The sequence below is a fragment of the Bradyrhizobium sp. UFLA05-125 genome, assembly GCF_059803515.1.
On the sequence record NZ_JBANBJ010000013.1, the window covers coordinates 1 to 112,264 of the forward strand.

Annotated in this window: 109 protein-coding genes, 1 tRNA gene and 1 pseudogene (1 of these 111 cut by a window edge); 36 read left to right on the top strand and 75 right to left on the bottom strand. The window is 63.7% G+C overall.

The genetic code is table 11. The annotated features are described in order from the left end of the window. Positions 1-438, top strand: a 438-nt coding sequence (locus tag SO156_RS14710) for a PepSY domain-containing protein (protein WP_498535304.1), incomplete at its 5' end; no start/stop codon positions are given. A gap of 10 nt (positions 439-448) precedes the next feature. Here SO156_RS14710 and SO156_RS14715 read toward each other — a convergent pair. Beyond that, the gene (locus tag SO156_RS14715) at positions 449-706 is read right to left on the bottom strand and encodes a hypothetical protein (RefSeq protein WP_458145370.1); all 258 of its coding nucleotides are present in this window, start codon (positions 704-706) and stop codon (positions 449-451) included. 11 nt (positions 707-717) lie between these two features. On the opposite strand from SO156_RS14715, the gene SO156_RS14720 reads away from it, so the two are divergent. Next, positions 718-1,755, top strand: coding sequence for an aspartate-semialdehyde dehydrogenase (locus SO156_RS14720; protein WP_458145371.1), 1,038 nt, complete (start codon positions 718-720; stop codon positions 1,753-1,755). Between the two features lie 155 nt (positions 1,756-1,910). Here SO156_RS14720 and SO156_RS14725 read toward each other — a convergent pair. The 6 genes from SO156_RS14725 to coaD form a co-directional block, all read right to left on the bottom strand. Continuing rightward, positions 1,911-1,985: transfer RNA gene (locus tag SO156_RS14725), tRNA-Cys, on the bottom strand. A gap of 72 nt (positions 1,986-2,057) precedes the next feature. After that, a complete protein-coding gene (gene queA, locus SO156_RS14730; protein ID WP_498535305.1) occupies positions 2,058-3,131 on the bottom strand; it encodes a tRNA preQ1(34) S-adenosylmethionine ribosyltransferase-isomerase QueA in 1,074 nt (357 codons plus the stop codon). 120 nt (positions 3,132-3,251) lie between these two features. Continuing rightward, positions 3,252-3,716, bottom strand: a complete 465-nt coding sequence (locus tag SO156_RS14735) for a peptidylprolyl isomerase (protein WP_449382537.1) — start codon at positions 3,714-3,716, stop codon at positions 3,252-3,254. Beyond that, the gene (locus tag SO156_RS14740) at positions 3,713-4,123 is read right to left on the bottom strand and encodes a UCP034077 family protein (RefSeq protein WP_458145373.1); all 411 of its coding nucleotides are present in this window, start codon (positions 4,121-4,123) and stop codon (positions 3,713-3,715) included. Before SO156_RS14740 ends, SO156_RS14735 begins: the two co-directional genes overlap by 4 nt. 8 nt (positions 4,124-4,131) lie before the next feature. After that, on the bottom strand, positions 4,132-4,707 hold the full coding sequence (locus tag SO156_RS14745; protein WP_458145374.1) for a peptidylprolyl isomerase: 576 nt from the start codon (positions 4,705-4,707) through the stop codon (positions 4,132-4,134). A 36-nt stretch (positions 4,708-4,743) separates the two neighbouring features. Further along, the gene (gene coaD / locus SO156_RS14750) at positions 4,744-5,241 is read right to left on the bottom strand and encodes a pantetheine-phosphate adenylyltransferase (protein ID WP_458145375.1); all 498 of its coding nucleotides are present in this window, start codon (positions 5,239-5,241) and stop codon (positions 4,744-4,746) included. A 248-nt stretch (positions 5,242-5,489) separates the two neighbouring features. Here coaD and SO156_RS14755 point away from each other — a divergent pair, with 248 nt between their 5' ends. Then, a complete protein-coding gene (locus SO156_RS14755; protein ID WP_458145446.1) occupies positions 5,490-5,747 on the top strand; it encodes a hypothetical protein in 258 nt (85 codons plus the stop codon). A 182-nt stretch (positions 5,748-5,929) separates the two neighbouring features. Next, the gene (locus SO156_RS14760) at positions 5,930-7,783 is read left to right on the top strand and encodes a potassium transporter Kup (protein ID WP_458145447.1); all 1,854 of its coding nucleotides are present in this window, start codon (positions 5,930-5,932) and stop codon (positions 7,781-7,783) included. Positions 7,784-7,885: 102 nt separating this feature from the next. On the opposite strand, the gene gyrA is transcribed toward SO156_RS14760, so the two are convergent. The 3 genes from gyrA to SO156_RS14775 form a co-directional block, all read right to left on the bottom strand. Then, entirely contained in the window at positions 7,886-10,624 is a 2,739-nt protein-coding gene (gene gyrA, locus SO156_RS14765) for a DNA gyrase subunit A (RefSeq protein WP_498535306.1), read from the bottom strand. Between the two features lie 168 nt (positions 10,625-10,792). Further along, complete coding sequence (locus SO156_RS14770; protein WP_458145377.1) at positions 10,793-11,191, bottom strand: DUF2306 domain-containing protein; 399 nt, start codon at positions 11,189-11,191, stop codon at positions 10,793-10,795. A gap of 251 nt (positions 11,192-11,442) precedes the next feature. Further along, complete coding sequence (locus SO156_RS14775) at positions 11,443-11,934, bottom strand: single-stranded DNA-binding protein (protein ID WP_458145378.1); 492 nt, start codon at positions 11,932-11,934, stop codon at positions 11,443-11,445. A 446-nt stretch (positions 11,935-12,380) separates the two neighbouring features. Here SO156_RS14775 and SO156_RS14780 point away from each other — a divergent pair, with 446 nt between their 5' ends. The 6 genes from SO156_RS14780 to SO156_RS14805 all read left to right on the top strand — a co-directional run bounded on the left by SO156_RS14780 (position 12,381) and on the right by SO156_RS14805 (position 19,720). Continuing rightward, the gene (locus SO156_RS14780) at positions 12,381-13,151 is read left to right on the top strand and encodes an outer membrane protein (RefSeq protein WP_498535307.1); all 771 of its coding nucleotides are present in this window, start codon (positions 12,381-12,383) and stop codon (positions 13,149-13,151) included. 243 nt (positions 13,152-13,394) lie between these two features. Next, positions 13,395-14,057, top strand: coding sequence for an outer membrane protein (locus SO156_RS14785; RefSeq protein ID WP_458145380.1), 663 nt, complete (start codon positions 13,395-13,397; stop codon positions 14,055-14,057). Between the two features lie 253 nt (positions 14,058-14,310). Then, complete coding sequence (uvrA, locus tag SO156_RS14790) at positions 14,311-17,289, top strand: excinuclease ABC subunit UvrA (protein ID WP_498535308.1); 2,979 nt, start codon at positions 14,311-14,313, stop codon at positions 17,287-17,289. 77 nt (positions 17,290-17,366) lie between these two features. Continuing rightward, positions 17,367-17,993: a 2-hydroxychromene-2-carboxylate isomerase gene (locus tag SO156_RS14795; RefSeq protein ID WP_458145382.1), complete on the top strand. Its 627-nt coding sequence runs from the start codon at positions 17,367-17,369 to the stop codon at positions 17,991-17,993. A gap of 62 nt (positions 17,994-18,055) precedes the next feature. Then, positions 18,056-18,700, top strand: coding sequence for an HAD family hydrolase (locus tag SO156_RS14800; protein WP_458145383.1), 645 nt, complete (start codon positions 18,056-18,058; stop codon positions 18,698-18,700). Positions 18,701-18,793: 93 nt separating this feature from the next. Continuing rightward, entirely contained in the window at positions 18,794-19,720 is a 927-nt protein-coding gene (locus SO156_RS14805) for a nucleoside hydrolase (RefSeq protein WP_498535309.1), read from the top strand. 115 nt (positions 19,721-19,835) lie between these two features. On the opposite strand, the gene SO156_RS14810 is transcribed toward SO156_RS14805, so the two are convergent. From SO156_RS14810 to SO156_RS14830, 5 genes are all read right to left on the bottom strand, one after another. Then, the gene (locus SO156_RS14810; protein WP_498535310.1) at positions 19,836-20,786 is read right to left on the bottom strand and encodes a YVTN family beta-propeller repeat protein; all 951 of its coding nucleotides are present in this window, start codon (positions 20,784-20,786) and stop codon (positions 19,836-19,838) included. Positions 20,787-20,788: 2 nt separating this feature from the next. Continuing rightward, positions 20,789-21,340, bottom strand: a complete 552-nt coding sequence (locus SO156_RS14815) for an SRPBCC family protein (RefSeq protein WP_498535311.1) — start codon at positions 21,338-21,340, stop codon at positions 20,789-20,791. A gap of 139 nt (positions 21,341-21,479) precedes the next feature. After that, positions 21,480-22,256 (bottom strand): AAA family ATPase, encoded by a 777-nt coding sequence (locus SO156_RS14820; RefSeq protein WP_498535312.1) that lies wholly within the window; start codon positions 22,254-22,256, stop codon positions 21,480-21,482. A gap of 97 nt (positions 22,257-22,353) precedes the next feature. Continuing rightward, the gene (locus SO156_RS14825; protein ID WP_498535313.1) at positions 22,354-23,214 is read right to left on the bottom strand and encodes a PCC domain-containing protein; all 861 of its coding nucleotides are present in this window, start codon (positions 23,212-23,214) and stop codon (positions 22,354-22,356) included. A gap of 9 nt (positions 23,215-23,223) precedes the next feature. After that, positions 23,224-24,828 carry an acyl-CoA synthetase gene (locus SO156_RS14830; protein ID WP_498535314.1) on the bottom strand — a complete coding sequence of 535 codons (1,605 nt, stop codon included), beginning with the start codon at positions 24,826-24,828 and terminating at the stop codon, positions 23,224-23,226. A gap of 334 nt (positions 24,829-25,162) precedes the next feature. On the opposite strand from SO156_RS14830, the gene SO156_RS14835 reads away from it, so the two are divergent. The 3 genes from SO156_RS14835 to SO156_RS14845 all read left to right on the top strand — a co-directional run bounded on the left by SO156_RS14835 (position 25,163) and on the right by SO156_RS14845 (position 26,406). Beyond that, entirely contained in the window at positions 25,163-25,516 is a 354-nt protein-coding gene (locus SO156_RS14835) for a hypothetical protein (protein WP_498535315.1), read from the top strand. A 90-nt stretch (positions 25,517-25,606) separates the two neighbouring features. Further along, positions 25,607-26,122 carry a DUF3828 domain-containing protein gene (locus SO156_RS14840; protein ID WP_458145391.1) on the top strand — a complete coding sequence of 172 codons (516 nt, stop codon included), beginning with the start codon at positions 25,607-25,609 and terminating at the stop codon, positions 26,120-26,122. Positions 26,123-26,133: 11 nt separating this feature from the next. Next, positions 26,134-26,406, top strand: a complete 273-nt coding sequence (locus SO156_RS14845) for a GNAT family N-acetyltransferase (RefSeq protein ID WP_498535316.1) — start codon at positions 26,134-26,136, stop codon at positions 26,404-26,406. 52 nt (positions 26,407-26,458) lie between these two features. Here SO156_RS14845 and SO156_RS14850 read toward each other — a convergent pair whose 3' ends face one another. From SO156_RS14850 to SO156_RS14870, 5 genes are all read right to left on the bottom strand, one after another. Beyond that, positions 26,459-26,857 carry an SPW repeat protein gene (locus tag SO156_RS14850; protein ID WP_498535317.1) on the bottom strand — a complete coding sequence of 133 codons (399 nt, stop codon included), beginning with the start codon at positions 26,855-26,857 and terminating at the stop codon, positions 26,459-26,461. Positions 26,858-27,471: 614 nt separating this feature from the next. Further along, on the bottom strand, positions 27,472-29,253 hold the full coding sequence (locus tag SO156_RS14855) for a tetratricopeptide repeat protein (protein ID WP_498535318.1): 1,782 nt from the start codon (positions 29,251-29,253) through the stop codon (positions 27,472-27,474). 160 nt (positions 29,254-29,413) lie between these two features. Then, positions 29,414-30,763, bottom strand: a complete 1,350-nt coding sequence (locus SO156_RS14860) for a sensor histidine kinase (RefSeq protein ID WP_498535319.1) — start codon at positions 30,761-30,763, stop codon at positions 29,414-29,416. A 458-nt stretch (positions 30,764-31,221) separates the two neighbouring features. Continuing rightward, positions 31,222-32,220 carry an ABC transporter substrate-binding protein gene (locus SO156_RS14865; RefSeq protein ID WP_498535320.1) on the bottom strand — a complete coding sequence of 333 codons (999 nt, stop codon included), beginning with the start codon at positions 32,218-32,220 and terminating at the stop codon, positions 31,222-31,224. Positions 32,221-32,458: 238 nt separating this feature from the next. Continuing rightward, on the bottom strand, positions 32,459-32,992 hold the full coding sequence (locus SO156_RS14870; RefSeq protein ID WP_498535321.1) for a GrpB family protein: 534 nt from the start codon (positions 32,990-32,992) through the stop codon (positions 32,459-32,461). Positions 32,993-33,160: 168 nt separating this feature from the next. Here SO156_RS14870 and SO156_RS14875 point away from each other — a divergent pair, with 168 nt between their 5' ends. Next, positions 33,161-34,543 carry a serine hydrolase gene (locus SO156_RS14875; protein WP_498535380.1) on the top strand — a complete coding sequence of 461 codons (1,383 nt, stop codon included), beginning with the start codon at positions 33,161-33,163 and terminating at the stop codon, positions 34,541-34,543. Between the two features lie 113 nt (positions 34,544-34,656). Here the strand turns inward: SO156_RS14875 and SO156_RS14880 are convergent, their stop codons facing one another. Next, positions 34,657-35,604 carry a tetratricopeptide repeat protein gene (locus tag SO156_RS14880; RefSeq protein ID WP_498535322.1) on the bottom strand — a complete coding sequence of 316 codons (948 nt, stop codon included), beginning with the start codon at positions 35,602-35,604 and terminating at the stop codon, positions 34,657-34,659. A gap of 104 nt (positions 35,605-35,708) precedes the next feature. Here SO156_RS14880 and SO156_RS14885 point away from each other — a divergent pair, with 104 nt between their 5' ends. After that, positions 35,709-35,984 carry a GNAT family N-acetyltransferase gene (locus SO156_RS14885; protein WP_458145398.1) on the top strand — a complete coding sequence of 92 codons (276 nt, stop codon included), beginning with the start codon at positions 35,709-35,711 and terminating at the stop codon, positions 35,982-35,984. A 62-nt stretch (positions 35,985-36,046) separates the two neighbouring features. Here SO156_RS14885 and SO156_RS14890 read toward each other — a convergent pair whose 3' ends face one another. Beyond that, on the bottom strand, positions 36,047-36,472 hold the full coding sequence (locus tag SO156_RS14890; protein WP_498535323.1) for a DUF3597 domain-containing protein: 426 nt from the start codon (positions 36,470-36,472) through the stop codon (positions 36,047-36,049). Between the two features lie 337 nt (positions 36,473-36,809). Here SO156_RS14890 and SO156_RS14895 point away from each other — a divergent pair, with 337 nt between their 5' ends. Together SO156_RS14895 and SO156_RS14900 are read left to right on the top strand one after the other, a co-directional pair. Then, entirely contained in the window at positions 36,810-37,712 is a 903-nt protein-coding gene (locus tag SO156_RS14895; protein ID WP_498535324.1) for a DUF2189 domain-containing protein, read from the top strand. 180 nt (positions 37,713-37,892) lie between these two features. Beyond that, entirely contained in the window at positions 37,893-38,717 is an 825-nt protein-coding gene (locus tag SO156_RS14900; RefSeq protein ID WP_498535325.1) for a lytic murein transglycosylase, read from the top strand. Positions 38,718-38,780: 63 nt separating this feature from the next. On the opposite strand, the gene SO156_RS14905 is transcribed toward SO156_RS14900, so the two are convergent. Further along, complete coding sequence (locus SO156_RS14905; RefSeq protein WP_458145402.1) at positions 38,781-39,041, bottom strand: hypothetical protein; 261 nt, start codon at positions 39,039-39,041, stop codon at positions 38,781-38,783. A 735-nt stretch (positions 39,042-39,776) separates the two neighbouring features. On the opposite strand from SO156_RS14905, the gene SO156_RS14910 reads away from it, so the two are divergent. From SO156_RS14910 to SO156_RS14920, 3 genes are all read left to right on the top strand, one after another. Beyond that, a complete protein-coding gene (locus tag SO156_RS14910) occupies positions 39,777-39,929 on the top strand; it encodes a DUF1127 domain-containing protein (protein WP_084801802.1) in 153 nt (50 codons plus the stop codon). 122 nt (positions 39,930-40,051) lie between these two features. Then, positions 40,052-41,491: a methylenetetrahydrofolate--tRNA-(uracil(54)-C(5))-methyltransferase (FADH(2)-oxidizing) TrmFO gene (trmFO, locus tag SO156_RS14915; RefSeq protein WP_498535326.1), complete on the top strand. Its 1,440-nt coding sequence runs from the start codon at positions 40,052-40,054 to the stop codon at positions 41,489-41,491. A gap of 7 nt (positions 41,492-41,498) precedes the next feature. Next, positions 41,499-42,593 carry a serine/threonine protein kinase gene (locus tag SO156_RS14920; RefSeq protein WP_498535327.1) on the top strand — a complete coding sequence of 365 codons (1,095 nt, stop codon included), beginning with the start codon at positions 41,499-41,501 and terminating at the stop codon, positions 42,591-42,593. 7 nt (positions 42,594-42,600) lie between these two features. Here the strand turns inward: SO156_RS14920 and SO156_RS14925 are convergent, their stop codons facing one another. The 6 genes from SO156_RS14925 to yajC are packed head-to-tail and all read right to left on the bottom strand — an operon-like array spanning position 42,601 to position 48,240. Next, positions 42,601-43,866, bottom strand: a complete 1,266-nt coding sequence (locus SO156_RS14925) for a threonine ammonia-lyase (RefSeq protein ID WP_498535328.1) — start codon at positions 43,864-43,866, stop codon at positions 42,601-42,603. A 45-nt stretch (positions 43,867-43,911) separates the two neighbouring features. Next, positions 43,912-44,772, bottom strand: a complete 861-nt coding sequence (locus SO156_RS14930; RefSeq protein ID WP_498535329.1) for a phytoene/squalene synthase family protein — start codon at positions 44,770-44,772, stop codon at positions 43,912-43,914. Then, positions 44,769-45,152 carry an Mth938-like domain-containing protein gene (locus tag SO156_RS14935; RefSeq protein ID WP_498535330.1) on the bottom strand — a complete coding sequence of 128 codons (384 nt, stop codon included), beginning with the start codon at positions 45,150-45,152 and terminating at the stop codon, positions 44,769-44,771. Before SO156_RS14935 ends, SO156_RS14930 begins: the two co-directional genes overlap by 4 nt. Positions 45,153-45,211: 59 nt before the next feature. After that, positions 45,212-46,231 carry a protein translocase subunit SecF gene (gene secF, locus SO156_RS14940; protein ID WP_458145408.1) on the bottom strand — a complete coding sequence of 340 codons (1,020 nt, stop codon included), beginning with the start codon at positions 46,229-46,231 and terminating at the stop codon, positions 45,212-45,214. A 10-nt stretch (positions 46,232-46,241) separates the two neighbouring features. Beyond that, positions 46,242-47,840, bottom strand: a complete 1,599-nt coding sequence (secD, locus tag SO156_RS14945) for a protein translocase subunit SecD (protein WP_458145409.1) — start codon at positions 47,838-47,840, stop codon at positions 46,242-46,244. 46 nt (positions 47,841-47,886) lie between these two features. Next, a complete protein-coding gene (gene yajC, locus SO156_RS14950) occupies positions 47,887-48,240 on the bottom strand; it encodes a preprotein translocase subunit YajC (protein ID WP_458145410.1) in 354 nt (117 codons plus the stop codon). A gap of 182 nt (positions 48,241-48,422) precedes the next feature. On the opposite strand from yajC, the gene SO156_RS14955 reads away from it, so the two are divergent. Next, positions 48,423-49,406, top strand: a complete 984-nt coding sequence (locus tag SO156_RS14955; protein WP_498535331.1) for an ATP-binding protein — start codon at positions 48,423-48,425, stop codon at positions 49,404-49,406. Between the two features lie 191 nt (positions 49,407-49,597). On the opposite strand, the gene SO156_RS14960 is transcribed toward SO156_RS14955, so the two are convergent. After that, the gene (locus tag SO156_RS14960; RefSeq protein ID WP_498535332.1) at positions 49,598-50,998 is read right to left on the bottom strand and encodes a peptidoglycan DD-metalloendopeptidase family protein; all 1,401 of its coding nucleotides are present in this window, start codon (positions 50,996-50,998) and stop codon (positions 49,598-49,600) included. Between the two features lie 109 nt (positions 50,999-51,107). Next, positions 51,108-51,758 carry a protein-L-isoaspartate(D-aspartate) O-methyltransferase gene (locus tag SO156_RS14965; protein WP_458145413.1) on the bottom strand — a complete coding sequence of 217 codons (651 nt, stop codon included), beginning with the start codon at positions 51,756-51,758 and terminating at the stop codon, positions 51,108-51,110. A gap of 254 nt (positions 51,759-52,012) precedes the next feature. Between SO156_RS14965 and SO156_RS14970 the strand changes: the two genes are divergently transcribed. Then, the gene (locus SO156_RS14970) at positions 52,013-52,384 is read left to right on the top strand and encodes a response regulator (RefSeq protein WP_458145414.1); all 372 of its coding nucleotides are present in this window, start codon (positions 52,013-52,015) and stop codon (positions 52,382-52,384) included. Between the two features lie 203 nt (positions 52,385-52,587). Here SO156_RS14970 and surE read toward each other — a convergent pair whose 3' ends face one another. The 12 genes from surE to SO156_RS15030 form a co-directional block, all read right to left on the bottom strand. Further along, on the bottom strand, positions 52,588-53,355 hold the full coding sequence (gene surE, locus SO156_RS14975; protein ID WP_458145415.1) for a 5'/3'-nucleotidase SurE: 768 nt from the start codon (positions 53,353-53,355) through the stop codon (positions 52,588-52,590). A 129-nt stretch (positions 53,356-53,484) separates the two neighbouring features. Continuing rightward, the gene (locus SO156_RS14980) at positions 53,485-53,850 is read right to left on the bottom strand and encodes a hypothetical protein (protein WP_458145416.1); all 366 of its coding nucleotides are present in this window, start codon (positions 53,848-53,850) and stop codon (positions 53,485-53,487) included. A 94-nt stretch (positions 53,851-53,944) separates the two neighbouring features. Then, positions 53,945-55,276, bottom strand: a complete 1,332-nt coding sequence (gene serS, locus SO156_RS14985) for a serine--tRNA ligase (protein WP_498535333.1) — start codon at positions 55,274-55,276, stop codon at positions 53,945-53,947. Positions 55,277-55,473: 197 nt separating this feature from the next. Continuing rightward, positions 55,474-56,280: a twin-arginine translocase subunit TatC gene (gene tatC / locus SO156_RS14990; RefSeq protein ID WP_498535334.1), complete on the bottom strand. Its 807-nt coding sequence runs from the start codon at positions 56,278-56,280 to the stop codon at positions 55,474-55,476. Continuing rightward, on the bottom strand, positions 56,277-56,852 hold the full coding sequence (gene tatB / locus SO156_RS14995; protein ID WP_498535335.1) for a Sec-independent protein translocase protein TatB: 576 nt from the start codon (positions 56,850-56,852) through the stop codon (positions 56,277-56,279). Before tatB ends, tatC begins: the two co-directional genes overlap by 4 nt. Positions 56,853-56,935: 83 nt before the next feature. Further along, positions 56,936-57,169, bottom strand: a complete 234-nt coding sequence (locus SO156_RS15000) for a twin-arginine translocase TatA/TatE family subunit (RefSeq protein WP_449383300.1) — start codon at positions 57,167-57,169, stop codon at positions 56,936-56,938. 166 nt (positions 57,170-57,335) lie between these two features. Next, positions 57,336-58,076: an SMC-Scp complex subunit ScpB gene (gene scpB, locus SO156_RS15005; protein WP_498535336.1), complete on the bottom strand. Its 741-nt coding sequence runs from the start codon at positions 58,074-58,076 to the stop codon at positions 57,336-57,338. Between the two features lie 18 nt (positions 58,077-58,094). After that, entirely contained in the window at positions 58,095-58,934 is an 840-nt protein-coding gene (locus tag SO156_RS15010; RefSeq protein WP_458145421.1) for a segregation and condensation protein A, read from the bottom strand. After that, entirely contained in the window at positions 58,931-59,959 is a 1,029-nt protein-coding gene (nagZ, locus tag SO156_RS15015) for a beta-N-acetylhexosaminidase (protein WP_458145422.1), read from the bottom strand. The genes SO156_RS15010 and nagZ overlap by 4 nt, the downstream gene beginning before the upstream one ends. 52 nt (positions 59,960-60,011) lie before the next feature. Then, positions 60,012-61,499, bottom strand: a complete 1,488-nt coding sequence (locus tag SO156_RS15020; protein ID WP_498535337.1) for an SPOR domain-containing protein — start codon at positions 61,497-61,499, stop codon at positions 60,012-60,014. A gap of 150 nt (positions 61,500-61,649) precedes the next feature. Continuing rightward, positions 61,650-63,440 (bottom strand): arginine--tRNA ligase, encoded by a 1,791-nt coding sequence (argS, locus tag SO156_RS15025; protein ID WP_498535338.1) that lies wholly within the window; start codon positions 63,438-63,440, stop codon positions 61,650-61,652. A gap of 9 nt (positions 63,441-63,449) precedes the next feature. Next, positions 63,450-64,658: a deoxyguanosinetriphosphate triphosphohydrolase gene (locus SO156_RS15030; RefSeq protein ID WP_498535339.1), complete on the bottom strand. Its 1,209-nt coding sequence runs from the start codon at positions 64,656-64,658 to the stop codon at positions 63,450-63,452. Between the two features lie 109 nt (positions 64,659-64,767). Here SO156_RS15030 and erpA point away from each other — a divergent pair, with 109 nt between their 5' ends. Then, the gene (erpA, locus tag SO156_RS15035; RefSeq protein WP_027527378.1) at positions 64,768-65,097 is read left to right on the top strand and encodes an iron-sulfur cluster insertion protein ErpA; all 330 of its coding nucleotides are present in this window, start codon (positions 64,768-64,770) and stop codon (positions 65,095-65,097) included. A gap of 304 nt (positions 65,098-65,401) precedes the next feature. Here the strand turns inward: erpA and SO156_RS15040 are convergent, their stop codons facing one another. Both SO156_RS15040 and SO156_RS15045 read right to left on the bottom strand, forming a co-directional pair. Next, positions 65,402-65,890, bottom strand: coding sequence for a hypothetical protein (locus SO156_RS15040; RefSeq protein ID WP_498535340.1), 489 nt, complete (start codon positions 65,888-65,890; stop codon positions 65,402-65,404). 440 nt (positions 65,891-66,330) lie between these two features. Further along, the gene (locus SO156_RS15045; RefSeq protein ID WP_498535381.1) at positions 66,331-67,626 is read right to left on the bottom strand and encodes an MFS transporter; all 1,296 of its coding nucleotides are present in this window, start codon (positions 67,624-67,626) and stop codon (positions 66,331-66,333) included. A gap of 155 nt (positions 67,627-67,781) precedes the next feature. On the opposite strand from SO156_RS15045, the gene SO156_RS15050 reads away from it, so the two are divergent. After that, positions 67,782-68,372 (top strand): LysR family transcriptional regulator, encoded by a 591-nt coding sequence (locus SO156_RS15050; protein ID WP_458145427.1) that lies wholly within the window; start codon positions 67,782-67,784, stop codon positions 68,370-68,372. 152 nt (positions 68,373-68,524) lie between these two features. Here the strand turns inward: SO156_RS15050 and SO156_RS15055 are convergent, their stop codons facing one another. Continuing rightward, positions 68,525-69,412: an ABC transporter substrate-binding protein gene (locus SO156_RS15055; RefSeq protein WP_498535382.1), complete on the bottom strand. Its 888-nt coding sequence runs from the start codon at positions 69,410-69,412 to the stop codon at positions 68,525-68,527. 21 nt (positions 69,413-69,433) lie between these two features. After that, positions 69,434-69,586, bottom strand: a pseudogene (locus SO156_RS15060) (twin-arginine translocation signal domain-containing protein); the annotation flags it as partial. A gap of 470 nt (positions 69,587-70,056) precedes the next feature. On the opposite strand from SO156_RS15060, the gene SO156_RS15065 reads away from it, so the two are divergent. The 3 genes from SO156_RS15065 to SO156_RS15075 all read left to right on the top strand — a co-directional run bounded on the left by SO156_RS15065 (position 70,057) and on the right by SO156_RS15075 (position 71,904). Continuing rightward, on the top strand, positions 70,057-70,260 hold the full coding sequence (locus tag SO156_RS15065) for a hypothetical protein (RefSeq protein ID WP_498535341.1): 204 nt from the start codon (positions 70,057-70,059) through the stop codon (positions 70,258-70,260). After that, positions 70,257-70,910, top strand: coding sequence for a hypothetical protein (locus SO156_RS15070; RefSeq protein ID WP_498535342.1), 654 nt, complete (start codon positions 70,257-70,259; stop codon positions 70,908-70,910). The genes SO156_RS15065 and SO156_RS15070 overlap by 4 nt, the downstream gene beginning before the upstream one ends. A gap of 91 nt (positions 70,911-71,001) precedes the next feature. Beyond that, positions 71,002-71,904, top strand: coding sequence for a hypothetical protein (locus SO156_RS15075; protein ID WP_498535343.1), 903 nt, complete (start codon positions 71,002-71,004; stop codon positions 71,902-71,904). A gap of 105 nt (positions 71,905-72,009) precedes the next feature. Here the strand turns inward: SO156_RS15075 and SO156_RS15080 are convergent, their stop codons facing one another. Further along, positions 72,010-72,495: an MFS transporter gene (locus tag SO156_RS15080; RefSeq protein WP_498535344.1), complete on the bottom strand. Its 486-nt coding sequence runs from the start codon at positions 72,493-72,495 to the stop codon at positions 72,010-72,012. A 341-nt stretch (positions 72,496-72,836) separates the two neighbouring features. Beyond that, the gene (locus tag SO156_RS15085) at positions 72,837-73,454 is read right to left on the bottom strand and encodes an MFS transporter (RefSeq protein WP_498535345.1); all 618 of its coding nucleotides are present in this window, start codon (positions 73,452-73,454) and stop codon (positions 72,837-72,839) included. Between the two features lie 93 nt (positions 73,455-73,547). Here SO156_RS15085 and SO156_RS15090 point away from each other — a divergent pair, with 93 nt between their 5' ends. Further along, on the top strand, positions 73,548-74,480 hold the full coding sequence (locus tag SO156_RS15090; protein ID WP_498535346.1) for a LysR substrate-binding domain-containing protein: 933 nt from the start codon (positions 73,548-73,550) through the stop codon (positions 74,478-74,480). On the opposite strand, the gene SO156_RS15095 is transcribed toward SO156_RS15090, so the two are convergent. Continuing rightward, a complete protein-coding gene (locus tag SO156_RS15095; RefSeq protein ID WP_498535347.1) occupies positions 74,477-76,783 on the bottom strand; it encodes an ATP-binding protein in 2,307 nt (768 codons plus the stop codon). The two genes, SO156_RS15090 and SO156_RS15095, sit on opposite strands and share 4 nt — an antisense overlap. Positions 76,784-76,929: 146 nt before the next feature. Between SO156_RS15095 and xth the strand changes: the two genes are divergently transcribed. Beyond that, positions 76,930-77,727, top strand: a complete 798-nt coding sequence (xth, locus tag SO156_RS15100) for an exodeoxyribonuclease III (RefSeq protein ID WP_458145434.1) — start codon at positions 76,930-76,932, stop codon at positions 77,725-77,727. Between the two features lie 63 nt (positions 77,728-77,790). Here the strand turns inward: xth and SO156_RS15105 are convergent, their stop codons facing one another. Further along, entirely contained in the window at positions 77,791-78,618 is an 828-nt protein-coding gene (locus SO156_RS15105) for a tetratricopeptide repeat protein (protein ID WP_458145435.1), read from the bottom strand. Next, complete coding sequence (gene ilvD / locus SO156_RS15110) at positions 78,605-80,329, bottom strand: dihydroxy-acid dehydratase (protein WP_498535348.1); 1,725 nt, start codon at positions 80,327-80,329, stop codon at positions 78,605-78,607. The genes SO156_RS15105 and ilvD overlap by 14 nt, the downstream gene beginning before the upstream one ends. Before the next feature lie 443 nt (positions 80,330-80,772). On the opposite strand from ilvD, the gene SO156_RS15115 reads away from it, so the two are divergent. Continuing rightward, positions 80,773-81,969: a DUF418 domain-containing protein gene (locus tag SO156_RS15115; protein ID WP_498535349.1), complete on the top strand. Its 1,197-nt coding sequence runs from the start codon at positions 80,773-80,775 to the stop codon at positions 81,967-81,969. A gap of 37 nt (positions 81,970-82,006) precedes the next feature. Here the strand turns inward: SO156_RS15115 and SO156_RS15120 are convergent, their stop codons facing one another. From SO156_RS15120 to SO156_RS15135, 4 genes are all read right to left on the bottom strand, one after another. Beyond that, positions 82,007-82,219, bottom strand: a complete 213-nt coding sequence (locus SO156_RS15120; protein WP_458145438.1) for a hypothetical protein — start codon at positions 82,217-82,219, stop codon at positions 82,007-82,009. 148 nt (positions 82,220-82,367) lie between these two features. After that, on the bottom strand, positions 82,368-82,544 hold the full coding sequence (locus tag SO156_RS15125; protein ID WP_458145439.1) for a hypothetical protein: 177 nt from the start codon (positions 82,542-82,544) through the stop codon (positions 82,368-82,370). 195 nt (positions 82,545-82,739) lie between these two features. Continuing rightward, positions 82,740-82,931, bottom strand: a complete 192-nt coding sequence (locus SO156_RS15130) for a hypothetical protein (protein ID WP_498535350.1) — start codon at positions 82,929-82,931, stop codon at positions 82,740-82,742. Between the two features lie 91 nt (positions 82,932-83,022). Next, on the bottom strand, positions 83,023-84,759 hold the full coding sequence (locus SO156_RS15135) for an adenylate/guanylate cyclase domain-containing protein (RefSeq protein ID WP_458145441.1): 1,737 nt from the start codon (positions 84,757-84,759) through the stop codon (positions 83,023-83,025). A 350-nt stretch (positions 84,760-85,109) separates the two neighbouring features. Between SO156_RS15135 and SO156_RS15140 the strand changes: the two genes are divergently transcribed. After that, the gene (locus tag SO156_RS15140; RefSeq protein ID WP_458145442.1) at positions 85,110-87,308 is read left to right on the top strand and encodes a lytic transglycosylase domain-containing protein; all 2,199 of its coding nucleotides are present in this window, start codon (positions 85,110-85,112) and stop codon (positions 87,306-87,308) included. A 185-nt stretch (positions 87,309-87,493) separates the two neighbouring features. Here the strand turns inward: SO156_RS15140 and SO156_RS15145 are convergent, their stop codons facing one another. Genes SO156_RS15145 through SO156_RS15155 form a run of 3 tightly spaced genes read right to left on the bottom strand, consistent with a single transcriptional unit; the run spans position 87,494 to position 88,400 of the window. Further along, complete coding sequence (locus tag SO156_RS15145; protein ID WP_498535351.1) at positions 87,494-87,868, bottom strand: hypothetical protein; 375 nt, start codon at positions 87,866-87,868, stop codon at positions 87,494-87,496. After that, positions 87,865-88,065: a hypothetical protein gene (locus SO156_RS15150; protein WP_458150283.1), complete on the bottom strand. Its 201-nt coding sequence runs from the start codon at positions 88,063-88,065 to the stop codon at positions 87,865-87,867. The genes SO156_RS15145 and SO156_RS15150 overlap by 4 nt, the downstream gene beginning before the upstream one ends. Then, on the bottom strand, positions 88,062-88,400 hold the full coding sequence (locus SO156_RS15155; RefSeq protein ID WP_498535352.1) for a hypothetical protein: 339 nt from the start codon (positions 88,398-88,400) through the stop codon (positions 88,062-88,064). The genes SO156_RS15150 and SO156_RS15155 overlap by 4 nt, the downstream gene beginning before the upstream one ends. 956 nt (positions 88,401-89,356) lie before the next feature. Between SO156_RS15155 and SO156_RS15160 the strand changes: the two genes are divergently transcribed. The 3 genes from SO156_RS15160 to SO156_RS15170 all read left to right on the top strand — a co-directional run bounded on the left by SO156_RS15160 (position 89,357) and on the right by SO156_RS15170 (position 92,758). Next, positions 89,357-91,621 carry a sensor histidine kinase gene (locus tag SO156_RS15160; RefSeq protein WP_458150285.1) on the top strand — a complete coding sequence of 755 codons (2,265 nt, stop codon included), beginning with the start codon at positions 89,357-89,359 and terminating at the stop codon, positions 91,619-91,621. Further along, positions 91,618-92,289, top strand: a complete 672-nt coding sequence (locus SO156_RS15165; protein WP_458150286.1) for a response regulator transcription factor — start codon at positions 91,618-91,620, stop codon at positions 92,287-92,289. Before SO156_RS15160 ends, SO156_RS15165 begins: the two co-directional genes overlap by 4 nt. An 82-nt stretch (positions 92,290-92,371) precedes the next feature. Then, the gene (locus tag SO156_RS15170; RefSeq protein ID WP_458150287.1) at positions 92,372-92,758 is read left to right on the top strand and encodes a response regulator transcription factor; all 387 of its coding nucleotides are present in this window, start codon (positions 92,372-92,374) and stop codon (positions 92,756-92,758) included. Between the two features lie 82 nt (positions 92,759-92,840). Here the strand turns inward: SO156_RS15170 and SO156_RS15175 are convergent, their stop codons facing one another. Beyond that, complete coding sequence (locus SO156_RS15175; protein WP_458150326.1) at positions 92,841-93,812, bottom strand: tripartite tricarboxylate transporter substrate binding protein BugD; 972 nt, start codon at positions 93,810-93,812, stop codon at positions 92,841-92,843. Positions 93,813-94,017: 205 nt separating this feature from the next. Between SO156_RS15175 and SO156_RS15180 the strand changes: the two genes are divergently transcribed. Then, a complete protein-coding gene (locus SO156_RS15180; protein WP_498535353.1) occupies positions 94,018-94,596 on the top strand; it encodes a cytochrome b in 579 nt (192 codons plus the stop codon). Between the two features lie 17 nt (positions 94,597-94,613). Here SO156_RS15180 and SO156_RS15185 read toward each other — a convergent pair whose 3' ends face one another. The 10 genes from SO156_RS15185 to SO156_RS15230 all read right to left on the bottom strand — a co-directional run bounded on the left by SO156_RS15185 (position 94,614) and on the right by SO156_RS15230 (position 106,416). Continuing rightward, the gene (locus SO156_RS15185) at positions 94,614-95,855 is read right to left on the bottom strand and encodes a threonine synthase (RefSeq protein ID WP_498535354.1); all 1,242 of its coding nucleotides are present in this window, start codon (positions 95,853-95,855) and stop codon (positions 94,614-94,616) included. A gap of 144 nt (positions 95,856-95,999) precedes the next feature. Then, positions 96,000-97,421 carry a dihydrolipoyl dehydrogenase gene (gene lpdA, locus SO156_RS15190; RefSeq protein WP_458150292.1) on the bottom strand — a complete coding sequence of 474 codons (1,422 nt, stop codon included), beginning with the start codon at positions 97,419-97,421 and terminating at the stop codon, positions 96,000-96,002. 144 nt (positions 97,422-97,565) lie between these two features. Beyond that, on the bottom strand, positions 97,566-98,921 hold the full coding sequence (locus SO156_RS15195) for a pyruvate dehydrogenase complex dihydrolipoamide acetyltransferase (RefSeq protein ID WP_498535355.1): 1,356 nt from the start codon (positions 98,919-98,921) through the stop codon (positions 97,566-97,568). A 66-nt stretch (positions 98,922-98,987) separates the two neighbouring features. Further along, positions 98,988-99,188, bottom strand: coding sequence for a hypothetical protein (locus tag SO156_RS15200; protein WP_458150295.1), 201 nt, complete (start codon positions 99,186-99,188; stop codon positions 98,988-98,990). A gap of 2 nt (positions 99,189-99,190) precedes the next feature. Continuing rightward, positions 99,191-99,496, bottom strand: a complete 306-nt coding sequence (locus SO156_RS15205; RefSeq protein WP_458150296.1) for a DUF5076 domain-containing protein — start codon at positions 99,494-99,496, stop codon at positions 99,191-99,193. A gap of 3 nt (positions 99,497-99,499) precedes the next feature. Further along, complete coding sequence (locus tag SO156_RS15210) at positions 99,500-100,885, bottom strand: pyruvate dehydrogenase complex E1 component subunit beta (protein WP_498535356.1); 1,386 nt, start codon at positions 100,883-100,885, stop codon at positions 99,500-99,502. Between the two features lie 28 nt (positions 100,886-100,913). Next, on the bottom strand, positions 100,914-101,936 hold the full coding sequence (pdhA, locus tag SO156_RS15215; protein ID WP_458150298.1) for a pyruvate dehydrogenase (acetyl-transferring) E1 component subunit alpha: 1,023 nt from the start codon (positions 101,934-101,936) through the stop codon (positions 100,914-100,916). A 172-nt stretch (positions 101,937-102,108) separates the two neighbouring features. After that, on the bottom strand, positions 102,109-103,494 hold the full coding sequence (locus tag SO156_RS15220) for a glycerophosphodiester phosphodiesterase family protein (RefSeq protein ID WP_498535357.1): 1,386 nt from the start codon (positions 103,492-103,494) through the stop codon (positions 102,109-102,111). 213 nt (positions 103,495-103,707) lie between these two features. Then, positions 103,708-105,225 carry an aldehyde dehydrogenase gene (gene adh, locus SO156_RS15225; protein ID WP_498535358.1) on the bottom strand — a complete coding sequence of 506 codons (1,518 nt, stop codon included), beginning with the start codon at positions 105,223-105,225 and terminating at the stop codon, positions 103,708-103,710. Positions 105,226-105,456: 231 nt separating this feature from the next. Next, entirely contained in the window at positions 105,457-106,416 is a 960-nt protein-coding gene (locus tag SO156_RS15230) for a helix-turn-helix domain-containing protein (protein WP_498535359.1), read from the bottom strand. Between the two features lie 289 nt (positions 106,417-106,705). Between SO156_RS15230 and SO156_RS15235 the strand changes: the two genes are divergently transcribed. Then, positions 106,706-107,719, top strand: coding sequence for an ABC transporter substrate-binding protein (locus tag SO156_RS15235; RefSeq protein ID WP_498535360.1), 1,014 nt, complete (start codon positions 106,706-106,708; stop codon positions 107,717-107,719). A gap of 154 nt (positions 107,720-107,873) precedes the next feature. Here the strand turns inward: SO156_RS15235 and SO156_RS15240 are convergent, their stop codons facing one another. The 5 genes from SO156_RS15240 to eno all read right to left on the bottom strand — a co-directional run. Next, complete coding sequence (locus SO156_RS15240) at positions 107,874-108,191, bottom strand: FtsB family cell division protein (RefSeq protein ID WP_458150303.1); 318 nt, start codon at positions 108,189-108,191, stop codon at positions 107,874-107,876. A 205-nt stretch (positions 108,192-108,396) separates the two neighbouring features. Beyond that, positions 108,397-108,948 carry an NADPH-dependent FMN reductase gene (locus SO156_RS15245; protein WP_458150305.1) on the bottom strand — a complete coding sequence of 184 codons (552 nt, stop codon included), beginning with the start codon at positions 108,946-108,948 and terminating at the stop codon, positions 108,397-108,399. 182 nt (positions 108,949-109,130) lie between these two features. After that, positions 109,131-110,129: an MBL fold metallo-hydrolase gene (locus tag SO156_RS15250; protein ID WP_458150306.1), complete on the bottom strand. Its 999-nt coding sequence runs from the start codon at positions 110,127-110,129 to the stop codon at positions 109,131-109,133. A gap of 111 nt (positions 110,130-110,240) precedes the next feature. Continuing rightward, positions 110,241-111,380, bottom strand: coding sequence for a zinc-binding dehydrogenase (locus SO156_RS15255; RefSeq protein WP_498535361.1), 1,140 nt, complete (start codon positions 111,378-111,380; stop codon positions 110,241-110,243). 27 nt (positions 111,381-111,407) lie between these two features. Continuing rightward, on the bottom strand, positions 111,408-112,264 hold the 3' portion of the coding sequence (gene eno / locus SO156_RS15260) for a phosphopyruvate hydratase (protein ID WP_498535362.1). It continues 427 nt past the right edge of the window; the window shows 857 of its 1,284 coding nt (coding positions 428-1,284); the start codon falls outside the window, past its right edge — the gene reads right to left on this strand; its stop codon occupies positions 111,408-111,410.

Consider the following 112,264-nt stretch of genomic DNA (forward strand, 5'->3'; position numbering starts at 1 on the left):
GCGATGTTCCGCGGCTCCGCGATCTCGCTGAGGCAGGCGATGGCGATCGCCGAGGCGCAACACGCGGGCTCGACGACGGCCGACGTCAGTTTCGACGGCGCCGCAGCTTCGCCGGTCTACCGGGTGAAGACGCTGCACAATGACCGAGTCTGGCAGCACGCGATCGACGCCACCACCGGCAAGATCGTTGGCGGCGCCGCCGCCTCACCCCTCGACGAGTTCGATGCCGATGACCGCAGCAACCTCGCCACCCTCAAGACCATCCAGCATCGTCTGGCCGACGCCGTGCGCGTGGCTGAGCACGCGGCCTCGGGCAAGGCGATCAGCGGCGGCATGGTCCGCGAGGGCGGCCGGCTGAATTTCGCAATCGTCGTCATGAGCGGCAACGACCTCAAGGAGGTCATCCTCGAGCCGCCGGGCGCCGCGAGCCGGCGGTAAGGCGAGGCGCCTATCCCGTTACAGCCCGGATCGGGCTGAAAAGCCGTTGACGGCGACAAAACTCTCCCGCATAAGTCGCCGCCATGATGACCGCGACGAAACGCACGACGAAAACCACGACGGCCTTCGGGGCCCGGGGAGGCGTGCGCGCGTAGTCGTCGACTTTACGCATCAGCTCAACCGAAGCCCCGCCCTCGTGGTCCGGGGCTTTTTTATTGTCTGCACGCATGATCCGGGAAAGTGGACTCCGGTTTTCCGACAAGATCATGCGCAAATCGAATGGAGGAGAATGTGAGTAACGATCCCGTCGTCGCGATTGTCGGCGTCACCGGTGCGGTGGGCGCCGAATTCATCGCCACCATGGACAAGCGTGGCTTCCGCGTCGGCAAGCTGAAGGCGCTGGCCAGCGCCCGCTCCGCCGGCAAGACGGTGTCGTTCCGCGGCCAGCCGGTCGTGATCGAGGAGCTGGGCGAGCGCTCCTTCGACGGCGTCGACATCGCGCTGTTCTCCGCCGGTGGCAGCATCTCGAAGAAGTACGCACCGCTCGCGGTGAAGTCCGGTGCTGTCGTGGTCGACAACTCCTCCGCCTTCCGCATGGACCCGAACGTGCCGCTGGTGATCCCCGAGATCAACGCGAGCCGCATTCGTGAGCACAAGGGCATCATCGCCAACCCGAACTGCGCGGCCATCACTGCGCTGGTGCCGCTCTGGCCCATCCACCAGAAGAACCGCATCAAGCGCGTGATCATCTCGACTTACCAGGCCGCCAGCGGCGCTGGTGCTGCCGCGATGGAGGAACTTGTCGAATCGACCCGCGCCAACCTCAACGGGCAGGTCTATACGCCCAAGGTGATGCCGCACCCCTACGCCTTCAATCTCTTCAACCACAACACCGCCGTTGATCCCGAGACCGGCTACAACGACGAGGAGACCAAGGTCATCAAGGAGACCCGCAAGATCTTCGAAGACGAGAAGATCGCCATCGGCGTCACCTGCGTCCGCGTGCCGGTGCTGCGCGCCCATTGCGAGGCCATCACCTTCGAATGCGAAAAGCCGATCACCGAGGACCAGGTCCGCGCGATCATGGCCCAGGCGCCCGGCGTGAAGGTCGTCGACGATCGGGCCAAGAACTATTTTCCGATGCCCATCGATGCCTCCGGCCAGGACGACGTCCTCGTCGGCCGCATCCGCAAGGATCTCAGCGATCCGAGCGGCCACTCGATCTCGATGTTCGTGGCAGCAGATCAGCTCCTGAAGGGCGCGGCGCTCAACGCCGTGCAGATCGCCGAGCTGCTGCCGCAGCGCGTGATGGCGTAGCGAGGAAGATGCGTAGGGTGGGCAAAGGCGCGCCAGCGCCGTGCCCATCTCTTCTCTCGCAATTGCTGAAAGATGGTGGGCACGCTTCCGCCTTCGCTCTTCGAGCTACGGCGGACAAGTCGCTTTGCCCACCCTTCGTGCTGACTAATGCGCTTTGGAGGGCGCGGCCGGAGTCGAACCGGCTCGTGGCGGTTTTGCAGACCGCAGCGTTCCCATTTCGCCACGCGCCCCTTAGGTCTCGGTATCGCAAACATCCACCGATCTGTCCACTACCTCAGGGCGTGTGGCGCAGAAGGATCGCTTCACTCCCGCCCACGAACTAGCAGGCACGCGTCGCCATACGAATAGAACCGATATCCCTCCGCGATGGCATGCGCGTAGGCTTGCTTCATCGCCTCGAGCCCAGAGAATGCCGACACCAGCATGAACAGGGTCGAGCGGGGCAAGTGGAAGTTCGTGAGCAGGATATCGACAGCACGGAAGCGATAGCCGGGGGTGATGAATATCGCGGTGTCGGCCGAGAACGGCCGGATCGTGCCATCCTCATCCGCTGCGCTTTCCAGGAGCCGCAGCGACGTGGTGCCGACCGCGACGATGCGGCCACCATTCTTGCGCGCGCTGTTCAGCACGTCCGCCGTCTCGGCCGAGATCGTCCCCCATTCGGCATGCATCTTGTGCCCTTCGGTGTCGTCCACCTTCACCGGCAGAAACGTTCCGGCGCCGACATGCAGCGTGACACGGTTGATGCCAACGCCGCGCGCGCGTAACGCCTGCTCCAGGGCCGGCGTGAAATGCAGGCCGGCGGTTGGCGCTGCGACGGCCCCCTCATTCACGGCGAACATGGTCTGGTAGTCGGCCGCGTCTTGCTCGTCCGGCGTGCGTTTCGAAGCGATGTAGGGCGGCAGCGGCGGGCTGCCGAGATCGGCGATGGCCTGATCCAGCGTCGGCCCGTGGAACGAGAACGACAGCGTCACCTCGCCTTCGCCGCCCTTGGCTTCGACCTCGGCATCGAGATGGCCGAGCAGGCAGACCTTGCCCTCGTTGCCGAAGCGGATGCGGTCGCCGGCAACGAGCTTTTTCGCCGGCCTCACCAGCGCCTGCCAGCGCGAGCCGTCGAGCCGCTTGATCAGCGTCGCCTCGATCTTCGGCTCGGTCTCGCGGCCGATGCGGCGGCCCTTGAGTTGGGCCGCGATCACCTTGGTGTCGTTGACGACGAGCTGGTCGCCCTGCTTCAGCCATTGCGGCAGATCCGAGATGAGCTGATCGCGTAGCGCGCCGCCCTCTACGACCAGCAGCTTCGCAGAGTCGCGCGGATGCGCCGGGCGCAGTGCGATGCGCTCGGCGGGCAGGTCGAAATCGAAGAGATCGGTGCGCATACTCAGAACTTGTCATCGCCCGCGCAGGCGGGCGATCCAGTACTCACGATCATAGTCTAACCACCGCCGGTGATTACTGGATGCCCCGCCTGCGCGGGGCATGACACCAGCAAAGCCCGCCTACTCCTTGTCAGCCGCCATGCGCGCCTTGACGATCTTGTCGGGATTCATCACGGGTTCGCCGCGCTTGATCTTGTCGACGTTCTCCATGCCCGCGGTGACCTTGCCCCACACGGTGTACTGGTTGTCGAGGAAACGGGCGTCGTCGAAGCAGATAAAGAACTGGCTGTCGCCGGAATCGGGGTTGGCGGCGCGGGCCATCGAGGCGGTGCCGCGCACATGCGGCTCCTTGTTGAACTCGGCCTTCAGCTTCTTGCCGGAGCCGCCCGTGCCGGTGCCGTGCGGGCAGCCGGTCTGTGCCATGAAGCCGTCGATCACGCGATGGAACACGATACCGTCGTAGAAGCCCTCGCGGACCAGCTCCTTGATGCGCGCAACATGGCCAGGCGCGAGGTCGGGCCGCATCTCGATGGTGACGGGGCCCTGCGTGGTTTCGAGGATCAGGGTGTTTTCGGTGACGCTCATGCTTTTCTCTCTGGGGTTGGGGGTGAAGTCTTCCGGCCGTGGAACTGGACCGCGAATGGACGCCCCGCAGCGGCGCCGGCCATCGTTTCGGTAAATGGCATCGGCGTGCAGCGTTGCAATGCCTCCATCACGGCGATCCGGTATTGCAGCCGGTCATCGTCCGAGGCGTCCTTGGATTCATAGGTAATCCGCGGATGGCCCAAAATCTCTCCGGCGCGGTTAAAGCTCACGACGACGGTGATGTCGATGGGGCGAGCCTTTGCAGGCGGCGGCGGCTTCCAGCAGAGGCCCAGCCGCACAAAGACATCGCGGATGGTATTGACCTTGTCGTCCTCCGCAGACGCGCTCGTGATGCCGAGCAGTAGCACCGCGGCAGCTGCGAGGAGCTTTTGGCCGCGGCGCGCCATCGTCTCTCCTATTTGATGTCGGAGGCGACCTGCACCTTCACCATCTTGTCGGGATCGGTGACGGTGCCACTCGCGGATCCGGCTGAAGCCTTCTTCAGCTTGTCGACGACGTCCATGCCCTGCACGACCTCGCCGACCACGGTGTACTGACCATCGAGACTCGGCGCGTCCGTGAACATGATGAAGAACTGCGAATTGGCGCTGTCGACGCTGTCGCCGCGGCGGGCCATGCCGACGATGCCGCGGGCGAAGTGCACCTTGGAGAATTCCTGCTTCAGGTTCGGATATTTCGAGCCGCCGGTGCCGTTGCCGTTCTGGCCGTCGCCGGTCTGCGCCATGAAGCCGTCCATCACGCGGTGAAATGGCACGTTGTTGTAGAAGCCCTCGCGCGCGAGCTGCTTCAGCCGCTCGGCATGCTGGGGCGCAAGATCCGTGCGCAGCTTGATGACGATGCGGCCCTTGGTGGTGTCGATGACGAGCGCGTTGGCCTTGTCGAGGCCGGCCGGCAGCGTCTGAGCGACCGCAGGCGCAATGCCGATCAGCGCGGCAAAAATCGTGGCAAGAATTGCGAGACGACGGATCATGAAAACTCCGGATCAGATGAGATGAAACGCGCGCCGTTAGCCGGCGAATTTTGCCTTGAGCTGGCTTGCGACGAGCGGCGGCACGAATGCCGAGATATCCCCGCCCATGCCGGCGATCTGGCGCACCAGTGTGGCGGTGATCGGGCGGACCATGGGTGAGGCCGGCAGGAAGACGGTATGCACCTCTGGCGCCATGGCCTCGTTCATGCCGGCGAGCTGCATCTCGTAGTCGAGGTCGGTGCCGTCGCGAAGACCCCTGATCATGATGGTTGCTCCGTGCTTGCGCGCCGCGGTGACGGTCAGGTCGTCGAAGGTCGTGGCTTCGAAGGCGCAGCCGGCCTGGGCAGCGATCGGCCCGCAGACGTCGTGGAGCATCTTGAGCCGCTCTTCGACCGAGAACAGCGGCTTCTTGCCGGGGTGCACGCCGAGCGCGACGACCAGCCGGTCGCACAGGGGAACGGCATGCCGGACCACGTCCAGATGGCCGTTGGTGATGGGGTCGAAGGAACCCGGATAAAAGGCGATACGCGGCATGGCCTCCTCCTACCGCGCCCCGCCCTGCCCGGCAAGCCAGCCGGGTTCCCTGCCCGTTTTTCCGGCGAGAAATGTCGGACTCCCCTGGACTGTTTCGTCCCTAGGGCATCGACGAAACAAAACGGATGGCGAACGAAACCATTTCCCGCATCCGCGAAGACGTCCGGAAACTGGCCATGGTTACTAATCCGCGCAACGAAATGACGGGCCGCAAGCAGGCGCAGCGGCCGCATCACAGGGGACCGTCGATGATAAAGGCTCTTTCAGCGATCACTGTTGCTGCGTGCGTTGCTGCGGCTCTGACCGTGCTGCCAGGTTTCGCTCCGACCGTCGAAGCCAGCGTGCCGCAGCCCCTCGCCAAGGGTGACCGGCTGGACATCCGCGTCATCGGCAAGGATTGCTCGCAGCAGGCCTGGCCGAACTTCGAAGCCTCCTGCCTGCGCCGCGCCGGCACCAAGGCGGATGTCCGAGAGGCGCGCCTGGTGACCGCCGACCGGACGCCGTAGGCCACGCTGCCTAATCTGGCGTCACACAAACCCCATGGAAATTTGCGACGTCTCGTCGCAGACTGAGCTGACGACCGCGCCCTCCCGGATATCCCGGCGGGCGCGTCGCCATCAGGGGGTTGCCATTGTCCAGTACGCCAGCTGTCGCTACCGGCCACCATCCCAATCCGCTGCCGCTTGCCATGACCATGGGCGCCCTCGGCGTCGTCTATGGCGATATCGGCACCAGCCCGCTCTATGCCCTGAAGGAAGCCGCCAAGGCGGCTGCCCATGGCGGGGCCCTCACCCAGGACGCCGTGCTCGGTGTTGCGTCCCTGATCCTGTGGGCGCTGCTCCTGATCATCTCGCTGAAATATGCGCTTCTGATTCTGCGCGCCGATAACCGCGGCGAAGGCGGCATCGTGGCACTGCTGGCACTGCTGCATGCTCGTCAGGCGCAACCAGGCACCTGGCGCGCGCATCTCCTGGTGGTCGGCCTCGTCGGTGCCGCCCTGCTCTATGGCGACGGCGCGATCACGCCAGCGATCTCGGTGCTGAGCGCCATCGAAGGCCTGAAAGTGGATGCACCGTCGCTCGCGCCGGTCGTAGTGCCCGTCACGATCGCCATCCTGATTGGCCTGTTCATGATGCAGAAGCAGGGCACCGGCTTCATCGGCCGGATCTTCGGTCCCGTCATGCTGGCCTGGTTCGGCGTGCTCGCCGCGCTCGGCATCCACGGCATCGTCAAGGCACCGGCAGTGCTTGCCGCGCTGAGCCCGCTCTATGCCTTCGAATTCCTGATCCACCAGGATTTCCACGTCTCCTTCGCGATCCTCGGCGCGGCCTTCCTGGCGGTGACCGGCGGCGAGGCGATGTATGCCGACATGGGGCATTTCGGGCGCCTGCCGATCCGGCTGGCCTGGTTCGCCATCTGCCTGCCGGCCCTGGTGCTCAACTATTTCGGCCAGGCCGCCCTCCTGATCACCGACCCCACGATGATCGAGAATCCGTTCTTCCAGCTTTGCCCGGATGCACTGCACTACCCGCTGGTCGCCTTCTCGGCGGTTGCGACCGTGATCGCCTCGCAGGCGATCATCTCGGGCGTGTTCTCGCTGACCCAGCAGTCGATCCAGCTCGGCTTCCTGCCGCGGATGCAGATCCGTCACACCACCAGCGATGCGATCGGCCAGATCTATGTGCCGCTGGTGAACTGGCTGCTCGCCGCCGCAACGCTCGGCGCGGTGCTCGCCTTCGGCACGTCGGACGCGCTCGCCGGCGCCTACGGCATCGCGGTGTCGCTGTTGATGGCGATCACGACGCTGCTCGCCGCGCTGGTTGCGATCCAGTGGGGCTATTCGCCCTGGCTCGTGGTCGCGGTCAACGGCTTCTTTTTCGCGATCGATGTGATCTTCTTCGCGGCCAATTCGATCAAGCTGTTCGAGGGCGGCTGGTTTCCCCTGCTGCTCGCCGGCCTCGTCGCCTTCCTGATGCTGACCTGGCGCAGTGGCGTAAAACTCGTCGAGCACGCTCGTGCGAAGCTCCGCCAGCCCGAGGAGGATTTGATCGAGACCGCGGTCAACAAATGCCGCGCCCGCCTGCCCGGCACCGCCGTCTATCTCGCTTCGGCGCCGAGAGGCGTGCCGCTCGCCCTGACCCAGTTCGTCAAGCACAACCGCGTCCTGCACGAACGGGTACTGCTCGTGACAGTCCTGATCGAGGAAATCCCGCACGTGCCCGACGAGGAGCGCACCGAGGTGATCGAGATCATTCCGGCGATCACGCGCGTGGTCCTGCATTATGGCTTCATGCAGAACCCGACCATCTATGAGGGGCTGAAGCTCGCCTGCCGGCAGGGCAAGCTGCCCGGCATCGATCTCTCCGACATCACCTATTACGTCGGCCGAGAGACCATCATCCCGAGCGAGGACATTCCGGGCATGTGGGTCTGGCGAGAATCGCTGTTTGCCTTCCTGCAACGCAACGCCGAACGTTCCGCGGCATTCTTCGGCGTGCCGACCGGGCAGGTGGTGGAGTTCGGCACGGAGCTGGAGATCTAGCGAGGCCTTAGCCCGGATGGAGCGAAGCGACATCCGGGTCCTTGCTTACCATCACGAAGATCCCGGGTTTCGCTCTCGCTCGACCCGGGCTACGCGACCGGCCTACTCGCCGTTCCCGCTCTCGCCGTTGCCGTTCTCGGCCTCTTCGGTGATGTGCTCGACCGAGACCACGTGCTCGTCGTCGGCGGTGTCGAACACGATCACGCCCTGCGTCGAACGCCCGGCGATGCGGATGCCTTCGACCGGGCAGCGGATCAGCTGGCCCTTGTCGGTCACCAGCATGATCTGGTCGGCCTCTTCCACCGGGAAAGACGCCACCAGATTGCCGTTGCGGTTGTTGACGCTCATCGCGACGATGCCTTTGCCGCCGCGGCCGGTGGTACGGTACTCGTAGGACGAGGTTCGCTTGCCATAGCCGTTGACGGAGACGGTCAGCACCACCTGCTCGGCCGCCGACATTTCGACATAACGCTCCTGCGAGAGCTCGCTCGCGCCCGACGTCTCCTCGGTTTCGGCCTCTGCGGCCTCATCAGTCGCGCCTTCGCCTGCGACCGCGCGGCGCATCTTCAGGTAGGCCGAACGCTCGTCCGAGGTCGTCTCGACATGGCGCAGGATCGCCAGCGAGATCACCTTGTCGGCCTTCGCGAGCGCGATGCCGCGCACGCCCATCGAGGTACGCCCGGTGAACACGCGCACGTCGGTGACGGGGAAGCGGATGCATTGGCCGCCGGCGCCGGTCAGCAGAACGTCGTCACGCTCGGTGCAGATCTGCACGTCGACAATTGATTCATTGTCGTCGAGCTTCATCGCGATGATGCCGGAGCGGCGGACGTCGACGAAGTCGGACAGCTTGTTGCGCCGGACATTGCCGCCGGTGGTCGCGAACATCACGTCGAGCTGGCCCCAGGTCGACTCATCCTCCGGCAGCGGCATGATGGTGGTGATGCGCTCGCCCTGCTCCAGCGGCAGGATGTTGATCAGCGCCTTGCCGCGCGCATTCGGCGCCGCCATCGGCAGGCGCCAGACCTTCTCCTTGTAGACCTGGCCGCGGGACGAGAAGAACAGCACCGGCGTGTGTGTGGAGGCCACGAACAGGCGCGACACAAAATCCTCGTCGCGGGTCTGCATGCCGGCGCGGCCCTTGCCGCCGCGGCGCTGCGCGCGGTAGGCCGACAGCGGCACGCGCTTGACGTAGCCGGCATGGGAGACCGTGACGACCATGTCCTCGCGCTGGATAAGGTCTTCGTCCTCGACCTCGCCTTCCTGCTCCATGATCACGGTGCGGCGCGGCGTCGCGAATTCCGCCTTCACCTCGGCGAGCTCGGTCTTGACGATGTCGAGGATACGGGCGCGCGAACGCAGGATGTCGAGATAGTCGCCAATCTCGCCGGCGAGTTTGGACAGCTCGTCGCCGATCTCGTCGCGGCCGAGCGCCGTGAGGCGCGCGAGGCGCAATTCCAGGATGGCCCTGGCCTGCTCCAGCGACAGACGGATGGTGCCGTCCGCGTTGATGCGGTGGCGGGGATCATCGATCAGCGTGATGATGTCCTCGACGTCACGCGCCGGCCAGTCGCGCGTCATCAGGGTATCGCGCGCGACGGCCGGCGTGGGCGAAGTCCGGATCACGCGAATGATCTCGTCGATATTGGCGACGGCGATCGCAAGACCAACCTGCTCATGGGCTCGTTCGCGCGCCTTGCGCAGCTTGTACTTGGTGCGGCGGGTGACGACCTGCTCGCGGAAGCCGACGAAGATCGTCAGCATGTCCTTCAGGTTCATCGTCTGCGGACGGCCCGAGTCGAGCGCGACGCTGTTGACCCCGAAGCTCGTCTGCAAGGGCGTGAACTTGTAGAGCTGGTTCAGAACCACGTCGGGCATGGCGTCGCGCTTGAGCTCGACGACGACGCGATAGCCATCGCGGTCGGACTCGTCGCGCAGGTCGGAAATGCCCTCGATCTTCTTTTCCTTGTAGAGCTCGGCGATGCGCTCGACCATCGTCGCCTTGTTCACCTGATACGGGATCTCGGTGATGACGATCGCCTCGCGTTCCTTGCGAATGGTCTCGAATTCGACCTTGCCGCGCATCACGATCGAGCCGCGGCCGAGATGGTAGGCGCTGCGGATGCCCTGGCGCCCCAGGATGATGCCGCCGGTCGGGAAATCCGGACCTGGGATAATGTGGTTCAGTTCGTCGATGGTGAGCGAAGGATTGTCGATCAACGCCAGGCAAGCGTCGATCACCTCGCCCAGATTGTGCGGCGGGATGTTGGTGGCCATGCCGACGGCGATGCCGCCGGCGCCGTTGACCAGCAGGTTCGGGAACCGCGCCGGCAGGACCACCGGCTCCTTGGTCGAGCCGTCATAATTGTCCTGGAAGTCGACCGTCTCGCTCTCGATGTCCTCGAGCAGTTTGAGCGCGATCTTGGTCAGGCGCGACTCGGTGTAGCGCATCGCCGCCGGCGGATCGCCGTCGACCGAGCCGAAATTGCCCTGCCCGTCCACGAGCAGTTCGCGCATCGAGAAGGGCTGCGCCATGCGCACCAGCGCGTCATAGATCGCCTGGTCGCCATGCGGGTGGTATTGGCCCATGACGTCGCCGACGATGCCGGCGGACTTCTTGTGCTTCTTGTCGGGTGTATAGCCCTCCTCGTTCATCGAGAAGAGGATGCGCCGGTGCACCGGCTTCAAGCCATCGCGCGCATCGGGGAGCGCGCGCGCCACGATCACGCTCATGGCGTAATCGAGGTACGACTTCTTCATCTCGTCGAGGATCGAGATCGGGCGAATATCCGAAGGATGCTCCGGCTTGTCGCCGGGCGTGTCGTTGTCGTCGTCAGCCAAGGGGGAATCCGGTGAATTTCTGTCCGGGAATCATATAGCGCATCGAGGGTCTGATAACCACCCTCGCGCACTCCCGGGAGGCGCTTTTTCCGCTTATTTTTCCAACGACTTACGGCTTCCGCGAAGTATCGCCGGGAGCACCCGGAAAGGGCCCTATGGAACCCTGTTTTACGAGCCGAAAATCACGTGATGCATGATGCGTCCCGGCAGCAGCGTGAACAGCCCCGCGACCACCAGCGCGCCGATGAACATGAAGATCATGATGCGCCGGTGATCGGCGACACGATGGGTATGCGCCCGCCATACCGCGAGCGGCAGCATCACGAGCGTGAAGATCGACAGCAGATGAATCGGACTGAACGGCCCTACCAGCCGGATCTGGTGGATCCAGAACGATGACGCTGCCACGATAGCCATCAGCGCCACCCAGATCCAGCCGACGGTCCGGTGCGGCAGCGTGCCCTTGGGAGCCGCGAACTGGACGACGCCGAGCACGAAGGCGGTCATCGCCGCAAAGGCGTGGAGCGGAATGGCTGGAGCGGCGTCAAGCAGCGGGGCGAGGGTCATGACTGAGGCGTCCTGGCGATGGCGCCTGGGAGGCCGGCGCAAGCAATGTAAATAGCATTAACATCAAGTGAATACCATTCACATCGCGCGAACACCAGATCCTCAGGCACAACATCAATCCGGCCAGTAAACACCAGCCTGATCAGCCAATTGGTAAGAGATGATGACCCTTTGTGCGAAGGCGCCGAACCAGTCCCTTAGAACGGCAAGTCCCCTTAGAACGGTAAGTCCCCTTAAAACGGCAAGTCCGCTCAGAACGGGATGTCGTCGTCCATGTCGCTGTTGCGGCCACCGCCGGCGGCGACCGCGCGGCGCGGCGCGCTGCTCACGGGGCCAGAGGAGCCGAAGTCGCCGCCCGGCTCCTCGCCGAAGCTGCCGCCTCCCCCGCCACCACGGCCGTCGAGCATCGTGAGGTTGGAGTTGAAGCCCTGGAGCACAACCTCGGTCGAGTATTTTTCGGCGCCGCTCTGGTCGGTCCATTTGCGGGTCTGCAGCGCGCCTTCGACGTAAACTTTGGCGCCCTTCTTCAGGTACTGCTCCGCGACCTTCGCGAGCCCCTCGTTGAAGATCACGACGCGGTGCCACTCGGTCTTTTCCTTGCGCTCGCCGGTTGCCTTGTCGCGCCAGGTCTCCGACGTCGCGACGCTCAGATTGGCGATCGCCCGCCCGTCCTGGGTGCGGCGGATTTCCGGATCCTTGCCGAGGTTGCCGACCAGAATGACCTTGTTGATGCTTCCCGCCATCGCCGCTCTCCACTCCAAACTGCGAAATTGTTCGAAAAAGCCGGAGCCGTGCCAAAACCGCTCGCTGCCGCTTGCTGAGGGACCCTATACGCTCGCGCGCATCGTCGAGCCCGCGATCCCGCAGGTTATCCCCACATATAGCACCGGCTTCGCCAATGTTCCAGCTTTGTTCTTGCGCAAGCGGTGACGGAATACGGCGGCAACATCAGGTTGCACGCCTTGCAAATTATCGGAACCGCATGGAACTTTTTTGGGTTCCCGCGCACAGGAATACGACTTAACATTCATTAACTTAGGAACCGCTCACTTCACGCGCGACTGTTGCTTTTTGGAGACGGACTCTACCCCCAAATCAGACTAGGCTCGCCGCAACATCAATTCATTGGGCGTCGCGCCTGATTGACCGCTTCGGGAACGAAGGAAGCGGCACAGCCGGAGAGACAGAAATGAAGAAGATTGTGGTGGGGGTTGTTGGTGCGGTTGCGCTGAGCCTGTCGGCTCCGGCGAGCGCAGCGGATCTCGCGGCACGCCCATACGTGAAGGCTCCGCCCCCGGCGATCGCCGCAATTTACGACTGGAGCGGCTTCTACATCGGCATCAACGGCGGCGGCGGTTCGTCCCACAAATGCTGGGACTTCGTCGACAGCACCGGCTTCGTGACTGGCGTTCCCGGCAGTCTCGTGGGTGAAGGCTGCCACAATGCAACCGGCGGCACGGTCGGTGGTCAGATCGGCTACCGCTGGCAGACCGGCCAGTGGGTGTTCGGCTTCGAAGGCCAGGGCAACTGGGCCGACTTCCGGGGCGATAACACCAGCTCCGTCTTCCCGACCGACCGCAACCGTTCGCGCATCGACGCATTCGGCCTGATCACCGGCCAAATCGGCTACGCCTGGAACAACGTGCTGTTCTACGTGAAGGGCGGCGGTGCAGTTGTCGGCGACAAGTATGACGTCTTCGACATACCGAGCGGCGCGCAGCTGGCCTCGGCCAACGAGACCCGTTGGGGTGGCACGGTGGGCGCCGGCCTGGAATTTGGCTTTGCGCCGAACTGGTCGGTTGGTGTCGAATACGACCACATCTTCCTGGGCCACCGCACCATTGGCTTCACGGCGCCCGGCGGCGTGTCATTCGGCAGCGACCGAATCGACCAGGACGTCGATATGGGCCTCGTCCGCCTGAACTACCGTTGGGGTGGCCCGCTGATCGCGAAGTACTGATCTTCGCCAAACCTCTTCCTGTCGAAAAGGCCGGCCTTGCGCCGGCCTTTTTTGCTGCGCGGGGTACAACTGTCGCGCGAATAGGTCAGTTATACTAACCTGTTTTGGGCCTAGTGTGGCATCCCGGACACACAATTCGCAGCTTCACTGGTGTAAGCACGACATCAGCTGGACCTGAGCGTCCGCTGCCCTTCCGCGCACGGAAGGCAAAAACAGAAACTGGGACTGGGGATTAAGTTGAAAATGAAGAAGGTTTTGTTGGCTTCGGCCAGCTTGTTCGCACTCAGCGCGTTCGCTCCGGCCGTGGCAGCCGATCTGGCGGCCCGCCCCTACACCAAGGCCCCGGTAGCCGCAGCGTCGGTCTATAACTGGACCGGCTTTTACCTCGGTGGCTTCGGCGGCTACGCTTCGGAAAACACCTCCACCGACCCGAAGATGAAGGGCGGATTCGCCGGCGGCACGGTCGGCTACAACTGGCAGGCCGGCAACATCGTGTACGGTCTCGAAGCCGATGGCGGCTGGGCTGACGTCAACGCGTCGATCACTGCGGCCGGCGTTACCGCCACCAGCCGCATCAACGCGCTCGGCACCGTGCGCGGCCGCGTCGGCTTCGCCGTCGACCAGGTGCTGTTCTACGGCACCGGCGGCTATGCCTGGATCGACAACAAGCTCAGCATGACCGCGCTCGGAGTCACGGCGTCGGAAAGCCACTTCCACTCCGGCTGGACCGTTGGTGCGGGTATCGAGGCGTTCTTTGCCCCGAACTGGTCGGTCAAGGGCGAATATCTGTTCCGCAGCCTTGGCAGCGAGGACTACTTCGGCCTGCCCTCGGGCACGATCGAACTGCACAGCGTGCAGGTCGGCGTGAACTATCACTTCGGCGGCCCGATCGTCGCGAAGTACTGATCTTCGAGATTGCTTCTCGACGGAAAGGCCGGCCTCGCGCCGGCCTTTTTGCTGCCCGTATCGGCGGCGCTACTGCCAGGTGCCGCCACCGCGCCAACAATCCGTTGACGATTCGCAACTCGCACTGGAAATCCGTTCTCGTTCTTCCTACGTTCGCAGCCTACCCAACGGCGTCCATCCCCGGTTCCGGGCGAGGCGCGCCTGAACGCCGGCGCGACCGCGCGGCGTGGGAATTTCCTTGGGGACCACTGGGATGGACGAAGTGATCAAGGCGAAGCGCCAACAACAGAACGCGGGCTCGAGCCTGCGCGCAATTACGATCCGTGGCGCGCGCGAGCACAACCTCAAGAACATCGACGTCGAGATTCCCCGCGACAAGCTCGTGGTGTTCACCGGGTTGTCCGGCTCCGGAAAGTCCTCGCTCGCCTTCGACACCATCTACGCCGAAGGCCAGCGCCGCTACGTCGAGTCGCTCTCGGCCTATGCCCGCCAGTTCCTCGAGATGATGCAGAAGCCGGACGTCGACCAGATCGACGGCCTGTCGCCCGCCATCTCGATCGAGCAGAAGACCACCTCGAAGAACCCGCGCTCCACCGTTGGCACCGTCACCGAGATCTACGACTACATGCGCCTGTTGTGGGCGCGCGTCGGCGTGCCCTATTCGCCCGCAACCGGCCTGCCGATCGAGAGCCAGACCGTCTCGCAGATGGTCGACCGGGTGCTGGCGCTGCCCGAAGGCACCCGCCTCTATCTGCTCGCGCCGGTCGTGCGCGGCCGCAAGGGCGAGTACAGGAAGGAGCTTGCCGAATGGCTCAAGAAGGGCTTTCAGCGCGTCAAGATCGACGGCACCTTCTACGAGCTTGCGGAGGCCCCTAACCTCGACAAGAAATTTCCGCACGACATCGACGTCGTCGTCGACCGCATCGTGGTGCGCGCCGATATCGGTCAGCGCCTCGCTGAGAGCTTTGAGACAGCGCTGAAGCTCGCCGAGGGCCTTGCCGTCGTCGAGTTCGCAGATGGCCCGGCCGCAGCCGCTCCGGCCGAAGAGAAAAAGAAGACCGCCAAGATCCACGACAAGAGCGGCCCCGAGCGCATTCTATTCTCGGAAAAATTCGCCTGCCCGGTCTCCGGCTTCACCATCCCCGAGATCGAGCCGCGGCTGTTCTCGTTCAACAACCCCTATGGCGCGTGTCCCGCCTGCGGCGGTCTCGGCGTCGAGCAGCATGTCGACGAGGATCTCGTCATCCCCGATAAGGAGATGACCCTGCGCAAGGGCGCGATCGCGCCGTGGGCCAAATCGTCGTCACCCTATTACGTGCAGACGCTGACCGCGCTCGGCAAGCACTACAAATTCACGCTCGACACCAAGTGGAAGGATCTGGCGAAGAAGACGAAAGACGCGATTCTCTACGGCTCCGGCGAGGACGAGATCAAGTTCTCCTACGAGGACGGCGTCCGCTCCTACGACACCAAGAAGCCGTTCGAGGGCGTCATCACCAACATCAACCGCCGCTATCGCGAGACCGAGAGCGAGTGGGCGCGCGAGGAGCTGGCGAAGTACTTTCACGACGTCCCCTGCGAGGCCTGCAAGGGCTTTCGGCTGAAGCCGGAGGCGCTGAGCGTGAAGGTCGGCGGCAAGCATATCGGCGAGATCTCCGAGCTCTCGGTGAGGCGCGCCGGCGAGTGGTTCGAGGGCGTGCCGGAAGCGCTGAACAAGCAGCAGAACGAGATCGCGGGACGGATTCTCAAGGAGATCCGCGAGCGCCTCACCTTCCTGCTCGACGTCGGCCTCAATTATCTCACGCTGTCGCGCTCATCAGGCACGCTGTCCGGCGGCGAGAGCCAGCGCATCCGCCTGGCCTCGCAGATCGGTTCAGGCCTGACGGGCGTGCTCTACGTGCTGGACGAGCCCTCGATCGGCCTGCACCAGCGCGACAATGCGCGCCTGCTCGATACGCTGAAGCGCCTGCGCGACCTCGGCAATACCGTGGTCGTGGTCGAGCATGACGAGGACGCCATTCGCCTCGCCGACTACGTGCTCGACATCGGCCCCGGCGCCGGCATGCATGGCGGCAACATCGTCGCCGAAGGCACGCCCGCCGAGATCATGCGCAACCCGAAATCGCTCACCGGCAAATACCTCACCGGGGAGCTCGAGGTCGAGGTACCGGAGCGGCGTCCGCCGAACCATCGCCGCACCATCAAGGTGGTGAACGCGCGCGGCAACAATTTGAAGAACGTCACGGCGGAGATTCCGCTCGGCCTGTTCACCTGCGTCACCGGCGTCTCCGGCGGCGGCAAGTCGACCCTCTTGATCGATACGCTCTACCGCGCCATCGCCCGCAAGCTGAACGGCGCCAGCGAAGGCGCAGCTCCCCACGACCGCATCGAAGGCCTCGAGCACATCGACAAGATCATCGACATCGACCAGTCGCCGATTGGCCGCACCCCGCGCTCGAATCCCGCGACCTACACCGGCGCCTTCACGCCGATCCGCGAATGGTTTGCGGGCTTGCCCGAGGCGAAGGCACGCGGCTACGAGCCCGGCCGCTTCTCCTTCAACGTCAAGGGCGGCCGCTGCGAGGCCTGCCAGGGCGACGGCGTCATCAAGATCGAGATGCACTTCCTGCCCGACGTCTACGTCACCTGCGACGTCTGCAAGGGAAAACGTTACAACCGCGAGACGCTGGAGGTGTTGTTCAAGGGCAAGAGCATCGCCGACGTGCTCGACATGACCGTCGAGGAAGCCGCCGATTTCTTCAAGGCCGTGCCGCGCGTCCGTGAGACTTTCAACACCCTGCACCGCGTGGGCCTCGACTACATCCATGTCGGCCAGCAGGCGACCACGCTGTCCGGCGGTGAAGCCCAGCGCGTCAAGCTGGCAAAAGAGTTGTCAAAGCGCGCGACGGGACGCACGCTCTACATTCTGGACGAGCCCACGACGGGCCTGCACTTCCATGACGTGAAGAAGCTTCTGGAGGTGCTGCACGAGCTGGTCGCACAGGGCAATACGGTCGTCGTCATCGAGCACAATCTCGAAGTCATCAAAACCGCAGACTGGGTCATCGACCTCGGCCCCGAAGGCGGCGACGGCGGCGGCGAAATCGTCGCCTGGGGCCCGCCGGAGGACATCGTCAAGGCACCAAGGAGTTACACCGGCAAGTTTCTGGAGCCGGTGCTAAAGAAGGCAGGCAAGCCGAAGCGGAGGAGCACGAGCGAGGCGGCGGAGTAGACGCCAACCGTGAGCATTCGGCAACAGACGCTACAGCACCGGCGTATTCCTCCGATACCTTTGCCAGAGTCATTTTGATGTCCGCAATCATAACCGCCTACTACGATTTCAGGTCGCCATACGCTTACTTCGCTAACTATCGAATCTGTGCGGGATCGTTTGCGCTCCCGCCTGGCTTCACATGGCGCTGGCGGCCCGTCTCGATTGATGTGTTGCTGAATTTGCAAGCCGGTCGAGAAGCCTGGGCACAGTACGTCGATCCATTGTCGGGACCGAAACGTGCGCATCTCATTGCCGATGTCCGCCGCAATGCGGCGTTTTACGGCGCGCCACTCCGTCCGCCAAAGCCGCAACGTCCAAACTCGATAGCCGCTCTCTGCGCGGCCGCACAGCTCGATCCAGAGGGCCATGAAGCCTTCCGGAAGGCGGTATTCGCCGCGCTATGGCAAGAGCAGCGCGACATCGCCGATCCACAAATCCTCGCAGAATGTCTCTCGCGCGCGGGCAGAGATCCAGATCTGGCTTACCGGTCCATTTCGTTCGATTCCCGTGCGACTTTGACTGCCGAAACAGAGACCGCCTATGCGAACGGAATCTTCGGCGTCCCAACTTTTGTCTATGAGACCGAAGTGTTTTTCGGCAATGATCGGCTGGAAATGTTGAATTGGCGACTACGTCGCGAGAATCCGGTCGTTCGCGTGTGATCACCATGAGGCGCGGGTAGCTTTGAATGTGGTCGACCGGCCGCGTCTCATTTCAGGTGTGAATGCCCTACTCCCTCGCCATCTTCGATCTCGACGGCACGCTCGCCGACAGCTTTCCGTGGTTTCTGCGCAACATCAACGACGTTGCCGATCGCTTCGGCTTTCGCCGCGTGGCGGATGAGGATGTCGAGGGGCTGCGGCATGCCGGGACCCGTGAAATTCTGAATCATCTCGAGGTGCCCTTATGGAAGCTGCCGGCAATCGCGCGGCATGCGCGGCGACTGAAGGCGGAGGCGATGGCGGAGATTTCCCTGTTCGCCGGCGTCGAGGCCATGCTGCAGACGCTTGCCGCAGGCGGCGTGCAACTCGCACTGGTGACCTCGGACAGCGAAGCCAATGCGCGCGAGAAGTTAGGTGCGGCAGCTCATCTGTTCGCGCATTTCGACTGTGCCGCCTCGCTGTTCGGTAAGCCCGCCAAATTCCGCCGGGTCATCCGCCGCGCTGGCGTACAGCCGGCACAGGTCATCGCGATCGGTGACGAGGTTCGCGACATCGAGGCGGCCCGCAGCGTTGGCATTGCCTGCGGCGCTGTTTGCTGGGGCTATGCCGCGCCGGCAGCGTTACGGGGGCAAGGGCCGGATCACACATTCGAGCGGATCGACGAGATTGCGGATGTGCTATGTCGGTCCCCGCTGAAGCAAGCGTAGGGTGGGTTAGCTTTGGTCTCTCAGGAGGTTGTCCATCTGCGCTTCGCGCAGCCGCAGGGCTAACCCACCCTACGCACTCACGAGGAGATGCTGATGCCCATCACGGAAGCCGCCCGTTTAAGACTTCTGGCGCCGCCTTCCGGCAGGGTGCGCGTCGTGCTCGACACCGATACCTACAACGAAATCGACGATCAGTTCGCGCTCGTCCAGATGCTGCTCTCGAAGGAGCGCTTCGACGTCGAGGCGATCTACGCCGCGCCGTTCTTCAACAAGCGCGCGGACAGTCCAGGCCATGGCATGGAGCTGAGCTACCAGGAAATCCTGCGCTTGCTTGAGCGTCTGAACGTTTCGCCTGACGGTCTGGTTCATCGCGGGGTCACCGACTATGTCGGCGCCCAGAAGCAAGCCCGCGAGGCGCCGGCGGTCGATGACATGATCGCGCGAGCGCGGGCCGGATCGCCTGACAGGCCGCTCTACATCGTTGCCATCGGTGCCATCAGCAACGTTGCCTCGGTGCTTCTCAAAGCGCCCGATATCAGGGATCGCGTCGTGGTGGTGTGGCTTGGGGGCCATGCGCTGGAATGGCCGCACACCATCGAGTTCAATCTCAAGCAGGATGTCGGCGGCGCCCAGGTGCTGTTCGACAGCGGCGTGCCCCTGGTGCTCGTACCGTGCAAGGGGGTTACCTCCCATCTGCACAGCACGGTGCCGGAGATCGAGCGCTACGTCGAACCGCGCGGTAACATTGGCGCGTTCCTGGCGATGCGCTTCAAGGAGTATTCGTCCGATCATCTCGGCTGGTCGAAGGAAATCTGGGACATGGCGCCGGTAGGCTGGCTTCTCAATCCCGATTGGGCGCCGAGCGTGATCATTCCCGCACCGGTCGTGACGGAGCAGATGACGTGGAGCATCGATCGCAGACGGCATGCGATCCGGTACGTGACCTACGTCGATCGCAATCCGATTTTGCGGGACTTCTTTTTGAAGCTGAAGGCATTTGCCGCGGCAAAGACGTCGTAGGGTGGGTTAGCCCTGCGGCTGCGCGAAGCGCGGTCCGCTGGCGCAACCCACCGCTTCTCTCGACGCGCGGTGAGTAAAGAGGTGGGTTACGCTTCGCTAACCCACCCTACGAATTTTACTCCGTTCGCCTGAGAAACGCCCCGAACGCACGCGGGCCGTCGCCGACCTTGACCTCGCCGATCAGCTTCAGCTCGACGGCATCAATGATGCTGAGCGTATTGCTCTCCCAATTCGCGACGATGATGCGTTTGCCATCGGCGGTCGCGGCGATGCCTTCCGGATAGTCGCCGACATTGATCCGCTTGACGGCTTTTAGGGTTGCGAGATCGAATACGCTGACCGTGCCGCCATACTGGTCGGTGACGAAGCCGCGGCCTAAGGCCAGCGCCACCGCATAGGGCCGCATGCCCACCGGCACGCGGCCGGTCTCGCGCGCCTCGGCGATATCGATCACGGAGACGTCGTTCGAGCCGACATTGGCCGCGAACGCGCGCTTGCCCTCGGCATCGATGGTGACGCCGAACGGCCGCGTGCCGACCTTCACGACCGCGCGCCGTTCGCGCGTCGCGGTGTCGACGATGGAGATGCTGTCGTCGTCACGGTCCGCCGACAGCAGCAGGCGGCCATCAGGCGTCACCGCGAGCCCGGAAGGCGAGGCGCCGACCGCAATGCTCGCCACGACGCCCCTCGCCTGCGGGTCGATCACGCGCACCGCCGCCGCGTACCAGTCGGCGACGTAGACGGCCTTGCCATCGGGCGCCACAGCGATACCGAGCGGGCCGCCGCCGACGTCGACACGGCCAATCACGCTGCGCGCCGCGGCGTCGACCACGGTCAACGCTTTGCCGTCAGGGCTCGTCACATAGGCAAAACGACCGTCGGCGGAGACGGCGACGCCCGCCGGCTTGCCGCCGATCGGAACCGTGGCGACGGCGCGCGAGGTCGCGAGATCCACCACCGTGAGATCATCGCTGAGCTGGTTGGTGACGAACGCCTCCTCGGCCGCGGCACGGCCGAGGTTTGCTGCAAAGCTGGCGGCCAGCGCCGCCAGCACCAGAACGCGCACGCTCAGCTTCCGCTCTCGATCTTCTTCTTCAGCGCCTCGAGGCCGCCCTTGTAGAGCCCGCTCACCGCCTGCTTGGCGGCCTCGTCGCTCAACTCCGGCGGCGGGTCATTGTTGGGAAAACCGCGATAGAACGCGCCGGCCCATTCCAGCTTGGTCTTGCCTTCGGGCGCGGGCGACACCGTCAGCGTCGAGGAATAATTGGTGACCGGGAGCACCTTCACGTCGACGGCCGTGATCCGGTACGAATAGCTCATCATATCGGGCTCGTATTTGTAGAGCTCCTCGTCGATGGTCGCGCCGGTCCCCAGCGTCAGGCGCCGCGTTGCCCCGATCTCGTTGCCCTTCTCGCCCTCGGTCTTGCTGACGCCCGCGAGCCAGCTCATGTCCTGGAAATTGGAGATCACCGCCCAGACCTTGGCCTGCGGCGCGTTGATCTCGACGGATTCCCGCACCTTCTGCCGGGTCGGTCCATGCGCCCAGGCTGCTGTAAGAGCCGTCGTCCCCACCGCCAGCGCCGCCATCACGGCCAGCGCCGTCCTCGTCGTCACCCTCATGTCGTATCCTCGTTCGCGTCTCGTTGACCTTGCGCGACTGACGCGCGCTGCGGGCATCGTAGCGCAGTTTTGGACGGGATCGAGGCCCTTCGTGGTACCCGGTGGTCTGGGGGGCGTGTTCACCCCCTTGTCCCGTGCCCTACTCGTCCTGGAGCGCTGCATCGATGAATCCGGCCGGATCATCGCAGAACTCGCGCATCACCTTGAAATGGTCGGTCTCCCACAAGGTCACCGGCTCCAGTCCGCCTTTGGTCAGTCGCAGCAGGGTCGCATTGGGATAGGCCATCAGCATCGGCGCGTGCGTGGCCATGATGACCTGGCAGATGCGGGAGTCTTCCATCCGCCGCAGCAACTTCAGGAATTCGATCTGGCGCGACGGTGAGAGCGCAGATTCCGGCTCGTCGAAGATGAAAATGCCCTGGCGCTGGCAGCGCTCCTCGAAAAAGCGCAGGAAGCCTTCACCATGGGAGTGGGAGAGGAAATCCGGTGGCGGGCCTCCGAACGGGTCGTCGAGCGCCGCTTGATCGAGGTAACGCGCCACCGAGAAGAAACTTTCGGCGCGGAAGAACCAGCCGTTGGTGATCTTGGGCAGCCAGCTCGCGCGCAGCGCCTTCGAGAGCTGGCCGCCCATCTTCTCCAGCGCACTGGAATGATCGACCGGCCTGTAGCCCTTTCCACCGCCTGCTTCGTCGTAGCCGGCAAGAGCAGCAATGCCTTCCAGAATGGTGGACTTGCCGGCGCCATTCTCGCCGACAATGATGGTGATGGCCGAGTCAAAGCAAAGTTCGAAGTCGCCCGCGAAGATGGGAAGGCAGAACGGATAGGGTTCGCGATCGCCAATTTTGGGCGCATCGAGCCAGACCCGCTTTAGATACGGCGCCGGCAGGTTGATCGTGCGATTGCCTCTCCGGCCCATTCTCGGCTCCTCAGCCCGCTCTCATCTTGAGAACATAATAAGAACATCATCGCGAAGGAAGTGGCATCTGCCAAGCAGCACAAGCCCCGGCAGCACCCTAGTCCAGCACTTCCAGCACCAGCTCCATCGTCATCAGCACGGGATTGTCTCCACGAACCAGGCGGCCCTCGGCGAGGCCGCCGGTGTAGTCGACCAGGGCGACATCGAGCTCCGCCTCCAGCGCACCGGAGGCGCCGGGCGCGATCGCGCCGGCGGTCACCGCCAGCTCGGTCGCAAACGGCTCGGTCACGCCGCCATGGGTGAAGCGCGCGCCGATGGTCGAGCCGACGCCGCCATGGATTTTCGCGCGCGCGATGCCGTGCTCACGGCAGAAGCCTTCGAGCGCGCCGGCAAAGTCCTGGTTTGGCCGGAGCCGCAGCGCGAAGGCGCGGCTGGTGGTGCGGGCACCGCTCGGCGGACAAGCCACCGGCCCGAACAGCTTGAAGTTGGTTTCGCCGTCAGGCTCCGCCGTGAACATCGCGCCGTCGATACCGAACGCCGCGGCCTCGAACGGCTCGGCAACGACAGTCTCCTCCGGCAGCATGTGGCCGCCGCTGGCGCGACCGTCCGCCTCGGTCCAGAGCCCGTGGCAGTGAAAGAACGGCGCGCCGTCGCGCCTGCCCAGCGTCAGGCTGCCGAGCTTCAAGCGCGTCATGCCCTGGGGGCGAAAGGTATCGCTGTAGAATGCGGCGTTCTCGCCAGTCTTGGACAGCGCCGGCATCACGTAAGCGAACGAGCCCAGTGCACCTTGACCGAAGCTGAGAACGCCACCGGCAAAGCCCTCCGCCGCAAAGCCGCGGCGCGCAGCTTCGAGCAGCGGCATGCCGGCCTCGAGCCTGAACGCGAAGGCCCGCCCCCTCACCTCCACCCACTGGATACGCTCCGCGACCGGCGTGCCCGGCTGCTTGATGCTCCGCATGATCAGCGCTCAGCCCGCCTGCTTGTTGTCGAGATCGAGCAGGCCGCGCGCCTCGAGTTCGTCACGCACCATCCGCTTGGGGACCTTGCCATAGCCCGACTTCGGCAGCGCCTCCCAGAAAAAGAAGCGCTTCGGCATCTTGTAACGCGGCACCTTGGGACCGAGGAAAGCGGCCATCTCCGCCTCGCCCACGGGTTTTGCACCTTCGCGCGCAACGCAGACGGCAACGCCGACTTCACCCCAGGTCGGATCGGGTACGCCGAGGACGGCGACCTCGCCGACCGCGGGATGGGTCAAGATCTTTTCCTCGATCTCGCGCGGATAGATGTTGGAGCCGCCGGAAATGTACATGTCGGAGGCACGTCCCGTGATGTAGACGAACCCCTCCTCGTCCATGTGGCCGAGATCGCCTGTGCGGAACCAACCGTTGCGAAACGCCTTCGCATTGGCCTCGGGGTTGTCGTAGTAGCCGGCGAACACGGCCGGCCCGATCACGCAGATCTCGCCGCTCTGGTTGGCGCCGAGCTCGCGGCCCTCGTCATCCTGGATCGAGACCTGCATGCCCGTGCGCTCGAAACCGCAGGTGCCGATCTTGGCATGCGGACCGTCCTCGACATCGTGCAGCGCGGCCGGAAGGACGGTGATGTTGCCGGTGACTTCGCCAAGGCCAAAATACTGCACGATGACCTTGCCGAGCTTGTTCAGCGCGGTCTTCTGGTCCTCGCGATACATCGGCGCGCCCGCATAGATCACCTGGCGCAGCGAGGAATGGTCGAACTTGTCGACCGCGGGATGCTCGACCATCATCTTCAGGATCGTCGGCACTGTGAAGAGATTGCTGACGCGATGCGTCTCGATCAGGCGGAACGCCTCGCTGATGTCGAATTTTTCGGTCGGCAGCAGCACGGTGCGCGCGGCGCGCGCCGTCTGCATCAACTGATGCACGCCGGCGCCATGCGACAGTGGCGCAACCACGAGCGAGGCATCCGCTTCGGTGGTGCCCGGCGTCAGATCCGCAAGGTGATTGGTGACTACGAAACCCATCTGGCCATGCGTGAGCACCGCCGCCTTGGAACGGCCGGTGGTGCCGGAAGTGAAGAAGAACCAGCAGGGATCGTCATGCTCGACGGCGACGTTCTCGACCGTGACGCCGGCATGCCTGTCGATCGCCTCCGCAACGGTGGTCTCACCAAACGCGCCGTCACCGATGCGCCAGATGAACTCCAGCGCGCTGCCGGTCACGGCCGCGGCATGCTCGGGAAAATCGCCGTGGCACAGGAACCCTCTCGCGCCGGAGGCCTGCGCGAGATAGGCAACCTCGTCCGGCATCAGGCGGAAGTTCGTGGGCACCCAGACCGCGCCGAGCCGGAAGGCGGCGAACATCGAGAAGAACATCTCGTCGCCATTCTTGGAATGGACGAGGATGCGGTCGCCCTTGCTGATGCCGCGCGCGGCGAGCGCCGCGGCAAGCGCGGACACCTGCGCGTCGATCTCGCGCCAGCTCCAGGATCGGTCGCCCCACACGAAACCCGGCCGCGCCCCGTGTCGCCGCGCATTCTGGGTCAGCATGTGAGCGAGGTTCATGACGCGGCGCGACATCCGCAATGGCTGCATGGGGCTTCCTCTTCGCTGGCGGACGGCTCGCAAGCGGGCCGCTCTTCGCGGCTCATTTATCGCCATCATCAGCGGCGCGGCAAGGCCGCCCGCCGCAGAGCCCCATTACGGCATCTTGAACGCGAAGGGCGTTGCAGTAATCGCCTTCTCTCCTTGAAGCAGGATGGCGAACCGTGCCCGCCGCACATAGCCATCGAATAAGCGACGCACATTGCCGTTGGCAGCGTCACCAGAACGTCCATCACGCAGCCGTCGCGATCGCCTCGACCGTTCAGGGAATCTTAAACACGATCGGCGCAATCTTGATCAGTCTCCGCGTACAGAGTTCCGCACCATGTCCAAAGCGCCCGCCTTTCTCCTGTTGTCGCTGGCGCTCGCCGGGTGTGCCGCGGCCCCGCAAGCACGGCTTGCCTCCGATCCCGCTTACGCGCCGGCCCGTTACGCCTGGGACGGTGCGGGCGAGGACCCCAATCAGCCAAAGCCAGCGCATACGCCACGGACCGCCGCGCGAACCGGCCCGGACAAATCGGCCGCGGCACTCCAATCTTACGCGAAGGAGTCGTCGCAGGGCCAGGACGGTAACCAGGCCGACCAGGACGCACAGGTCAAGCGATCGCTCGTCATCTGCAAGGGTTGCCTGCACCCGCAGCCTGCCGAGGATCCGCGTCTCGCCAGGGTCGCCGATTGAACCAAATCGCCGCTGCAAACCTCTACTGAGATACACCGCCGCCCGACATTCCCGTCTATAAGAGCGGTGCAACCTATCTCAGGACACCCCATGCTCACCCGCCGCACGTTCGTCGCAGCCTCGCTTCTCGCCTCCGTCAACGCAGCCGCCGCACAAGCCCCCTCAGCCGACGATCCCGTCGCGATCCTGACCGCGATCTACACCCGCGCCGCCAAGGGCAAAGGCGACGGCGGCGGCGCCTTCATCATCGAGACCAAGGCGGCCAAGGCAAAATATCTCTCCAGATCGCTGATCGCGCTGTGGGCGAAGGCCGACGCGCACACGCCGAAGGGCGATGTCGGGCCGATCGATTTCGATCCCGTCACCAACTCGCAGGACCCTGACGTCAAATCGTTCAAGGTCGACACGGAGAAGCTCGAGGCCGACAAGGCCACGATCGCGGTGACCATCATCGGGCGTCGCAACGACCGCAAACCCGCCGACCAGGTCGTGCGTTATGACTTCGTGCGCGAGGCCAATAGCTGGAAGATCGACGACATCAAGGGCGAGTCCGATGGGCAAGCCTGGTCGATCCGCAAGATGCTGACGGAGTCGCTGAAGATCTGACGGGAGACGACATGAGCGACGTCATCGACAACAAGGCTCATCACCGCTTCGAGCTCGAGGTGGAAGGTCATCTCGCCACCGAACATTACAAGCTCGACGGCAACGTCATCACCTTCGAGCATACGGAGGTGCCGAGGGAGCTCGGCGGCAAGGGCGTCGGCTCAAGGCTCGTGCAAGGCGCGCTCGACCAGGTCCGCGCCGCAGGCCTGAGGCTGATCCCGCAATGTCCCTTCGTGAAGACCTGGATCGACAAGCATCCGGACTACGCTGATCTCGTGACGTGAAAAGTGGGCGCAGGCCCGCCGATCCCGCGGCGGGCCATGCGCGCACCCATGCCTATTGCCCGTGCTTGAGCATGTCCTGGTCGCTCAGCTCCCAATCCTGCCAGAGCTGGAGAATGCCGAGCAGCACCACCAGCGCGCCGAGGCTGGTATGGTAGACACGCAGAAAGCCTTCGCCGGAATAGCCGAGGACATAGGGCGAGACGATGAGCCAGAGCCCGACCAGGATCGTCGCTATCTCCTGCCAGCGCTGCAACGCAACATATTCGAGCTGGCTGAGGCCAAACACGACCAGGCCGGCTGCGACCGCGTTCAGGATCACCGCTTGGTGTCCGACGATCACCGCATGATCCTGGATGGGAATCCACGGCGACGCAACGATCAGCGCGCCGAGCAGCATCCCGCACCAGTCTTCCCATGTCCGATGAGTATTCAGAAAACCAAAGTCCGACATCGTAACCTCCTACACAAGAGGCATACGTCGGCGGCTGGCGATCACGACACTCCGAATGTTCAGCGACCCTGCCGGCCGCATTCGGGCGTATGTCCTGCAACAAGACGTGGGAACCGGTAGCACGGCTGCAAGAGCGGACCCGTGGTTTTTTGCCAGCGAAGCGGCGTCACGCAAACGACAACCTGCGGGGTTGATCCAACCAAGGCGCGTGCTCACAGACCCACGCCGCAGCCGCAGCACGTACGAGGTCCGCTGTGCCCCCTGATAGTGGCGCATAGTGAGCAGGGTCACTGTATCGGCGAGCAAGCCGTGAGACTGTCGCGAAGATCAAATGTTTGCTGCGATGCGGCTTCTTGGAGACACACCGATGAACGTCATCATTCAGAAGCTCAATGGGCTATGGCACCTGATCGTGGGGTCGTGCCAGATCCGAACGCCGTTCCTGGAGAATCAGGATCGGGAGTTGGTGGTTACGTACGCCCGGCGTGCATACCCAGGGGCCAAGATTTTCGAACGCTGTTGAGTTCAACAGTTGCGCCTCCAACGGTTCGCTGATGGGCCATAACCGGAAGTAACCGCTTCGCCGGTTCTACATTTGACGACCTCTGCGTCACTCATTCGGGAAGTCCTGCTTTACGCAGACCGTCGATAAATACCTGGAGCTTTGACGAACTGGTGCGGGCCACCCATTCAGCAATGCGAAAATTGGGTTCGAGCTCCAGCATTTGGGTAACCGCCGCTTTCATTTCTGCTTCGCGTCCGAGATGTGCCAAGGCCACCGCGAGGCAGCGATACACCATCGAAGAAACGTGGTTCTTGCGAAGGGCTTTTCTTGCAAACTCGACCGCCTCGTCGAAGCGCCGAAGGTCGATGCAGGCAATGCCCATTCCCGTGAACATCAGGAAAATCCAGGGGTCGACGGGGCTCAGGCGGATGGCGCGCTCGATACTCCGGAGTGCTTCGTCAGGCTGCCCCACATGCCGATAAGTCAAGCCTCTCCTGTGCCAGGCATTCGCTGAGTTTGGATTGAGAGCGACGGCGCGGTCCACCAGCTCGATAGCAGCGTCGATATCGCCAGAGAAAGCCGTTACCCGACCAGCGATGGCAAGCGCCTCCGGGTCGTTCTCGTCAACACTTAGTGCCAATCGCGAAAGCCGCGCCGCTTCTTCAATCACTGACTTCGGATCGACAGCCCATCCATGACTGATATTGTGAAGGTGGCAACTTGCTGCAAACGACGCCGCAGTACCATACCGAGGGTCAATCTCCAAAGCACGATACAACAGCTGGAGAGCCTCTGCTGAGCCCTCGCGGGTAGAAGAATAAAGCCGTGGTGCGGCTCGGAGGTAAAGATCATATGCGCTGAGGTCGTCTGGCCGCCGCCGCGTCGCCAGTTCGATTTCAGCCTGCAACAATCTTGGCGCGATTGCGGAGACAACCCTCTCCGTCATCTGGTCTTGAAGAGCAAAAATATCGCTCAAGTCGCCCTCAAAGCGATCCGCCCAAAGATGGGACCCGATCGCCGCATCGATCAATTGGCCGGTAATGCGGACTTTTCCGGCGGCTTTACGGACGCTACCTTCAAGGACGTAGCGGACGCCAAGCTCGCGCCCGACCTGTTTGATATCGACGGCTCTGCCCTTGTACGCAAAACTCGAATTACGCGCGATGACGAACAACGCCTTGAACCGCGAGAGCGCTGTAGTGATCTCTTCCACCATTCCGTCAGCAAAATACTCCTGCTCTGGATCACCGCTCATGTTCTGGAACGGCAGAACCGCGATAGAGGGCTTGTCGGGAAGAACGAGCGGTTGACTGGTCTCGGCCGATGATTTCGTCGGCGGTGCCGACGAAGAGCCGGCATCAATCCGACAACGCCAGGCCCGCATAGGTTCAGCAATATTCTTCAGCGTTTGCGGTCCCATATCCTCGAGGGCGATATCGACCTTGCCGCGGATCTGCCGGTGGGCATCATCGGAAATGCAGATGCCACCGGGCTCTGCCAATCCTTCCAGACGCGCCGCGATATTCACGCTGTCGCCAAATATGTCGTTTTCATCGACGATAATGTCGCCGACGTGAACACCGATCCGAAATTCAATCCTTTCTTGCTGCGCTACGTCGATATTCTGAGCAGCCATACCGCGCTGCACTTCGGCGGCGCACCGGGCTGCGTCTACTGCGCTGCCGAACTCGACCAGCATGCCGTCGCCCGTCGTCTTGACGATGCGACCTCGATGCGCGGCGATGGAGGGATCGAGCAGCGTCTTTCGGAACGATTTCAGATTGGCGAGCGTGCGTTCCTCATCGAGGCCCATCAAGCGGCTATAACCGGCCACGTCTGCCGCCAGCACCGCCGCCAGTCGCCTTTCCACGCGCTCGCCGCTCAATATCACCCCCATGCTTCGGGGAAACGAATGCCTACATAGCAGAAATCGTGGGCCGATGTCTGGCTAGACCCGTTGTCCGATCTGGCTAGGCAGATGTCATCCGCTTCGGCACTCTGGGTATGATCGCTGGTCCTCACCCAGCTAGGGTAAGCGCACGAAGCTAACTTCATTCTCTCGCGAGGCGCTTTGCAGCCGCGTCGCCATGGTCGGCATCCAATGGCCGAGCAGGGATCGCAAACTGAAAGAGAGCCCCGCGCGGCTCGCAAGCGCTGACCCAAAGGCGTCCGCCATGGGCTTCGACGATTGAACGGCAGATTGTTAGCCCCATTCCCATGCCGTTGGGTTTTGTCGTGTAGAATGGTTCAAACAGACGCGAGAGGGTCTCCGGGCTAAGCCCAGGACCCGTGTCCTGAACCCCAACGTACAGATCGTTCAATTCGATCTGATGGGTGGTGATTAGCACCTGTCGAGCGCCCTCACTAACTGCGCCCATCGCTTGCAGCGCGTTGAGAATGAGGTTAAGGGCGACTTGCTGAAGTTGGACCCGATCACCGGCAATAATAGGCAGGCCCTTCGCGAGTTGGCACTCCACTGAGATCCCGTTCTTCAGCGCTTCTCCTCGGGTAAGGTCAATCACCTCCTGTAGAGCCTCGTTCATATCTACCCGATCTAATCGGGGCGACGCCTTCTGCATGAGCGCACGCATTCGACCGACGATGGCACCGACCCGGTCAGCGTCCTTGACGGCAGCGGCGAGCGCTTCTCTGACCTCCCGCAAATCTGAAGGGTTTCTATCCAGGAAATGCAGCGCCGCAATAACGTTGTTGCGCGCCGCGGCAATCGGCTGATTGACCTCATGCGTGATAGAGGCGCTGAGTTCCCCCATTGTTACGACGCGGTTCGTGTGCGCCAGCTGCATCTGCAACTCGCGCAGCTCCCGCTCGCGGCGGGTGATCTCTAGGGCAATGGCAGCCTGCGCGGCGAAGTCCGTGACCAGCTCAATCTCGTTCTCCGTAAAGGGCTCTATGCGCCGCCGCCCAACACCAAGCGTTCCTATTAGCTCGTCGTTTCTGAGCATCGGCACGATGAGGGCTGCCCGAACACCTAGTTTGGATAGATACTCTCGGTCAGTTTCTCCGGCAGAACTGCATTCGAGATGTGTGGCTAAGTCGGGGATGTGGAGAGGCGACTTGCTTGCGTAGAGGCGACCTAGAAAGCTGCCGTGTTCCCAAAGCGTTGGAGGCAGATACATCTCTGACACTGCGGGAGTCAGGTTATATGCAACGAGACGAAAGCCTGCGTCCTCGGCCAAACGGAAGGCGCCCGAATCTGCTCGGCACAGACGTACTGCGCTGTCGATGATCGTGTCGAATGTGGGCTGCAAGTCATGTGGCGACCCGGCAATAGCGCGCAGCACTTCCGAGATGGCCGCCCGTTGCCGAAGAATCTCGGCCAGCTCCTTTTGCAAACGGCCATGAGCAGCTTCATGCGCTTCGCCGGTTTCGAGCTGGTCCATCGCCGCTCCTTTCCCAAACTACATTGCAGCGCGTCGAATGGACGCCGGGACTCGGCAATGCGCCGCTGCTGGCCGAGAACTGTCGCAAACTTTCAATGCCGCGTTCTCCTTTGAGCCGCCTAAACCTAAGGCCTTCCGAAATCTAGCGCGATATGGAAAGTCGAGAACTTTCCTCCCAAAATATGGAAGAGGAGCCTGATGGATCGCCTGGAAGCGATGTCGACCGCCTGAGATGCTATCGCCCCAGCTGCCCCTCGGAGGTCTGTATCGGGTCACGAGCAGTAATGCTCTGACTGATCGCAAGATTTCCGCTCGACCATCAGAAAGCTACGTCTGCTCCTTTGTAAATACACGCCTTATGACGCGCCAAGCCGCGCTGATAGCGGCGGAATAGCAGACATCCCTCAACTGCCGGTTGGGGCAACTTCCGGACTCATGCATTGCAGCAAGCGGGACTGCTATTCGATCACCTCATCGGCGACGCTCAACAACGCTGGTGGGACCGTGATGCCGAGCGTCTTTGCCGTTTTGAGATTGATTGACAACGTCATCTTGGTCGGAAACTCCACCGGCAGCGCGCTTGGCGCAGCGCCGTGCAGAATCTCGTTAACGAAATAAGCGGCGCGGCGATAGCACCAGCGCAAGTCGACACCGTAGCTGATCAGCCCGCCATCCTGTACGTGCTCACGATACCCGTACACTGTGGGCAGCCGCTTCGCGGCGGCGAATTCGGCAATTTGCCGTCCCACACTCAATAGCAGCCCGGTCTGCAGAACGATGACGACGTCGACCTGCGAACTTGCGAGCGTCTTCAAGGCAAGTTCGATCTCCGTCGGATTGTTGACATCGGCCTCCACGACCGTCATTTCGAGCGCCTCGGCTGCTTCGGCCAATTCCCTTCGCTGCGGAGGGGCCTTCGGATCGTGAAGGTTGGTGAGAAGCCCGATCCGCCTTGCGCCCGGAGCAATCTCGCGGGCAATCTCCATTTGCTTGGCGGGCAATCCAGCGACATAGGGCTCGATCCCCGTCACATTGCCCCCGGGCCGCGCTTCGCTCGCGATCAGTCCGATATGGACGGCATCAGCCAGCGCCGGGCAGACGATCGGGATCACCGACGTCGCAGCGTGTGCCGGAACTGCGGCATTGACGGCAGCGGCCACGATCACAGCGGGCTTCAGCGCCACGATTTCCTGTGTGAGCCGCGGCAGCCGGTCCTGAAATCCCTCGGCATAGCGGGGCACAAACTCGAAGTCCCGGCCATCCACATAACCGAAGCCCCGCATGCCATCCAGAAAATCATCGGCAAACGCCCCCGCCATCTTGCTTTCTGATCCGGACAGCCAGGCGATGCGGGGCCGCTCCTTTTCCGAGCTTTGCGACCATGCCCTGACCGGCCACGTGACCACTGCGCCGCCCAAAGCGCCGAGGAATATCCGTCTGCCGATGTGGACTATCATCGGGGGATCTCACTGGATGGCGTTCCCAATGAGAGACGATATCATCAAAGCGCGCACTCGCCCACGAGCAGTAATGCTCTGACTGATCGCAAGATTTCCGCTCGACCATCAGAAAGCTGGCCTCTGCGCCTTTATGAATACCCACCTTATGACGCGCCAAGCCTCTGCAGCGCCTCGCGTGCGGTCGGAAGGCCGGGTCGCAATTCCAGCGCCTTGCGGAAATCGGCGATCGCGCCCTTCATTGCGCCTGATACCACTTTATTGCGACCGCCTCCGCTTTTATGATCCATGCCTCCTTGCAATCGCCATAGGCGTGCGAGTCGTCCGGATGCCGACGCTGGCACTCGATTTTCACACGATCATATTCAGCGGCAAGTCCCGGATGTGCGCGGAGATAGTCTCGAAACGCAAGATGCCGCGTGATTTCTGTCGAACCGTTCTCATAACAATGAAGCTGCACAGTTCTGCACTGGGTCTTTGGATCGGATTTCGTGCAGTAGCGCCGTCCGGGCAAACCAAGTTCGCCCCACCACTCATAACCGAGCGCCTTTATCTTACCTTGGCACCTATCCAACTCGGCCAAGTGGCTGATCACGGGCATCAGATCCAAAATCGGCTTCGCCCGTATGCCGGGAATTGCGGTCGAGCCAATGTGATGAACTATGCGCAAGTTCGGCCCGAGGGCTCCTGTAAGCAACCGTGCCTCGGCATTGGCCAAATTCGGCCAGTCTGGGTCGTGGGGCAGCAATTCGACTTTAATCGGCGGCGGCATACAGCCTCGCTCATTCAGACACTTCGACGCGGCGACAAAACAGACGCTAGAGAAAAGGGCCAACGGCGCTCGCCTGCCCCAAAACGATAGACGATCGGGATGCCGATTGATAATTGTTTTGCGTGATGTCGTGGTAGCCAAGCGGCGTGGTCGAGTTGCGTTGGAGTGATGATCGTGTCCGCATCGGCAGTCCCGCCGCCCGCCTTGTTCGAGGACGTAGTTCGCCAGCTTGTTGTTGATCGCGTGGATGGGCGCCGCTTGAGCGCTGGCATGGTGGTGGGTATCACCGAAGCCAAGAACCATCGTTTCGTCGCCCATGGCTGCTGCGACACGCGCACCGGGGGGCCGGTGAACGAAAAAACCGTGTTCGAGATCGGGTCGATCACCAAGCTCTTTACCGCCCTGTTGCTGTCCGACATGAACAACCGCGGCGAGGCCCGGCTGGATGAGCCCGTTGCGGAGTTGTTGCCGGCGGGAACGCGTGTCCCGGTCCGCGATGGCAGAGCCATCACGCTACGCGATCTGGCCTCGCATTATTCCGGACTCCCGCGACTGCCGACGAATCTGAGGTGGGAAGATCATCCCGGCGACCCCTATGCCGGGTACACCGCTGAAGAGCTTTACCAGTTCCTCGCCACCCACGAACTGATCCGGACACCGGGTGAGAGCTGGGAATACTCCAACGTTGGCGTGGGACTGCTGGGGCACGCGCTGGTCTTGCGCGCCGGCGCCACCAGCTACGAGAGCCTGATCCGCGCGCGCATCCTGGATCCGCTGCGAATGGATGACACGGTGATCGCGATACCTTCCCGGCTGACGGCCAACGTCGCATCCGGCCACGACGAGAGTCTCGATCCGGTGTCGAACTGGAATTTCGATGTCCTGGCTGGGGCGGGTGCGTTCCGCTCGAACGTTTCCGATCTGTTGCTCTTCATGGATGCGGCGTGCGATCCGGACTCGCCGATCGCATCCATGATCGGCCCGCTGGTGACCCCGCGCGACCGTGGTGGACTCGAGTTGGGGCCACCGCTACCGCCGCATCCGGATGGCGTCATTTCGCTTTCGCACGGAGGCCTTACTGGTGGATTCCTCACTTTCATCAGATGCATTCCGCAATGGAAACGCGGGGTGGTCGCGCTCAGCAACGCGCGCGTCGTCGGTTCCGTGGTCGATCTGGGGATCCATGTGCTGGACCCGCGCTGCGACCTGATTTGTCCCCGCAAGGAGGTCGCGATTGACCCCGCCTGTTTCGCCCGTCTGGTGGGACGCTATCAACTGCGCCCGGATCGGGTGTTCGACGTGACATCGACCGCCGACCGGCTTTACGTTCAACTTGCCGACCAGCCGGCCATGCGGGTGTTTCCCACCTCGGAATGGCATTTTTTCTACAGGCGCGTCGATGCGCAGGTCACGTTCGTACCTGGCGAGGACTGCCGAGCCGCCCGCCTGATCCTGCACCAGAACAGCACCGATCAGATCGCCGAGCGGGTCGCATCGTGCGGAGGCGATGTGCGGGCGGCAACGAGTGCCACGATGCCTGATTTTAGCTAAACCAAAACAGCGTGGCGTCCGTTCCGAGTCATGAGCAGCAATGCTCTGACTGACAGTAAGATTTCCGCTTGACCATCAGAATGCTGACGTCCGCGCCGTTATAAATACACGCCCTACAGCGCGCCCAACTTCTTAAGCGACTCCAGTGCCGTCGGCAGGCCGGGTCGCAATTCCAGCGCCTTGCGGAAATCGGCGATCGCGCCCTGCTTGTCGCCGAGCTGCATCTTGGCCTGGCCGCGGTTATTCCAGGAGAACGCATCCGAGGGATCGTATTGCAGCGCCTTGTCGTAGTTGGCGAGGCCGCCTCTATTGTCGCCCTGAAAGAGGCGGATCATGCCGCGATTGCGCCAGCCGCGCGCATCGGTCGGCGCCAGCCGGATCGCCTCGCCATAGTCTGCGGCGGCGCGATCGAGTTGCTCGCTGTCGCGATAGACGTTGCCGCGGTCGATATAGGCGAGCAGATCGGGCGCAAGCCTGATGCGCGTCGTGTAGTCGGCGAGTGCATGCACCATGTCGCGCTTGCGATAGAAGGCCAGGCCGCGATTGCCGTAAGCCATGGCATAGTTGGAATTGAGCTTGATCGCGGCGTCATAGTCGGCGATCGCGCCGTCGAGGTCGCCCTTGTTGTAGCGGGACTCGCCGCGATTGTTGTAGGCAATCGCCAACGACGGATCGAGCTTGATTGCCTGGTCATAGTCGGCGATGGCGCGGTCGAAATCGTGCTTGAGGGCGTAGACGCGACCGCGATTATTGAAGGCACAGGCGGAAGTCGGATCGATCTCGATGGCCTTGTCGAGATCGCTAAGCGCGGCATCGAACTCGCGCTTATCGGTCAGGACATGGCCGCGGTTGCAATAGGCGGCGGCGAGCTTGCGCCCGGTCTCGCTGCGGGCATCGATCACCGCCGAGCACGCCTTGACGCGGTCGTCCAGCGCGGTCGTGGTCCCGATGCAGGCGTCCCAGGCCTTGGCCGCCGCCTCGCCGTCCGTGGCCGATGCCGGCGCAGCCCAGGCAAGCGCCAGCATGGCCAGCGAAGCCACAAGACCGATCGAGACACGCATGTGACGGATATCTCCCCTGCGACGATGTCCCTTGGTCGCGTCTTGGCAGAGGCGGGTTCACACGCCTAGATCTGGGCCTGCAACGACTGACGGGAAGGATAGGCATGTCGGCAGCGGTACGTGACAACAAGGACAAGAGCCGTTTCGAGCTCGATGTCGGCCAGGAGGTCGCCTTCGCCAATTACCGGCTGACGCCGTCGGCAGTCATCATCACCCACACCGAGACGCCGCGCGCCCTGCGGGGCCGCGGCATCGCATCCGAGCTGATCAAGGGTGCGCTGGAATTGATCCGGCGCGATGGCAGGAAGGTGGTCGCCGGCTGCGGCTTTGTCGTCGACTATCTCGACAAGCACCCGGAATATGCAGACCTCGTCGCGTAAGACCGGAGACTAAAAAGGCCCGCGATCACGCGGGCCTTTTTCGACGTCGAGGGCGCTTGCCGTCAGTGCTTGATCTCCGGCGGCAGCTTGCCGCCATTGGCGGCGAGCTTGGACATCACCTGCTTGTGCAGCCAGACGTTCATGGTGGCGGAATCGTTGGTGTCGCTGGTGTAGCCGAGCTCCTTGGCGAGCTCCTTGCGCGCGGCAAGGCTGGAGTCGATGTCGAGCGCTTTCATGAGGTCGACGATCGAGGTGCGCCATTCCAGCTTCTCGCCCTTGTGCGCGGCGACCGCCTTGTCGACGATCGCGGCCACGTCCACGGTCTGCGCGGGAGCGGCGGATGGCGCAGCGGAAGGTGCGGCAGACGGCGCCGAGGCTGAGGGAGCGGAGCCTGCCGGCGTCTCGCCGGAGGTCGCGCTGCCGGCCGGCGCAGCCGCGGCAGGATGGCTGCCGAAGATCGCGCTGACGATTTTACCGAAAATGCTCATGTCTGCTCCCCGAAAAGGATCCGTTGGAAGGGCCTCGGATGTCAACCTGAAGGCCGAGTTTCTGTGCCGCGTCCGCTGCCTGGGCGAAGCACGTCACAGCATCAGCTTATCTGCGGCGAAATGACGACCGAATGACATATTCGCGGTTGCACTGCGACATCGAATTTCACCCAAGCGTGAGGGACAGGCCCTGCGAATGGGAGTACGCTTTCATTTCAGTTCGCGATCCCCGCCGGTCTTCGCGTCTGGTTTGGAATTGCGATTGTCCAGAAAATAGCGGCCGCTTGCGCCGTTTGCCGGCGCGGCATGTGGCCGCGCGGCAAGGGAGCAAGCGACCATGGCCACACTCTACCAGGGCAATGTCCCCAGCATGGTCCAGTCCGCTGACGCGGCTGGACCGGTCATCCGGACCATTCAACTGTCCGACCTGCACGACGCGCTCAAGCTTGGCTGGGAGGATTTCAAGGCGGTGCCGAGCCACGCCATCATCCTCTGCATCATTTATCCGGTGCTGGGCCTCGTGATCGCACGCGGGGCGATGGGCTATTCGGTGCTGCCGCTGCTGTTTCCGCTGGCAGCCGGTTTTGCGCTGATCGGCCCGTTCGCGGCACTCGGTCTTTACGAATTGAGCAGCCGTCGCGAACGCGGCGAGAACGCCAGCGCCTGGGATGCCATGGACGTACTGCGTTCGCCCTCCTTCGGTGCCATGCTCGGGCTCGGCGTACTCTTGCTTGCGCTGTTCGTGACATGGGTCGCGACCGCGCAGGCGATCTACGTAGCGGCGTTCGGCTACGAAGGCGTCAACAGCATTGCGGACTTTGTCACGCGCGTGCTGACGACAGCGCAGGGCTGGTGGCTGATCGTGGTCGGCTGCGGCGTCGGCTTCCTGTTCGCGCTCGCCGCGCTCTGCATCAGCGTTGTCTCGTTCCCGCTGATGCTCGACCGGCACGCTAGCGCCGGCGAAGCCATGGTGACCTCGCTGCGGGCCGTGGCGAAGAACCCGGTGCCGATGGCAGCCTGGGGCCTGATCGTCGCGGCGCTGCTGGCGCTCGGCACGATCCCGGCGTTCCTCGGCCTCGCCGTCGTTATTCCCCTGCTCGGCCACGCCACCTGGCATCTCTATCGCAAGGTGATCGTATCGGATCCCAACGTACGGCATGACGCTCCGCCGCCGCGTCCGCGCAAGCCGGCTGCCGATTTTCCCGCCAACCTGTTCCCCTGGCGGAATCGGTCGGAGTAAAACGTAAATCACGTTGCTGCGAGTCCGCCGGCTGATCGCTTGCGGACTCGCTCAATATCCTTCCTTTAACCCTGCTCGTAGTTGAGCAGACGCCGCTGGCCCATGGGCCTTGTTTTAGCCGCGGTTGGAACCGACATTCCGCGCCGCCGGTCATCCACTTCACGGAATCGATTTGTTCGAATGACCCCGACGATCTCTCGTCTCGCTCTCGCAGCCTTCGCCCTCACCGCCTCGATTGCCTCAGCCGGGCCCGCGCTCGCCGCAGTCGCCTGCGGTTCCGGCAATTTCGATACCTGGGTTGCCGACTTCAAGACCGAAGCCGCCGCCAAGGGCATCTCTCAGCAGGCGATCACGGCCGGCCTTGCCGGCGTCACGCTGGATCAAAGCGTGCTGTCGCGCGACCGCTCGCAGAAGGTCTTCAGCCAGAGTTTCGAGGAGTTTTCCGGCCGCATGGTGCCGCCGCGCATGCAGCGCGGCTCCAACATGATGAAGCAGTACGGCTCGGTGCTGTCGCGGATCGAGCAGACCTACGGCGTGCCGGGCGAAGTGCTGGTCGCCATCTGGGGATTGGAGACCGATTTCGGCGTCAATACCGGGAAGTTTCCGACGCTGCGCTCGCTCGCGACGCTTGCCTATGACTGCCGGCGCGCCGAACAGTTTCGCGGCGAGCTGATGGACGCGCTGCGCATCGTCCAGCGTGGCGATCTCGCACCGAGCGAAATGAAGGGTGCCTGGGCCGGCGAGCTCGGCCAGACCCAGTTCATGCCGTCATCCTGGATGAAATATGCCGTCGACTTCGACGGCAACGGTCGGCGCGATCTCCTGCACAGCGCGCCCGACGTGCTCGCATCGACCGCCAACTATCTTGCGAACTACGGTTGGCAGCGCGGCAAGGACTGGGAGCCCGGCGGCCCTAACTTTGCGGTGCTTCAGCAATGGAACAAGAGCGAGGTCTACGCCAAGACGGTCGCTTATTTCGCGACCCAGCTCGCGCGCGCTCCCTAGGAAGCTTTCGAAGAGATCGAGGGGCCGATCGCGTCGCGACCGGCCCTCCTTGTTCCCTGGCGTTTACTTGCCCGCAGTGGCGTGCATCGCCTTGTTGAGGTGCGCGCCGCACACCCCCATCTTGCCGTTCAACAGCGCGTCCTGGGCCGCAGCGATCTCCTTCTGCGCCGCGAACTTGCCGTCACCGTCGGACATGTTCTCGATCGCGGTCTCGGTCTGCTCGAGATTGGTGGCGCTGCATCCGCCCATCTTCTTCGCGGCCTGCGCGGGAGCGACGGCGAATGCGACGGCGGCAATTGCAATGACCCCTAGTAACGTCTTCATTGTTACCTTCCTTCTCTTATCGTTGCGCAGCCCGACGGCATTGCCGGAATCTGCGGGCGAGATTGTTCCTCGACCGCTGCAAGTTTTGAGAATGAATTCCCCGCGAGAATTGCGTGATATTGCGCGGCGCGCAGAGCTCTCATGCGAAATTTCTGATTTTCATTACGGTTTTGTAATTTAGCTCATGCACGCTCGGCGTGTGTGCAGCGCAGCGAGGACGTTGAGGGTCTGGGTCGGGGGTATCACGGACCGGGATCGGGGCTCAGTGCCGAGCTCAAGCGGGAATCAACGCCAGCTGCGGGACGAAGCGACTGATCGGTCCCGCCTCACGGCCGCTCGGTGGCAGCGTCCCGCGAACCGCTTCAGATGACAAAATAGTGAACTAATACTCAGTTCTATGAACCATATTGCATGCGATTCGCGCATACGAGGGATAGGGTATGAATTCCGCGTGGCGGCTTGCGGTGGGCATATTGCAACATATTTCCGCAACAGGCGGAACTCACAAGAAATGCTACAAATCCGTGATTTCTCGAGAGTTTATCACAAGCTCAGGTTCACCGGGGCTGGCTCATGACGGGAGCGCCAACGGGTTAATCGTTCCTTACCAGCGCTATGCGATATCCGCTTAGCTGCATCGCAACATCGGAACTTCCGCAGTGCAGCAGTCCCTTCTATATTCATTTCAACGATGATGCTCAGGTCAAGGGCTGAATCGAACTACAGGAGACTACCATGCTGCTCTCGCTCATCCGTATGATCCACGCTTTCCGGGACTATCAGCGCAACGTTGCTGAACTCTCGCAGCTCAGCGATCGCGAACTGGCCGACATCGGCCTCGACCGTTCGGACATTCCGCGCGTTGCCGCCGGCGCCTACAAGGGCTGATTGGCCTTCACGGACCGGACCAACCGATAGCGCCCGCCTCGTGCGGGCGTTGTCGTTTCTGGGGTGAGAAACGCCATCACGGCGATTCCACTCGAGACTGAAAAGCGCTACCTGTCGCGCCCATGACAGGATCCCACTCCAAGACCAGTTCCAAGACCGTACACATCATCGGCGCGGGCCTCGCCGGCTCCGAAGCCGCCTGGCAGGTTGCCAGATCAGGCGTAGCCGTGGTGCTGCATGAGATGCGGCCGAGCCGCATGACCGAGGCCCACCGCACCGACGGGCTCGCCGAGCTCGTCTGCTCGAACTCGTTCCGCTCCGACGATGCCGCCAACAACGCGGTCGGCCTCCTGCACGCCGAAATGCGTCGTCTCGGCTCGCTGATCATGCGCGCGGCGGACGCCAACCAGGTTCCCGCAGGCGGCGCGCTGGCGGTCGACCGCGAGGGCTTTTCCGCGGCCGTCACCAAGGCGCTGAACGAGCATCCCCTGATCGAGATTGCCCGCGGCGAGGTCGGCGGCCTGCCGCCGGCCGACTGGGACAATGTGATCGTCGCGACCGGCCCCCTCACCTCTGCGCCGCTGGCGGACGCCATCCGCGAACTGACGGATGAAAGCGCGCTCGCCTTCTTCGATGCGATCGCGCCGATCGTGCACCGCGACTCCATCGACATGTCGGTCGCGTGGTTCCAGTCGCGCTATGACAAGGTCGGCCCCGGCGGCAATGGCGCCGACTACATCAACTGCCCGATGACGAAGGAGCAGTATGACGGCTTCGTCGCCGCTCTGATTGCCGGCGAGAAGACCGAGTTCAAGGAGTGGGAGACCAACACGCCCTATTTCGACGGCTGCCTGCCGATCGAGGTGATGGCCGAGCGCGGGCCCGAGACGTTGCGTCATGGCCCGATGAAGCCGGTCGGGCTGACCAATCCGAACGATCCGACGACCAAACCGTACGCGATCGTGCAGCTCCGCCAGGACAACAAGCTCGGCACGCTCTACAACATCGTCGGCTTCCAGACGAAATTGAAATACGGCGAGCAGCAGCGCATCTTCCGCAGCATTCCGGGCCTGGAGAAGGCCGAGTTCGCGCGCCTTGGCGGCCTGCATCGCAACACCTTCCTCAACTCGCCGAAGCTGCTCGACGGCCAGCTCCGTCTGCGCGCGCAGCCGCGGCTGCGCTTTGCCGGGCAGATGACGGGCTGCGAGGGCTATGTGGAATCCGCCAGCGTCGGCCTGATCGGCGGCCTCTATGCGGCGGCGGACGCGCGTGGCGAGCAGCTCACGAGCCCTCCGGCGACGACGGCATTGGGAGCGCTGCTCGGCCACATCACCGGCGGCCATATCGAGACCATCGAGCCGGGCACGCGCTCGTTCCAGCCGATGAACATCAATTTCGGCCTGTTCCCGCCGCTTGCGACCCTGCCGACCAAAAAGCCGGACGGCACGCGGCTGCGCGGCAACGAGAAGACGGTCGCCAAGAAACAGGCGATGAGCGCCCGTGCGCTTGCCGATCTCGATCGCTGGATCGCCGATCACCAAAACATCGCCGCAGCGGCGTGAGCCTGTCATGAGCCTACCCAAAGAAGACGCCGCAGTGCTCGCGGCGCGCTGGACCGAGGGCGTGCTTCTGAAGCGCGACGTGTTCTCGACTGTCGAGCGCGGCCGTTTCAGGAGTGAGCGCGGAGAGGTCGATGCGGTGCTGCGCCGGCTCGACGAGGTGCCGTGGTGGTCGTTTGTGCTGGCGCGCCATCTGTTCGCGCGCGAGAAACATGCGCTGGCGCTGGCTAAGGGCCTGAACGTCGGCCCCGAGCTGTTATGGGCCGGGCGTCGCGCGCTGGTCCGCGGCTTCGTCGACGGGGTCGCGCTGCATCTGGCCAAGCCGCATGGCAATGTCGCCTACTTCCGTTCCGCCAAGGACGCGCTGCGTCGGCTTCGCCGCGCCGGCATCTGCCATAACGACCTTGCGAAGGAGCAGAACTGGCTGGTCGGCCGCGACGGCCGCGCCTATGTGACCGACTTCCAGCTCGCCGCCTGCTTTGAGCGTCGCGGCCGGCTGTATCGCATTCTCGCCTACGAGGACCTCCGGCATCTGCTAAAGCACAAGCGCTCCTATGCGCCCGAGGCGCTGACGCCAAGGGAGCGCAAGATCCTGGCGAAGAAATCCTTTGCTGCTAGCCTTTGGCTCGCCACCGGCAAGAAGGTCTATCGCGCGATCACCCGCGGTCTGTTCAATTTCACCGACCGCGAGGGCGGTGGCCGCAGGCTGGTCAACGACGCGCCCGTGCTGGCCGATTTGATCCGCAAGAATCCCGCCGTGCGCGATACCGCCATCGTCGCCTTCGCCGACCGTCGATCCGGCGTCGGGCTCTACGCCTTCGTCGAGGCGGACCAGTCGGCGCTCGAAGGCCAGCTTCGCAACGAGCTCGCCGCTGCGAAGGGACCAAAGCCGCCCGAGCATATCCAGGTCGTGCATGCGCTGCCGCGCGATGCCGTCGGCAAGCCGCGCACCGAGATCCTCCAGCTCGTGGCGATGAACCAGCTCGATCTGATCGAGCCGATGATCACGAGCGACCAGGACCGCGCGTTCCTCAAGGATATCCTCGAGCAACGCAAGAACTTGCGCGACCGCTTCAACTTCGAGGCGGATTTGCCGACGCGCTAGCTGCGGCTCACGTGCAGCGCGCGCTCAGGCCGGAGGCGCCGAGCTTGGCCATGACCTCATCGAGATGGGCGGCATCGCGCGTCTCGATGACGAGCTGAAGCAGCGTCGCCTTGGCCGGCAGGTCGGAGAAGGTCCGCTGGTGCGAGACCTCGATAATGTTGGCGCCGGCTTCCGCCAAGAGCGCGGCCACGGCGGCGAGCTGGCCCGGCCTGTCGGGAATGTCGAGCGACAATTGCGTCAGCCGTCCCTCGCGCGCGAGCTCGCGGGTCAGCACCGAGGCGATCAGCCGCGTGTCGATGTTGCCGCCGCTCAGGACAAGGCCGACCTTCTGGCCGGCAAAGCGCGAGGGATCGCTCATGATCGCAGCAAGTCCGGCGGCGCCCGCCCCCTCCACCACGGTCTTCTCGATCGAGATCAGGGTCGCAACGGCGCGCTCGAGCTCTGCCTCGTTCACGAGCGCGATGTCGTCGACGAGGCGGCGGACGATCTCGGTCGTGATCTTGCCTGGCGACTTCACGGCGATGCCTTCGGCCAGCGTGTCGCCGCGCGCGGGCAGGTTGCCGTCATGGATGGCGTTGTACATCGAGGGATAGAGCCAGGCCTCGACGCCGAGAATTCGCAAGGACGGCTTGAGCGCCTTGGCCGCAATGGCGATGCCACTGATCAGGCCGCCGCCGCCGATCGGAACGACCAGCGTATCCAGCTCCGGCACCGCCTTGAGCATCTCGAGCCCGACTGTGCCCTGCCCGGCGATGACGAGCGGATCGTCATAGGGATGGACGAAGATCATGCCGCGCGCATCGCCGCTTGCGCGCGCGAAGGCGGCGGCCTCTTCCAGGGTCGCGCCAGTGACGATCACCTCGGCGCCGTGATGCCTGGTGTTCTCGATCTTCACCATCGGCGTGCCGACCGGCATCACGATGGTCGCGGGAATGCCGAGGCGCTTGGCGTGATAGGCAACGCCCTGCGCATGATTGCCGGCCGACATCGCGATGACGCCGCGTTGCCGTTCCTCCGCAGAGAGCGCGGTCAGGCGGTTGAGGGCGCCGCGCTCCTTGAACGAGGAGGTGAACTGGAGATTTTCGAACTTGAGCCAGAGATCGCAGCCGCAGATCGCGCTCAGCGTCCGGCTGTAGTTGCAGGGCGTCTCGACGATGGCGCCGCGGACCACGTCCGCGGCCGCGCCCACGTCGGCGAGCGTGACCGGAAGGCCGCTCAGGTCGACCGCCGCATCCAGCGTGTCGTGCGAGGTGGTGTCGAGTGCTTCGGCCATAGGGCAATATAGGGCATTTGGCTGGACCCGGCGATACGGGAGCCGCTATTTGGTAAATTGCCGCGACCGCGAGGCCCGCCAGAGCGTCCACAGGGTTCCTAGCCGCGACGGCGGCTGCGGCAGGAAGGGATTGCGATCCGCGCGGGACAGGCGCGCCAGATCGCGGCGCGCCGTTGCCAGCGGCAGGAACGCCGGCCTTGCCGACGGCGGTATCTCCGCCAGCAGCGAGGTCGCCGTCGCGATATGCTTTCGCGCCTCGCTCGCGAGCTCATCCAGCGCCGCGCGCAGCGTCGGCGTCTCCTTGCCGGCAAACACCTCCTCGACGGTGCTGCCGTGGCTCTCCAGGAGTTGCTGCGGCACGAAGAGCTGCCGATGCGCGGCATCGCGCGGCAGGCTCGCGATCACCTGCACCATGCCCTGCGCGAGGCCGGCGTGGCGGGCGAGATGATCGACCGCCTCAGACGGCCGCGCGCAGATCCGTGCGGCAAGCGACAACAGCGCCGAGCACGTTTCGGCGAGATACCCCTCCAGCGCGGCCATGGTCGGCATCGGGTCATTGTAGAGGTCGAACTGATGCTCCTCGACGAGTCGCGACAGCGGCTCGACCGGCAGATCGTAGTCGCGGATCGCGACCAGGAGCTCGGCGGCGACAGGATTACCCTCAGCGCTGCCATGGACATGGCCGGCCAGCATGTCGGTCCACCATTGCAGGCGGATCTCGCCCGGCAGCGGCTGGGTCACCTGATCGCGGACGCGAACGATCTCGGCGTTGAAAGCATAGAGTGCGAGCAGCGCGCGGCGCTCATTGGCTGATACGAACAGGGTCGCGGCGTAGCGCGCGAAATCGTGGCTGCGCACGAGATCGGCGCAGAAGGCAGCGTCAGTCGCTGGCGCGCTGCCGCTCATGGCACAGCGATCAGGGCCGCCGCGACCCGCCGCCGCTCGCCGATCATGATGTTGTAGGTACGCACGGCAGGGCCGGTCTGCATCGTATCCAGCACCACCCTCACCGCCTTGAGCGCCTGGCGTAGCCCCGGCGGCGGCAGCCAGACGCCGGCGCCGGTGCCGATCAGAAGCGTGTCGATGCTGTTGGCCGCGGCAAAGACCCGCTCCAGCGAATAGCGGTCGATCTTGGCGGGATCGGTCACGTCCCACGCCCAGATCGCGTCGGGCAGGCACAGCAGCGAGCCGCGATGCGACATGCCGGCAAAGGCGAAGCCGCCCTTGCCATAGGCGTCGATCGGCGCCGAGCGCGGGAAATGTGGAGCGTTGGGATCGCCGGCCATGGGATTCGTCCGAATTGGCTAATGCCCTCGCAAACTCCTGCGCGGGCCCGCGGTTCGGATCATGGCCGATTTTTCTTGGCCGGCGTAGCCGGATCCACGGCATCCTCGCGGTGCTCGCCGACGCCGAGATAGATCAGGATCGGGGCCGCGATGAAGATCGAGGTGTAGGTACCGACCAGCACGACGCCGAACATCATCACGGCGGTGAAGCTGTGGATGGCGTGGCCGCCGAACAGCAGCAGCGCGAGCAAGGCCAGCGTCACCGTGACGTGGGTGATGATCGAGCGCGACAGTGTCGAGTTGATGGACTCGTTGAGGAGCTGCGGCATCGGCATCTTCTTGTAGCGCCGCAGCATTTCACGGATACGGTCATAGATGACGACTGTATCGTTGAGCGAGTAGCCGAGAATCGTCAAAAGCGCCGCGATGCTGGTCAGGTCGAAATCGACCTGGCTGATCGACATGAAGCCGATCGTGAGCACGATGTCGTGCACGTTGGCGATCATGGCGCCGAGCGCGAACTGCCACTCGAAGCGGAACCAGAGATAGATCAGGATCGCGACGATCGCGAGCATCAGGCCGAGCATGCCGTAGGCAAGCAGCTCGCCGGAGACGCGCGGGCCCACCACCTCGACGCGGCGGTATTCGACGGTGTCACCGAGCGCGCCGCGCACCTTTTGCACGGCTTCCTGCTGGGCGGCATCGCCGCCGGGCTGCTCCGCAACGCGGATCAGGACGTTCTCGGGACCGCCGAACTGCTGCAACTGGACTTCGCCGAGCCCCAGTGCGTCGAGCGCAGTGCGCATCGCCGCGATGTCGGCGGTGCCCGACTTGGCCTGCACCTCGAGCAGCGTGCCGCCGCGGAAGTCGATGCCGAAATTCAGCCCGTGGGTGAAGAACAGCGTGATCGCGACGATCGACAGCGCCGCCGAGATCGGGAAGCTGATACGGCGGAAGCGCGTGAAGTCGAAATGCGTATTGTCCGGGACGATGCGCAGCGACGGCAGCAGGCCGAGCGCGGCAACCACGGTGAGGACGGCAATGAGGACGCCAAGCCCGATGAGAACGAAGTGAGTCACAATCAGGCTCCTAGATCGGCACGCTCTGCGGCCGCTTCCACCGCACCCACCAGGCCACGATCAGCCGGGTCAGCGTAAAGGCGGTGAACACCGTGGTGATGATGCCGATGCCGAGCGTCACGGCGAAGCCGCGCACCGGACCGGTACCGATATAGAACAGCACGGCAGCGGCAATGAAGGTCGTTATGTTGGAATCGAGAATGGTCGCAAGCGCCCGCTTGAAGCCGGCGTCGATCGCCGAGATCGCGTTGCGCCCGCCGCGCAGCTCCTCGCGGATACGCTCATAGATCAGCACGTTGGAGTCGACCGCGATGCCGACGGTGAGCACGATGCCGGCGATGCCGGGCAGCGTCAGCGTGGCGTTGAGCAGCGACAACAGGCCGAAGATCATGGCGACGTTGATCGCCACCGCGATGTTGGCGAACACGCCGAACAGCCGGTAGGTCAACAGCATGAAGACGATGACCATGATCGAGCCGACATAGGCCGCCAGCTCGCCCTTCTCGATCGAGTCCTGGCCAAGGCCCGGACCGACGGTGCGTTCCTCGATGACGGTCAAGGGCGCCGGCAGCGCACCGGCGCGCAGGAGGATCGCAAGGTCGTTCGCGGATTGCACCGTGAAGCTGCCGGAGATCTGGCCCTGGCCACCGGTGATCGGCTCGCGGATGACGGGCGCCGAGATCACCTCGTTGTCCAGCACGATCGCGAACGGCAGGCCGACATTCTCCTGCGTGGCCTGCGCGAACTTGCGCGCGCCCGACGTATTGAACTTGAAGTTGACGACCGCCTCACCGGTGCGCTGATCAAAGCCCGGCTGGGCATCGGTCAGGTCGCCGCCGGAGACCAGCACCTGCTTCTTCACGACGTAAGGCACCTTGGGCGAGCTCGCGCTCATCAGGAGCTCGGATTCAGGCGGCAGGCTTCCCTTCTGCGCCTGGTCGGGCGGCACCGAGGGGTCGACCATGCGGAATTCCATCTTCGCGGTCTTGCCGAGCAGCTCCTTCAGGCGGGTCGGATCCTGCAGGCCCGGCACCTGGACCAGGATGCGGTCGGTGCCTTGCCGCTGGATCACCGGCTCGACGGTGCCGAGCTGGTTGACGCGGCGTTCGACGATCTGGATCGACTGCTCGATGGTCTGGCGCACGCGCTCGGTGATCGCGGCCTGCGGCACGGTCAGGCGAATCAGCCCACCGCCCGCATCGCTGATCTCAAGGCTGCGCTGGCCGTTGGAGCCGAGCAGCCCGCCGAGCGGCTGCGAGAGGTCGCGCAGCTTGGACAGTGCATTCTGAAGGTCGGTGTCCTTGACGCGGACCTCGACCGCATCGCCCTTCGACGCCAGCCCAGTGTAACCGATCTTGGCCTCACGCAGCACGCGGCGAACGTCGTCGCGGACCTGGTCGAGCTTCTCCTTCTTGACGTAATTGGAGTCGACTTCGAGCAGCAGATAGGAGCCGCCCTGAAGGTCGAGGCCGAGCACCAGGCGGCGCTGCGCCCAGGCGGGCCAGGTCTTGACCTGTGCCTCGGGAAAGAAGTTCGGGACCGCGCAGAGGCACACGATCAGCGCCACAAGGATGATCCCCAGCGCCTTCCACCGCGTGAAATACAACATCGAGTGAACCTGTCAGATCAGTAGACTACGAGGCTCGAACGAGCGATCAGCTCGCCGAGTCGTCCTTGGCGCTGTCCTTGGCCGGCTCGCCCTTGGCGCGTACGCCGGAGATCATCTGGCGCATCTGCCGCACCCGCACGCCGTCGGAAATTTCGAACTCGATCTGGTCGTCGTCGACGACCTTGGTGACCTTGCCGACGAGACCGCCCGAGGTCACGACCGTGTCGCCGCGGCGGATGTTCTTCACGAGGTCGGCATGGTCGCGCACCTTCTTTTGCTGCGGCCGCAGAATCAGGAAGTACATGATCACGAAGATCAGGGCGAACGGCAGCAGCGACATCAACATGCTGTTGGTGTCGCCGGCGCCCGCGGCCTGGGCATACGCAGGGGTAATGAACATTCGGACGATCCTCGTGAACGGAAGAAGGCCGGCATTGCCCCCTTTGGGCCAGCCGGGCCGGTCAAATTTCGCGCGGACTATAGCGGCAGCGGTCCCAATTGCAACGCTGCCAGACTGACGATTTGGCCACCTTGCGGGCGGCGCTCAGGCCCGATAAGGCTGCATTCTCAGGAACTTCGGACATGCCCAAAAAACCAAGCAAAACTGCCGGCGCCAAGGCCACCAAGGCCCTCGTCAAGACCCCTGCCCAAAAGCCCACCCGCTTCGCGGCAAAACGCCCCACAACGGCCGGCGCCGACCTCGCGCAGGAGCGCATCGTGCGTGCGCTCGAGACCATCGCGGCGCACCTCTCGACCCAGACACCGGCCATCGCCGCGCCCACCTCGTTCGAGCGTGCCGACGCCTTCGTCTGGCATCCGGATGGCCGCCTCTCGGCGGTGCCACGGGTCAGCCGTGTCGACCTCTTCCTGCTCAAGGGGATCGACCGGATGCGCGACATCCTGATCGAGAACACCGAGCGCTTCGCAAACGCCCTCCCCGCCAACAACGCTCTGCTCTGGGGCGCGCGCGGCATGGGCAAGTCGTCGCTGGTGAAGGCTACGCATGCCAGCATCAATGCGGACCGGAAAGCCTCCGACAAACTCAAGCTGATCGAGATTCATCGCGAGGACATCGAGACGCTGCCGGCGCTGATGGAGCAATTGCGCGGCTCGTCCTTCCGCTTCATCGTGTTCTGCGACGACCTTTCCTTCGACGGCAATGATGCGTCCTACAAATCGCTGAAGGCCGTGCTCGAAGGTGGCATCGAGGGCCGGCCCGACAACGTCATCCTCTACGCCACTTCCAACCGCCGTCATTTGCTCGCGCGCGACATGATCGAGAACGAGCGCTCCACCGCGATCAATCCGGGTGAAGCGGTCGAGGAGAAGGTCTCGCTGTCGGACCGCTTCGGCCTGTGGCTCGGCTTCCACCGCTGCAGCCAGGATGAATATCTCGCGATGGTGCGCGGCTATTGCGGCCATTTCGGCATCAAGCTCGACGACGAGGCGCTGGAGCGCGAGGCCCTGGAATGGTCGACCACGCGCGGCTCACGCTCCGGCCGCGTCGCCTGGCAGTTCGTGCAGGAGCTGGCGGGACGGCTGGGTGTGAAGCTGACGGCGAATTAAGAGCCGGAGGGTCCCGAAGTCGGAAAGTCGTGCCCCACTCACTGCTGTCATTCCCCGCGAAAGCGGGGAATCCAGTACGCCGCGGCTTCTCCGTATCCCGTCGCTGTCTCTGGAATACTGGATCACCCGCTTTCGCGGGCGATGACAGCGTTATTGTGGTGATCGCGAGCGCCCCTCCTAGAGCTCGCGTCTCACGCCCCGTTCAGGAATTGAAGCGGGTCAACCGGGTTTGATCCTTTGCGGATCTCGAAGTGGAGCTGCGGCGACGCCACCTCCCCGGATTGACCCGATTTGGCAATGACCTGGCCGCGCTTGATGGTGTCGCCGCGCTTCACCAACAACTCACTCGCATGGGCATATGCGGTGACGTAGCCGTTGGAGTGCCGAACCAGGACCAAATTGCCGTACCCCTTAAGCTCGTTGCCGGAATAGGCAACGACGCCGTCTTCAGCGGCCTTGACCGGCGTGCCTTCGGGCACCGCGAGATTGATGCCGTCATTGCTCTTGCCGTTGGTCTTGGCGCCGTAGCTCGTGATCACCTTGCCGCGCACCGGCCAGCGGAAGGTCGGCAGCGCGCCAGTAGCGTCCGCGGCCTTCGCCGGCGTCTCGGCGGACTTCTCTTCGACGTTGGCGGTGGCTTGGGCCAGCCGTGCGCTCTGCACCGGTGCGGCAACCGCGACCCTGGTGGCGGGCACGGTTGCCACCGCGGCAGGCGGCTGAGCGACGGCGACGGGCGCTGCAGCTACCGCTACGGGAGCAGCCGGCGCGGCAACGGCCGCGGTCCTGCCACTCGGCACGGTCAGCTTGGTGCCGAGCTTGAGCTTGGCCGACGGATCGAGACCATTGGCGCGCGCGAGCTCAGCCACCGGAATGTGGTTCTTGCGCGCGATGCTGGCGAGCGTGTCGCCACGATTGACGAAGTGAGTGCCAGCCGGCGCGCTGGCGACCACCGCCGGTTTGGCTGCGGGCGCCGCGACTGGCGCTGCGGCAACCGGAGCCATGGCCGGCGCAGGCGCCGCGGCGACTACCGCCGGATGCGGAATGACGATCTGCTGGCCGGGCGAGAGCGCGCGCGGGCCCTTGTAACCATTGGCAGCGAGGATCGCCTGCGGAGTGACGTGATAGCGTTTGGCAAGCACATCGAGCGTGTCGCTGGTACCAACGATGATCTTGGTTCCACCGGCGGGACGGGCCGCGGCAACCGAACGCGGCGGCACGGTACCAGTGGCCTCGAGATGCGGCTGTGCCGGCGGCGCATAGGACCCCATGCCACGCCCGCCTCCGGCTACACCCCCGCTTGCTGCGACGGGAGAGGATTGTGGCGCGGCGATCGCCGGTGGCGGCAACGGCTGGGACTGATAATAGCCGGGCTGTGTCTGCGGCCGTGCATATTGCGGCAGCTCGCGCTGCTGCGGCGGCGCCTGCTGCACCGACCCGGTGGAGTCCTGGGACGCGAAGGGATTGGAGAAGTTGGACTGCGAAAGCCGCGACGACATATCGGCGCTGCATCCGGCGAAACCGAACGAGATCAGCGCCAGGACCGCGACCTGCGGCACGCGGCGCGAGTAAAGCAACTCGGCAAGAGCGGACATGGTTACTCACTCGTACGCAACTGAACTGGTCTTTTAAGTAAACACGCGCCGAGTAAATAACCGCTTAACCCTCCCAATAAGGTGTTGGCAGCACTGCCGATCCGGAATTCTACAACTCGCGGGCCACGCCAGGCAGCGCGGGGACGAAGCGGACGTCGACGAGTTCCCTGCGCTCGGTCCCAGTCTCGGTGCGGGTCAGGCGGATCAGGGTCTGCACCCCCTGATGGGGTCCGACCGGCGCAATCAGGATGCCCCCGACCTCGAGCCGCTCGATCAGATTGTCCGGGATCTCTTCCATCGCGGCGGTGACGATGATGCGGTCGAAGGGACCGATATTGGGCGGCAGATCGAGACCGTCGCCGAGCATCACCTCTACATTGTGGCAGGCGAGATTCTCCAGCCGGGCGCGCGCCGTATCAGCGAGTTTGCGATAGCGCTCGACCGTCAGGACATGCCCGGCAAGCCGCGACAACACTGCGGCCTGGTAGCCGGAGCCGGTGCCGATCTCCAGCACGCGATGCTGCTTCTGCAACCGAAGCTGCTCGGTCATGTAGGCAACGACGAAGGGCTGGCTGATGGTCTGCCCGCAGGCGATCGGGAGCGCGCTGTCGCGGTAGGCGTCCTCGCGGTCCGCCGCCTCGACGAACAGATCGCGCGGCACCTCCTCCATGGTGCGCAGCACCGCCTGATCACTGATGCCGCGACGTCGCAGCGTGAGCTGAAACAACATCTTTTCCGGCGGATGCTGATTGGTGGTCATTGGCTAATTTTTCGTCGCGTTTTCATCTCGGCCGGGCCGAACCCGCCATGCAGTTGCGACCTTCGTCGCAGCCGCGGGATTCTTGTTCCGGCGCAGGAACCCATGATAAACTTCTGCCACGGCATCTGACCACAGAATCTGCTTTCCGCGGAATTGGTCATGCCGCCATTTCCAGATCGGGGTTTGTCCAAACGCTCGTTGCGTCGCATGGTTTTATCTGCGAACGTTTGATGGGAAGGGCAAGGACTCACGGAATGACTGCGACACGGCCTTCGGGCGGTTCTGTTTTCCTCGTCGAGGACGAGGTCATGATCAGGATGATGGTCGCAGACATGCTCGAAGAGCTTGGCTACAAGGTCGCGGCCGAGGCTGGCGACATTTCCGAAGCGATGCGGCTTGCACAGTCGACCGAATTCGATTTCGCCATCCTCGACGTCAACGTCAATGGCAAGGTGATCTCGCCGGTCGCAGACGTCATTAAGGCCAAGGGCCGGCCCTTCATCTTCGCCACCGGCTACGGCTCGTCCGGCCTGCCCGAGCAGTATCGCGACCGGCCCGCGCTGCAAAAACCATTTCAGCTCGACGCACTGGGCAAGACCATCGAGTCCGCGCTGCGCGGTGGCTGACGCCGATTAGGCATCGCCGATCCTACGTGCTGCGATGCTGGACTTATGCCGGTGATTTGCCCGACACGTCAATCGATTTCGAAAAATACGAACCCCCTGCCCGGCAACCCTCGGCTACTTTGCATGGGGTTGTTTTCGATGTTTTTGCTGGACGGCCCCCGACGACGTCAGGCCGAAGGCCTCTCACGACGGCGAACCCGGCCCTATTTCAGCGTCTCGCCGAGCGCCTGCGAAAAGGCCTCATCGGTGCGGTCGAGCTTCAGCGGCGTCACCGAGATGTAACGCTCGCGCAGCGCGGCGAGATCGGTGCCATCCTCCGGCAGGTCCATCATCGCGGCACGCTCGAAGCCGATCCAGAAATAGGGATTGCCGCGGCCGTCGCGGCGCTCGTCGATCCTGAGGAAGCCGAGATTGCGCTTGCCCTGCCGCGTCACGCGGATGCCGAGAACCTCCTCCGGCGCGCAGGACGGAAAATTGACGTTGATCACGGTGTTCCTGGGCACGCCGGCCTTGAGCACCCTGCGCAGGATGTCGGGGCCGAACTTGCGCGCGGTATCCCACGGCGGACGCTCGCGCGTCTCGACGCTGAATTCCTGTGACAGCGCGAACGACGGCAGGCCCAGAATGGTGCCTTCGAGCGCACCCGCGATGGTGCCGGAATAGACGACGTCCTCGGCGACGTTGCGGCCCTTGTTGACGCCGGACAGCACGACGTCGGGCAGCGTCGCCCCAAGGATATGGCGCGCGCCCATGATGACGCAGTCGGTCGGCGTCCCCCTCACCGCGAAGTGCCGAGGTCCGACCTCGCGCAAGCGCAAGGGATCGTTCAGCGACAACGAATGCGAGACGCCGGACTGGTCGAGCTCGGGTGCCACGACCCAGACATCGTCGGACAGGGCGCGTGCGATCTCCTCCACGACCTTGAGGCCGGGCGCGTGGATGCCGTCGTCATTGGTGCAGAGAATGCGCATGCGTCAGATCGATTCCTGGGATACCTCTGAGGAGGTCTTATCCGGCTATGACCGATCAGGCAAACCGGCGAAAGGCGGGAGTTTCCGGGCCGCCTGGAACCTACCAACGGCTTTCGGCACGCCCGTCGCCTAGCGGCGGATGCGCCATTGCGGCAGGAAGCGCGCCAGCCGGCCTTCCGCTCGCAAGGCGAGCACGACCGGCGGGGCAGGTTTCGGAGGTGGTGCGACGGGTGCCGGTGCAGGCGGCAGGTCAATTACAACTTGCACCGGTGCTTGCGCCTGCGGATAGCGCGTGCGCGCCTGCGTCAACGCCTTGTCAAAATCCTCGAGATTGATCCCGGGCTTGGCGCGCCGGCTTTGCACGAAATCGTCGTCCCAAAGCCGCGCGATCTCGATGTCGAGCGCGCCGCGCAAGCGCTGGTCGACCGCTTGGACGCCAAAGCCGGTCACCGACCATTGTCTGCCGATCCAGAAGATGTCGCGGTGCAGGGCCATGAATGGTCGCCGGAGAAGTCGGACGGCCGTCAGGATAACCGGCCGCCCGATCTTCGCAACCAAACGTTTCTGCGTTACAGGCGGGCAACACGCCCTACTCGCGCGCGACCACCTTCAGCCCGCCCATGTAGGGTTGCAGCACGTCCGGAACGGCAATCGAGCCGTCCTCCTGCTGATAGGTCTCCATCACCGCAATCAGCGCGCGTCCGACCGCGGTGCCGGAACCGTTGAGCGTATGGACGAACCGCGGCTTGCCGTCTGGCCCGCGCGAACGCGCGTCCATGCGGCGAGCCTGGAAATCGCCGCACACCGAGCAGCTCGAGATCTCGCGGAATGCCCCACCCTCGCCCTGGCCTGGCATCCAGACCTCGATGTCATACGTTTTCTGCGACGAAAAGCCCATATCGCCGGTGCACAACGTCATCACGCGATAATGCAGGTCTAGCCGCCGCAACACCTCCTCCGCACAGGCCAGCATGCGCTCGTGCTCGTCCTTGCTCATCTCCGGCGTCGTGATCGACACCAGCTCGACCTTGGTGAACTGGTGCTGCCGGATCATGCCGCGCGTATCGCGCCCTGCCGCGCCCGCTTCGGCGCGGAAGCACGGCGTCAGCGCCGTCAGCCGCATCGGCAACTGTTTTTCGTCGAGGATGGACTCGCGCGCGAGATTGGTCAGCGACACTTCGGCGGTCGGGATGAGGCCAAGCCGTTCGGTTCGCAACCGCCCGTCGTCGGGTGCGGCCAGCAATTCGCCCTTGATCGCCCAGAACTGGTCGTCCTCGAATTTCGGCAATTGCCCGGTGCCGAACATGACTTCGTTGCGTACCAGGAGCGGCGGGTTGATCTCGGTGTAGCCATGCTCGTTCGTATGCAGGTCGAGCATGAACTGGCCGATCGCACGCTCCAACCGCGCGAGGCCCTTTTTCAGCACGACGAAGCGCGCGCCCGAGAGCTTTGCCGCAGCCTCGAAGTCCATGTAGCCGAGCGCATGGCCGAGATCGTCATGCAGCTTCGGCGTGAACGCGTAGTTGCGCCTGTTGCCGAACACGTGGTGCTGCACGTTGCCGTGCTCGTCGACGCCATCAGGCACTTCGGCAAGCGGAAGATTGGGGATCGCCGAAAGCTCCTTTGCCAGCTCCTCGTCGGCTGCCTTCGCGGCCGCTTCGAGCTCCGGCATCGTGGTCTTGAGCTCGGCGACTTCGGCCATCAGCCTGGTCGCGCGCGCCTCGTCCTTCGCCTTCTTGGCCTCGCCGATCTCCTTGGAGGCGGCATTGCGCCGGGCCTGGGCCTGCTCGGAAGCCAGGATCGCCGCCCGCCGCTTCTCGTCGATCGCCAAGAGCGACGCCGACATCGGCTTCAACCCGCGCCGGGCGAGGCCGGCGTCGAAAGCTTGCGGATTGTCGCGAATCGTCTTGATGTCGTGCATGGCTGTGGTCCTGGGGCTTGTTACAAACCTTCAACTTTCAGGTTGCAGGTTTGCAAATGGCGGATTTCCCCTAGCACGGCTGTCATCGCCCGCGAAAGCGGGCGATCCAGTATTCCAGAGACAGTGCGAGGGTACGGAGAAGCCGCGGCGTACTGGATTCCCCGCTTTCGCGGGGAATGACACCGGATGATTTGGGCCTATTCCGCCGGATTGGCGCTAGACGAAGTGCCGCTGGACGATTGCGAAGCCGCCGCCTTCTTCTCCACTATCGATACCGCGATGATCGAGCCCTCATAGAGCGCCAGCAAGGGTATGGCGAGCGAGCACTGGCTCAGCACGTCGGGCGGGGTCAGGACGGCCGCGATAATGAATGCGATGACGATGAAATAGCGGCGCTTCTCGCGCAGCATCTTCGACGTGATGATGCCGATGCGGCCGAGCAGCGTCAGGATCACCGGGAGCTGGAAGGCGACGCCGAAGGCGAAGATCAGCGACATCATCAGCGACAAATATTCGCCGACCTTGGGCAGGAGCTGGATCTGCGCTGTCTCGTCACTGCCGGCCTGTTGCATACCGAGCGAGAAGCGGATCAGCATCGGCAGCACGACGAAATAGACCAGCATCGCACCCAGCACGAAGAAGACGGGGGTCGCGACCAGATAGGGCAGGAAAGCCTGCTTCTCGTGCTTGTAGAGGCCGGGCGCCACGAACTTGTAGATCTGCGTGGCGACGATCGGGAACGAGATGAAGCCGGCGCCGAACAGCGCGAGCTTGAGCTGGGTGATGAAATATTCCAGCAGCGCCGTGTAGATGAACTTCGAATTCTCCGGCCCTGCGACCCACACAAACGGCCAGACCAGCACATTGTAGATCTGCTTGGCGAAGAAGAAGCAGAAAATGAACGCGATGCCAAAGCCGAGCAGAGCCTTGATCAGCCGCGCGCGCAGCTCGATCAAATGGTCCATCAACGGCGCCTTGCTGGCCTCGATGTCGGCGTCGGTCATGACGCTTTGGCGTCCTTGATCGCTTCAGGTAGCGCGGTGTCCTGGACTAAGGTGTCCTGCATCACGGGAGCCGCCTCAACCTCGCGGGTGATCGCGAGCGGTTCATTTGCTGCTGCATGCGCCTCCGCTTCCACAAAGGTCGCGGGCGTGGGGGCTTCCGGTGTCGTCGGCATCACCGGTGCTTCGCTTGAAGCCGCAGGCGCTTCACTTGACGTCGCCGGCGCGTCGCTTGACGTTGCCGGCGGCTCGATCGCGGGCGTGGCCTCCGCCGGCTTGTCGATGTCCTCGATGCGCAGCGCCTCGTTGACGTCCTTCGTGAGCGAAGTCATCAAATTGTTGCGGGTGAAGCCGGAGGCCGCTTCCTTGACCTCATCGAAGCTCTTCTTCAGGTCGGCCATCTCGGCCTCGCGCATGGCTTCCTGAAATTGCCCCTGGAACTCGGCGGCCATCTTGCGGGCCTTGCCCATCCATTGGCCGACCATGCGCAGCACACCGGGGAGCTCCTTCGGGCCGATGGCAACCAGCGCAACGACCGCGATGAGGACCAGTTCACTCCACCCGATGTCGAACATGAAGTCTTCCGTTCAGGCAAGCCGCGATTGGCCCAATCCTCGACGTACGGGATCGGGACCGCCCATGTCTGCCGATCTTTGGCTCAGACGGCCTTGCTGCCGACGTCGGACCGTGCCGCAGTCGGCGCGGCGTTGTGCTCGATGGACTTGGCGGCGTCGGGCTTGTCGGCAACCTTGTCGTCGTCCTGCATGCCCTTCTTGAAGGCCTTGATGCCTTGCGCCACGTCGCCCATCAGATCCGAAATCTTGCCGCGGCCGAACAGCAGCAGGACCACTGCGATCACCAAGATCCAGTGCCAAATGCTAAGTGAACCCATCCTGCAACCCTCCAAACACGCATGGCCGGAGACCCGGCCGATCTTCACAGAAACCTAGGCTTCGCAGGTGTCAAAAACAAGGACCAAGGCAGCGCCAATTCGCTGTTGGCGCTAGGTAATCTTGCTAGTGTTAACTGGTCACGGCAGTCCGTAGAACGACGGGCCGTCAGCCCTCGTCACTGCCCTCGCCGCCTTCCGGCGTCTCCGGTTCCGGCTCTGGCGCCGGGGCCAGCGCAAGGTCCAGATCCTCGCCGGGCTCGAGCGGATCCTCGTCCTCACGCAGCGCTGGGTCGTCCGACGGCGTCGGCACGCTGAAACCGGTTGGCAGACGCGAGTCCAGAAGACCTGTGCCCTTCAGCTCCTCCAGGCCCGGCAGGTCGCCGAGTTGTTCCAGGGTGAACTGCGACAGGAAATCCTCAGTGGTTCCGAAGGTCAGCGGGCGGCCCGGTGTCTTGCGCCGGCCGCGCGGCTTGATCCAGCCGGTCTCAAGCAGCACGTCGAGCGTGCCCTTCGAGGTCACAACGCCGCGGATCTCCTCGATCTCGGCGCGCGTCACCGGCTGGTGGTACGCGATGATCGCCAGCACCTCGATCGCCGCACGCGACAGGCGGCGGGTCTCAGTGCTCTCGCGCGTCATCAGCCAGGCAAGGTCGCCCGCGGTGCGGAAGGTCCATTTGTTGGCAACGCGCACGAGGTTCACGCCGCGCGTCGCATATTCCGCCTGCAACTGCGCGAGCGCAGCCTTCACGTCGACGCCTTCGGGCATGCGCTTGGCAAGGGTAGCGGTATCCAGCGGTTCGCTGGATGCAAACAGCAGCGCTTCGAGAAGCCGCAACTCTTCGGGACGTGCCTGGGATTCGTTGTCCATCGGCTCGATCTCTTCTACCCGAACTTCCGCCAAAGCCATGGCAGCTTCTCCTTTCAACTAACCGGCCGGTGCTTCAGGCGCGGGAGGCGCGCCTGGTACCGGTTGATGCCGCCCCTTTCGGAAATAGAGCGGCGCGAACGCCTCTTTCTGGTTCAGTTCCAGCTGGCCTTCCCGCACCAGTTCGAGCGCGGCGGCAAAGCTCGAGGCGAACACCGTCGCACGCTGCGACGGATCGGCGACGTAGCGGATCAGGAAGTCGTCAAGACGACCCCAATCGTCCGATTCAGTAAGGCCCCCGACCAGCCGCTCCAGCGAGGCGCGCGCTTCGGCGAGCGACCAGACCGTCCGCTTCGCAAGATGCACGCTCGCCAGCACGCGCGACTGCCGCTGCGTGGCGTAGGCCGTGAGCAGGTCGTAGAGCGTCGCGGTGTATTTCGGATGCTTGACCTCGGCGATCTGCTCTGGCTCACCGCGCGGGAAGATGTCGCGCAGCAATTGCTGCCTGTTCATCAGCCGGTTCGCCGCCTCGCGGATGGCCTCGAGCCGGCGCAGGCGATTGGCAAGCGCGGTAGCCATCTCCTCCGCGCTCGGACCTTCCGCCGTCGGCGGTTCCGGCAGCAAAAGGCGAGATTTCAGGAAGGCAAGCCAAGCCGCCATCACGAGATAGTCGGCCGCAAGCTCCAGCCGGATCTTTCGCGCGGCCTCGATGAAGTGGAGATACTGATCGGCGAGCGCCAAGATCGATATCTTGGCCAGGTCGACCTTCTGCTGCCGCGCCAGCGCGAGCAGCAGATCGAGCGGACCTTCATAGCCCTCGACATCGACGACCAGCGCCGGTTCGCCCTCGGCGAGCTCGGCGGGCCGCCCGGTTTCAAACGATAGGATTTCTGCGGTCATGCGGATGCCGTGTTCGCCTGTGCGATCAATGCGTCGAGTTCAGCCCGCGCCGCGGTCCGGTCGAGCGGCTGCGGCGCCATGCGCGCGGCCAGCGCCCTGTTCGCGCGCTCCAGCGCCTTGCCCGACAATTCGGGCGTTTGGCCGGCGACCTCGTGCATTTCCTCGATATTCCCGTTGCAATGCAGGGCCATGTCGCAGCCGGCTGCAAAAATCGAACGCGTGCGCTCGCTAATGGTGCCTGCCAATGCGTTCATCGACACGTCATCACTCATTAACAAACCCTGGAACCCGATCACGCCACGAATCACCTGCTCAACCATTGTCGCAGATGTCGTCGCCGGATGGGCGGCGTCGAACGCGCTAAACACAACATGTGCAGTCATCGCCATCGGCAGGTCAGCCAATGGCTTGAACGCGGCAAAATCGGTGCGCTCCAGCTCATCCCTTGGCGTGTCCACCGTCGGCAACCGAAAATGGGTGTCAGCCGTCGCCCGGCCGTGACCGGGGATATGCTTCAGCACTGGCAGCACACCGCCCTGTTCGAGCCCGTCCGTGACGGCGCGGGCGATCGCGGCGACCCTGGCCGGCTCGGTTCCATAGGCCCGGTTGCCGATCACTGCGTCGGCGCCCGCGACCGGTACATCGGCGAGCGGCAGGCAGTCCACGGTGATGCCAAGATCGGCCAGATCAGCCGCGATCAGCCGGGCGCTGAGGCGCGCAGCCGTCAGCCCCAGCACCGAATCAATATCGTAAAGCTTTCCGAACACGGCGCCGGACGGATAGACCGGCCAATGCGGCAGGCCCAGCCGCTGCACCCGCCCCCCCTCCTGATCGATCAGGACGGGGGCGTCCGGGGAGCCCGCGACGGCGCGCAATTCCTGAACAAGCGAAGCCACTTGAGCCGGGGTCCCGATATTCCTCTTGAAGAGGATGAAACCCCACGGTCGTTCGGCACGGATAAAATCCCGCTCGGCGGCGGTCAATTCCGTTCCGGATACGCCGGTAATGAAGGCCCGCGTGCTCATAGTCGCCGATTAACCGTACCCCGCTAGGGGGTCAAGGAAACGGCCGATAATACTACGGGATAAAGCACTGACCGCCGGCGGTCTTCAGCTCGGTGCAGAACTGGACGGCTTCCTGACGGGTCCGGTACGGACCCACCATGGCGCGGTACTTCACCTTGTTGTCGGCCAAGTCCACCCGCTTGATCACCGGCGAGCGGGATCCGAGCGCCGACGGGAACTTGCCCTGGAGCACGCGGAAGGAATCTCGCGCGGCGGATTCGGTATCCTGGGACGATATCGAGACCATGTAGCTGCCACCGCCCTCAGCGGGGACCGGGGCGATTTGCGTCGGGTTGGTCGCGGCCAACCGGGTCGGCGGCGGCGGCGCGGACGGGTCCGGCGCACCACCCTGCGGCGCCAGCGACATCGGCTGGCTGGCGCTGGCGTTGGCCGAGGCCGGCGGATTGCGTGACGCGGCTGGCGCGGTGGCTGCCTTCGGCGCCCCGGCCGGCTTGGCTGCGGCCGCAGCCGGCGTGCTATCGGTCTGATCGCCCTTCACCGAAAGCGTCTTGATCCGGCGCGGCTCGCTGTTGGGCATCGTGCCGTTATTGGGCGCGACGGCTGGCGGCGGCACGGTCGACGGTGACACACTCGCGACCGGCGGCGGATTGGCGTTCGGATTGAGTGGCGGGAAGACGACGCGCGGGCCGCCGGACTTGGCGTTGACGTCGATCGGCGCTTCCTCGCGCGGCACGATCTTTTCGCTGCCGTCACCGGTGACCATGCGATCCGGCACCTTGGCAGAGGCATCGGCGGGCGCGGGCACGACCTTGGTCGGCGTATTGTCCGCCTTGATGATCGGCGGTTCGCCGCTGCGGGGCGATCCCAGATAGGTCTTGTAGGCGAAGGCGCCCCCGGTTCCAACCACGGCCAACGCAAGGATGGCCGCAACGGTCATCAGCCCGCGGCGCGTCTTGTGCGGAACCTCTTCCTCGAGTTCGTCCTCGGGATAGTCGCTCTGATAGGCGTAAGGATCGTCGGGATAGGACGGATCGCGCTGGAAATCCTGCTGCCCCCCTTCGAGCTGACCGTAAAGCGCGTCGTCATAGCGCGACGGATCGATCGGATCATCGTGTTCGGGATAGGCCTGGGACTCCTGGTAGTCGGGCTCTGCCGTCGGCTGCTGCTGTGCCGGGAAGCGCTGCATCGGATGCACCGGGTTCACCGCCGGCGCGTAGCTCGGCTGCTCGGGCACAGCCGGCTGCGGCTGAACGTTGGCACGCCGCATCCAGGACGGCGGTCCGGGCGGCGGTGGCGGCTCCACGTAATCATCTTCGTAGCTATCCGGCGCGTAGCTTTGCGCGGGTGGCTGGTACGGCGCGGGCGCCGGCGGAGCTGGCGGCCTTGCGGCGGGCCGGCCCTGCGAAGCGAATGGATCGTTCTGGCCAATCAACCGGGCGAGCTCGGCCAAGGGATCGTTGTCCGCCCCGCCATGCTGATCGCCGCCGCGATCATAGTCATCGGAAGGATACGGTTTGTTCTGATATCGTCGTTCGGCCATCGTGATGATGCGTCCCCTTCGGGAAAGCCGCCGGTCCTCGATCCGAACCGCGGCCTCCACCCACAAGGCATTCAACCAAGTCGCATTACGTAAGCGAGCCGGCTTCTGCCGGTTAGCCCCCACAGATTCCCTGAAGTAGTCCGCCCCAAACTACCGCATCTCGTCCGGGGCATGGACGCCGAGAATGGCGAGACCCGATGCCAGAACCGAGACGACGCCCTGGACCATTGCCAGCCGCGCCTTTGTAAGCTGTGCATCATTATTGATAATGAAGCGTAAATAGGGCAGGTCGCGCCCCTTCGTCCAAAGCGCGTGAAATTCGCTGGCTAAATCATAGAGATAAAAGGCAATTCGGTGCGGCTCGTGGGCCGCGGCGGCAGCTTCCACCGTCCGTGGATAAATTGCGAGCCGCCGCAATAAATCGAGTTCCACCGGGTCCGAGAGGCGCTCTATCGCCGAATCCAGCAACCAGGCGATCCGCGATTCGGTCGTCTCCGGCAGGTCGGGAAATACCTCTGCCCTGGCGTTGCGGAAGATCGAGTGGCCCCGGGCGTGACCATACTGGACGTAGAACACGGGATTGTCGCGCGACTGCTCGATCACCTTGGCGAGGTCGAAATCGAGCACCGCATCGTTCTTGCGGTAGAGCATCATGAAGCGGACGGCGTCCCTGCCGACTTCGTCCACCACCTCACGCAAGGTGACGAAGTCACCGGCGCGCTTGGACATTTTGACCGGCTCGCCGTTGCGCAGGAGCTTCACGAGCTGGACGATCTTGACGTCGAGCGCGGCGTTGCCGGCCGTGACGGCCTTCACCGCCGCCTGCATCCGCTTGATGTAGCCGCCATGGTCGGCGCCCCACACGTCGATCATGTCGGCAAAACCGCGGTCGAACTTGTTCTTGTGGTAGGCGATGTCGGACGCGAAATAGGTGTAAGAACCGTCCGACTTGATCAGCGGACGGTCGACGTCATCGCCGTAAGCCGTAGCCTTGAACAGAAGCTGCTCGCGGTCCTCCCAGTCCTCGACCGGCGCGCCCTTCGGCGGCGGCAGGCGGCCCTCGTAGATATCGCCCTTGGCACGCAGGAAATCGATCGTCTCGGTGACCTTGTTGTTGCCGCTCTCGATCAGCGAGCGCTCGGAGAAGAACACGTCGTGGCGGATGTTGAGGGCGGCGAGATCGCCCTTGATCTCGTCCATCATCATCGCGATCGACTTTGCGCGCACGGTCGGAAGCCATTCGGCTTCACTCATCGTGCGCAGCTTGTCGCCGTGCTCCTTCGCCAGCGCCTCGCCGACCGGCTTGAGATAGTCGCCCGGATAGAGGCCCTCCGGGATCGGGCCGATATCCTCGCCAAGCGCCTCGCGATACCTGAGGAGCGCTGAGCGTGCGAGCACGTCGACCTGGGCACCGGCGTCGTTGATGTAGTATTCGCGCGTAACGTCATGGCCGGCGAAATCGAGCAGGCTTGCCAGCGCATCTCCGAACACGGCGCCGCGGCAATGGCCGACATGCATCGGCCCGGTCGGGTTCGCGGAGACGTATTCGACATTGACCTTCCCGCGGCCGCTCAGGCGCCCGTAGCCCGCCCCCTCGCGCAGCAGGGTGCGCAGCGCTTCCGCCCAGGCGGACGGCTTGAGCGTCAGGTTGATGAAGCCGGGTCCGGCGACATCGACCTTGGCGATCAGCGCATCCGCACGCAGGCGTTCAGCGATCTGCTCGGCGAGATCGCGCGGCTTCGCCTTGGCCTCCTTCGCCAGCACCATCGCGGCGTTGGTCGCCATGTCGCCATGGGAGGGGTCGCGCGGCGGCTCGACCACCACGCGCGAGAAATCGATGCCTTCCGGCCAGTTGGCCTCCGCCGCGAGCGCGCGGCAAACGGCGTGCACGCGCACGAGCACGTCGGCGAAGAGATGCAGCGATGAGGGTGTGTCGGCCATGGCCGCCGCCTAACGCAAATCCGGGGTCGAGTCAAAGAGCCGCTGGTGCTCGGTCAGGGCGAAACGGTCGGTCATTCCGGCAATGAAATTGCCGATCCGGCGGGCCCTATCGGCCTCGTCATCCGCCTCCGCCCCGGTCAGCCATTCCGGCGGCAGCTCGCTTGGCGAGGCCTGATACTTCGCGAACAAGTCGAACAGGATCTGTTCCGCCTCCCCCATCACGCGCATCACCCGCTGGTGACGGTACATGTGCTGATAGAGGAAGGTCTTGATCGCGGCCTCCTGCCCCGCCATCGTCGGGGGAAAGGCGATCATCGCCCGGCTCTGCTGGCGCACGTCCTGGGCTGATTGCGGCTGGATCGCCGCTAGGTTGGCCTTCGCCTCGGCGAAGACGGCGCCGATCAGATGCGAAATCAGCTCGCGAACCAGCTCGGCGCCGCGCCTGACGTCCTCGAGGTTCGGATAGTGCGCACCGATCTCGGCGATGATCTCGGCCATCAGCGGGATCGTCTTGAGATCATCGACCCCGAACAGGCCCGCGCGCAGGCCGTCGTCGATGTCGTGAGCGTCGTAGGCGATGTCGTCGGCGATCGCCGCGACCTGTGCCTCCAGCGAGGCAAAGCTCCAGAGCTCCAGGTCGTATGCCTTGACGTAGTCGGCGATGCCGACGGGAACGCCGTGCTCGCGGTAGCGTCCGACCGGCGCACCGCCGCGATCGGTCAGCGGGCCGTTGTGCTTGACGATGCCCTCGAGCGACTCCCAGGTCAGGTTGAGGCCGTCGAAATCGGGATAGCGGTGCTCGACCGCCGTGACGACGCGCAAGGTCTGGGCGTTGTGATCGAAGCCGCCACAGATCTTCAGGCACGCATCCAGCGCCCGCTCGCCGGCGTGTCCGAAGGGCGGATGGCCAAGATCATGCGCGAGCGCCAAGGTTTCCGTGAGATCCTCGTCGAGCCCGAGCTGACGGGCCAGCGCGCGGGCGATCTGCGCGACCTCCAGCGAATGGGTCAGGCGGGTGCGGTAGTGGTCGCCTTCATGGAACACGAACACCTGGGTCTTGTACTTCAGGCGGCGGAAGGCGGTCGAATGGATCACCCGGTCGCAATCCCGCCGGAACGGGCTGCGGGTGCGGCTTGGTGGCTCCGTGACCAGCCGGCCGCGGCTGCGATCGGGATCGCAGGCATAGGGTGCGCGGGGGGCAGCCATTCCGACGGACACGGCGAATTTAGTCCCTATCCATTTGATTCTGCGGACCTCTGCACATAACTATGTTGGACCCGGAATACCAAATGAATTGGATATGACGCGGGACGACCGGAGAGATGCAATGACGACTGCCGTGACCATCAGCGACCGGGCCGCGCGCCGAATTGGGGAGATCCTCAAGGGCGAAGGCACCGGCGCAATGCTGCGGATCTCGGTCGAAGGTGGCGGCTGCTCGGGCTTCCAGTACAAGTTCGACATCGAGCGCGACCGCACCGACGACGACCTCGTCATCGAGCGCGACAATGCGGTCGTGCTGGTCGACTCGGCGTCGCAGCCGTTCCTGGCGGGCTCCGAGGTCGACTTCGTCGACGACCTGATCGGCGCCTCCTTCCGCGTCAACAATCCGAACGCGACCGCCTCCTGCGGATGCGGGACGAGCTTCTCGATCTAGCCCAAATCAAAATCCGAAAAACAACCCCATGCAAAGTAGCCGGGAGAGCCGGCATCAGGAACTTCGGGATTAGCGAAACGATTTGACACGTCGGGCAAATCAGGGGCAATATGTGATCGTCGCAAGGTCAGCATAGGCGCTGCGGCTATCCCAATGCCCCGACTGGACGCGCCCGATACAGCCCGCCGCCATCCAATCAGACCAGACAGTTCGAATCTCGTCAGCGGCGCCATCTCGCCAGAGCACGCTACCACGACCGAAAGCGCTCGCTTCTTCGACACTGCTCGTGCTGGGCAGGGGCGATTCACCGCTCCTCAAACCCCGGCCTCTCAGTCGCGACCACCGGCAACTGCACCGCCAGGTGCCTCAGCGTACCGTCCTCGTTCAGGCTCGCGAACAGCGCGTAGTGCGCCGTATCCCAGCGCATCGGCGCGGTGTCGGTCGCATCGGCATCGGGTGACCCGAATTTGGCGGCCAGCACTGCTTTGCTGTCGCCGAAGCGCAGGCCGAACGGCAGCGCGCCAGTGAACCGCGCATGCATGGAACTCCCTGGTCCGTAGACGCGGATGTTGTTCAGCACCAGCGCGCCATCCGGATAGTGCCGTTGCGGCACGTCGAGCGCATCCGCGACGCGGAACGTCAGCTCGACGCCGAGCTGGTAATTCTGCAGGAAGGTTATGAACCGGCCGTGTTTTAGGACCGGCATGCCCTTAATGCCAAACGACGCGACGAGATCACGCACTTCGGCTTCGCCCCAAGTGCGACCGAGCGCAGCTAGGATATCGATCTCCATGTCGGCTCCTTGCGCTCGATCAACCCTCACGCGCGCCTTCGCGCTCAAAGGAGTCGGCGCGGTTCGCGCGACCGCGACTTTCGGCACAACGTCAAGCTCCTACGCGCACGCGACCGAGGCGCATAAACAAACGCAACAGATGCAGGCGATTGCCCGGGCGGGAATCATGCAGCGCTCATCGCGCGTTTCAGAAGACAGCTCGCATTTGGTAGCGCGCCGCACGCGCAAGGTTCACCCCTACGTCACCTGCCCCCTTTTGGCTCCCTCGCACATCGCCGTTCCCGGGATTGATCGAAATGGTTATCGCTTCCCCCCGAAAATTGGGCGGATGGCCGCCCATGGGGAGTGGTGCAAGATCGCAGCCCTTCGCTGGTTACCCGGCGGGATCGCCCGGTTGGCCACGGCATCATAGCGCCACAGCGAAGCAGGAGTGCCCATCTTCATCGGCCGTGGCGCGCCAGTTCTACTATGCTGCACAATCTTGCCGGTTGACGCACAGGCTCCGCGTCAGGCCGACAATCCTCCTGTCGGCTTGCCGCCAATCGCCTCGGTAGGATGCGCCGGTGTAGCAGCCAGCCTGCGATCGCCATGTTCATGATGTTCCAGGCGATGCCGTTGACCAGCGCCGCTGCATAGGAACCGGTCCAATCGTAGATCGCACCGGCCAGCCAGCCGCCCAGCGCCATGCCAGCGAGAGTAATCGAGATGGCGAGGCTGACGCGAAGACCGGCCTCCTGCGCCGGGAACAGCTCGCGAATGATCACCGCATAGCTCGGGACGATGCCCCCCTGCGCCAAGCCGAAAATGGCGGAAATGACGTAGAGCGAGACCAGTCCGTTGAACGGCAGATAAAGCGCGAGTGCGATGGCCTGCATCGCCGAGCCCAGCACCAAGGTCGGCAGCCCGCCGATCATGTTCAACACCCAGCCGAAGATCAGACGGCTCGCCACACCAAAGCCGAGCATGACGGCCAGCATCTCTGCGCCGCGCGCTGTGCCGTATCCGAGATCACCGCAGTAGGCGATCAAGTGGACCTGCGGCATCGACATGGCGACGCAGCAGCACAGGCCGGCGAAGCCCAGCAGACCTTGGGTCACGCCCGGAGCCAGGCCTATGGTTTGGTAGGTGCTGCCGGTGCCCGCCGCTTCGCGCGTAGCCGTCAATACAGGCCGCCGCAGCAGGACCAGGGAAAGCGGCAGCATGGTCGCCAGGCAGAACAGGCCGATGCCGATATGGGTCTGCCGCCAGCCGACTGCAGCAATGAAGTGTTGGATGATGGGTGGCCAGACCACGCCGGCAAGGGAGCTGCCGGCGGTCGCTAGCGAAATGGCGAGGCCGCGGTGCCTGTTGAACCAAAGCGAGGCGTCGGCCACCAGGGGCGCGAAGCTTGCTGCGCCGCCGAGGCCGATCGTGACGCCGGACACAATTGCAAAGGCGAGCAGGCTTGGCGCGAACGCGGCGAGGACGTAGCCGAGACTCATCAGGATCGTGCCCCCGGCGAGCGGCGACAGGATGCCGAAGCGATCTGCCAACCGGCCGACAATGATGCCGCCGATCATGAAGCCGATGGTCGTAAGTGTGTAGGGCAGCGTCGCGTCGGCGCGCGACGCGTTGAAATCGGCTTGTACGGCCGGCAGCGTCACGATGAGCGACCACATGCCCACGCAGCCGAGTGTACTGAGGGTGATGGAGACGACGAGGCGCGTCCATGAATATGAAGTCTCGATCGACGGCATGTCGGGCGGCACGATGGCAGGCTTCCTCGAAGCTTGTGTCCAAGCCGGCCATAGCTACGCCCCCGCCCTCACCCACGACAAAGCAGGATTTCTCTTTTGTAGAGCGAGCGAAACTCATGCACCCTGCGGCCCTGTCGCATAGTCCGGAGCCGGCCATGACGTATCTGCTGCCGCCACTCAATGCCTTGCGCGCCTTTGAGGCCGCTGCCCGCCATCTCAGCTTCAAGCAGGCCGCCCACGAGCTGCATGTCACGGCCGGCGCCGTCAGCCAGCAGATCCGCCTGCTGGAGGAGCGGCTAGGTGTACAACTCTTCGAGCGGCGAACGCGGCAGGTGATCCTGACGTCTGCCGGGGAAACCTATCTGACGCGGATACGTCAGGCGTTTCGTTGCCTCGCCGACGCCACTGCCGAACTCAGGCCTGAGGGCGTCACAAGCCTGCTGCATATCGGGGTGCATGCGGGTTTCGACGTTGACGGGTTGCGGACGCGCCTGGCGCAGTTCCGCAAGGCGCAGCCGCAGGTCGCCATTCGGCTCAGCCAGCCTGCAGGTCTGCACGAGCTGCTCGAAGGCAAGGTCGATGTCGTGATCGCGGATAGATTGCGGCGATGTCCGGGTTACAGGTGCGAGCCTTTAGAGAGTGGTTTTCTGATTGGCCCGCTCGGCACGGCGGATTGTCCCGAGATCGAAACCCTGCGTTCTTGCCTGCTTGGCCGTGTCGAGCTTGAGCCTGCTACGACAACCTAGGCGCACTGGTCGTCGCCCCCCGAGCGCGCCGTTGCGCACCACTTCGACATACGCCAGCGTAGCCAAGATCGGCCCATTCCCCGATTGAGCCGTCAAGTTGGCCATTGAGAGCACTGTCACCGTAATGACGGGCGTCAACCGAGCTTGCCTATCTATTCGATCACCTCATCGGCGCAGGCCAGCAACCTTGAGGGGATCTGAAGCCCGAACGATTTTGCTGCCCGGGGATTCAGGACCAGCTCCGTATTGGTGATTTTCTGGACCGCCAAGTCGGCCGGCTTCTCGCCCTTGAGAACACGCGCCGTATAGGAACCCATCATGTACCCGCCATCGGCAAAGCGCGTGCCGAAGCTTGCGTAACCCCCCTCTTCGACGGCCTCGCGACAGTCATGGATTGCGGGCATCCCATAAAGACGAGCCAGGTAGGCGAGAAGAGCATGGTCGATAAAGAATGGCAGGCCCCCGCCAAAGACCAGCACGGCCTTGCGATCGCGCGGGAGCGCCGCGAGCTCTGGCTCGAGGAGATGCTCGCCTGTCCACGCTATGATCAGGAGTTCAAACCCGAACGCATCGGCCGCGGCTCGAGCCTCGCGGATTTCAATGTCGTTGGTAGGCTTGTTGGTGGGATCGGTCACGAGGACGACACGGCTGGTCTGCGGGACCAATTGGCGCAAAATTTCAATTCTTCGCGTGATGAAACCTGTCACAGGACAGGCCACGCCCGTCAGATTGCCGCCTGGCCGATCAAGACTCTCGACAAGGCCAGTCGCCACGGGATCATCGGCGAGAAAGATGATCGGAGTGGTGCTTGTTACAGTTTTTGCCGCCAACGCCGCCTGATCGGAATACGCAATGATCACGTCGGGCTGTCGCATGAAAAATGCAGCACCGTACCTCGCCAAATGATCTGCCTGATATCCGGGCCCGGCCCTTCGACTGAATTGGACCTCGAAGCCATTGATGCCGTTGTCCCTCACGCCGCTTTCGAACTTCTCATTGAGGTGGCCCCATCGGCCATCAAGCAAGCCAATCACGGGCACGTTCTGCTGCGCGCTTGCGACACAGGGCCATCCAAGGGCCGCACCGGCCAAAAGGCCTGCGGACGTCGCTCCCCCGATAAAATGCCTTCGGTTCATCCTACGCGCGCTTTCAAGCAAGCATCTGGGGGCCTGGCGCGGTATGCATTGAATGCCAACGCCCATCTCGATGGGCATTGGTTGCGCGGAGCAGGCCGAAAGTTCACTCAATCATGCGGCGCGAGCGCTGGCGGAGCCTCTTGCCCGATCGATGAATTTGCGGCGCGCGGAGCTTATCCGTGGACATCATGAAAGCGGCCGCCGACGCAACGCCTTGGGTTGCCTGTTCAGATCGGGGCCCGCTTCCTCGCACGGCGCAGCTCCGCCGCTCGCGCTCGCCAACGGCTTGAACCACAAGGTCGCTTCATGACACAGATGAAGTCATGTTTACCCAGTCTCCATTCAAACAGCGGCTTGGATCACCTTTTCTGATCGTTGCATTGGCGCTGAGCGCGTCGTTTGTCGCCGTCCCGGCGAGCGCGGCCGGGCGGCCTTCCATCTCCGGCTGCTGGAGCCAGACCTCGCCTCTGCCCTACGGGCAACCGCCGCGCGGGGACGTAACGCGAACCTGGTGCTTCAACCGAAACGGGTTAGTGAGGACAGTCGAGATGGCCTGCCGGCCCGGCGGCGGCTGCGACGGCCGGGATGGAGAGGCACGCTATCGCTGGCGGCGGCCACATATGTCGATCGCCTACATCTATCGTAACGGCATGGACGAGTGGCGCCGTTGCCGCGTCGGCTTCTCTACGAAGGACCGCATGGTGCTCGAGAACTGCAATCTCCCATCCGATCCGTGGGTGCGCGAACGGTGATGGCGCTGCTGCGCAAGCTTTCTGCCGCAATCTTGCTTGTCGGCCCTTACGCTGGTGGCGCGATAGGCGCAGACCTGCCGAGAGCGCCGCAGTCGGCGGCGGTCGCTTCAGTCTACGATTGGAACGGCGTCTACATCAGCGGCCATGTCGCCAACAGCATTAGCCCTGCTCCGACAACGCGCCACTGCAATGCAGACGGCTGCCGGCGGGGCCCGATCGGCGACAACTGGCGACTTACTCCGGCAGCAGCTCGCGGGATCGAAACGGAGGTTCAAGGCATGCGTTACGTTGACGAGGCAAAGGTCATTTGGAAGACCAAGGTGCCGTCCGAGGGCCAAGCTGACACGGTTGAAGGCGAACTGCTTCGCGCGGTCGAAAAACTACGCCGCGAGGGCCGCGACAACGGCAATATCAACTGGGACGCCGGTTTTGAAATTCTTCTCGGCTACCTAAAATTACATCTCCTCGACGCCGGCGTTTATCCGGCTGACATCTTGGCAGTCACCAAAGGCATCCTCGATCAACTCTCCGATCCGGAGCACCCTGTTGTCGAAGACGGGCCCTGCGACGAGCTCGCAGACCGCGTCGTTGAATGGTACCGGCACTACGGCAGTCAGCCTCATGTTCGCAATCCAAATCTCCACCGGTAGTGGGATCAGATTCTGGCTCTTGGTTGCGATTGAATTATTGTAGTCGTCCGCTTCGGCCTCGGGCGCGTGGAAGGAATAGAGCTTGTATCCAATGCGCGTTATCGATCGTCTGTTCGCTTGCCTCGTTCTATTCCTTGCATTAGCAGCCGTCCCGGTGCTTCCCGTGCACGCCGCCGAAACCTGCCCGTTCATCAGCGCCCAGGAGCTCGCCGGCGCGATGCCGGCGCTCAAATGGTCGTTGATTTCAAATCAGGACGGCCGCGGCTGCATCTACCAGGGCGGACGTGGCGACACGATGATGCTGACCGTGTTCCGCAATCCCGACAATGAACGCGCCAGGGAATTGTACGCGACCTTCGTCAAGACGCTTGGCGAGCGCATGCCGCTTAACGCCGTGTCCGGGATCGGCGACGAAGGCCAGGGCGGAACGAGCGCCGCCGGCGCGCAGCGCCAGGAGGCCTCGGTCGTCGCCCTGTCCGGCGATTACATTCTGCAGATCAGCGTCTATCCGACCGGCCGGCGCGCCGACGACGCGCTGCTCGGACCGCTCACCGCAGTCGCGCGCGTTGCCATCGGCAATGTAGGCAAGACCAGCGAGCGGTTCGGCGATTGCGAATGGCTCACGGCCGCGGATGCCGACGGCTTTCTCGACAAGAGCACGCTGATGGTCCAGCGGACCGGCGCTGGCAGCTGCATGATGTTCGATCGCGAGGCCAATACCATGGTCGTCGCAGTGATGGCGATGTCGCGCGACACCGTCATCAGCATGATGAAACGCACAGCCCCGTGCCAACACGTGGCGATACCGGAGCTCGGCAGTGAAGCGTTCGGCGAACATTCCTGCACCAAGGGCAACGGCAACGCCGTCAACATCTATGTCTGGAAGAACGGCAGGCAGGCTTCGATCCTGTTCGCGCCGGTCAAGCCGCATCCGGAGTCCGGCTCGGTCGAGCGCCTGAAGGCGGTCGCCGCGCGAGTCTATGGAAAACTGTAACGGTGCGGCATGTTCGCGCGAGGCGTAGCGCAAAATCGCAGGCCGCCGCGTACGGCGCTGCGACCGATGCACGCCAGCCCGCGCCTTTCATATCGCGAGCGGTATTCATCTCTCGGAGCGACCAAGCAGAGCGAATGCGAAGGCGGCGAGACCGAGTGTACACGCGGCGACCACGGCGAACGCCGTTGTGTAGGCGTACGGATCATCGCGCTGCAGCAGGGCGCCGATCAAGGCGATCCCGAATGCGAAGCCGATCTGTCGCATCGTCACGCAGATCGCCGATGCTGTCGCCGCACGATCAGGCGGCACAGCCGAGACGGCCGCAGCCGTTATCTGCGCGTTGAACACTGCGCAACCGCTACCACCGATGAGCAGCGCGCCGACTACGGCCCAAATGGCCAGTGGCGCGCCGAGGTCGCGGGCCGCGAGCGCAAGCAGTAGATCCGCTCCGCCCACGATCCCGAGCCCACCAGCGAAGTAACAGCGCGCCGGCAGCTTTCCGGCCAGCTTCGCCCCAACGGATGGCAGCAGGAACATGGGCACTGTCAAGGCGGTCAGCAGAAAGCCCGTAGCAGCGGGGCTTAGCGCCATGGGCCCTCTCGCCATTTGCGGCAAGTGGACGAGAAGGGCCCAGAATCCGATCGAGCCTGCGATGGGAACAAGGCACATCGCGACAAATCGCGACGAGCCAAACAGCGCAAAGTCAAACGCGGGCGCAACGTGCTGCCGCTCGACGCGGATGAAAAGCGCCAAGGCGATGATGCAGCCTCCAAACGCGGCAGGCGTTGGGATGACGCCCGATCCTGCAGGTCCATGACCAGCGAGCATGAGGGACGCGAGCGATCCGACGCACAGCGCTAGTATCGCTGGCCCGGCCCAATCCAGCGGAGCATACGTCCCTGAAGGGGCTTGGTCGCTTGCGGTTCGACCGGTCAGCAGCACCAACACGATGCAATTGGTATATTGATCCAAAACACCCACGACCATCCCAACACCGCCGCAATGAACGCGCCAAGCGGCGGCCCGGCCACCATCGACGCGCCGATGACTGTCCCCGACATGCCGAACGCCCAGGCCCGGCGAGGACCGGGATAAGCGGCCGCGAGGAGTGCCGACGCAGAGGCCGTAAGCGCAGCGCCAGAAATCCCTTGCAGCACCCGCCAAGCCAATAGACTGGAGAGAGTCGTCGCGGTCGCACACAGTACCGAAGCCAAGGCGAAGAGAACGGCGCCGGTCGTGAACGCGCGCCGTCGTCCGTACCGATCGGCGACCGGGCCCGCCAGCGGAAGCGCGAAGATCAACGCCAGGCTGTAGACGTCGATAACCCAGGCCTGGTCCGCAACCGCCGCGGAAAGACTGGATGCAATATCTGGCAACGCCGCCGACAGCGCGGTGAGATCGAATTGAAACAGGAAACCGCTCACACACGCGGCGATCAGCGTTGATAAGGCGTCACCGGTGGGCTGCGAAGCAGCGGTCGTCTGTTCCGCCGTCAGATCTGCTGGGGGCTGAGACGCTTGTGTCCGTTTTGTCGAAGACGCGTTTGGCATGCGGCTGTCATGCCTCACAACTCTCGCCAAACGCGAATGATCGTTCCTCAAAAGGGCATGAATCTATATCATGCTCTTGGAGAACCAGCCCTGATGACCCGACGCCTGCCCCCTTTCGGCCCGCTCGTTGCGTTCGACGCGGTCGCCCGCCACCGCTCGTTTACGCGCGCGGCCGACGAACTGGGTGTGACACAGAGTGCAGTCAGTCATCGGGTACGCCGTCTTGAAGACTTCCTCGGCGTCCGACTTTTGAAACGACTTAATCCCGGGGTCGAACTGAGCGACGATGGCGCAAAATTACAATGCGAACTGGCACCCCTCCTTGACGGGATAGCGGGCCTTGAGCCGAGCTTGCGGCGTCGACCGGACCGACAGACGCTGCGCGTGGGCGCCGGCTCTTCGTTGGCCGCATGGTGGCTGGTTCGCCGGCTAAGAAGCTTTCGCGCACGCCACCCCGAGATCGAGATTGACTTTGTACCTGTGGAGGCCACCGCTGCAGGCGAGCCGCCGCTGGACGTGCGGATTTTGTGGACCACTCTGGCAGAGTCTCGCGCGACGTCATTGCAAGCCCCGCTTTTTCGCGAGCGTGTCTTCCCAGTCTGCGCTTCGTCGATACTTCCGCGCGGTAGGCCGCTGTCTGATCCAGCGGCGTTGCTCGACCTCCCGTTGATCCAGAAAGGTCATACCCCACTGGGTGAATGGAGCTGGTCGGTCTGGTTCCGGAAACTTGGGCTGAAGCGCGCCGAGCCGCGCGACCTTGTCCTGGGAGACATGGGCCTTTGCCTGACGGCCGCCGTGGAGGGTGCCGGCGTCGCCATCGGACGCTCCCTCCTCGTTGCCGATGCGATCAGCGACGGACGTCTTGTCCCTGCGCTTGCAACCGCTCCCTACGTGCTCTCGACCAAGGTCCACATTGCACGTTGGAGCCCGGATCTCGTTGGAGACCGCAACGCCCAAGTTCTGGTCAGCTGGCTCGCGCAGGCCGCCGAAGAGACAAACAATGGCATGTCAAACGGCTCAACTTAGGCGTCGGCTTCGATCGTCGTTTCGGCCGGTTCGTCTGGCTGTAGCGGCGCGTCATTCGCAGCCATCTGATCCAGTGCCCGCAGCAGCGCCGCGACGAGCGCAGGCTTGCGCAGCGGCTTTGCCAAGAAGTCAGACATCCCTGCCTCCCGGCAGATCTTGACGTCCTCGGGGAACGCGTTGGCGGTCAGGGCGATGATCGGCAGCGCCGCGAAGGCACCACCAGGCGCGCGGATGGCCCTGGTCGCGGCCAGACCGTCCATCTCGGGCATGCGCACGTCCATCAGCACGACATCATAGCCGCCGTCCGCGGCGGCCTCGACCGCCTCGACGCCATCAGTCACGACGCGCAGGTCGACGTCGAATTCGCCGAGCATCTTGCTCACGACCATGCGGTTGACGGCGTCATCCTCCGCCACCAGCACCTTGAGCGGCCGATCGAGCGCCGCGATGCGAGCTTTGAGCTCATCGGCTTCGTTGCGATCAGCCTCTTGGTCGGACACCAGCGCCTGGCTCCACGGCAGCACCAGCGCGAAGCGGAAGGTCGAGCCCTCGCCCGGCACTGAGGTGACGCCGATCGTGCCGCCCATCTGCTCGATGATGCGCCGGGAGATCGCCAGGCCCAGTCCGGTGCCGCCGAAGCGTCGGCTGATCGAAGCGTCGGCCTGTGTGAAATCTGCGAAAAGCTGACCGACCTTCTCGGAAGCAATGCCGATACCGCTGTCGGTGACGGTCCATTCGACCGTTGCGAGCAGATCCCGCCGAGCCTGGCAGGTGGCTGATATCGTCACCTCGCCGCAATCGGTAAACTTCACCGCGTTGGAGGCGAGATTGAGCAGCACCTGCCTGATCCGGGCGACGTCGCCGCGCAGCGCCGGCGGCAGGTTCGGATCGAGCGCGACCTTCACGGTGAGGCCCTTGGCCTTGGCACTGGCGCGGACGACGGTGGCAACCGTCTCGACCAGCGCCTTCGGCGAGAAGTCGATCGCCTCGAACTCGAAACGACCGGCCTCCAGCTTGGAGAGGTCGAGGATGTCGTTGAGGATGCGCTGGAGATTGTCGCCGGACTCGCGGATCGTGGTCACGGCCTCGCGCTGCTCCGGATCGAGCGAAGTCTCGAGCAGCATGCTCGCAAGCCCGAGCACACCGTTCATGGGCGTGCGGATCTCGTGGCTCATCACGGCGAGGAAGTTCGATTTCGCCCGGTTTTCGGCTTCGGCCTTTTCCGCGCGCCAGCGCTCGGTGACATCGCGGCCGAAACCGCGATAGCCGAGGAATTGGCCGTCGCGATCGTATGACGGCTTTGCCGTCAGCGACCACAGCCGAGCCTCGCCGCCGGCGACGACCTTGATGCTCATCTCATGCAGCGGCTCGCTCTGCTCCATCAGGCCGATGATGTTGTAGGCGGTGCTCATGTCCTCTGGACAGAGCATGTCGAGCACGTCGGCGAAATGCGCGCCCTGCAGCAGCGGCAGCGGCATCTGCGCGACCGCCGCGAAGCGCTCGGGCACGTGCACGAGATGCCCTTCCGCATCAGTCTGCCACAGCCAGTCGCTGGCGTTCTCCTGAAACTCCTTCAGCAAGAGCGAGATGATCTCGGTCTGCCGCTCGAGCGCGAGCTGCGCCTTGAGATTGCCGAGGAACAGATTGCCCTGCGAGACGATGTTGCGCGCCATGAAGAACGCGAACAGCAGCAGGAACACCGCAGTCACCAGATACGGCCCGCTGCCGCACAACAGCAGCGCACCGACGCAGGCGAGCGTGATGGTGGCGAGATAAACGAGGCCCGCGCGCGGGAAGGTCGAGAGCGTGAAGGCGCCGCCCGAGATCATGCCGACCATCAGGCAGGCCAGGATCAGCTGGCTGGTCGGCCCGACATGGCTGAACAGCGCGAGCGGCAGCATGCCCCAGATCGCCGCGAGGAAAAACGCCTGACGCATGATCTGCCGTGTGGCCCGCGGTGAGGCCTCCTGCGGCGGATGAACGCGGGAGCGCTGCCAGGCGCGCAACGCCAGCTCGGCAACGGCCGTGATCGTCACTCCCCAGACGACGAGGAATTCGTTCCAGCCCCTGCCCCAGAACAGGATCAGCACGATCGCGACCGTGAGCATCTTCACGGCCATGGTCACCGGGATCAGTTGCGTGACCGCATCGACCTGCTTGGCCCGGATCCGGCCCATCTCGCGCTCGCTGAGATCGGCCGTCAGGCCGTCCTCGATCTCGAAACCGCCGAGCCAGTAGAGGAACGCGCCCATCAGGCCGTTGCGCGGCTCATTGGTGTCTGGGGAATTGCCGGGCCATCCCATCCATCAGGACCTTTTCGGCATGAATGGCAGAGCTTCCGCTTAAACCGGGTTAATTTCTTGGGAGATTTTGTGCTTCCCGGCCAGCCGTCCTTGACGGCTGCGTTTGCAGTTTGTTCTAACGATGCCCCAGCCTGGAGTACCCTCTCATGACGATCCGCATTGCCACCTGGAACGTGAACTCGGTCCGGCAGCGGATCGAGCATCTGATGACCTGGCTGAAGGAGTGCTCGCCCGACATCGTCTGCCTCCAGGAAATCAAATGCGTCGACGATGCATTCCCGCGGCTGGAAATCGAGGCGCTCGGCTACAACGTCGTCACCCACGGGCAAAAGACGTTCAACGGCGTGGCGCTGCTGTCGAAACTCAAGTTCGACGAGACCAAGTCGGGGCTTGCCGGCGATGATGAGGACGCGCACGCCCGCTTTCTCGAGGGCGTGGTGACGCTGAAGCAGGGCGTCCTGCGGATCGCCTGCCTCTATCTGCCTAATGGCAATCCGGTCGGGACCGAGAAATACCCCTATAAACTCAAGTGGATGTCGCGGCTTTTCGAGTATTCGCAGGAGCGTCTCAAGGCCGAGGAGCCGTTGATCCTCGCCGGCGACTTCAACGTGATCCCCGCCGCCCGCGACGTCCACAATCCCGCCGCCTGGACCGAAGACGCCCTCTTCAAGACCGAGACACGGGAGAGTTTTCAATCCCTGCTCGGCCTTGGGCTCACCGATGCGCTGCGCGCGGTGACCGACGAGCCCGGGCTGTACACCTTCTGGGATTATCAGGCCGGCGCCTGGCAGAAGAACCAAGGCTTGCGGATCGACCATCTCCTGATGTCGCCGCAGGCGAGCGACAAGCTCGCCAATGTTGGGATCGACAGCTATGTCCGCGGCTGGGAGAAGCCGTCGGACCACGTGCCGGTGTGGGCGGATTTGGATTTCGAGGCAGCCTAGACTGCCTCCTGAAATGGTGGGTTACGCCTTCAGCTAACCCACCCTACGCAGCCTACGCTGCGATCAATCGCGGCGGCCCTGCACCCACTGCTCAAGCATTTGCAGGCACATCGCGCGGTCGTCATCGGAGGCCTTTGCGATGGCGCGGTTGTAGCTTTCCTTGATCCAGGTCTCGTCCGGACCCGCGCTGTCACGCGCCAGCGTCAGCCACATCAGGCCGCGCGCGGCCTGCCGCGGCAGGCGATCGCCGTTGAACAACATCTGCCCGAGCAGCGCCTGTGCCTCATGCTGCCCCTTCTGCGCGGCAAGGCCCAGCCAGCGCGCGCCCTGCGTGAAGGCATCGCGCGAAGCGTCCGGCGACTTCAAATAGAGCCGGGCGAGGTCGTACTGCGCATCGGCGTTGCCGAAATAGGCTGCCGCATAAGAGAACAGCTCGCGCGCCCGCTCCTGATCCGGCTTCACCTTCGAGTTGGGGATGCCGTTGAGGTAATAGCGGCCGAGCGCAACGAAGGCGTTCGCCACCATCGGCGCCTGCGGCAGCGACGGACTGTCGGTCGCATGCGCGTTCACGAGCCGGCTGAAATAGTCGAACGCGCGCAAATCGTCCTGGGCGACGCCCTCGCCATTGGCGTACATCCGCCCAAGCTTCCACTGCGCGATGGGGTGGCCACCCTCGGCAGCATATTGCAGCGCGGTGAAGGACGCATCGGGATTGGTCGTCCCCGGCGGGACGGCCTTGCGGAGTGCTGCGGCGCTACCGGGCGCCGGTGAGACCACCGGAATGGCCGCATCCTGCGGATTGACCGGCGCACCGTCGAAGGCGAGCGCCGGCGCGGCCAGCGCGGAAGCCCCCAACACAAACGCAACTATGGTACGCCTAGATGTCCGCATAGCACTGTTTCTCGTGCGCGCCGCCCGGATGGGTCACTGCCCCACCGATCGCTGGTCCTACTTGCTGAGCATATTTCCAGAGCGCACCCGACGTATGGTTAGTCGCGCGGGAACGCCATTTGGTCTTGCGTTGAGCCAGCTCATCGTCGCTCAATTTTACGTTAAGAGTGCCGGCGACCGCGTCGATCTCGATGATGTCGCCGTCCTCGAGCAGCCCGATCGGGCCGCCGATCGCCGCCTCCGGCCCGACATGGCCGATGCAGAAGCCGCGGGTGGCGCCCGAGAACCGGCCGTCGGTGATGAGCGCAATCTTGCCGCCCATGCCCTGGCCGGTCAGCGCTGCGGTGGTCTGGAGCATTTCCCGCATGCCGGGCCCGCCCTTCGGGCCCTCGTAGCGGATCACGATGACTTCGCCTTCTTTGTAGGTGCGCTTCTGGACCGCGTCGAAAGCGTCCTCCTCCCGGTCGAAGCAGCGCGCCGGACCGGTAAACCTGAGGTTGGACATTCCCGCGACTTTCACGATCGCACCTTCTGGCGCCAAATTGCCCTTCAGACCAACCACTCCGCCCGTGACGGTGATCGGCTTGTCCGCCGGGTGCACCACGTCCTGGTGCGGATTCCATTTCACGCTCTTGAGATTTTCGGCGATCGTGCGGCCCGTCACGGTTAGGCAATCACCGTGCAGGAAGCCGTTGTCGAGCAGCGTCTTCATCAGAAGCGGGATGCCACCAACTTCAAACATGTCTTTGGCGACATAACGGCCGCCGGGCTTCAAATCCGCGACATATGGTGTCTTTTTGAAGATTTCGGCAACGTCGAATAAGTCAAACTTAATGCCGGCCTCATGCGCGATCGCCGGTAGGTGCAGCGCAGCATTGGTCGAGCCGCCGGAGGCTGCGACCACGGCGGCGGCATTCTCCAGGGATTTCAGCGTGACGATGTCGCGCGGCCGGATGTTGTCAGCGATCAGGTCCATCACCTTCTCGCCCGCGGTCATGCAGAAGGCGTCGCGGATTTCATAGGGCGCAGGAGCGCCGGCCGAGTACGGCAGCGCAAGCCCGATGGCTTCCGAGACCGTCGCCATGGTGTTGGCGGTGAACTGCGCGCCGCAGGCGCCCGCCGAGGGGCACGCCACGCGCTCGATCTCGTCGAGATCCTCGTCGGACATGGCGCCGACCGAGTGCTTGCCAACCGCCTCGAACATGTCCTGGACGGTAACCTGCTGCCCGCGGAAGTTGCCGGGCAGGATCGAGCCGCCGTAGATGAAGATCGAAGGTACGTTGAGACGGACCATCGCCATCATCATGCCCGGCAGCGACTTGTCGCAGCCGGCAAGGCCGACGAGGGCGTCATAGGCGTGGCCGCGAACGGTCAGCTCGACGGAGTCGGCGATGCATTCGCGCGACGGCAGCGAGGAGCGCATGCCGTCATGGCCCATGGCGATGCCGTCGGTGACGGTGATGGTGCAGAATTCACGCGGTGTGCCGCCGGCCGACGCCACGCCCTTCTTCACCGCCTGCGCCTGGCGCATCAAGGCGATGTTGCAGGGAGCGGCTTCGTTCCAGCAGGAGGCGACGCCGACGAACGGCTGGTGGATCTGCTCGGTAGTCAGACCCATGGCGTAGAAATACGAACGATGGGGGGCGCGCGCGGGACCCTCCGTCACGTGACGGCTTGGCAGTCTCTGCTTGATGTTCGTCTTGGCGTCCATCGCGATCCAGTTTCCTCGGTTAACTCTTTTCAGACCCGGAAAACGACACCCCAGATTTGAATGAACCCTGGGATTTTTTCCTTCGCTGTTGCGAGCGCCGCAGCCCCTGAAAGATTTATGTAGATTTTATTCATGGAGGGGTGTGGCCAAAAAGCGGCGCGAATGGGAGCGGGCTGCAATGTCGGTTAAATCCGAGGCGAGTGTTGCGAAGACAGCACAATCGTGGCTCACGGGACACGATCAAGGCTACCTTGATACCGTCCTCGACTCCACCTGGCCACGATCTCAGATGTTGAGGCGTTCTGCATGCACCCAGGCTCAGGCCTTACCACGAATATTCCTCTGGCCGAGTCGCACCGCATGACGGATGATCCAGACAGGACGAGCCTGCTTGTTCTCGCGGTGCGCTTCGCCCATCGCGGCTTGCCCTTACCGACGTCGCCGTGAAATCCGCAACCGACGTCACAATGGCGAGTGCGCCGACCGATCCCTCGCATCGGGTCGGCGCGATCGACGCGTTGCGCGGGCTGGCCCTGTTCGGCGTTCTGTTGATCAACCTCGAGACCGAGTTTCGCGTCTCAATCTTCCGGCAACTTTTCCCGTCGAACCCGGACCTGACGCTGGACGGCGCCGTCGACGCGGCGCTCGCCCTGTTCGTGGACATGAAGGCGTTCGCACTGTTCTCATTCCTGTTCGGCGTGGGCCTCGCCATCCAATTCGACCGGCTGGATACCTCGCCGCGACGGACGCGCCTTCTCGTCCGGCGGCTGCTCGTTCTGCTGCTGTTCGGCGTGGTCCACCTGGTCCTGATCTGGAACGGCGACATCCTCACCGAATACGCGCTGGCCGGACTTGTCGTGCTGCCCTTTCTATGGGCGCCGCGCTGGATGATCGCGATCGCGGCGGCGATCATGCTGATTTTCTATGTGCTGCAACCGGTGCTGCCGTCCCTCATCGCCTTCCCCGATCGGGCAACGCTGGTGGCGCTCGTGAAGACAGCGAACCAGACTTACGCCAATGGAGGCTTTGCGGAGGTGCTGGCGCTGCGCGTGCAGGAGCTCCCGGCCTTTCTGCCGCTGCATCTCTACGTGTTTCCGCGCACGATCGGCCTCTTCCTGGTGGGCATTCTCTGCTGGAGAGGCGGGCTGTTCACTGAGGCGACCGGACGATGCCGAAACCTGCTGGCGATCGCGGGCTTCGCGGCTGCCGCGGGCGGCCTGCTGTTGGCACGGCTCACGCACCCGCCTGCGGTTTTGGCGAGCCAGATCGTCCTGGCGTCGGGATACGCCGCCCTGGTGATCGCCGCCGAACAGACGTCAGCCGGCGCAAGGCTGCTCCGCTTCGCCGAGCCAATCGGACGCATGGCCTTCACCAACTACATCGTCCAGTCGGTCGTGCTCGGCTTCATCTTCTATGGTTACGGCCTCGGACTATTCGGGGGGCTCGGCTCGGTGGCCGGCCTGCTGCTCGTCGTGACGATCTACGCCGCGCAGGTGGTGGTAAGCCGGCTTTGGCTCACGCATTTTGCCTATGGGCCAATCGAATGGCTGTGGCGGGCGCTGATGTATGGCCGGGCGCCGGCGTTCCGGAACAAAGGGGATCGTCGAAAATCGTCGTCACGGGCCGCCGATCTCCGATGAAGAGAGGTCTCGCCGGATCAGGCGCGAGCAGCGTCCCTCAATGTGCGCCCTTCAGCGTGCAGGAAGTGGTGCAGGTCACCGTCGTGCCGCGATCGCAGGACTTGCAGGCAGCGACGCACTGACTCATGTCCCGGGCATTGTAGGAGCCGTAGTTGCGCATCGGGCAAACGGCAGTCGAACCGGTGATTTCCTGCTCAGGCTCGCAGGCCGCCGTCATGAGTGAAAGCAAGATGACTACAACAGCCCGCATGGGATGACCTGCAAAGGAACAGTTTCCTGGAGCCGCTGCACGTCAACAGCCTCCAGCATTCCCACCTGTGAGGAATCGCGGCACGCGAACAGCTTCTCACATCCGAAGAGGATGCGCGCCAAGAGTTAAGAACGGCTTTCGGCCGGCGTCACGCGGCAGCTTTGGGCGCAATCGCTCGCCGCGCCTCGGCCGCCAGCTCGTAATAATGCTCCGCGAGCTTGAGGTAGAACTCACGCTTTGCACTGTCGGTCGCCAGCTTGGCGATCAGCTCGCACTCGGCGGTGAGCGTCTCAAACCGCTCCAGTCTGTCCTGAAGTTCCGTCATCGGCGTGTCCCCATTTAACGCCTTCGAGGCGCCACGAGCGTAAGCCCGCGAAATAGGTCACGGCCAACATCGTTATCTGACTGAATCAATTTTTGTCCGATGCGACCTCGCCGACGGCGCATCGGGTATTCGGCATCTTGCGGATGATGATGCACCGCGTCGGCGTGACCCGGTTGCCGTCCAACGGGAGCGGCCTTACGCGCGAATGCCCTTCGTCGAGGGCTGGACCGTCAAACGGTAGGCCACGAATGCAAGGCCGTCGAACTTCTCCACGACCTCGTCGCAGGCCGGGCAGCGGTACTCGCCGTTCGTGGGCGGCTCCGTCGCCAGCTCAAGCCGCCGAAAGCCCGCCTTGCAATGCGGACAAATCGCATCGTCCTTCTTCATGGATCACCCCCGTAAAATCACGGGTGCATTCATAGCACACCTTGAGGCGAAACTTGGACCGGCTCAAAGCATTCGGAGCAACGCGTTTGGATCATTTATGCTCCATCCGCCAGGCACCATCCCAATCGGCGGCGGGTGGATCGGCCTGGAGCAGCTCGACGCGAGCCAGCAGCGTGCGCGACGGGCCATCGCCGGGAACGCTCTCCAGCGCCGCGTTGAAGGCGTTCCGGGCCTCGTCCCAGCGGCCAGCTCGGTACGCCGCAAGCCCTTCGGCATAGTGCGCCCGCAGGCCGGTCTGCTCCCGTGGGAGTGCGCCGGCCCTGCCCATCACCTCGAACACGGGCTGCGGCACGCTCTGGCCGACCACCGCGAGGCGGTCGATCTCGCGCAGCTCGAGGCTTGCGCCGAGCGCCGCGGCGGTCGCCTGCGAGATCAGGATGCGGGTGCCATAAAACTTGTTGGCCGCTTCCAACCGCGAGGCGAGGTTCACCGCATCGCCCATCACTGTAAAGCTCATCATCAGCTCCGAGCCGATGCTGCCGGTCAGAACCTCGCCGGTCGCGATTCCGATCCTGAGGTCGCACGGAGCGGGCATAGCGCGGATGCCGAGGAGATCGGGGAGCTGCTTCTGAAGCGCCGGCACCTGGTCGGCCATGTCGAGCGCAGCATGGCAGGCGAGCTGGGCCTGCTCGGCCTCCTCGATGAAGGGCGGGCCCCAATAGGACATGATGGCGTCGCCGATATATTTGTCGATGACGCCACGGTTGGCCCGAATGGGTTCCGACATGACCGTGAAATAGTGATTCATGACCTTGACGAGACCGCGCGGCGTCATGCCCTCGCTCATCGAGGTGAAGCCGCTCATGTCGCAGAACATGATGGTCATCACCCGCCGCTGGCCGTCGACCGCGACCTCGGGCCGGTCGATCAGCCCCTGCACCACCTTCGGATCGATGTAGCGGCCAAAGGTCTCGCGGATGCGCTCGTTGCGGCGGAGCTGCTCTATCATGCGGTTGAAGGCGGCGGCGAGCTCGCCGATCTCGTCCTGCGTCGACACGCTGATCGTATGGTCGAAGCGGCCCGCCTCGACCTCGCGCGTGCCGGCGAGCAACAGTCGCACCGGACGCGTGATGCCGCTCGAGACCAGCAGCGAAAAGGCAAGCCCGACGATCGCCGCAAGCACGGTCACCACAGCCGAGACGACGATCGTCTGCGTCTGGTGGCGGATCACTGTTCTTGTGCTCGCGAACACCTGCCCCAGCATGTCGGCGCGGATCGTGTCGATCCGCTGGTTGAACACATCGCGCAGCGTATCGACTTGGGTCATCGTATCACGCGCCGCGGCGAAATCCTTGGCGTCGATCTGCTTCAGCAGCCTGGTGTCGGCCTCTGTGAGCTCGCGGCGCAGCTCCGAAAGCGCATTCTCGATCCTGGCGTCGATGCGGCCGAGCGCTGCATTGTCGGATGGCGTGCTCTCGTCCTCGATGATCGCGTTGATCAATTTTCGCGCGGCGTCGGCTTCCTGGACGACCAGCGCGTCCAACTGCCGATAGTCGCGAAGGCGGGCCGCAAATCCCTCCTCGTCAGGCGGCGTCTGCATCTTGGCGATCACCATGCGCCGCAGCGCCAGCGCCCGCTCCAGCGAACGGACATTGGCACGCGCCAGACCGCCATAGGCTGGAATATACCGGTTGGTCAGCTCGTCCAGCAGGTGACCGACTCGACTCGACATCACCATCGACAGGATCGAGGTGACCAGCATGAGCACGATCAGCCCGAGGGCGATCCCGACGATCTTGCGCCTGATCGATTGATTGAAAATCGGCATGCGAGCTTGAGCAAGATGGGATTGAGGAACCTTGGGACCTCCATACACCGGAACCGTTACCTGAAACACGCGCAATTTGGTCTGAAATGCTGCTTCGCAGAGTTTTTCGCGGCCGCCGCCAGCGTGGCCTCATCAAAGATTAACGAGCGTTTACGATTTCGCGGAGCGCCCGGTGTCGTTCGGAGCGTGAGTTGCAAAAGCTCTCGGGTTCGATTTCAGCGGCATTTTTGCCGCAATGTTGCCGGAGCGTAACGGCGATCAAACGAGGCCGTGCTATCGTTTGAGTCGCTCAAGCCCGCGCACGTCGCGGATCTTGGTTTGTGCTGATGGTTTCGCAGGGGGACCATGGAATGAACCAGTGCCTACGCTTGCTTGCGTGTTTCATCACCATGGCTGCACTCGCGCTCGTCTCGACAGAGGCGGCGGCGAAAGGCCATCACAAGCAATCCGGTCAGAAGAAAACGCATGACGCGAAGGCTGGAAAGCAGCGCAGCGCTGCGGCCGGCAAGCAACGCCGCGGCAAGCACGCCGAGGCGAAAGGGAAATCGAAGAAGCAGGACGAGGAACCGTCGGAGAAGCCCTCGAGGCCGCCGCTGACCGGCGACCTCGCTGCGCTGAAGGACGCGATCGATCTGGCGCGCAAGGCCAAGACCGATGACGCCACCGCGGCCAGGAATCGGATCGCCGATCCCGCCGGGCAAAAGCTCGCCGAGTGGTTCATCCTGCGGCACTCCGAGACGACCGCCGACTTCAATCGTTACGTCGCGTTCATTGCCGCCAATCCCGACTGGCCGAGCATCGCCTCGTTCCGCCGCCGCGCCGAGGCGCGGCTCTGGCAGGAGAAGAGCGATGCGGCCACCGTGCACAAGTTCACCGCGGACCAGCCGCAGGGCGCCAAGGGAAAGTTCGCGCTCGCGCGCGTGCTGCTGGCCCAGGGTGATCGCGACGCTGCCGCAAGGCTCGTGCGTGGCGCCTGGCGCACGGAGGAACTGTCCGAGCGCACCGAGAGCGACGCTTACGAAACGTTCGGCGAACTCTTGACCGCGGACGACCATCGCGCCCGCATGGACAAGCGTCTCGGCGCCAGGGAGTACGGCGCGGCACGACGCGCCGCCAAGCGTCTCGGCAGCGACGAGCTTGCGATCGTGAAGGCCTGCGCCGCAGTCAGCGGCAAGGAGAACAAGGCCAAGGACTATCTGGAGGACGTGCCGGCGGATGCGCGCCGCGATCTCGGCTACACGCTGTGCCGCGCGCAATGGCACCTGCTGAAGGACCACATCGACGATGCGGCGCAAGTCATCCTGGCAGCCTCTCCCGACACCATGGCGCTCCAGGACACCGACGCCTGGTGGCGCGAGCGCCGGCTCTTGGCGCGCAAACTGCTCGACCAGGGCAAGTTCCGGACGGCCTACGACGTAGTGCGCACGGCCGCCGTGCCGGCGATGGAGGTCTACCGCGTCGACTATCACTTCATGTGCGGCTGGATTGCCCTGCGCTATCTCGGCGATGCCAAGACGGCGCTGATGCATTTTGCCGCTATTGACGAGGGCTCGGTCAATCCGATCGCCCTGTCGCGGGGACACTACTGGCGCGGCCGTGCGGCGGAAGCCTTGGGAGCAACCGCCGACGCGCTTCGGAGCTACCAGGCCGCTGCCCGCTATTCGACCGCCTATTACGGCCAGCTCGCACGCGCAAGGCTCGGCCTTGAGCGCATCGAGCTGCGAGCGCCCTCGCCCGTGCTCGCCTCCGACGCGGCGCAACCGTCAGACGAGCGCGTGCGCGCAGCGGACATGCTCTACGAGGTCGGCGAGCGCGACGTCGCGTTCTCCTTCATCGCCGATTTTGCCGGAGAGAGCACCGACGTTGCCGCGCTCGAAGCGCTCGGTGAGCTCACGGGCCGGCGCAACGACGCTCACGCGATGCTGGAGATCGGCAAGCTGGCGCTCGCCCACGGGCTCGCGCTCGACCACTACGCCTTCCCGACCATCGGCATTCCCCCCCACAAGCAGGTCGCACCCGAGATCGAGACGAGCGTGATCTATTCGGTGGCCCGGACAGAGAGCGCGTTCGACCAGCGCGACAAGTCGTCTGCCAACGCGGTCGGGCTGATGCAGGTCACACCGGAGGCCGGGCGCGACACTGCAAAGCGGTTCGGCGTCACCTACGACTGGGACCGCATGGTCTCCGATCCCGTCTACAACACCCAGATGGGTGCGGCCGAACTCAGCGCGCTGCTATCGGAATACCGCGGCAACCAGATCATGACGTTCGCGGGCTACAATGCCGGTCGTGGCCGGGTCAGGGACTGGGTGCAGGCGCACGGCGATCCCCGGGACCCGAAGATCGATCCGGTCGACTGGGTCGAGCGCATTCCGCTATCGGAGACGCGTAACTATGTCCAGCGCGTGATGGAGAACGTGCTGGTTTACCGCGCACGGTTCGAGGATGCGCGCGCGGTCGCGGCGAAGTCCGACGGGCGCGTGGTCACGCAGGAGGTTCGCGCGCGGCCCGCAGCGGCGACGCCGGCGAGCTTCATGGGCGCGGATTGACGCTCGGAGCCGTGGGTGGATTAGCGAAGCGCGACCCACCACGATGTGGAGGGTGCGTGGTTGGTTACGCCATCTGCTAACCCACCCTCGCTGGTCGACGCCTCCGGGGCTGGACGAGGCGCCTCTCAGGTCTGGTGACTGCGGCCCCCACGCGGGCTCACTCGCGTGGACTCAATTGCGTCGCTTCAATTGCGTGGCTCGGTTTCACCTCCTTCCGTCGCCATCAGGTCGTGAGCGCCCAAACATGCGTCGGTCAATGCTCGCGAGAAGGTCCACATCTGTATCGTAGAGCTCCAGCACGACACCGCACCCAGGACAGCGAGGACTTCGATGACGCGACTGGCGACGGCCGCAATGTTCTCCGTCCGCGTCCCGGTGAGGCCGGGCATCGACCACTCCATCATCAGCGTCGCGAGCTCGTTTCGGCGGTAGCAATCATGGTCACAGTACCGGCGCTGCGTCCGCACATGCCGGATATAGCCGGGTTGGAGCGGTTGCGAGCAGGTGCTACACGCGGCCTCGCGCGACGGCGGCTCGTGATTGACCACCACGAACTTCATGAGGCCGCCCTCGCGCGCTCCTGCCGCTCCGCCCCGTCCTGACGAGACAGCGCGTAGCATTCATAGTCGCAATAGGGCAGACGCGTCCCGATCTCGCGGAGATAGCTTCCACTGCCGCCGATGCGCTCGCAGCACTGCAAGCACCAGGTTTGCCGGAACGGAGTTCTGTCGTTGACCAACACGAAGGCGAACCTCATGTGGCACCTCCCAATGCGAAGCAGTAGACGGTATCCAGCGGAGAAAGCGCGGGGGGCGGCGCGCAAAGATGGTTGCGGCCATCCGGGTTGTCCCTGTTCCGCTCTACCTTCTGGGCAGGGACCGGGATGTATTTGCCGTCTTCCCTGCGACGCGCATAAAGCTTGCCGTCTTCGTACCTGATCTCGGTCGGGTAGCAGTCCGCGCTGTTGCAGCAGCTGAGCGCCGGATTATCCGGCATGTGCCAGGTCGAATAGAACTTTTCGTGCAGAGCCTGATCCTGAGATGGATGCTGGCGATGGCCCGCCCCTTGCCCAACCTCCTGCGCCTGGACCATCGCAGTGAGTCCAAGGAGGAGAACGCCCGATAAGAGAAGCTTGCACGATGGGTTCACACGCAGCCTCATGGATCAGAATTTCTGAACGGCCAACCTGTCCGGTTGCTTCACGCCACCCGAGCTCGGAACAGCCAACGGCGGTCGCGTTCGCTGCGCGTACGGAAACGATCGAGGCACTTCTTGGAACAGAGCGCAGTTCGCCAGGAGTAGTATCGGATCAAGCCAAACTGCCTGTTACAGACCGCGCAGCTCTGATCTGAAAGACGGCGCTCAGACTGATCGGACTTATCGCACATCGTTCTCTCCCTCGTTCGTTGACCTGCTCCCTTCTCTAGACAGCAGACGCGTAGTGGATCGCGGGAATCGCCGTTTCGTCATCGCAGCACGCACGGATGAAGCGCGGCGTAAGCCTCGTAGTGGTCCGCCAGATCCTGCGGAACGTACGGGCGGCGGGCGCAGAGCTTCACTCTCATGGCAACATCCCGAGCAACGCAGTGGCTTGGCCCTTCGTCCTGCGCCCGTCGGTGAGACCGCTTGAACCCTGCGCTTGAGACCCGGTTCTTTCACGATCGCCGCCAGCGGCAGCACCATCGACCCTTCCCGATTGGTCATGAAGCTAGTCCGTCAGCCACGACGTTCTCAATTGTACGGAGGTAAATGACCGACATGACTAGGGATGTGCGAGCTATACCTAGGTTTGTCCCGTAGTCGCCCGGGGGTTTCAGCCAGAACTTGTCGCAACGAGACGGCGCACGATGCGCCGATTGCACGGCTGCCGCGAATCGCTTGGCCAGCGCAGCCGCGCTTGGTTCGCGGTGAGCAGCATCGCGAGCCACAAGTGCGAGGGCGACGTCGTCCCGTCGCAATCGACCCGACTTTGGTCGGGGGGAATTGCCGACGTTATTGCAACGTGGTCTACTTGTGTTGACCGCAGAGATGAGCCGAGACTGTCTGCGATGAAGCCTGGCCAGACAGCACAACTCTGGAAGTTAGCAGCGCAATTCGTCCTCGGTTGCGTCGTGCTGGCGCTGGTGACCGCGGCCTGTTTTTTCCTCCAGATCGGGCTCGCCGCGACCGCGTTCTGTTATCTCGTGGTGGTACTGCTGTTCGCACTCATGGACAGCTTCCTGGCCTCTGGTATCCTCACTCTCCTTGCCGTTGCCGCGCTCGACTTTTTCTCTGCCCCGCCCCTCTTTGATTTCCGCATCTCCAATCCGCAGGATCGCCTGGTGATCGCTCCGTTCCTTTTCGCCTGCCTGATCGGATCGGGATTGATCCAGCAGGCCCGCAGCGAACGGCAGGCTGGCCGCGTCAAGCCGAGCCTCAAGTCCAGCGATGCCGATTTGCGCGAGGCCGTGAAGCAATGGCAGCAGGTGTTCGAGCACAACCCGGTCATGTATTTCATGGTCGATCCCGCCGGAACCGTGGTGAACGTGAACACCTTCGGAGCCGCGCAGCTGGGCTATGCGACCGTGGAGCTGATCGGCCAATCGGTGCTCGGTGTGTTCTTCGAGGAAGACCGCAACTTCGTCCGCCAGTGCGTTGCGCTGTGCCTTGGGACCGTCGGTCAGTCACACACCTGGGAAATCCGGAAGGTGCGCAAGGACGGCTCGGTTCTGTGGGTACGCGAGAACGCCAAGGCCATGCTGCAGGCCGATGGCAAGCAGATCGTGCTGGTCGCCTGCGAGAACATCACCGAGCGCAAGGAAACGGAGAATGCGCTTCGACAGAGCGAGGCTTACCTCGCCCAGGCGCAGGAATTGAGCCACACGGGAAGCTTCGGCTGGAAGGCCGCGACCGGCGAGATCACCTGGTCGAAGGAGACGTATCGCATCTTCCAATGCGACGAGGCTGAGAAGCCCACGTTCGCCTTCATGCTCCAGCGTATCCATCCGGATGACCGGCTCGCGGTGCGGCGAACCACGGGGCGCGCGATGCGCGAGGGGCACGACTACGATCACGAATACCGGCTCGTGATGCCCGACGGTTCCGTGAAATATGTCCGTGCGGTGGCCCGAGCCCTGCGAGGTGCCAATGGCAGCGTGGAGTTCGTTGGTTCAGTCTCCGACATCACTGCGGCGAAGGAGGCAGAAAAAAAGTTTCGTGAGAGCGAGCAACGCTTCCGCGACTATGCCGAAACTGCATCCGACTGGTTCTGGGAGACCGGGCCCGACCATCGCGTCACCCGCGTCTCCGAACATCCCGAGACGGCCGGCATGGCCCCTTTCTGGGCGGTCGGGCTCACGCGTTGGGACATTGCTCCCGATGCCGCGCTCCAACCGGAGAAGTGGCAGCAGCATCGGGAGGCCCTCGACGCGCACGCTCCGTTTCGCGACCTCGTGTATCGGAGCAAGGACCGGAACGGACAGCCGACCTATGTTCGCACCAGCGGCAAGCCGTTCTTCGACGCCAACGGCAATTTCCTCGGCTATCGCGGCGTCTGCACCGATGTGACTGCAGACATCCGCGCCGACCAGGCCGAACAGGCGCTCCGCAAGGCGCAGACCGAGCTCGCCCACGTGACGCGCGTAACGACGCTCGGCGAGCTGACCGCCTCGATTGCTCACGAGCTCAATCAGCCCCTCGCCGCCGTGATGGCCAATGCCGACGCGTGCATCGGTTGGCTGCAGCGCAGTCCTCCCGACCTGAAAGGGGCACGCCGCTCGGTGGAATGGATCATCGAAGATGGCAACCGTGCCAGCGAGGTGATCCGTCACGTCCGGGCACTTGCCAAGAGAACCGACATCGAGATGGTCCCGCTCGACGTCAACCGGGTCGTTCGCGAGGCCGTTGCCCTCGTTCAGCGCGAGATGGCCGCCCACGCCGTATCGGTGCGAATGGAGTTGAGATCGGTACTGCCCAACATTTTTGGCGACCGAATCCAGTTACAACAGGTGCTGATCAACCTGATCATGAATGGGATCGAAGCGATGGAAGGCGTCACGGACCGCCCGCGCGAGCTGGTGATCCGCTCCTGTCCTGATAAGAACGAATCAGTGCTGGTGAGCGTGACGGACGGTGGAGTCGGCATTTCTGCCGATACGATCGATCGCCTGTTCACACCGTTCTTCACCACCAAATCCAGCGGCCTGGGCATGGGACTGTCGATCTGCCGTTCCATCGTCGAGGCCCACGGCGGACGACTTTCGGCCTCACCCAATGACGGGCGCGGCGCGACGTTTCAGATCACCCTGCCCCTGCATCAGAAGGAAGTGTCGTGACCGAGCGCCCCACGCCCTCCTTGCCGCAGGCGGATAACAATGAGCCGATCGTCCTGGTCGTCGACGATGACCCGTCGGTGCGCCGGGCGCTTGTCAATCTCTTTGAATCGGTAGGCCTCAGGGTCGCGGCGTTCGGCTCGGCGGCGGAGATCCTGCAAAGCAAGCCGCCGGAGGTTGCCAGCTGTCTGGTGCTCGACATCCGCCTGCCGGGGCTGAGCGGCCTTGACCTGCAGGCCGATCTCGCCAAGGCAAACATCCACACGCCCATCATCTTCATCACCGGCCATGGCGATATTCCCATGACCGTCCGGGCCATGAAGAGCGGCGCGGTCGACTTCCTGACCAAGCCGGTGCGCGACCAGGACATGCTGGACGCAGTCCAGGCCGCGATCGAGCGCGATCGCAAGCGCCGCGAGATCGAGAAAACGGTGTCGAACGTCAGGTCCCGCTTCGAGTCGCTGACCCCGCGGGAACGGGACGTGCTGTCCCTGGTCGCGTCTGGCATGATGAACAAGCACGTGGCCGCCGAACTCGGATTGGCCGAAATAACCGTCAAGATCTATCGCGGCCAGATCATGCGGAAGATGGGTGCCAAGTCGCTGGCCGAGCTGGTAAAAATGAACGAGGCACTCGGCATCCAGCACGCCAGGCGGGACGAACAAACCTAAGTATGAGTTCCAAATCTCGCTTGATGGGCCCACCTTGGCTCCCGGCCGGTATGCGACGGCAAGCAGCTCGGGAGCGGACGTCTTGTCAGCGCCTTCAGTGATTTCGGTGCTCGACGATGATCCCTATGTGCGGGCCGCGATCGACAATCTTCTGGCATCGCGCGGATATGTCGTCCACACATTCGCCTCGGCTGAAGAGTTCCTGGGCTCGACCGATCTGAACGGCGCCAGCTGCGTGATCGCGGACGTGCAGATGCCAGTCATGTCTGGCATCGACCTCTTGATGCAGATGCGTACCCAGGGCTCGGCCACGCCGTTCATATTCATTACGGCCTTTCCGGATGAGAGCGTGCGCACACGTGCCCTGAGGGCCGGTGCACTCTGCTTCCTTGGCAAGCCGTTCGTCGCCTCCGAGCTGATGCAATGCCTGGAGATGGCGTTGGGAGGACGGGGGGATACTACGGCGTGATTTCCATCCTCATGGTGAGGACGCTGCGGAGCGGCCGTCTCGAACCAGGTCGGAACATGAGACAGCACGCTCGAGCCCCGTCTCAATCCACCTTGATGTCGGCCGCCCTGATGATCGGCCACCATTTTGCGATCTCGGCCTTCTGCCGCGCGCCGAGCGCTGCGGGGGTGAGCTGGTCGTTCGGCGGCATTTCGAGGCCGAGATTTTCCATCTGCTTCTTCACGGCGGCATCGCCGAGCGCCTCCACTACCGCGGCGTTGAGCCTCGATACGATCTCCTGCGGCGTGCCCTTGGGCACCCATAGGCCCGACCACAGCGTCATCTGAAAGCCCTTCAGTCCGGCCTCATCGGCGGTCGGGATTTCGGGCGCGGACGCCAGGCGCTTGTCGTCGCTGATCGCATAGGCACGGATGGTGCCGGCGCGGACCTGGTTGATGGAGTTGGAGGTCTGGTCGACGATGATGTCGATCTGGCCGGCGATGAGGTCGTTCAGCGCCGGCCCCGTGCCGCGATAGGGTACATATTGCAGCTTGATGCCGGAGACGCTCTCGAAATAAACGCCGGCGATGTGGCTGCCGGAGCCCGCGCCGGCCGTGCCCGCGGTCGCGGGCGCCGGACGCGCCTTCAGCCAGGCGAGCAGCTCTGTTAGCGATGTCGCCGGCACTGCGTTCTTGCTGACGACGATCATGGGATTGCTCGGCAACAGCACCACCGGCTCGAGATCGGCGACGAGATCGTAAGGGAGCTTGTAGACCGCTCCGTTGGCCACGTGGGTGCCAAGATGGCCGAACGAGATGGTATAGCCGTCAGGAGCGGAATGCACGGCGCGCCCCACCCCGATCGAGCCGCCGGCGCCGGTGACGTTCTCGACCACCACAGCCTGGCCGAGGCTCGCCCGCATGCGCTCGGCGAGCACGCGCGCCATCGCGTCCGAAGGCCCGCCGGCCGCGAACGGCACGATGATGGTGATGGGACGCGAGGGGTAGCTGTCTGCACGCGCGCCCGAAGTGAATCCAAGACCCGCGACGAGCAGCGCCAAAAGCAATTTACGCATCATGCCTCCTCACCTCCGCCCGAACTTTGGCTTGCGCGGCAGCGCCGCGTCTTTTGATTTGAGCAGAGCAATATCACGCTCTTGGCATTAGACACATCGTTGCGAATTACGTAATTCGTCGCGGCCCGCAGCATGAGGCTGGGGCGGGATGGTGCTTGGGAATGTCGCAGGCCCTTCTTGGCCGGCGCAATATGATCACAAGCTCATGACGACGGCACCGATAACGCCGCCCTACGCACCGCTTCTGCGGTGGATTCACTGGACCACTGCCGTCCTGTTCATCATAGCAATGCTGATCGGCTTCTATTGCGGCCTGCAGCAGCCGGGCACCTCGCCGCGCCGCGAATTGCTCGAAGTGCACAAATCGCTTGGCGAGACGCTATTTTTCCTGACGATGCTGCGACTGCTGGTTCGCGCCGCGACCAAGGCGCCGCCGCAGCCGGGTACGTCAAGCGCGCTCGTCCGGCTCGCGGCCGGATTGAACCATATCGTGCTCTATGCCCTGCTCGTTGCGATGCCGGTCACCGGATATTTGTTCTCATCAGCCGGCGGATACCGACTGAAATATTTCGGGACATTCGACCTGCCGCGCCTGTTCGCCGGCAATCAGGTCGTCGCGCATCTCGGCGAAGCCGTCCACGGCCTGCTTGCCTGGCTCGTCTACGCCACGGTCGCCGCGCATATCGGCGCGACGATCTGGCACGCCATCGTCAAAAGGGACAACACGCTGGCGCGCATGTTGCCGCCCCGCTCCGCGACACGATCCGTCCACGACCGAACCTGATCGGCTCGGACGAACTGTCAGAACTGCGAGAAGTCGATCGGCTTGTGGCGGTCGAGTGTGCGGGTGACCGGCGGCAGCGGATATTTCAGGCCGCTCGCACAGTTGAACAGCATCACGCGATCATTCTTGGTGACACGGCCGTCGGCAAGGCTCTGCGTGTATGCGGCGTAAGTCGCGGCACCCTCGGGGCACAAGAGCAGCCCCTCCTCGCGAGCGACCTCGCTCAACGCCGATGAAATCTTGTCGTCATCGACCGCGATGGCAAAGCCCTTGCTCTCGCGCACGGCGCGCAGGATCAGGAAATCGCCGATCGCCTGCGGTACGCGAATGCCCGAGGCGATCGTGTGGGCGTCCTCCCAGCGCGCCGCATGCTCGGTGCCTTCCTCATAGGCGCGCACCATCGGCGCACAGCCCGACGCCTGCACCGCAACCATGCGCGGGCGCTTCGACCCGATGAAGCCGATCTTCTCGAGCTCATCAAAGGCCTTCCACATGCCGATCAGGCCGGTGCCACCACCGGTCGGATAGAAAATCACGTCGGGTACGTCCCAGCCGAGTTGCTCGGCAAGCTCCAGCCCCATCGTCTTCTTGCCCTCGATCCGGTACGGCTCCTTCAGCGTGGAGGTGTCGAACCAGCCGACCTTCGCCTTGCCCTCGCCGACGATCTTGCCGCAATCGTCGATATAGCCGTTGACGCGATAGACGGTCGCGCCCTGGAGCTCGATCTCACTGACGTTCACCTCCGGTGTATCGGCCGGGCAGAAGATCGTGGTCTTGATGCCGCAGGAGGTCGCGTAAGCAGCGAGCGCAGCGCCGGCGTTGCCGTTGGTCGGCATTGCCATGTGATTGATGCCGAGCGCCTTGCCCATCGATACCGCCATGACGAGGCCGCGCGCCTTGAACGAGCCGGTCGGGAGGCGGCCTTCATCTTTCACGATGATCTCGCCGCCGCTGAGCTTTTGCGACAATTTTGGCAGCCGGATCAACGGCGTCGTGACCTCGCCGAGCGAGACGATGTCCTTGCACTTGCGTACCGGCAGCAGCTCGCGGTAGCGCCACATGTCGGCGGGACGCTGGCTCAGTGCATCCTTGGTCAGCGCCTTCTTCACGCCTGCGAGGTCGTAGCGCACGAGGAGCGGCTTGCCGGCCTTCGACAGATTGTGAACCTGGTCGGCCGGATAGTGATCGCCCTCCATCGCGCATTCGAGATGCGTGACGAAGGTCGGGCGCTCGATGGTGAGGTTGTCGTTGTCGTGCACGGGTTTCTCCCTCTTGTTGTTTTGTTCTCTATTTCAATCCGCAGTTCGCTCTCGTCATTGCGAGGAGCGAAGCGACGAAGCAATCCAGACTATTTCCGCGGATAGACTCAGGATTGCTTCGCTTCGCTCCAATGACGGCGGCTGTCAGATATTCAAGACGCGCCCATACGCATCCAGCACAGCTTCCTTCATCATTTCCGACAGCGTCGGATGCGGGAAGACCGTGTGCATCAGCTCTTCCTCGGTCGTCTCGAGGTTCATCGCGACGACGTAGCCCTGGATCAGCTCAGTAACTTCCGCGCCGATCATGTGGGCGCCGAGAAGCTGTCCGGTCTTCTTGTCGAAGATCACCTTGACGAGGCCCTGGTCCTCGCCGAGCGCGATCGCCTTGCCGTTGCCGACGAAGGGGAAGCGACCGACGCGGATTTCGCGGCCGCTCTCCTTGGCCTTGGCTTCGGTCAGGCCGACGGATGCGACCTGCGGATGGCAATAGGTGCAGCCCGGGATCATGTTCTTGTCCATGGCGTGCGGATGCAGGCCCTTGATCGCCTCGACACAGATCACACCCTCATGCTCCGCCTTGTGCGCCAGCATGGGGGGACCTGCGACGTCGCCGATCGCGTAAATGCCGGGCACGTTGGTCTTGCCGTAGCCGTCGATCACGATGCAGCCGCGGTCGGTTTTGACACCGAGCTTTTCGAGGCCGAGATTCTCGATATTGCCGACGACGCCGACGGCGGAGATCACGCGTTCGAACTCGGTCGTGACAGGCTTGCCCTTGCCGTCGTCGATGGTGGCGATGACGCTGTCGGCCTTCTTCTCGAGCTTGGTGACCTTCGTCGAGGACATAATCTTGATGCCCATCTTCTCGAAGCGCTTTCGCGCAAGGCCCGCGATCTCGGCGTCCTCGACCGGCAGGATCTGCGGCAGCACCTCGACCACGGTGACGTCCGAGCCCATAGTGTGGAAGAAGGACGCGAACTCGATGCCGATGGCGCCCGAGCCGACCACCAGCAGCGACTTCGGGATACGCTCCGGGATCATGGCCTCGAAATAGGTCCAGACCAGCTTCTTGTCGGGCTCGAGCCCCGGCAGCACGCGCGGCCGCGCGCCGGTCGCGATGATGATGTGCTTGGCCTGATAGGTCCCCTCGCCCAGCGTGCCCTTCGGCCCCTCGACGTCGGACTTCTTCACAGTGACCTTGCCGGGCGCATCGATCGAGGCGGCGCCCCAGATGACGCTGATCTTGTTCTTCTTCATCAGGAAGCCGACGCCGTCATTGAGCCGCTTCGAGACGCCGCGCGAGCGCTGCACCACCGCCTTCGGATCGAACGACACCTTCTCCGCCGACAGGCCGTAATCCTTGGCATGCTGCATGTAGTGATAGATCTCGGCCGAGCGCAGCAGCGCCTTGGTCGGGATGCAGCCCCAGTTCAGGCAGATGCCGCCGAGATAAGACTTTTCGACGATCGCCGTCTTGAGACCGAGCTGCGCGGCGCGGATCGCGGTGACGTAGCCGCCGGGACCGGAGCCGATGATGATGACGTCGAAAGATGTGTCGGCCATGCTCTATGCTCGTTCCCATCGTTCAACCGGCCTGGATATTCTGGCTCGTCATTGCGAGGAGCTCTTGCGACGAAGCAATCCAGTCTGCCGGTCACGTTCTGGATTGCTTCGCTTCGCTCGCAATGACGATGCGAATTCGCTTCGTCACACCATCATCATGACGGGATTTTCGATCAGCTGTTTGAACGCGCCGATCAGCTCGGCGCCGAGCGCGCCATCGATGGCACGGTGATCGCAGGACAGCGTCACGCTCATCATCTGCGCGATCTCGATCTTGCCGCCCCGCACGACGGGCCGCTCCTCGCTGGTGCCGACCGCAAGGATGGTCGCATGCGGCGGGTTGATCACCGCGGTGAAGTCCTTGATGCCGAACATGCCGAGGTTCGAGACGGCAGTGGTGCCGCCCTGGTATTCCTCCGGCTTCAGCTTGCGCGAGCGGGCGCGGGTCGCAAAATCCTTCATCTCGTTGGAGATGGTCGAGAGCGTCTTGGTCTCGGCCTTGCGGATAATCGGCGTGATCAGGCCACCGGGCATCGCCACTGCGACGCCGACGTCGGAATGGTGGTGCTTGACCATGCCGGACTCGGTCCAGCTCACATTGCAATTCGGGATCTTCTGTAATGCGACCGCCATCGCCTTGATGACGAAGTCGTTGACGGAGATCTTGTAGAGCGGCTTCTTCTCCTTGTCCTTCGGAGCTGCCGCGTTGATCTCCTCGCGCGCGACCAGCAGCTTGCCGATGTCGCAGTCGATGGTGAGATAGAAGTGCGGGACGTTCTGGATCGACGCGGTCAGGCGCTGCGCGATGGTGCGGCGCATGCCGTCATGCGGGACGATGTCATAGGAGCCCGGCTCGAACAGCGCCAGGATCTGCTTATCCGACATGGTCGGCGCGATCGAGGGCGCTCCTGACGGAGCTGCTGCCGGCGCTTTCAGGCCCTTGCCGGACTTGGCCTGCTCGACGTCGCGCGCGACCACGCGGCCGTGCGGGCCGGTGCCTGTAACCATCGAAATCTCGATGCCGGCGTCCTTGGCGAGCCGGCGCGCCAGCGGCGAGGAGAACACGCGGCCTCCCTGGCCATTGGTCTGCGCGGCCGGTGCGGCGGCCTGTGGCGCAGGAGCTGCAGCGGCAGCCGGTGCCGCCTTCGGAGCAGCCGGTGCGGGCGCCGGAGCCGGCGCAGCAGCCGGAGCTTCCGCAGCTTTCGGCGGCGCAGCCGACGCAGCCGGCTTGGCGGCGCCGGCAGCCTTCACGTCCTCGCCTTCGCCAGCGAGCACTGCGATCACGTCGTTGACCGGCACGTCCTGGGTGCCCTCGGGCACGAGGATCTTTGCGATCGTGCCTTCGTCGATCGCCTCGACCTCCATGGTGGCCTTGTCGGTCTCGATCTCGGCGATGACATCGCCGGATTTGACCTTGTCGCCCTCTTTCTTCAGCCACTTGGCGAGGTTGCCCTTCTCCATCGTCGGCGAAAGAGCGGGCATCAGGATGTTGATGGGCATGCTGACCTCACGAAGAACTTCTCAAAACGTCGTCTTCCGACCCACCGGAAGACGAACTGACCAAGATTAGTTGCCGATGTCGCCCTGCCACAGGCGCTCATTGGCGGGATTGGAATGCCACGTCGTCATCATGGCGGTAGAGCAGTCGTCGGCAAGATCGATCCTGGGGGATGCCGAACTTGTCGAGAAAGTCCTTGGAGCCGGGAAGGCCTCGGCCTCGCCAATCGCCTTCCGCATGAAATCGTCGTGATAGGATTCGACCGCCACGCTCAGTGCCCCTTCTGCCCGCGCGGCGTCGTGGTGCCCATGTCGGTCGGACGCTCGATCTCGGCCTCGAACATGTCGAGGATTCGGCCCAGCGCCTCTTCCTCGCTCATCTCGCTCTCGCGCGCATAGGCGCGCGCGGCGTGGCGGGCGAGATCGACCAGCAGGAGGCCCCACATGTCGGGCTCCTCAAAGGCACGCTGGAACGCCATCGACAGCCCGCCGTCGAGCACGAACACGCGCAGAATCTCGATCGCGTCCTCGCGTCCAATCACGTCAGGCGGAAGTGGCTGTTCCTTGGGCCCTGCCATGGTCTACCTGTAGCAGACGGCTTTGGCGGCCTCGACCACTTCGGCTGCCGAGGGCAGCGCGAGCTTCTCCAGGTTCGCGGCATACGGCATCGGCACGTCCTTGCCGGAGACGCGCGTCACCGGCGCATCCAGGTAGTCGAAGGCATGCTCCATGATGCGCGCGGCGATCTCGGCGCCGACGCCGCTCTGGGCCCAGCCCTCCTCCACCGTGACGGCACGGCCGGTCTTCTTGACGGAGTTTATGATGGTCTCGGTGTCCATCGGCCGCAGCGTGCGCAGGTCGATCACCTCGGCCTCGATGCCGTCCTTGGCAAGCTCGTCCGCCGCCTTCAGCGCATAGGTCATTCCGTTCGACCACGAGATGATCGTGACGTGGCTGCCCGAGCGCACGATGCGCGCCTTGCCGATCGGGATCACGTAGTCGTCGAGCTTCGGCACTTCGCCGGTGTGGCCATAGAGAACTTCGTTCTCGAGGAAGATCACCGGATTGGGATCGCGGATCGCGGCCTTGAGCAGGCCCTTGGCGTCCGCAGCCGAATACGGCGCGATCACCTTCAGGCCCGGAACGTGCGAGTACCAGGAGGAGTAATCCTGGCTATGCTGGGCCGCGACGCGCGCAGCGGCGCCGTTGGGGCCGCGGAAGACGATCGAGCAACCCATCTGGCCGCCGGACATATAGAGTGTCTTGGCGGCGGAGTTGATGATCTGATCCATCGCCTGCATGGCGAAGTTGAAGGTCATGAACTCGACGACCGGCTTCAGGCCGGCCATCGCCGCACCGACGCCGATGCCGGCAAAGCCGTGCTCGGTGATCGGCGTGTCGATGACGCGCTTGGCGCCGAATTCCTGCAGGAGGCCCTGCGTGATCTTGTAGGCGCCCTGATACTCCGCGACCTCCTCGCCCATCACGAAGACGTCGGCATCGCGACGCATCTCTTCGGCCATGGCGTCGCGCAAGGCTTCGCGGACGGTCTGCTTCACCATCTCGGTGCCGGCGGGCACTTCGGGGTCCGGCTCGGCAACGGCGGCCGGAGCGGACGGTGCAGCTTTCGGAGCAGGCGCCTCGCTCTTGGCTTGCGCGGGCGGCGCGGATTCCGCGGACGGCTTTGCCGGTGCCGGCGCCTTGGCGAGGTCAGCGGCGCTCTCGCCGTCGGCGAGAATCGTCGCGATCGGCGTGTTCACGGCAACGTCGGCGGTGCCTTCGGGGATCAGGATCTTGCCGAGCGTACCCTCATCGGTCGCCTCGACCTCCATGGTCGCCTTGTCGGTCTCGATCTCGGCGATCACGTCGCCCGACTTGATCGTCTCACCCTCTTTTTTCAGCCATTTGGCGAGGTTGCCCTTTTCCATCGTGGGCGACAGCGCGGGCATCAGCACTTGAATTGGCATATTGACTCCAAAAGAAAGCTTGCGCGCTTTAGCGATAAACGTCTGTCCAGAGCTCGGACACATCCGGCTCGGGATCATGCTGGGCAAAATCGGCGGAGGCATTCACGATGTCGCGGACCTCGGCGTCGATCGCCTTGAGGTCCTGCTCGCTAACGTTGGCGGCCAGGAGGCGGTTGCGTACCTGCTCGATCGGATCCTGGTCGTGGCGAACCTTCTCGACCTCCTCGCGCGTGCGGTACTTTGCAGGGTCCGACATCGAGTGGCCGCGGTAGCGGTAGGTCTGCATCTCCAGGATGACCGGGCCCTTGCCGGCGCGGCACCAGGCAACCGCCTCGTCGGCCGCAGCCTTCACCGCACGGACATCCATGCCGTCGACCTGATGACCGGGGATGTTGAAGGACAGGCCGCGCTTGGAGAAATCCTGCTGCGCCGAGGCGCGCGACACCGAGGTGCCCATGGCGTAGCGGTTATTCTCGATGACGAAGATCACCGGCAGCTTCCAGAGCTCCGCCATGTTGAAGCTCTCATAGACCTGGCCCTGGTTGGCCGCACCATCGCCGAAATAGGTGACGGCGACGTTGTCGTTGCCGCGATAGTGGTTGGCGAAAGCGAGCCCCGCACCGAGGGAGACCTGGGCGCCAACGATGCCGTGGCCGCCGTAAAACTTCTTCTCCACGCTGAACATGTGCATGGAGCCGCCCTTGCCCTTGGAATAGCCGCCGCGGCGTCCCGTGAGCTCGGCCATGACGCCGTTGGCCTCCATGCCGGTGGCGAGCATATGGCCGTGGTCGCGATAGCCGGTGATGACCTGGTCGCCATCCTTCAGCGCCATCTGCATTCCGACCACCACGGCCTCCTGGCCGATATAGAGGTGGCAAAAGCCGCCGATCGCACCCATGCCGTAGAGCTGGCCGGCCTTCTCCTCGAATCGCCGGATCAGGAGCATGTCGCGAAGCGCCTTGAGCTCCTGCTCTCTCGTGAATTCCGGGGGCGAACCGCCGTTGGTCTTGTCCTGGGGAGCGCTTGCGGCGGCTTTCTTGGGTGCGGCCATAGGAATTCCGGGTCAGAGAAAACTAAGCCCTCTCTAACCCAAGTCTATCGCGCGCGAAAGCACCGCAGCGACATCGCGCGACATTCATTATGCCGCACTGCAACGTGACCGAAATATTGCAAAACCTTTGGCGCCGATCGGGCAACAATTGCTCCCCCAGAGGGGGCCGGCCTCACCAGCCGAGCTCCCGCAGATAGGCTGCACGGGCGTCAACTCCAGTATGCGTGAAGTCGGTAAAGACCCCATCCACGCCGAGACGGAAGAATTTGAGATATTCGAGGCTTGGATCGCCGTGGTAGTCGCCAGCCAGATACTTCTTCTCGTTTCGGAAAGTGAAGACATGCACGAACAGGCCGAGCTTGTGCGCATCGGCAACGAGGCTGGTTGCTTCCTGCGTCGAAGCCTCCGGCGTCGATCCCTTGTAGGGCGTGCCGTCGGCGTTGCTGTGCTTCCACGGAGAAATCTTGAGCGGAACGATGTAAGCCTTCCACGGACCAATGCCGTCGGCATAGGTCTTGATTTCCGCAAGACCCTCGGGGGTCACCATCGCATCGTACAAGCGCGCGTCACCGGAAACCGTCCAGTCGAACGGACGCGAATTGGTGATGTTGTTATTGAGGACCTTGCCGGTCTTGAAGTCGACACCATTGCCATCGATGAGCTGGACCTGCCGCGTCTCCAGGCCATGGCTGCGCATGTATTTCAGGCTGCCAGGCTCGAAGCTCTGAACAAAGATGGGGGCCTCCTTTGAGTTGAGGCCGTTGTCCTTGATGATCTTGATCAAGGCATCCTCGAGCGGGTGGCTGCCGGGCGCGCCACAGCCATTGGCGATCGCCTGGGCGTTGTTCCAGGACGGATTCTTGGTTTCCGGATAGACGCTGATGGGACGCCCCGTCTCCTTGCTCTTGGCCTTGGCGATATCGATGATGTCCTGGAAACTGATGATCGGGAACTTGCCGTCGAAGACCTTCGGCCTTTCGTTGGCCGCATCATAGGTGGTCCCGGCGATCCAGTCCTTCAGCTCGGCCATGGTGAAGTCGGTGATCGACCAATCATTGGTATGGTCTTCGCCATCCACGATCAGCGATTTCAGCACGGATTTGGGGTCGGCCGGATTGGTGAGATCCGTGAGATAGTCAGCAGGTGTGCTGGGGGAAGAAGGAGCCTTGACGCGCACGCCGGGCACCGTGCGCTTGCGAGCCGCGACCGCCGCATTGGTCTTCGCCACCTCGGCAACGTTGGTATTGTCGTTCAGCCAGGGGTTGTGACGCGCGACCAGGACACAATCCTTGGTCAGGTGCAGGTCCTCTTCGAGCGCGTCGGTTCCAAGCGCCGCGGCAAGGTCATACGACGCCTCGGTCTCTTCAGGCACCAGCCCCGGGAGGCCGCGATGTCCGAGGATCAGTGGCGGCTTACCGTCAACGGTCAAGAAGTTCTTGGCGCCGGCCGGCGCCGAGCCGGTCTGTGCGAAGGCCAGCGAGGGGACCAATGCCAAAGCGGCCACGCCGAGCAGCATCGCTCCGGCACAGACATTCCGTCGTGAACGATGGTCCGTCATGGTCAAGTCTCCGTCTTTTGCCCGGCATCGCTTCGACGCCACAAGGGCCGAACTGAATAGGATCGTTCTCTGACAGACGGATGACGGTCGGCTGGACAAAAGCTCCTGAAATGCAACAGGGACACGCGCGGATCGACGACCGCATCCGAACGCGTCCGCGCTTGTCGCATGGTCGGAACGGGCGGCGCAGGGGCGCGCCGCCCTCTCCGCCGATCAGAAGAAGCCGAGCTTCTTCGGGCTGTAGCTGACCAGGAGGTTCTTGGTCTGCTGATAGTGATCGAGCATCATCTTGTGGGTCTCGCGGCCGACACCCGACTGCTTGTAGCCGCCGAACGCCGCGTGGGCGGGATAGGCGTGGTAGCAGTTGGTCCAGACCCGGCCTGCCTGGATGGCGCGGCCGAAGCGGTAGCAGCGGTTGGCATCGCGGCTCCAGACACCGGCCCCTAAGCCATAGAGCGTGTCGTTGGCGATCGATAGCGCCTCCTCGTCCGTCTTGAAGGTCGTGACCGACACGACGGGGCCAAAGATCTCCTCCTGGAAGATCCGCATCTTGTTGTGACCCTGGAACACGGTCGGCTGGACGTAGTAGCCGCCTGCGAGATCGCCGCCGAGGCTGGCGCGGCCACCGCCGGCCAGGACCTTTGCCCCTTCCTTCTTGCCGATGTCGATATAGGAAAGAATTTTCTCCAGCTGTTCACCGGAGGCCTGGGCACCGATCATGGTGTCCGCGGCGCGCGGATCCCCCTGCTTGATGGTGGCGACGCGCTCGAGCGCCCGCTCCATGAAGCGGTCGTAGATGTCCTCATGGACCAGCGCGCGGCTCGGACAGGTGCAGACCTCGCCCTGGTTGAGCGCGAACATCACGAAGCCTTCGATCGCCTTGTCGAAGAAGTCGTCGTCTTCGGCGGTGACGTCCTTGAAGAAGATGTTCGGCGACTTGCCGCCGAGCTCGAGGGTAACGGGAATGAGGTTCTGGGCGGCATATTGCATGATCAGCCGGCCCGTCGTGGTCTCGCCGGTGAAGGCGATTTTTGCGATACGCGGGCTGGAGGCGAGCGGCTTGCCGGCCTCGAGACCAAAGCCGTTGACGATGTTGAGCACGCCGGGAGGCAAGAGGTCGCCGACGATCTCGGCCCAGACCATGATCGAGGCCGGCGTCTGCTCGGCCGGTTTCAGCACCACGCAATTGCCGGCGGCGAGCGCAGGCGCGAGCTTCCAGCACGCCATCAGCAGCGGGAAGTTCCAGGGAATGATCTGGCCGACCACGCCGAGCGGCTCATGGAAATGATAGGCGATGGTGTCGTGGTCGATCTCGCCGATCGAGCCTTCCTGGGCACGAACGACGCCTGCGAAGTAGCGGAAGTGATCGATCGCGAGCGGCAGGTCGGCTGCGCGGGTCTCGCGGATCGGCTTGCCATTGTCCCAGGTCTCGGCGATTGCGAGCCGCTCGAGGTTCTCTTCCATGCGCTCTGCGATCCGATTCAGGATTGCGGCGCGCTCCGCAACGCTGGTGCTGCCCCAGGCAGCCTTGGCGGCGTGCGCGGCATCGAGCGCAGCTTCGACGTCCTGGTGATCGGAGCGCGCGATCTTGCAGACAACCTGACCGTTCACGGGCGAGGCGTTGTCAAAATACTTGCCGGAGATCGGCGCTACGAATTTGCCGCCGATGAAATTGTCGTACTTCGCGGCGAAGGGTACTTGTGCGACGTTGAGGAATTCGACCTTGTTCATATTCACTCCCGATGTTGCTGTTTGCGCGATCGTCGTGCGTTCACGACTTGCGCAGACGATGAAGCGGGAGGCGTTTTCTGTCAGCCAGGGTGGACGCGTTGATGGAGGCGACCTGTCGCAGTTCTGCGACAGGTGAAGTGGCCCTCACGCATTCAGACCTCATCCTGAGCAGCGCATTCTTGAGCCACATCGTCATTGCGCGCAATGACGATTGAGGAAACGAGCGAACGCTCAGTGCTTCAGCTCGAAGCGCTTGAGCTTTCGGTGCAGCGTGGCGCGGCTGACGCCGAGGGCCTTGGCGGCGGCGGAAACATTGCCGCCCGCGCGCAACAGCGCGCGCTGCAACACGGCACGCTGACCACCGGCGAAGTGATCTGGAGCCGCATCGCCACCGAGAAGATCGGCTGCGGGCACCGGCTGCAACGGGCGGCCGGGCGCGATCCCAAGTCCGACACGGGCGGACCTCGTCGCGCCTATCACGAGATCATCCGCATCGACCGCGACGAGACCACCGCAATGGCCGTCGGCTGACGCCGTCAGCACGATGCGGGCGTGGGCGAAGGCGTTGCGGAACAGATCAGCCTCGATGCGCCGTGCCGCTTCGCCTGCCGCGAGCGCGATCAGGTTGGCGAAGGCGTCGGTGCGGTCGGCGCGGCAGGAGGAGACGTCGAGCACGCCGGCGAGCATCCCGTCATGATCGTAGATCGGGACAGCGGTGCAGCTCAGAAGCGTATTGCGGGCGAAGAAATGCTGCTCGCGATCGATGGTCAGCGGCCGCTGCTCGACGAGGCACGTTCCGATTCCGTTGGTGCCTTCATGCTCCTCGCTCCAGAGCGCGCCTATCCAAAGGCCCCAGGATTGGAACGTGGGGTCGTCGGCCGGCGTGCCGCGACGATCGACCGGAATCCCCTCGCGATCGGCGAGCAGCACGCAGCAGCCGGCAGCTCCGACCGCCTGGTAGAGCCGGTCCATGGTGCCTTGGGCAGCACTGAGCAGTGGCGCGATCCGCTCGCGCGCATGGTGCAACTCAGTCTCGGTGAGACGGGTCGTCGGCCGATGGCCTGCAGGATCGAGATGATGCAATCGGGAGGAACGGCGCCACGAGGCCACGAGCGCGGAGCGTGCCGCCTGGCCTGACGCGATGGCGGCCTCGACGCGGGCCGCGTGATGCGGGGGCATTTGCCCATTCATCACTGTTTCCTCCCGATGGCAGTCTAGATGCTGCCGACGTCGCTCGATTGATCTGCCTCAATCCTGAAAGTGCCGCGCGCAAGAAGGCATGAACCCGCACCGCCGTTGCCGTCAAGACGGAAGTGCCACATCCACTTACGACCTTCGACATAGGCGAAAAAACCGAATAACGCCGCACTGTCGCAAAAGTTGGAATGCGCGTTTCACGCGGCGATCGAAAAACAGAATAGAGCGCAAACGGCGCGTGACCTATGCTGAAAGCATCAAGTAACTTTCAGCAGGTGCCGTCGTGACCAACCCGTTCTCACTCTCAAGGCGTTCCCTGCTCGGCGCGCTAGCAGGCGGACTCGTTGCCGGCGGTGCGAAAGCCCAAGGCAAGCCGGCAGAGATCGATCTCAGCGGCGTCACGCTGCGCGTCGCCTATTACAAGGGCGGCTGGCCCGCCGTGCTCCAGGCAGCCGGCGAAGACAGGACGCCCTACAAGATCGACTGGAAGGAGCTCAACAACGGCGTGCTGCACATCGAGGCGCTGAACAGCGACGCGCTCGATCTCGGCTCGGGCAGCGAGATTCCCGCGATGTTCGCCGCGCGCAAGAATGCCAGCGTGCGCTTCATCGCAGTCACCCACGAAGACCTCAACACCCAGGTCACGGTTGCGGCCAAGGACACGCCGATCCATTCGATCGCCGATCTCAAAGGCAAGAAGGTCGGGTATGTCCGCGCCACCACCGCGCATTATTTCCTCGCCAAGCAGCTCGAGGAAGCCGGGCTGACCTTCAACGACATCGAGGCCATCAACCTGACACCGTCGGACGGTTATTCCGCTTTCGCCTCGGGCAAGCTCGATGCGTGGGCGATCTATGGCTACAACGGCCAGCTCGCGATCTCCAGGCAGGGCGCGCGCCTGCTCAAGACCGGCGTCGGCTATCTCTCCGGAAATTTCCCGATCTATGCCAATCCGAAGGCGATCGACGATCCCTTGCGGCATGCGGCGCTCGCCGACTTCCTGCTGCGCATCCAGCGCGCCTATGCCTTCGCCAACAGGAATTTCCAGGTCTATGCGACGGCGCAGGTCGCGGAGACGCATCTGCTGCTCGAGGACATCCTCGATCAGTTCGCCCATCGCAGCGCCGATTTCTCGCTCGTGGGCGTCACGCCGGATGTGCCGGTGACCCATCAGAAGGTTGCCGACACTTTCCTCAAGCTCGGCGTGCTCGACGCGCAGACTGACGTCGCAAAATTCTGGGACACGAGTTTCAGCGACGTCCTCGCCAAGGGCGCGGCGAAGCTGGCAACGCTCTGACCTTGCTCCGTCATCAGCCTCTCATGGTGAGGAGCGCGGGACGCGCGTCTCGAACCATGAGGCGCACCAATTTTTCCCGCGGCCATCCTTCGAGACGCACGCGTTCCGCGGGCTCCTCAGGATGAGGTGTAGAGAGCGTTACAACGCAGGAGGTTTAGTTCGAATTGTTCATCCGCACGAGGTCGTGCGGATTGACGAACTGGAGCTGGAAGCGCGCACGCTCGTCCAGCATGTCGGGGTCGATCTTTTCCGAGCGCAGTAGCGACACCCGCTGCTCGCCCTCGGCGCGCTCGCGCTTCAGCCGCGCGAGTTCACTGGTCAGCGCGATGATCTCCTGGTCGAGCTCCTGGCGAGCGTTGAGGCCGTATTTGCCGGTGTAGGCGTTGATGCCGAAATAGCCGACGATCGCGGCCGCCATGGCGTAGAGCGCAAGGCCGGTCAGAATCGATTTGAGGCGCGCACGCGTGACCATGTCCCGCAAGATGGGACAGGTTGGTTAAGGGAGTGCTAATCCCGAATGATGGATGAGATCGGGCACAGTTTCACCACGCGTCATGGCCGGCCTTGTGCCGGGCATCCACGTTCTTCGTCCCGGTAAACACGTGGATGGCCGGAACAAGCCCGGCCATGACGCAGAGTTGGACGTGCCCTACGGTTGTGAGGGCCCAGCCAGCTAATCAGCCCTGATGCTTGGCCACGTGCGCGGCGAAGGCGTCGATGTACTGCTGGAGCACCGTCTTCAGCGAGTCCTTGACCAGGTTGCCCGCGGCGTCGAAGGCGTCGCCAACGGCGTTCAGGTAAGTCTCCGGCTGCTGCATGATTGCCCCGGTAATGCCCGGCAGGATGTTCTGGAGCGTTTTCGCGGCACTGACTCCGCCCTGCGGGCCCGGCGAGTTGGAGATGATACCGACCGGCTTGCCATTGAACGAGCTCTTGCCATAGGGCCGCGAAGCAACGTCGATGGCGTTCTTCAGGACGCCCGGGATCGCGCGGTTGTATTCAGGAGTCACGAACAGGACGCCGTTCGACTTCTGGAGCTTTTCGCGGAAGGCCAGCCAGTCGGCCGGGGGAGCCGCTTCCAGATCCTGGTTGAAGAACGAGATGCCGGCGGGCGTGACCACCTCGAGCGAAAGCGAGCTAGGCGCGAGCTTCGCGAGCGCGTTGGCGATCTTGAGCGAAAAGCTCTCCTTGCGCAGGCTGCCGGCGATCGTGACGATGTTGTAGGCCATGGTTGTCCTTGAACCTCTAAGCGGGAAATGGGCTCGCGCACTTAATCCACCTCGGCGAGAGGATGCAAGTGCATGAACCGTTTCGATTTGGAAACGCAGCGTTTCGCGAAAGCGACCAGTCGCCCAAAACAATCGGGCCGCCAGGCGGCGGCCCGATCAACTGACGCGAACAACTGAACCGATCAGATCGTCGGATTCCAGGCCGAAGGAACCAGGCGATATTTGGCGCCGTCCTTCTCGATGTGGCCGATCGACGGGAAGGTGAAGTGGAAGCCGACCACCGTCGCCTTCTCTGCTGCCGCCATGTCGTAGAACTTGTGGCGCGTCTGCTGCGCGAGAGCACCATCGGTGTCGAAGGCAACGTGCCAATCCGGATTGCGCAGGAACAGCTCGGGAATGTTGGTGACGTCGGACTGGAGCAGCACCTTGGCATTGCCCGACGCGACGGCGAATGAGGTGTGTCCGGGCGTATGCCCGGGCGTTCCGATGGAGGTGATGCCGGGCGCAACCTCCTTGCCCCAATCATACTTCGTCACCTTGGTTTCAAGACCCGCAAAGGTCTTCTTCACGTTGGCGAAGTAGTTCTTCATCATCTCGTTGGACTGGGCCTTGGCGGCGTTCTCGTCGCTCGTCCAGAATTCCCATTCCTTGGCCGGCACCATCAGCTCTGCATTCGGGAAGGCCACAGTCCCGTCCGCGAGGCGAACGCCGTTGGTGTGGTCGGGATGAAGGTGAGAGAACAGCACGACATCGATGCTCTTCGGATCGACGCCCGCGGCCGCGAGGTTCTGAAGGGTCCGGCCAACGGCACCCTTGCTCGCCTCGAAATTCGCAATACCGTTACCGGTGTCGATCAGCACCAGCTTGCTGCCGGTGTTGATGAGCTGCGGGTTGAACGGGATCGTGACCATGCCCTTCGGCATGTAGGCGGCGTCGGCGGCGGCGAGCGCCTCCTCCTTCGGGATGTTGGTGACGAACTTGTCGGGCATCGGGAAGGTGCGCGCCCCGTCATTGATCGAGGTGCATTCGTAGGAACCGACCTTGTAGCGATAGAAGCCCGGCGCCTGCGCGCCGCTTTGCGGCACCGCGGCATTGGCTGACGTGGTTCCCAGGCGAGACAGGCTCGCCGCGCCAACGGCGGCGGCGCCGGCAAGCAGGTGACGGCGGTTGAGTTCGGTCATGGGAATGTCCCCTTCTGAGCGTTGCGGTTTTTTCCGCTTTCAATTGCGGCGGGAATGTTCTCCCGCCTTGCTCAGAACGCAAGACCTTCTTTGGTCACGCTCGCGTCGGCCTCACGCAAATTTATTTGGGTTGATGAGGAATTTTTCGCCAGTCGCCCGTTTGGCGTACAGCGCGATGTTGGCCGGATCGAGCGCCTCTGGAAGCGACACCACCTTGGTGTAGTGACTGGCAAACGTCGTCTTCAATTCGCTCGCGACCCGCTGACGCAACCGTCCGATCTCGGCCGGCCCGATCTTCTGGAGGAACGGCGTCAACAGCCAGCCGCCGACGCCCCAGGCCATGCCGAAGCCGGGCGGCAGCTCGATCGGCCGCGTGTCGAGCATGCCGTAAACATAGACCTGCTTGTGCACGCTGGAACCGTAGCGGCTGTACTCCTTGGCCGTCTTGTTGATCGCAACTTCCATGCACCTCAGGATGTTGCCGGCGAGCCTGCCGCCGCTGATGGCATCGAAGGCGATGGTGGCGCCGGTCTCGACCAGCGCATTGGTGAGATCGTCAAGGAAGCTCGGCGCAGTGGAATCGACGACGTATTTGGCGCCGATTTTGTGCAGGATGTCGGCCTGCTCCTTGCTCCGCACGATGTTGACGAGCGGGATTCCGTCCTTGATGCAGATCTTGTTCAGCATCTGCCCGAGATTGGACGCAGCCGCCGTGTGCACCAGCGCCTTGTGGCCCTCGCGGCGCATGGTCTCGGTCATGCCGAGCGCGGTGAGCGGATTGACGAACCAGGACGCGCCCTCAGCTGCAGTCGTGCCCTCGGGCAGCGGCTGACAGTCCCTCGCCTTCAAGGTCCGGTACTGCGCGTACATCGCGCCGCCGATCATCGAGACCGTCTTGCCCATCAGCGCCTTCGCGGCGTCAGAGGAGCCGGTCCTGATGACGACACCGGCGCCCTCATTGCCAACCGGCAGTGACTGGTCGAGCCGGGCGCCCATCGCCTGCATCGCACCATCCGGCACCTTGGCGGTGATAACGGGCGTATCCTTCGTGCCCGACGCCTTCGCGGTGCTCATGTCGGCGGCGCCGACCAGCAGACCGAGATCCGACGGGTTGATCGGCGTCGCCTCGACGCGGACGACGACCTCGTCCTCGGCGGGCTCGGGGGTCGGCACGTCGACCAGTGAGATCTCGAGCTCGCCGCTCTTCTTGATCAGAGAACGCAACTGAAGTCCGTTTCTGCCGTCGCTCATGTCGACCTCCCCTCTTCTGCTCGTTGCTTACGCGAGCGCCTTCAGCGCCGCCTTGCCGGGATAGACGGCCTGCTTGCCGAGCTGCTGCTCGATGCGCAGGAGCTGATTGTATTTGGCGGTGCGATCCGAGCGCGCAAGGGAGCCGGTTTTGATCTGGCCACAATTGGTGGCGACCGCGAGATCGGCGATGGTGGAATCCTCGGTCTCGCCGGAGCGGTGCGACATGACGGAGGTGTAGCCCGCCTTGTGCGCCATCTCGACGGCAGCGAGCGTTTCGGTCAGCGTGCCGATCTGGTTGACCTTGATCAGGATCGAGTTGGCCCGGCCCGCCTTGATGCCCTCGGACAGGCGCCTGACGTTGGTGACGAAGAGATCGTCGCCGACCAACTGGCACTTCTTGCCGATGAGATCGGTGAGCTCCTTCCAGCCGTCCATGTCGTCCTCCGACATGCCGTCCTCGATGGTGACGATCGGATAGCGCGACACGAGGTCGGCGAGATACTTGGCTTGCTCGGAGATCGAGCGGGTCTTGCCCTCGCCTTCATAGACGTATTTGCCGCCCTTGAAGAACTCGGTCGAGGCGCAGTCGAGTCCGAGCACGACGTCGGAGCCCGCCTTGAAGCCGGCCTTGCCGATTGCGTTCATGACGAATTCGAGCGCGGCGTCCGCCGACGGCAGGTTCGGCGCGAAGCCGCCTTCGTCGCCGACATTGGTGTTGTGGCCGGCCTTCTTCAGTTCGGACTTCAGCGTGTGGAAGACTTCCGCGCCGTAGCGCAGACCTTCGGCGAAGCTCGTGGCGCCGACCGGCAGGATCATGAACTCCTGGAAGTCGATCGGGTTGTCGGCGTGGACGCCGCCATTGATGATGTTCATCATCGGCACCG

Bases quoted from the DNA above. Each gene is read 5' to 3' on its own strand.
- ilvD (WP_498535348.1), bottom strand. From the start codon at position 80,329: ATGGACGCCAAGACGAACATCAAGCAGAGACTGCCAAGCCGTCACGTG.
- SO156_RS15040 (WP_498535340.1), bottom strand. From the start codon at position 65,890: ATGGAGATCGATATCCTAGCTGCGCTCGGTCGCACTTGGGGCGAAGCC.
- SO156_RS14960 (WP_498535332.1), bottom strand. From the start codon at position 50,998: ATGTCCGCTCTTGCCGAGTTGCTTTACTCGCGCCGCGTGCCGCAGGTC.
- SO156_RS14965 (WP_458145413.1), bottom strand. From the start codon at position 51,758: ATGACCACCAATCAGCATCCGCCGGAAAAGATGTTGTTTCAGCTCACG.
- SO156_RS14770 (WP_458145377.1), bottom strand. From the start codon at position 11,191: ATGACCCTCGCCCCGCTGCTTGACGCCGCTCCAGCCATTCCGCTCCAC.
- SO156_RS14755 (WP_458145446.1), top strand. From the start codon at position 5,490: ATGATAAAGGCTCTTTCAGCGATCACTGTTGCTGCGTGCGTTGCTGCG.
- SO156_RS14720 (WP_458145371.1), top strand. From the start codon at position 718: ATGGAGGAGAATGTGAGTAACGATCCCGTCGTCGCGATTGTCGGCGTC.
- SO156_RS14925 (WP_498535328.1), bottom strand. From the start codon at position 43,866: ATGGCCGAAGCACTCGACACCACCTCGCACGACACGCTGGATGCGGCG.
- SO156_RS15000 (WP_449383300.1), bottom strand. From the start codon at position 57,169: ATGGGTTCACTTAGCATTTGGCACTGGATCTTGGTGATCGCAGTGGTC.
- trmFO (WP_498535326.1), top strand. From the start codon at position 40,052: ATGACAGGATCCCACTCCAAGACCAGTTCCAAGACCGTACACATCATC.
- argS (WP_498535338.1), bottom strand. From the start codon at position 63,440: ATGGCCGACACACCCTCATCGCTGCATCTCTTCGCCGACGTGCTCGTG.
- SO156_RS15125 (WP_458145439.1), bottom strand. From the start codon at position 82,544: ATGACGGAACTTCAGGACAGACTGGAGCGGTTTGAGACGCTCACCGCC.
- SO156_RS14825 (WP_498535313.1), bottom strand. From the start codon at position 23,214: ATGCGGAGCATCAAGCAGCCGGGCACGCCGGTCGCGGAGCGTATCCAG.
- SO156_RS14885 (WP_458145398.1), top strand. From the start codon at position 35,709: ATGTCGGCAGCGGTACGTGACAACAAGGACAAGAGCCGTTTCGAGCTC.
- SO156_RS14935 (WP_498535330.1), bottom strand. From the start codon at position 45,152: ATGGCCGGCGATCCCAACGCTCCACATTTCCCGCGCTCGGCGCCGATC.
- SO156_RS15080 (WP_498535344.1), bottom strand. From the start codon at position 72,495: ATGGCGCTAAGCCCCGCTGCTACGGGCTTTCTGCTGACCGCCTTGACA.
- SO156_RS15050 (WP_458145427.1), top strand. From the start codon at position 67,782: ATGACGTATCTGCTGCCGCCACTCAATGCCTTGCGCGCCTTTGAGGCC.
- SO156_RS14840 (WP_458145391.1), top strand. From the start codon at position 25,607: ATGCTCACCCGCCGCACGTTCGTCGCAGCCTCGCTTCTCGCCTCCGTC.
- SO156_RS15010 (WP_458145421.1), bottom strand. From the start codon at position 58,934: ATGACCGCAGAAATCCTATCGTTTGAAACCGGGCGGCCCGCCGAGCTC.
- SO156_RS14880 (WP_498535322.1), bottom strand. From the start codon at position 35,604: ATGCGTGTCTCGATCGGTCTTGTGGCTTCGCTGGCCATGCTGGCGCTT.
- SO156_RS15220 (WP_498535357.1), bottom strand. From the start codon at position 103,494: ATGACGGACCATCGTTCACGACGGAATGTCTGTGCCGGAGCGATGCTG.
- SO156_RS15135 (WP_458145441.1), bottom strand. From the start codon at position 84,759: ATGCCGATTTTCAATCAATCGATCAGGCGCAAGATCGTCGGGATCGCC.
- SO156_RS14775 (WP_458145378.1), bottom strand. From the start codon at position 11,934: ATGGCGGGAAGCATCAACAAGGTCATTCTGGTCGGCAACCTCGGCAAG.
- SO156_RS15210 (WP_498535356.1), bottom strand. From the start codon at position 100,885: ATGCCAATTCAAGTGCTGATGCCCGCGCTGTCGCCCACGATGGAAAAG.
- SO156_RS15085 (WP_498535345.1), bottom strand. From the start codon at position 73,454: ATGCCAAACGCGTCTTCGACAAAACGGACACAAGCGTCTCAGCCCCCA.
- SO156_RS15145 (WP_498535351.1), bottom strand. From the start codon at position 87,868: ATGAAGTTCGTGGTGGTCAATCACGAGCCGCCGTCGCGCGAGGCCGCG.
- nagZ (WP_458145422.1), bottom strand. From the start codon at position 59,959: ATGAGCACGCGGGCCTTCATTACCGGCGTATCCGGAACGGAATTGACC.
- SO156_RS14780 (WP_498535307.1), top strand. From the start codon at position 12,381: ATGAAGAAGATTGTGGTGGGGGTTGTTGGTGCGGTTGCGCTGAGCCTG.
- SO156_RS14970 (WP_458145414.1), top strand. From the start codon at position 52,013: ATGACTGCGACACGGCCTTCGGGCGGTTCTGTTTTCCTCGTCGAGGAC.
- SO156_RS14955 (WP_498535331.1), top strand. From the start codon at position 48,423: ATGCCCAAAAAACCAAGCAAAACTGCCGGCGCCAAGGCCACCAAGGCC.
- yajC (WP_458145410.1), bottom strand. From the start codon at position 48,240: ATGTTCATTACCCCTGCGTATGCCCAGGCCGCGGGCGCCGGCGACACC.
- tatC (WP_498535334.1), bottom strand. From the start codon at position 56,280: ATGACCGACGCCGACATCGAGGCCAGCAAGGCGCCGTTGATGGACCAT.
- SO156_RS14900 (WP_498535325.1), top strand. From the start codon at position 37,893: ATGACCCCGACGATCTCTCGTCTCGCTCTCGCAGCCTTCGCCCTCACC.
- secD (WP_458145409.1), bottom strand. From the start codon at position 47,840: ATGTTGTATTTCACGCGGTGGAAGGCGCTGGGGATCATCCTTGTGGCG.
- SO156_RS14920 (WP_498535327.1), top strand. From the start codon at position 41,499: ATGAGCCTACCCAAAGAAGACGCCGCAGTGCTCGCGGCGCGCTGGACC.
- SO156_RS14910 (WP_084801802.1), top strand. From the start codon at position 39,777: ATGCTGCTCTCGCTCATCCGTATGATCCACGCTTTCCGGGACTATCAG.
- SO156_RS15130 (WP_498535350.1), bottom strand. From the start codon at position 82,931: ATGAAGAAGGACGATGCGATTTGTCCGCATTGCAAGGCGGGCTTTCGG.
- SO156_RS14890 (WP_498535323.1), bottom strand. From the start codon at position 36,472: ATGAGCATTTTCGGTAAAATCGTCAGCGCGATCTTCGGCAGCCATCCT.
- SO156_RS14815 (WP_498535311.1), bottom strand. From the start codon at position 21,340: ATGAGGGTGACGACGAGGACGGCGCTGGCCGTGATGGCGGCGCTGGCG.
- SO156_RS15090 (WP_498535346.1), top strand. From the start codon at position 73,548: ATGACCCGACGCCTGCCCCCTTTCGGCCCGCTCGTTGCGTTCGACGCG.
- SO156_RS14835 (WP_498535315.1), top strand. From the start codon at position 25,163: ATGTCCAAAGCGCCCGCCTTTCTCCTGTTGTCGCTGGCGCTCGCCGGG.
- SO156_RS15105 (WP_458145435.1), bottom strand. From the start codon at position 78,618: ATGCGGACATCTAGGCGTACCATAGTTGCGTTTGTGTTGGGGGCTTCC.
- SO156_RS15045 (WP_498535381.1), bottom strand. From the start codon at position 67,626: ATGCCGTCGATCGAGACTTCATATTCATGGACGCGCCTCGTCGTCTCC.
- SO156_RS15095 (WP_498535347.1), bottom strand. From the start codon at position 76,783: ATGGGATGGCCCGGCAATTCCCCAGACACCAATGAGCCGCGCAACGGC.
- SO156_RS15075 (WP_498535343.1), top strand. From the start codon at position 71,002: ATGCGCGTTATCGATCGTCTGTTCGCTTGCCTCGTTCTATTCCTTGCA.
- adh (WP_498535358.1), bottom strand. From the start codon at position 105,225: ATGAACAAGGTCGAATTCCTCAACGTCGCACAAGTACCCTTCGCCGCG.
- SO156_RS14875 (WP_498535380.1), top strand. From the start codon at position 33,161: ATGATCGTGTCCGCATCGGCAGTCCCGCCGCCCGCCTTGTTCGAGGAC.
- SO156_RS14800 (WP_458145383.1), top strand. From the start codon at position 18,056: ATGCCCTACTCCCTCGCCATCTTCGATCTCGACGGCACGCTCGCCGAC.
- SO156_RS15240 (WP_458150303.1), bottom strand. From the start codon at position 108,191: ATGGTCACGCGTGCGCGCCTCAAATCGATTCTGACCGGCCTTGCGCTC.
- SO156_RS14745 (WP_458145374.1), bottom strand. From the start codon at position 4,707: ATGATCCGTCGTCTCGCAATTCTTGCCACGATTTTTGCCGCGCTGATC.
- SO156_RS15065 (WP_498535341.1), top strand. From the start codon at position 70,057: ATGGCCTGCCGGCCCGGCGGCGGCTGCGACGGCCGGGATGGAGAGGCA.
- SO156_RS14760 (WP_458145447.1), top strand. From the start codon at position 5,930: ATGACCATGGGCGCCCTCGGCGTCGTCTATGGCGATATCGGCACCAGC.
- SO156_RS15175 (WP_458150326.1), bottom strand. From the start codon at position 93,812: ATGCGTAAATTGCTTTTGGCGCTGCTCGTCGCGGGTCTTGGATTCACT.
- SO156_RS15180 (WP_498535353.1), top strand. From the start codon at position 94,018: ATGACGACGGCACCGATAACGCCGCCCTACGCACCGCTTCTGCGGTGG.
- SO156_RS14850 (WP_498535317.1), bottom strand. From the start codon at position 26,857: ATGTCGGACTTTGGTTTTCTGAATACTCATCGGACATGGGAAGACTGG.
- SO156_RS14795 (WP_458145382.1), top strand. From the start codon at position 17,367: ATGTCCGCAATCATAACCGCCTACTACGATTTCAGGTCGCCATACGCT.
- SO156_RS15150 (WP_458150283.1), bottom strand. From the start codon at position 88,065: ATGAGGTTCGCCTTCGTGTTGGTCAACGACAGAACTCCGTTCCGGCAA.
- SO156_RS15120 (WP_458145438.1), bottom strand. From the start codon at position 82,219: ATGCGGGCTGTTGTAGTCATCTTGCTTTCACTCATGACGGCGGCCTGC.
- SO156_RS14860 (WP_498535319.1), bottom strand. From the start codon at position 30,763: ATGGACCAGCTCGAAACCGGCGAAGCGCATGAAGCTGCTCATGGCCGT.
- SO156_RS15155 (WP_498535352.1), bottom strand. From the start codon at position 88,400: ATGGTCCAGGCGCAGGAGGTTGGGCAAGGGGCGGGCCATCGCCAGCAT.
- serS (WP_498535333.1), bottom strand. From the start codon at position 55,276: ATGCACGACATCAAGACGATTCGCGACAATCCGCAAGCTTTCGACGCC.
- SO156_RS14905 (WP_458145402.1), bottom strand. From the start codon at position 39,041: ATGAAGACGTTACTAGGGGTCATTGCAATTGCCGCCGTCGCATTCGCC.
- queA (WP_498535305.1), bottom strand. From the start codon at position 3,131: ATGCGCACCGATCTCTTCGATTTCGACCTGCCCGCCGAGCGCATCGCA.
- SO156_RS15140 (WP_458145442.1), top strand. From the start codon at position 85,110: ATGAACCAGTGCCTACGCTTGCTTGCGTGTTTCATCACCATGGCTGCA.
- SO156_RS14980 (WP_458145416.1), bottom strand. From the start codon at position 53,850: ATGGCCCTGCACCGCGACATCTTCTGGATCGGCAGACAATGGTCGGTG.
- SO156_RS15255 (WP_498535361.1), bottom strand. From the start codon at position 111,380: ATGAGCGACGGCAGAAACGGACTTCAGTTGCGTTCTCTGATCAAGAAG.
- SO156_RS14865 (WP_498535320.1), bottom strand. From the start codon at position 32,220: ATGATAGTCCACATCGGCAGACGGATATTCCTCGGCGCTTTGGGCGGC.
- SO156_RS15230 (WP_498535359.1), bottom strand. From the start codon at position 106,416: ATGAATGGGCAAATGCCCCCGCATCACGCGGCCCGCGTCGAGGCCGCC.
- SO156_RS14845 (WP_498535316.1), top strand. From the start codon at position 26,134: ATGAGCGACGTCATCGACAACAAGGCTCATCACCGCTTCGAGCTCGAG.
- SO156_RS15195 (WP_498535355.1), bottom strand. From the start codon at position 98,921: ATGCCCATCAACATCCTGATGCCCGCTCTTTCGCCGACGATGGAGAAG.
- SO156_RS14805 (WP_498535309.1), top strand. From the start codon at position 18,794: ATGCCCATCACGGAAGCCGCCCGTTTAAGACTTCTGGCGCCGCCTTCC.
- SO156_RS14930 (WP_498535329.1), bottom strand. From the start codon at position 44,772: ATGAGCGGCAGCGCGCCAGCGACTGACGCTGCCTTCTGCGCCGATCTC.
- xth (WP_458145434.1), top strand. From the start codon at position 76,930: ATGACGATCCGCATTGCCACCTGGAACGTGAACTCGGTCCGGCAGCGG.
- SO156_RS15250 (WP_458150306.1), bottom strand. From the start codon at position 110,129: ATGACCGAACTCAACCGCCGTCACCTGCTTGCCGGCGCCGCCGCCGTT.
- pdhA (WP_458150298.1), bottom strand. From the start codon at position 101,936: ATGGCCGCACCCAAGAAAGCCGCCGCAAGCGCTCCCCAGGACAAGACC.
- tatB (WP_498535335.1), bottom strand. From the start codon at position 56,852: ATGTTCGACATCGGGTGGAGTGAACTGGTCCTCATCGCGGTCGTTGCG.
- lpdA (WP_458150292.1), bottom strand. From the start codon at position 97,421: ATGGCCGACACATCTTTCGACGTCATCATCATCGGCTCCGGTCCCGGC.
- SO156_RS14785 (WP_458145380.1), top strand. From the start codon at position 13,395: ATGAAGAAGGTTTTGTTGGCTTCGGCCAGCTTGTTCGCACTCAGCGCG.
- SO156_RS15245 (WP_458150305.1), bottom strand. From the start codon at position 108,948: ATGGCCTACAACATCGTCACGATCGCCGGCAGCCTGCGCAAGGAGAGC.
- SO156_RS14715 (WP_458145370.1), bottom strand. From the start codon at position 706: ATGATCTTGTCGGAAAACCGGAGTCCACTTTCCCGGATCATGCGTGCA.
- SO156_RS14870 (WP_498535321.1), bottom strand. From the start codon at position 32,992: ATGCCGCCGCCGATTAAAGTCGAATTGCTGCCCCACGACCCAGACTGG.
- erpA (WP_027527378.1), top strand. From the start codon at position 64,768: ATGACGACTGCCGTGACCATCAGCGACCGGGCCGCGCGCCGAATTGGG.
- uvrA (WP_498535308.1), top strand. From the start codon at position 14,311: ATGGACGAAGTGATCAAGGCGAAGCGCCAACAACAGAACGCGGGCTCG.
- SO156_RS14820 (WP_498535312.1), bottom strand. From the start codon at position 22,256: ATGGGCCGGAGAGGCAATCGCACGATCAACCTGCCGGCGCCGTATCTA.
- SO156_RS15020 (WP_498535337.1), bottom strand. From the start codon at position 61,499: ATGGCCGAACGACGATATCAGAACAAACCGTATCCTTCCGATGACTAT.
- SO156_RS14895 (WP_498535324.1), top strand. From the start codon at position 36,810: ATGGCCACACTCTACCAGGGCAATGTCCCCAGCATGGTCCAGTCCGCT.
- SO156_RS14830 (WP_498535314.1), bottom strand. From the start codon at position 24,828: ATGCAGCCATTGCGGATGTCGCGCCGCGTCATGAACCTCGCTCACATG.
- SO156_RS15160 (WP_458150285.1), top strand. From the start codon at position 89,357: ATGAAGCCTGGCCAGACAGCACAACTCTGGAAGTTAGCAGCGCAATTC.
- SO156_RS14740 (WP_458145373.1), bottom strand. From the start codon at position 4,123: ATGGCGCGCCGCGGCCAAAAGCTCCTCGCAGCTGCCGCGGTGCTACTG.
- scpB (WP_498535336.1), bottom strand. From the start codon at position 58,076: ATGGCTTTGGCGGAAGTTCGGGTAGAAGAGATCGAGCCGATGGACAAC.
- SO156_RS14735 (WP_449382537.1), bottom strand. From the start codon at position 3,716: ATGAGCGTCACCGAAAACACCCTGATCCTCGAAACCACGCAGGGCCCC.
- surE (WP_458145415.1), bottom strand. From the start codon at position 53,355: ATGCGCATTCTCTGCACCAATGACGACGGCATCCACGCGCCCGGCCTC.
- SO156_RS15205 (WP_458150296.1), bottom strand. From the start codon at position 99,496: ATGGCAGGGCCCAAGGAACAGCCACTTCCGCCTGACGTGATTGGACGC.
- coaD (WP_458145375.1), bottom strand. From the start codon at position 5,241: ATGCCGCGTATCGCCTTTTATCCGGGTTCCTTCGACCCCATCACCAAC.